We start from the raw sequence: 113,774 nt of genomic DNA, 5'->3' as shown, positions 1-113,774 counted from the left end.
GACGAGGACGTCCTGGAGGACGCCGTCGCCTTCGCCGGGGTCTCGAAGTACCCCGCCCGCATCAAATGCGCCCTGCTCGCCTGGATGGCGTGGAAGGACGCGACCGCCCGCGCACTCGGAGAGGCACCATGACCGACACGCCCGCGACCGACACGCCCGCCCAGGAGACGCCCGACACCGAGGCGCCCGCGGCCGCCGCCCCCTCCGAGGAGGAGGCGGAGATCCTTGAGGCCCTCAAGGACGTCGTCGACCCCGAGCTCGGCATCAACGTCGTCGACCTCGGCCTGGTGTACGGCGTCGACCTGTCCGACGAGGTCGCCACCCTGGACATGACGCTCACCAGCGCCGCCTGCCCGCTCACCGACGTGATCGAGGACCAGGCCCACAGCGCGCTGGAGGGCCTCGCCAAGGACGTCAAGATCAACTGGGTCTGGCTCCCGCCGTGGGGCCCCGACAAGATCACCGACGAGGGCCGCGACCAGCTCCGCGCCCTCGGCTTCAACGTCTGACCCGCGCCACGCCGCGCCGTGAGGCCGCGCCCCGTCCCGGGGCGCGGCCTCACGGCGTCGGAAAGCCCGGCGAGGGCGCGGCGGGCGGGCCGTTCCGCTCGCCGAGCGTCACTCCGGCCGTGCGTGCTCGGCTGGGTCCCGGGTGGCGCCGTCCCGCGGCTTGGGGGGCCAGAGGGTGGTCGTGACCGGCCAGAGGAACCAGATCGCCAGGACGAATCCGAGGCGCCCCAGCCATGCGTCGAGGGCCCGCGTGCGGTCGGCGTCGCCGACCAGGGCGATCATCGTCAGGAGCAGGCCGCAGGCGATGGCCGTGGCGAGGGCCGCCTTGCCGAACTCGCGCCACTCGTAGCGGGCGCGCGCCGCCCCGTACCGCGGACCGCGGGTGGGCGGCGGTCCGCCGGCGAAACGGTGGGCGAAGCGTTCGTCCGCCCAGCGCACCATGCTGTGGCCGAACGCGACGGAGTAGCCGAGGTAGGCCGCCGACAGCCCGTGGGCGGCGCCGGCGGTGGCGCCGCCGCGCAGGTCGATGGCCGTGGCGGCCAGCAGGACCAGGTCGACCAGCGGGACGCACAGCAGGAGCGCCGCGCCGGTGCGGCGCAGGCGCAGCGCGTAGCGGGCGAGAAGGCCCGCGGCGAGCAGGACCCAGAAGCCGATCTCGCATCCGGCGATCACCGCAAGGAGCACGTGGAATCCCTTCTCGACGGCGGGGATCCCATCGTCCGCCCCGGGACGGGGGCGGATCGTCGTCTGCGGTGAGGTTTCGCGGGTCGTCCGAAGGATGTACGCGCGCTCCTCACCCGGACGGACGAGACATCCCGGGCGAGATGCTGAGATGGACCCGTGCACAGGCTCCGACGTCTCACCACGCGCCAGGACGCGCTGATCGCCGTCGCCGCGCTCGCGGGCGGTCTCGTGGTGCTCGCGGCGCACGGGCACACCGTCTGGTCCGACGGCTGGAACCCCTCGTTCCGGCTGCGCCTGCTCCCGCTGATCGGGCTGTGCGCGGCGATGCCGCTGAGGCGGACGGCGCCGCTCACCGGGCTGCTGCTTTCGACGCCGTTCAACTTCGTCGACGTCGCGTTCGGGCCGAGCCTCGCCACCGTGATGATCTACGGGGACGCGCTGTACGCGGCGAGCCTGTACGGGCGGCGCCGGGCGGCGGAGTGGCTGCTCGGGACGACGCTGGCGGCGAGCGCGGCGGTGGCGGTCGCGGCGGCGTTGGCCCTGCGCGGCGTCGCGGTCGCCGTGCTCGGGGCGTCGGTCGCCGGGGTGGTGTGGGTGACGCCGGTGCTGACCGCGATGGCCGTCCGGGAGCACCGGTCCCGGGCCGAGACGGAGCGGGAGCGCGCCGAGCAGGTCGCGCGGCTGGCCGAGATGGACCGTCGGGCCGCCGTGAGCGCCGAGCGCGCCCGGATGGCCCGCGAGCTGCACGACGTGATCGCCAACCACCTGAGCGCGGTCGCGCTGCACTCCTCGGCCGTGCTGAAGGTGCAGGGCCTGGACCGGGAGGGCGTGAACCGGGCGATGGAGGTCATCCGGGAGAACAGCGTGCAGGGGCTCGCCGAGATGCGGCGGATGATCGGGCTGCTGCGGGAGGGCGACGACGCGGACCCGGCGGCCCGGCCGCGGCTGGCGGAGCTGGACCGGCTCGTCCGGCACACCGCGCGGTCCGACCTGTCGGCGCGGCTGGAGGTCGCCGGAGAGCAGCCGGAGCTGCCGGCGGCGGTCGAGCTGGCCGCCTACCGGATCGTCCAGGAGGCGCTGACGAACGCGCTGAAGCACGCCGGGTCCGGGTGCGCCGACGTGCGGGTGGAGTACGCGGGCGGGCACGTGGTGATCGACGTCCTGAGCCCGCTCGGCCTGGACGGCTCCCGGCTGCCCGGCACCGGCAGCGGCCTGGTCGGGATGCGCGAGCGCGCCGTGATGCTCGCCGGCAGGTTCGCCGCCGGGCCGGACGGCGGCCGCTGGCGGGTGCACGCCGAGCTGCCCGTCGACTCGCTGGGCGGGGCGGCGTGAGCACGGGGCGGGACGGCGTGATCGACGTGCTGGTCGCCGACGACCAGGCGGCGGTGCGGGCCGGGCTGGTGCTGATCCTCGGCGCCGCGCCGGACGTGCGGGTGGTCGGCGAGGCCGCCGACGGGGCGCGCGCGGTGGAACTGGCCGGCGAGCTCCGGCCCGACGTGGTGCTCATGGACGTCCGCATGCCCCGCCTGGACGGGATCGCCGCCACCCGGCGGATCGCCGGGTTCACCGACGTCCTGGTGCTGACGACGTTCGACATGGACGAGTACGTGTTCGGGGCGCTGCGGGCGGGCGCCGCCGGGTTCCTGCTCAAGGACGTCGACGCCGACAGGCTGGTGGAGGCCGTGCGGACCGTCGCGGCGGGCGAGGGCATCATCGCCCCCCAGGTCACCCGGCGGCTCATCGGCGCCTTCGCGGCCCGGCCGGCGGCCCCGGCGGAGGTGCCGGGGCTGGCGGAGCTGACGCCGCGCGAGCGCGAGGTGTTCGGCTGCCTCGGGGAGGGCCTGTCGAACGGGCAGATCGCGTCCCGGCTCGCCATGGCCGAGACGACCACCAAGACGCACGTGAGCCGCATCCTCGGCAAGCTCGGGCTCGCCAGCCGCGTCCAGGCGGCCATTCTCGCGCAGGAGACGGCCGCCACGGGACTCTCCGGCCTTGATCCGCATAAGGGATCATCCGGGACGGTCTAGGGCCGCAGCGGCGATCTCAGCGCGACATGGCCCGGATCAGGTCGGCCACCCGGACGATGCCGAGGCAGCGGCCGACCTCGTCCACCACGACCAGGTCGTCGTAGACGCGCTCGTCCTCCGCGCCGGCGGCCCGCAGCGCGGCGATCGCCGGGACGGTGCGCGGGACGGGCCGCGGCGGGTCGGCGAGCCGGGCGGCGGGCCGGCGCGCGTGCAGGGCGTGCCCGTAGGCGCCCGACAGCTGGAGCAGGAAGCGCGTCCGGTCGACGGTGAAGCTCGGCCGCTGCCGCTCGTCGACCAGGACGACGCTGGTGGCACCGGTCTCGGCGTTGAGCACGGTGAGCACCTCGCCGGCGGTCGCCGTCCGCGGCAGCGTCACCGCGGGGAGGGTGAACTCCGACACCCGGGGCCCGAGACCGGCGCCGGGCCGGGCCGGGGCCTCGCGCCCGCCGGTGACCGGGATGCTCACCGGCATTCCCGGGCGCCAGTCCGGCGGCGCGAGGGCGGGTCCCTGGACGAGCCGGACGCCGGTCTCGCGCAGGTGCAGAACCTGGTCGTGCGTCGTCATGCCCGGCGCGAGGACGCGGGTCTCCAGCCGGTGCGCCAGCTCGACGAGGCTCGCCACGAGCGCCGCGCGGCGCGGATCGCCGGCCGCCGTCCGGGCCAGCCCGGGATCGAGCTTGAGCAGGTAGGAGGCGCCGTCGACCAACAGGTCGAGCGGGGTGTGGGCGGAGCCGAGGCCGGACAGCCCGACGAGGTACCCGGCGCGGCGCAGCGCCGACAGCGCGGCGGCGAGGGCCGGGCGCCGCGCGGGCGGGAAGCCCCCGCCGACGCACAGGATGATCTCCTGCGGGCGCCGTCCGGTCTCCCCGAGTCCGCGGTGCAGCTCGCCGAGCAGGTCGGCGCCGCTCGCGAGGGACTCGGCGCGCAGCCCGATCTGCAGCGGCAGCGGGGTGCCCAGCTCGGCGGCCGCGCGCGCCGCCGCGACCGCGCGGCGCACGTCCCCGGACGCCGGGTCGGGCCGCACCGGGCCGCCGGACGGGCCGGACGGGGCGGCGTGCGCCTCCACGGCGACGACGGCGCCCGTGCCGAGGTCGACCACGGGGTGGAACACGGCCCGGGCCGGGACGAGCGCGTCGAGGGTGTCGGTGGAGGACACAGGCGCATCATGCCGCCCGCAGGCCGGCGAAACCGCAGTTGTCAGGAGAAGTTAACCCACTATTCCCGCAGCTCACCCGGCCGGACGGCGGCCGGTCACAGCCCGCGGCCGCCGGCGATCGCCGACAGCAGGTACGTCACGCCGGCGACGGCCGCCAGCCACACGTAGGCGGTGATGTCGGCGCCGCGCAGCGCCTGCACCACGAGGCCGCCGACGACCGCGACGGTCAGCACGTCGCCCGTCATGGCGGCGGCCCGCAGGTGCGCGCGGGCCCGGGTGCCCGACCCGAAACCCTCACTGAGCGGCAGCGCCGGCTCGTTGCGGCGGTAGGCGAGGTACGCCGCGTACCCGGCCAGCGAGGCCAGCGCGATGAGGGCCGTCCCGGACCGCCCGTCGGCGGCCAGCACGGCCCCGACCACCACACCGGCGCCCAGGACGAGCCCTGGGACGGCCCACCGGCTGAGACTGCGGCGTTCGGGAGCGATCCACATGTGCTCATCCTTCCCGATCGGCGCACCGGGCGGACCGGCAACGCGCCGGGCTGTATCTTCTCGCTTCGTGGCGCAATTTCGAATGAACGGCTCGAAGATGCTCGCCGTCGACATCGGCGGCGAGACGATCCGGGCGCTGAACGGCTCGATGGTGGCCTACGAGGGCCAGATGGCGTTCAAGCGGCAGGGCATGACGGGCGGCGAGGGCCTGCGCGGCGCCCTCAAGCGCAGGATCGCCGGCGAGGGCATGACCCTCATGGAGATCACCGGGCAGGGGACGGTCTACCTGGCGAGCGAGGCGACGGAGGTGACGCTCGTCCAGCTCACCGGCGACACCCTGTTCGTGGAGTCGGAGAGCCTGCTGGCGCTCGACGGGAACCTGAGCACGGGCGTGCAGTTCGTGGGGCTGCGGGGGATGGGCACCGGTCAGGGCCTCGCCACCACCAAGGTCGAGGGGCACGGGACGGTGGCGGTCCTGTCGCAGGGACCGGCCATCGCGCTGGAGGTGACGCCGCAGACGCCGCTGTGCGTCGACCCGCACGCCTACGTCTGCCACCACGGGCAGCTTCAGCAGGACGTGGTCACCGACGTGAACTGGCGGACGGTGATCGGTCAGGGATCGGGGGAGAGCGTGCAGTTCCGGTACCAGGGGCACGGGCTGGTCTACGTCCAGCCGGCCGAGCGCGGCGGGATTCTGGAGATCTGATGCCCGGCTACCAGTCGATCAACTCCAAGATGCTCCAGGTCCCGATCGGACCGGGGCAGGAGGTCTACAGCAAGCGCGGCGCCATGCTGGCCTACACCGGCCCGGTGTCGTTCGCCCCGACCGCCACGGCCGGGCAGGGCATCGGCGGCACGCTCGGGCGCGCCGTCGCCGGCGAGCACAGCGCGATGATGCACGTGACCGGCCAGGGCAGCGTCATGTTCGGCCACGGCGGGCTGCACGTGTCCGTCGTCGAGCTGAACGGCGCCGACACCCTCTACGCCGAGGCCGACCGGCTGCTGGTGCACGACGCGACCCTGCAGGTCGGCACCATGTTCATGGGCGAGCAGGGCGGCGTGCGCGGCATCGTGCGCGGCGCGGTCACCGGGCAGGGCCTGTTCACCACAACGCTCACCGGGCACGGCGCGTGCGCGCTGCTGTCGCACGGCGGCGTGATGGAGCTGCCGATCACCCCGCAGCGTCCCGTCCACGTCGACCCGCAGGCGTACGTGGCCCACCGCGGCCAGGTGCAGAACAAGCTCACCACGGCGGTGGGGCTGCGCGACCTGATCGGACGCGGCTCCGGCGAGGGCTTCCAGCTGGAGCTGAGCGGCTCCGGCGTCGTCTACGTCCAGGCCAGCGAGAGGAAGATCTGACCGTGAGCACGTTCGGGACGCAGACCTGGAACCCCACGACGCTGCCGTCCAACGACAACGTCAACCCCTACGCCTTCAGCGTCGACCTCAAGGGGCAGTGGTTCGCGCAGAAGGGCAAGATGATCGCCTACTACGGGCAGATCAAGTTCGAGGCGCTGTCGTCCGGCCCGCTGGACTCCCTCGTCGCGCACACCTTCAACTCCCCGCTGTACGCGCAGGACTGGATCGTCGCGCAGGGGCAGGGCAAGCTCGTCCTCGCCGACCGCGGGTTCGACGTCAACTCCTTCGACCTGGAGGAGGGCAACCTCACCGTCCGGGCGGGTAACCTGCTCGCCTTCGAGCCGGGCCTGGAGCTGAAGCAGTCGATCATCCCCGGGTTCCTGACCCTGATCGGCACGGGCCGGTTCGTCGCCGCCTCCAACGGTCCCGTGCACTTCGTCGAACCGCCGATCCGCGTCGACCCGCAGGCGCTGCTCGGCTGGGCCGACTGCCCGTCGCCGTGCCACCACTACGACCACTCCTACATGCGCGGCGCGTTCGGCGCCGCCCGGATGATCTTCGGGATCGGCGGCTCCTCCGGCGAGGAGCACCAGTTCGACTTCACCGGCCAGGGCACCGTGATGATGCAGTCGTCGGAGGTCGTGATGAACGAGGACGTCCTGCTGCGCGACCTCGAAGGCCAGATCGGGCTGGTCGGCGCGTCCGGCCTCCAGCGCCTCCAGCACACGATCACGCAGCGGCTCGCCTCCGAACGCCAGGGCTGATCCCGGGGGCCGGACGGAGCACGTCCGGCCCCCGGGACCACCGGATCAGGACTGCGGCTCCTGCGCGGGCTTCATCACGTGGAACGGGACCCCGAAGGGGTCGCGGACCGTCGCCGACCGCCCGTACGGGGTGTCCTGCGGCTCGGAGTCGACGGTGCCGCCGCCCGCGCGGACCCTGCGGGCCGCCTCGTCGGCGTCGTCGACCGCGAAATACGTCGTCCAGGACGAGGCGGGGTCGCCGCCGCCGCCGAGGACGATCCCGGATCCGCCGAGGATGCCGCCGACGTAGCGCCCGTCGCCCGCCCGCCGCAGGACGGTGTAGTCCATGTCGCCCGGCATCGGCTCCAGCTCGTAGCCGAACACCGCCTTGTAGAACTCCCCGGCCGCGGCCGAGTCGCGCGCGACGAGCTCGTTCCACACGTACGAGCCCGGGACGTTCACGATCCGCGAGCCGGGGTGGGAGCGGCCCTGCCACAGGCCGAAATGCGCTCCCTGCGGGTCGCGCAGGACCGCCATGCGGCCGAGGTCCATCACGTCCATGGACGGGACGACGACCTCCCCGCCCGCGTCGGTGGCCCGCTTGGCGAGCCCGTCGCAGTCGTCGGCGGCGAAGTAGACGTTCCACCAGTACACGTCCGGCTCGCCCTCGGGGTTCTGCATCATCCCGGCGACGGGCTCGCCGCGCAGGTTGCACATGTTGTAGTGCCCCGCCTCCGGTCCGGCGTCCTGGAACTGCCAGCCCAGGAGGGTCCCGTAGAACGTCCTGGCCCGGTCGAGATCGGGGACGCCGATGTCCAGCCAGTTGGGCGTCCCGTCCGGCGCGTTGCCTGTGACGTGGGTCATCCGACTCACACTCCTTCTGCTGGGGACCGTGGCCCCGGTGTCGTCCGCCGCACGCCGCCACCTCCCATCCTGGCCCCGCCCATCGCGTCTACACATCGGATCCGGGGGGCTCCGCGATGGCCGCGGCCGGTCCGGCTTCACGTACACTGGGCGAATGGTTCCGCTCCCGAACTGACAGGCCGCCCAGCGCGCCCCGGTCACAGGACCGCGCGGCGCGCTTCTTCGTGCCTGTCCACCGAGCCGTCCGTCAGGGGAGCCCTGTCACTGTGATCATCGCGAAAGACATCGAGCTGCGCGCCGGGTCCCGGCTGCTGATCGAGGCCGCCAGCTTCCGGGTCAACCCCGGCGACCGGGTCGGCTTCGTCGGCCGCAACGGCGCCGGCAAGACCACGCTCACCAAGGTCCTGGCGGGTGAGGCGCTGCCCGCGCAGGGCGCCGTGACGTCCTCCGGGACCATCGGCTACCTGCCGCAGGACCCCCGCGGCGTCGACCTGGACGAGCTGGCCCGCGACCGGATCCTGTCCGCCCGCGGGCTGGACGAGGTGATCCGCGAGCTGCGCGCCGCCGAGGAGGCGATGGCGACCGCGACCGGCACCGGGCGCGACAAGGCCGTCCGCCGGTACGGGCGGCTGGAGGAGCGCCTGCACGTCCTCGGCGGCTACAGCGCGGAGGCCGAGGCCGCCTCGATCGCCTCCAGCCTCGGCCTGCCGGACCGGGTGATGACCCAGCCGCTCGGCACGCTGTCGGGCGGCCAGCGGCGGCGCGTCGAGCTGGCCCGCATCCTGTTCTCGGGCGCCGACACACTGCTGCTGGACGAGCCCACCAACCACCTGGACGCCGACTCGGTCGTCTGGCTGCGCGACTTCCTGAAAGGCCACCAGGGCGGCCTCGTCGTCATCAGCCACGACGTGGAGCTGCTGGACGCGGTGGTCAACCGGGTGTTCCACCTGGACGCCAACCGCGGCGTGATCGACATCTACAACGTCGGCTGGAAGAAGTACCTCGACCAGCGGGAGACCGACGAGCGGCGCCGCAAGCGCGAGTCGGCGAACGCGCAGCGGCAGGCGTCGACGCTGCTGTCGCAGGCCGACAAGATGCGGGCCAAGGCCACCAAGGCCAAGGCGGCCCAGCAGATGGACCGGCGGGCCCGGCAGCTGCTGGCGGGCGTCGAGGGTGAGCGGCAGGCCGACAAGGTGGCCAAAATTCGCTTCCCGGACCCGGCACCTTGTGGCAAAACCCCCCTCACCGCGGAGGGTTTGTCGAAATCGTACGGATCTTTGGAGATATTCACCGACGTGGACCTGGCCATCGACCGCGGCAGCCGGGTCGTCATTCTGGGCCTGAACGGCGCCGGGAAAACGACGCTCCTGCGGCTGCTGGCGGGGGTCGACAAGGCCGACACCGGGTCGGTCGTGGCCGGGCACGGGCTGCGGATCGGCTACTACGCGCAGGAGCACGAGACGCTGGAGGTCGAGCGGTCCGTCCTGGAGAACATGCAGTCCGCCGCCCCCGGCATGGCGCCGGTCGAGGTCCGCAAGATCCTCGGCTCGTTCCTGTTCTCCGGCGACGACGTCGACAAGCCCGCGGGGGTGCTGTCCGGCGGCGAGAAGACCCGGCTGGCACTGGCGATGCTCGTGGTCTCCAGCGCCAACGTGCTGCTTCTGGACGAGCCCACCAACAACCTCGATCCGGCGAGCCGCGAGGAGATCCTCGCGGCTCTGCGGACGTTCGCCGGAGCGATCGTCCTGGTGACCCACGACGAGGGCGCGGTGGAGGCGCTCGCACCGGAAAGAGTGATTTTGCTCCCGGATGGTGTGGAAGACATCTGGAGTGACGAGTTTGCCGATCTGGTGGCCCTCGCGTGACCTGCGGAGTGACTTCCGCAGATCTTTTCTGGCCGAGTGGGTAGCCGAACCGGCGGGAATGACTGATCATGGCGGGGGATAACGCAGCGGTCACCACATCACTACGGGAGGTACTCGTGGCCGAGACCCTGAAGAAGGGCACCCGCGTGACCGGTGCCGAGCGCGACAAGCTGGCGTCGGACCTGAAGAAGAGGTACGACTCCGGCGAGAGCATCCGCGCCCTGGCAGCCGCCACCGGCCGCTCGTACGGTTTCATCCACCGGATTCTGACCGAGTCCGGCGTCAACCTGCGCGGTCGCGGTGGCGCGACCCGGGGCAAGAAGTCCTGACCGGACACCGGCCCCCGGATGAGCGCACCGCCTGACCCGGCGCCGCGACCGACCGAGTAAGGTTCGGTCGCGGCGGCGGACAGGATTGCGGGTCCCGCCTCGTGGACGGCGAGGCGGGACCCGAACGCTCATCGGAGGGAAGACCCATGGGGGACGCGACCACGGCCGGCAGGCCGGAAACGGCCACGGCGCCGGAGACGGCGGGGTCCGTCCCGCCGGGCCTCGACGAGGCGGGGCTGCGGCTGGACGTGGACGGCGCGGTCGCGACCGTCACCCTGAACCGGCCCGAGCGGCGCAACGCCATGACGTTCGCGACCTGGCGCGGGCTCGCCGCGATCGGGCGCTCCCTGCCCGCGGGCGTGCGCGTCGTCGTCCTGCGCGGGGAGGGACCCTCGTTCTCCGCGGGCATCGACCTCGGCATGTTCTCCGGCGGCGGAGGCGGCGAGGGGTTCACCGACGGCGCCGACGCCGAGGGCACCGACCGCTTCATCGCCGAGCTGCAGGAGGGCTACACCTGGCTGCGGCGCCCCGACATCGTCTCCGTCGCGGCGGTGCAGGGCCACGCCATCGGCGCCGGCTTCCAGCTCGCGCTGGCCTGCGACATCCGCGTGATCGCCGAGGACGCCAGGTTCTGCATGAAGGAGCCCGCGCTCGGGCTCGTTCCGGACCTGACCGGCACCAAGCCGCTGGTCGAGATCGTGGGGGTCGGGCGCGCCCTGGAGCTGTGCCTCACCGCCCGGACGGTGCTCGCCGACGAGGCGGCCCGGATCGGGCTCGCCGAGACCGTCGTCCCGCGCGACGGCCTCGACGGAGCCGTCCGCGACCTGGCGGACGCCCTGCTCGCGGTGAACCCGGGTGCGGCCGCCGCGACCAAGCGGCTGCTGTGGCAGGCCGCGGAGAACACCCTCGACGAGCAGTGCGCCGCCGAGCGCCGCGAGCAGATCGGCCGCCTCCGCGAGGTCTTCGGCTCATGAGCGGACGGGCCGGGGGAGAGGCGTCCCCCGCCCCCGGCCCGCCGCGCCGCGCTACTGGAGCGACTCCCGGCCGCCCCGCGCCAGCGGCAGCAGCACCCTGCTGACGCCCGGCCGCACGCCGACCTTCGTCCCCGCCGGGTAGCGGAGCGTGTAGTCGTGGTCGGTGGACAGCAGGATCACGCCGAGCCGGTGCCCGGCCTTCACCGTGTAGTCGGCCGGTTCGAGGTCCCACCGGAAGGTGTAGGTCCGCCCGGCCTCGATCGGCTCGGTCCGGGCGAAGCCGTGCCGGTTCCGCGCGTCCAGCCACCCCCGCGTGATGATCTTGTAGGGGGCGGTCTCGGTGTGCAGCGCCTGCCGGATCGTGCAGCCGGAGTCGCCCGGCACGCTCTGGCCGTAGCAGACCTGCTCGCCGGTGTTGACCCGCGCGCCCGTGGGACGGGTGTCGGTGCCGTAGTCGACCAGCAGTGCCGTCAGGTACGGCGACCGGCCGTCGAGGGAGGCCCGCAGCGACATCGAGGGGATGCCGTCCACCCGGACGGGCCTCGCCAGCGGCCCGGTCAGGTAGGCGAGCCGGTTCGGGTCCGCCTGGTCCTCGCCCACGAGGAGCTGCTCGGCCGTGCGGGTCTTGCCCGCGTCCGTGAACGACTGCGCCGCGCCTGACCGGGGCCTGAGGCCGAGGGCGCCCGGCTGCCCGGCCGGTCCCGCGTTGAGGCTGACCGGGACGGTGCGCGTGCCGGGGACGGGCCAGTCCGTCGCCGTCTCCCACGTCCCATCCGCGTGCTGGACGTCCACGCGCGGCTCGCGCTCGATCCCGTTGCGGACGCCGTACAGGTAGCGGTCGAACCAGTGCAGCGTCTGGCGCAGCCATTCCTCGACCCGCCAGCGGAACGGCGTGGAGTGGTTGCCCTGGTGGAGCCACAGCTTGCGCGGGACGCCCGCTTCCTTCAGCGCGTTCCACCACTGCACGGAGTTTTTGATCTTGACGTTCCAGTCGTTGAGCCCGTGCACCACCATGACGGCGGCGCGCACCCTCCGCGCCTGGCCGACGTAGTCGCGCTCGGCCCACACCTTGGAGTAGTCGCCGGTCTCGCGGTCCTGGGCCGCCTCGATGCCGTCGATGATCTTCGCGCAGACCTCGGGGTCCTTCCGGGTCAGCACGGCCTTGGCCAGGACGTCCAGGTCCTCGCCCTGGTAGCCGCCGGGCGCGACCACGCCGCCGCCCGCGCGGTAGTAGTCGTACCAGCTGGAGATGCCGGCGATCGGGACGATGGCCTTCAGTCCCTCGACTCCGGTGGCGGCGGCCATGTTGGGGAGCGTCCCGTCGTAGGACTGGCCGATCATGCCGACGTTCCCGGTGGACCAGGTCGCCTTCACCGGCGCGCCGTCCGGAGCCCAGCCCCGGGCCCGCCCGTTCAGCCAGTCCACGGCGGCCTTCGCGCCCGCCTGCTCGCTGCGGTCCCCGGAGGTCGGGCAGCCGGTCGAGCCGCCCGTCCCGATGCTGTCCAGGTCGGCGACGGCGTAGCCGCGCGGCAGGAAGTAGTTGTCGTAGTAGCCGGGGAAGATCTCGGCCAGGTCGCGCCGCGAGGAGGTGAGCGACCGGGCGCCGGCGTCGCCGATGTCGACCGGGTGGTTCGGGACGTCGTTGATCCCGGCCCAGTACGGGCTCGGCTCCAGGATCGTCGGGACCTTGAGCCCGGCGCCGTCGGTCTCCCTCGGGCGCATGATCCGCAACTGCACGCGGTCCCGCACGCCGTCGCGGTCGCTGTCGGCCGTGGTCTCGATGTTCACGGTCTGGGTGACGGCGTCGGCGCGGGAGAACACCGGCTGCGTCTCCCCGTTCTTCACCGTGACCTGAGGGGCGCCCGGCGGCCGGGGCGCGGACCTGGCGGGTCCGGCCGCCGCGGCGGGCAGCGCGGTGGCGGCGGCGAGCGCGGCGGTGAGGGTGATCACGCCGGCGCCGCCGGTGAGGCGTCGTCGTCTCATGGGGGCTCCTGGGGGTGTGAGCCTGGAAGTGGAGATCACGGTTACACCGCCGCGAGCGGGTTGTCCAGAGGCGTGTTACGCCGTGAGCGGAGCCGGGAAGACGGGCGGGCGGGGGCGCGTTGTGCCCGCCGGATACTGAGATGCTTACTTGATTACGTACTTGATACGTCCAGGCTCTACCGGAGGCGCTCGTGGGAATGCCGGGAATGTCGGGCAACGGCTGGCAGGTGATGGCGTCCTTCCGCAAGGACAGCTCCGTCACCCGGCAGAAGCTGGCGCCCGGCACCGTGGGGCGGATCGCGGGCTACGCCCGGCCCTACGTCCGCGAGCTGGCGGTCTTCCTCACGTTGAACTCGCTGGCCGCGGTGATCGTCGTCGCCAACCCGCTGCTGCTCAAGGGGATCATCGACCGCGGCATCGTGCCGGGCCGGTCGAGCGTCGTGATCTGGCTCGCGGGCGCCGTCGCCGGGCTCGCCCTGGTGGAGGCCGTGCTCGGCCTCGCGCAGCGCTGGTACTCGGCGCGCATCGGCGAGGGGCTCATCTACGACCTGCGCAGCCAGGTGTTCGCGCACGTCCAGCGGCAGCCCGTCGCGTTCTTCATGCGGGCGCAGACGGGTTCGCTCGTCAGCCGCCTCAACAACGACGTCATCGGCGCGCAGCGCGCCCTCACCACCACCCTGTCGTCGGTGGTGTCCAACGTGATCAGCCTGGTCCTGGTGCTGGTGACGATGCTCATCCTGTCCTGGCAGGTCACGGTGATCGCGCTGCTGCTGCTCCCGATCTTCATCCTGCCGGCCAAGTGGGTCGGCAAGCGGCTCCAGCGGGTCAGCCGCGAGCAGATGGTGCTGGACGCCGAGATGGGCTCGCTGATGACCGAGCGGTTCAACGTCGCCGGGGCCATGCTCGCCAAGCTCTACGGGCGGCCCGCCGAGGAGGAGGAGAACTTCTCCGGCCGCGCCGCCCGCGTCCGCGACGTCGGCATCGTCGCCGCCATGTACGGGCGGGTCTTCTTCACCGCGCTGACCCTGGTCGCCGCGCTGGCCACCGCCATGGTCTACGGCGTCGGCGGCTACCTGGTGGTGGACGGCACCTTCGAGCTCGGCACGCTCGTCGCGCTGGCCACCCTGCTGACCCGGATGTACGGGCCGCTGACCGCGCTGTCCAACGTGCACGTGGACGTGATGACCGCGCTCGTCAGCTTCGACCGCGTGTTCGAGGTGCTCGACCTGAAGCCGCTGGTCCGCGATCGCGAGGACGCCCGGAAGCTGGGCGAGGCCCGCACGCCGTCCGGCAACGGCTCGGGCCCGGCGCTCGCGAAGGCGCCGTCGATCGAGTTCGACCACGTCCGGTTCGCCTACCCGTCGGGGGACGAGGTGTCGCTGGCCTCGCTGGAGTCGATCGCCCGCATCGACACCGCGCCCGGCCGCGAGGTGCTGCACGACGTCGACTTCGCCGCCGCGCCGGGGCAGCTGGTCGCGCTCGTCGGACCGTCCGGCGCGGGCAAGTCGACGATCACGCATCTGGTGTCGCGGCTCTACGACGTGTCCGCCGGCGCGGTCCGGATCGGCGGCGTCGACGTCCGCGACGTCACGCTCGAATCGCTGCGCGCCGAGATCGGCGTCGTCAGCCAGGACGCCCACCTGTTCCACGACTCGATCCGCGAGAACATGCGCTACGCCCGTCCGGACGCCTCCGACGAGGAGATCCTCGCCGCACTGGAGGCCGCGCACATCGGCGGGCTCGTCGCCGACATGCCCGAGGGCCTGGACACCGTCGTCGGCGATCGCGGCTACCGGCTGTCGGGCGGGGAGAAGCAGCGGCTCGCGATCGCCCGGCTGCTGCTCAAGGCGCCGTCGGTGGTCGTGCTGGACGAGGCGACCGCGCACCTGGACTCCGAGTCCGAGGCGGCCGTCCAGCGGGCCCTGCGCACCGCCCTCGCGGGGCGGACGTCGCTGGTGATCGCGCACCGGCTGTCCACGATCCGGGAGGCCGACCAGATCCTGGTGATCGACGGCGGCCGGGTCGCCGAGCGCGGTCGCCACGAGGAGCTGCTGCTGGAGGGCGGCCTGTACGCCGAGCTCTACCGCACGCAGTTCTCGCACCAGCGTGACCCGGACCCGGCGGGCGAGCGGCGGGCCGAGCCGCTGGGGGCCGAGCCGCTGGGGGCCGAGTAGCGGCCGTTCAGGTCTCGGAGCCGAGCGGGTAGCCGAGGCGCAGCAGCTCCGTCCCCGCGATCTTCTCGACCTGGGCGGCCTGCCGCGGGGTGAGGCGCTCGCGCCACACCCCGACGCCCGGCTCGGCGGCGTCCCGCGCCCCGGCACGCACCAGTCCCGAGAACGCCGACTTCGACAGCGGCGCGTCCAGGTACTCCGACAGCTCGGCGCCGACGCGGCGCGGCCGGGCCACCAGTTCCTCGTAGCGAATCGTGACCAGCTGCTCCTCGGGAACCTGGAGGCGGAGTTTCGCGCTCAACCGCACGGACCCCCGCCACCGCAGGGCGCACTTCACGGCGGTCGCCGCGCGCGGCCACCGGCTCCGGTCCGTGTGGTCCTCGACGCCGAAGAACGGGTTGGGGAACACCGTGTCGAGGTTGGCCAGACCCGGCTTGAACCAGGCCAGGCAGCGCTCGTCGGCCAGCATGTCGGCGACCACGTCCCGGCCGTCCCGGATCACCTGGACGAGCTGGGCGTCGGGGAAGGCGTCCAGCAGCACGTCGGCGCTGTAGATCAGGTCGGGGGAGGCGTCGGCGTACCGGGCGAGCCCCTGCGCCCGCACGCACGGGCCGGGCGCCTCGGAGCCGGGCGCGGGCCCCTCCGTCCGGCCGGGCGGGCGCGGCGGCAGCCCGCCCATCTCGCGGCACTCGTCCGGGCACTCCCCGCAGGCCCGCGCCGACACCTGCCACGCCTGCGCGTAGGCGTCCCGCAGCACGCGTGCGGCGCCCTCCCCGCGCTCGGCGATCGAGGGCTGCCGGGCGAACGCGTAGGTGACGCGCAGGACGTCCGGCCGGCCGGTGGTCAGGTGGAAGCCGGGTGAGCGCTTGACCGCGCGCGCCAGCAGCTCCGCACCCGAGTGCGGCGCGCCCAGGATGAACACCGGGCGGCGGACCTTGGTGCCGTTGATCACCAGGATGTGCGGCGTCGACCTCATAACCGGGCCAAGTTTGTCACCTTTTGAGGGCCGGTCGGTCCGTGACCCTCCGTAAGGGCCCGCCCGATACCCATCCGTTAACCGGAGCGGCCCGTCCCGTCGCCGGGACGCGCGGTGCGGCGCTGGACCTACCATGGTGCGGTGGACGCTCCCATCACGCTGGCCCGCCTCCTGCCGGAGGCCGAGGCGATCACGGTGCTCACCGGCGCCGGCATCTCCACCGACAGCGGGATCCCCGACTTCCGCGGCCCGAACGGCGTCTGGACGCGCGACCCGTCGGCGGAGGCGATGTCCACGATCGGCTCCTACCTCGCCGACCCCGAGGTGCGGCGCCGCGCCTGGCGGGCCCGGCGCGACGCCCCCGTCTGGGAGGCCGAGCCCAACGCCGCGCACGCCGCGCTGGTCGAGCTGGAGCGGGCGGGACGGCTCCGCGCCCTGATCACCCAGAACATCGACGGCCTGCACCAGCGGGCCGGATCCACCGACGGCGCCGTCATCGAGATCCACGGGACCGCGCGCGAGGCCGTGTGCCTGTCCTGCGAGCTGCGCACCCCGATGCAGGAGATCATCGCGCGCGTGGAGGCCGGGGAGGCCGACCCGCCCTGCGCCGAGTGCGGGGGCATCCAGAAGTCCGCGACGATCTCCTTCGGCCAGGCCCTCGACCAGCACGTCCTGGACGCGGCGATCACCGCCGCGCGGTCCTGCGACCTGTTCCTGGCCGTCGGCACCTCGCTCACGGTGCAGCCCGCCGCCGGGCTGTGCCTGGAGGCGGTCGACCACGGTGCCCGCCTGGTGATCATCAACGCGGAGGAGACGCCCTACGATGGGCTGGCCGACGCGGTGCTGCGCCGGCCGATCGGCGAGACGCTGCCGCGGCTCGCCGGCCTCGCGCTCGGCACGGGGCGATGATCTGTTGGCGGGTCGTGACCGGTCGCCCCTTCCACTGGCGTCCGGATCCTGACAAGCTCTATCCGTCGCGGTGCGAGGAGGGATCGGGTTGAACAGCGGGGGCGCCCGCGCGGTGGCGACCCACGGGTCGCCGGACGCGCCCGCCGTCGGCACGCCCGGCGGTGCGGAGCGTGCGCGCAAGGCCCGCAGGTACGCGCGGTTGCGGCCCGGCGACCGCGTCGCGGTGGTCGCGCCCAGCGGCCCCGCCGAGCCCGCCCGGCTGGAGGCGGGCTGCGCCGTCCTGCGCGATCTCGGCCTTGACGTCGTGGTCGGCAAGCACGCCCTCGACCGTGTCAACCTGGGCGCGGCGGGACCTGTGCGCGGCGACTGGCACCGGCTGGCCGGCACCGACGCCGACCGCGCCGCCGACCTCCAGGCCGCCTGGTGCGACCCGCGGGTCCGCGCCGTGGTCTGCGCGCGGGGCGGCTACGGCGCCACCCGCGTCCTCGACCGTCTCGACTGGGACGCCCTGCGCGCCGCCACCGAGGCGTCCGTCGCCTCCGGCGGCGGGCCGAAGATCCTGCACGGCTCCAGCGACATCACCGCGCTGCACGGCGCCTTTGGAACGCGCCTGCGGCTCACGACGTCCTTCGGCCCCATGCCCGCCGGAGTGATCGCCGACCTCGACCCGGCGGCGCCGGACGCCTCCCTGGAGGCCCTGCGCACCGCCCTGTTCGGTGGCGCCGCCCCGTCGCCCACCCTGCTGCCCGGCACGCGCACACTGCGGCCCGGGCGCGCGGAGGGCCCGCTGACCGGCGGCACCCTCTCGCTCCTGGCGGCCGTGCTCGGCACCGCGTACGCCCCGCCGCCCGCCGCGGGGCGCATCGTCTTCCTGGAGGACGTGACCGAGGCCCCCTACCGGATCGACCGGATGCTCGTCCAACTGCTCCAGGCCGGCTGGTTCGACGGCGCCGCCGGGTTCGCGCTCGGCTCCTGGAAGGACTGCGGCGACCCCGCCGAGCTCGACGCGGTGTTCGCCGCGCGGCTCGGCCCGCTCGGCGTCCCGATCCTCGCCGGCGTCCCGGCCGGGCACGGGCCGCGCCAGCACACCCTGGAACTCGGCGCCCCCGCCGTTCTACACGCCCCGGCCCCGCCGGGCCACGACCCCGCACATCCGCACCCCGCCGTGCCGGACACCGGCGCGCTCACCCTCGAAGCGCCCCCGGGAGGTGCGCGATGAGCGGCCGCCACGCCCGTCCCGATCCATGGGACGACGGGACCCTCGACTCCTTGCTCGTCCTCGTGGCCGAGAGCCTCGGCTACCGGTGCAGCCGCGTGCCCGGCGAGGTCATGCTGCTGGAGGGCGCCAACAGGCTGCACGTCAGCCTGCGCGACCTGCGGCAGCTCGCGCGGCTCGTGCCGCGCGACGACTGGCCCGCGCTGGTCTCCGACCACGTCACCACGATCGTCACCGCGATCGAGGAGCCGCTGGACCTCAGCGACTTCGACCTCGCCCAGCATCTGCTGCGCACCCGCATCTACCCGGCGGAGGCCGACAACGGGGTGCTCGCCGCCCGGCCGTTCGCACCCGGTCTGATCGAGGTGGTGGTGGTCGACACCCCCACCACCGTCCGCACCGTCACCACCGAGGAGATGGGCGGCTGGCCGGTGTCGGGCGACGCGCTGTTCATGCTCGGCCGCGCGAACGTCCGCGCCGACGGCCCGCTCCAGCTGGACGAGCAGGACCTCGGCGGCGTCCGCGTCTCGGTCCTGCACGGATGGACCTTCTACGCCGTCACCCACCTGGCGTGGCTGGAGGAGTACCTGCCGATCGGCCCGTACGGCGCGCTGGTCATCGCGCCCAACCGGAGCCTCATCGTCGCCCACCCGCTCCGGATCGCCGAAGGCCACCCGAGGGCGCGCTACCGCGAGGCCGTGGCGGCGGCGACCGAGCTCCAGGCGCAGGCGCACCGCGCCTACGAGGAGGGCCCCGGCTCGCTCAGCCCGTACCTGTACTGGTGGCGCGCCGGCGAGCTGACCTTCCTGGAGACCCGCTACGAGGGCGACACCATGGTCCTGCCGGAGGAGTTCGCCTCCGTGCTCGCCACGCTGGCGGCGGAGCGCTGATGAAGGTCGTCGTCGCCCCCGACTCGTTCAAGGGCAGCCTGTCCGCCGCGCAGGTGTGCGCCGCCGTAGCGGCGGGCGTCCGGCGCGCCGCGCCCGACGCGCAGGTGGCCGCCGTGCCGATGGCCGACGGCGGCGAGGGCACCCTCGACTGCTTCCTCAGCGCCCGCGGCGGCGACGCGGTCGAGGTCGCCGCCACCGACCCGGTGGGGCGCCCGGTCAAGGCGCGCTACGCGCTGTCCGGCGACGGGCGCTCGGCGGTGGTGGAGCTGGCCGCGGCGTCCGGGCTTCCGCTGGTCGAGGACGTCCCGCCCGACCCGATGAACGCCGCGACCACCGGCACCGGCGAGCTGATCGCCGACGCGGTGCGGCGCGGCGCACGCGACGTGCTGGTCTGCATCGGCGGCAGCGCCAGCACCGACGGCGGAGCCGGGCTGCTGCGCGCCCTCGGCGTGCGGTTCCTGGACGCCGCGGGCGGGGAGCTGCCGCCGGGCGGCGCCGCGCTCGCCCGCCTGGCGTCGATCGACGACTCCGGCGTACCGGAGGAGGTCCGCGCGACCCGGTTCCGGGTGGCCTGCGACGTGACCAACCCGCTCGTCGGGCCGGACGGCGCCGCCGCCGTGTTCGGCCCGCAGAAGGGCGCGTCCCCCGGCCAGGTCGCCGAGCTGGACGCCGCCCTCGCCGTCTTCGCCGACGCGGTCGCCGCGCGGGGAGGCCCCCGCGTGCACGACCTGCCCGGGGCGGGCGCGGCCGGAGGCACCTGCGGCGGGCTCGTCGGCCTGCTCGGCGCCGCGCCGTCCGGGGGAGCCCTCCTGGTCGCCGAGGCCGTCGGCCTGCCCGCCGCGCTCGACGGCGCCGACCTCGTCGTCACGGGGGAGGGCCGCGTGGACGGGCAGAGCGCCGGCGGCAAGGTGGTGTCCGCGGTCGCGGCGCTCGCCCGGGACCGCGGCGTCCCGTGCGTCGCCCTGGCCGGCGGCGTCGCCGGCCCGCTGGAGGAGCTGCACGCGCTCGGCCTGACCGCCGCGTTCAGCCTCGCCGACGGCCCCCGCACCCTGGAGGAGCTGAAGGCGGGCGCAGCGCCCCTGCTCGCCGCCGTCGCCGAGCAGGCGGTCCGCCTGTTCCGCCGCTAGGCTGTGTTTCAAAGTCCCGGCCCACTTCGCTCGCCTGGCGGCTCGCTACATGACGGGGCCTGGGCGAACGCGGCATCGCTTCGCGATCAGCCCGGTTTCGCTCGCCTCCGGCTTCGCTGCACCGGGCAGGTCACGCGTTCGCGCGCGTGCCCGAGGCCACCTCGAGACAGGCCCTAGCAGACGCCGGCGGGCTCGGGCTCGGGCTCGGGTTCGGGCGCGGGCGCGGGCGTGCGGGCCCGGACGGTCAGCCGGGGCAGCAGGACGTGGGTCAGCGGCCCGATCGCCACGGCGTAGAGGACCGTTCCAACGCCGACGGTGCCGCCCAGCAGCCAGCCGACCGCCAGCACGCCCAGCTCGATCGCCGTCCGGACCACCCGGATCGAGTGGCCGCGCGCCGCGAGCCCGGTCATCAGCCCGTCCCGGGGGCCCGGGCCCAGGCCGGCGCCGATGTAGCAGCCGGTGGCGAAGCCGCCCACGAGCACGGCGGCGATCAGATAGGCCCAGCGGCCGGCGAGCGCGTCCGGAGCGGGCAGCAGCCACAGGAACAGGTCGGCGAAGACGCCGATGAGGACGACGTTGCTGACGGTCCCGATGCCGGGCCGCTGCCGCATCGGGATCCACGCGAGCATCACGACCGCGCCCGTGATGATGATCCAGGCGCCCATCGACAGGCCGAAGCGCCGCGAGAGCCCCTGGTGGAAGACGTCCCAGGGGTCGTTGCCGAGGCCGGACGACACCTGGAGGGCGATCCCGAGCCCGTACAAGGCCAATCCAATGTAGAGCTGCACCAGGCGGCGCGTCATCAAGGCCATTTCAAGCTTCCGATCCACTGGCGGCCATCGTTGCGGACCACTCTGGCGCTCAGTGGACTGGTGATTGTAGAGCCAATGTGGGAAAGTGGCTCGTATGAGCACGCGCTACGTGAGCGGCCCGCACCTGGCCCGGCTGCTCGGGGACGTGTCCGGGGAGCGTCCCGTCTATGCGGCGGTGGCCCGGTCGCTGCGCGCCCTCGTCCTGGACGGCAGGCTCGCGCTGCGCACGCGCCTGCCCGCCGAACGCGACCTGGCCGCCGCCCTCGGCGTCAGCCGCACCACCGTGACGACCGCCTACGACCGGCTCCGCGACGAGGGCTACGTCCAGAGCAGGCAGGGCGCGGGGAGCTGGACGGCGCTGCCCCCGGTCCGCATGTCGTCGGCCGAGCCGCCCGGCGCGCTCCGCGGCGCGCCGGGCGACGCGGTCCCCGCCGGCCACCGGTACGGCATGGCCCACCCCGCGCCGGACGACCCCTCGTTCATCGACCTCGGCTGCGCCGCTCCCGGCGCCCCCGCGATCTTCGAAGAGGCGGTCGCCGCCGCCGTCGACGAGCTGCCCCGTTACAGCTCGGGCCCGGGCTACGAGCCCGCCGGGCTGGCGAGCCTGCGGCAGGTCATCGCGGACGGCTACACCGCGCGCGGCGTCGCGACGCGCGCCGACCAGATCGTCGTCACCACCGGCGCGCAGCACGCGTTCACGTTGCTGACCCAGCTGCTGGTGGAGCCGGGCGACGCGGTGATGGTCGAGCGCCCCACCTACCCGCACGCGCTCGGTGCGCTGCGCCGCCGCGGCGCCCGGCTCGTCCCCGTCGGCGTCAACGAGGGCTGGGACGTCGAGCTCGCCGCGGGCGCCATGCGGCAGGCCGCGGTCCGGATGGCGTACCTGATCCCCGACTTCCAGAACCCGACCGGGTACCTGATGCGGGCGCGGGACCGGGCCGGGCTCGTCGACGCCGGGCGGCGCGCGGACGCGTTCCTCGTCGCCGACGAGACCTTCGCCGAGCTCGCCCACGACCCCGAGGCTCCGCGCGAGCCGCCGCTGGCCGCCTTCGACGGCGGCGGCCGGGTCGTCACGATCGGGTCGGCCTCCAAGCTGCTGTGGGGCGGGCTGCGGATCGGGTGGATCCGCGCCACCGCCCCGCTGGCCCGCCGCCTCGTGCTGGCCCGCGAGCCGTTCGACATGGCGAGCCCGGTCCTGGACCAGCTGATCGTCCGGGAACTGCTGCTGCGGGTGGAGGAGGTCCGCGCCGAACGCGCCGCGAACCTGCTGCGCGGCCGCGACGCGCTCGCCGCGGCGCTGCGCGAGCTGCTGCCGGGCTGGGAGTTCCGGCTCCCGGACGGGGGCATGTCGCTGTGGGCGAGGATCGGCGCGCCGATCGCCTCCCGGCTCGCCGAGGCGTCCGAGCGGCTCGGCGTCCGCGTCGTCGCCGGCCCGGTGTTCGGGACGGACGGCGTGCTGGAGGACTACGTGCGGCTGCCCTACGTGCTGCCACCGGACACGCTGCGCCTGGCGGTGCGGCGGTTGGCCCTCGCCCAGCGCGAGGCCGAGGCGGCGCCGGCGGCGCGGCCCCTGCCCGCCTACGTCTGACGGGGGCGGCCGCTGCGTCCGGCGGGCGTCAGGGAGCGCGCTGGATGTAGTCGACCAGGTGCTCGCGCTCGCTCTCCAGCTCGTCGATGGCGCTCTTGACGACGTCGCCGATGCTGACGATCCCGACGAGCCGGCCGTCCACGACGACGGGCACGTGCCGGAACCGGTGCTCGGTCATGGCGTGGCGCAGGTCCTCCACCTGGTCGCCCGGGCCGCAGGTGCGGACCTCGGCGGTCATGATCTCCGAGACGGGACGGTCGAGCAGCGCCGCGCCGTGCTCGTGCAGCCGCCGCACCACGTCCCGTTCGGACACGATGCCGGCGATCGAGGCGCCGTCGGGCGAGACCACCGTCGCTCCGATGTTGTGCTCCGCCAGGACGACGAGGAGCTGCCGCACGGTGGCCTCGGGCCGTACCGTGGCCACCGCGTCTCCCTTCCTCCGCAGGATGTCGCGAATTCGCATGCCTCACGCTCCGGTGCCGGTTTCGGGCCCGGGGGACGGCGGCCGCCCGGACGGGGCCGCTGGCCGGGCCTTGTCCCTGCCAAACTCGCATGTTCCGGCCTTCAGGGAAACCCCTGGCCGGTGAGTCATCCCGGTCTGGCGACGGCATAAGGGCGGCATAAATGCCGTAGATCGGGAACCAAGGGATCCATGGCGATGACGGCAGAGCGAACCATCGAAACGGAGATCCCGGCACGGCTCGACCGGTTGCCGTGGTCACGCTGGCACTGGACGGTCCTGATCGGCCTCGGCGCGGTCTGGATCCTCGACGGCCTGGAGGTGACCGTCGTCGGCGTCATCGGCCCGCGGCTCACCGACGCGTCGGGGGGCCTCGGGCTGACGGACGGGCAGGTCGGGCTGGCCGCGTCCATCTACGTCATCGGTGCCTGCCTGGGCGCCCTGTTCTTCGGGCATCTGACCGACCGGTTCGGGCGCAAGAAGCTCTTCATCGCCACGCTCGCGCTGTACCTGGCGGCGACGGTCGCGACCGCGTTCTCGTTCAACCCGCTGTGGTTCTACGCCTGCCGGTTCCTCACCGGTGCCGGCATCGGCGGCGAGTACGCCGCGATCAACTCGGCGATCGACGAACTGATCCCGGCGCGGGTGCGGGGCCGGGTGGACGTGGTGGTGAACGGCTCGTTCTGGATCGGCACGTCCATCGCGGCGGCGCTGTCGATCCCGGTGCTGAACGGCGACCTCCTCCCCGAGGACCTCGGCTGGCGGGCCCTGTTCGCGCTCGGGGCCGTCCTCGGCCTCGGGGTGCTGTTCGTTCGCCGGATGGTGCCCGAGAGCCCGCGCTGGCTGTTCATCCACGGGCGCGAGGACGAGGCCGAGCGCGTGGTCGGCGGCATCGAACGGGAGATCACCGAGGAGACCGGCGAGCCCCTGGAGGAGCCCCGGGAGAGCATCCGGGTCCGGCAGCGCCGTGTCGTCTCGTTCGGGGAGATCGCCTCGACGGCCGTGCGCCGCTACCCGCGTAGGACGGTCCTCGGCCTGTCGCTGTTCATCGGGCAGGCGTTCCTCTACAACGCCGTCTACTTCACCTACGCGCTCGTGCTCAGCACGTTCTTCGACGTCCCCGACGCGAAGGTCGGCTACTACCTGATCCCGATCGGCATCGGGAACTTCCTGGGCGCGTTCTTCCTCGGCAGGCTGTTCGACACGGTCGGCCGCAGGACGATGGTCACGGCGTCCTACGTGATCTCCGGTGTGCTGCTGGTCGGGACCGGGCTGCTGTTCCGCGCGGACCTGCTCGACGCCTGGACGCTGACGGCCTGCTGGTGCGCGGTGTTCTTCTTCGCCTCCGCCGGGGCGTCGTCGGCCTACCTCACGGTCAGCGAGATCTTCCCGATGGAGACCCGGGCGATGGCGATCGCCGCGTTCTACGCGGTCGGGACGGGCCTCGGCGGAGTGGTCGGGCCCGCGCTGTTCGGGCGCCTGGTGGAGACCGAGAAGGTGGCGAACGTCGTGAACGGCTACTACCTGGGCGCCGGGCTGATGATCGCCGCCGGGCTGGTGGAGCTGGCCATCGGCGTCGAGGCGGCGCAGCGTTCCCTGGAGGACGTGGCGAGGCCGCTGTCGGCGGAGGAGGCCACGGCCGCCTGACGGCGTCCCCGGTCGCGCCTTCCCGCCCCGGTCAGGGGGCGAGGAGGCGCGACACCGCGCCGAGCGCCGGGGCGAGCAGGCGGCCCGCCGGGCCGGCGTGGGCGAGGGCGGCCCGGGCCGCGTTGGCGCCGCACGCGCCGTGCACGCCGCCGCCCGGGTGCGCGGAGGCCGACGCGAGGTACAGGCCCGCGACCGGCGTCTCGGCGCGCCCGAGGCCGGGGACCGGACGGAACAGCAGTTGCTGGTGCGGCATGGCCGTGCCGCCGTTGAGCGCACCGCCGCGCAGGTTGGCGTCATGGTCCTGGAACGCGGGCGGCGCGGTGACGCGGCGGTCGATGACGCGGGAGCGGAAGCCGGGGGCGAGGCGCTCCACGACGTTCTCGACGCGGTCCGCCATGGCGTCGCGCTCGCGCCCGTCCCAGACGCCGGTGATGCCGTCCGGCCCCGCGTCGGCCTTCACCTGGTGCGGGACGTGGGTGTACGCCCAGACCGACTCGGTTCCGGCGGGGGAGCGGGCGGGGTCGGCGGTCGTCATCTGGCCGAGGAGCGCGAACGGCTCGGAGGGGACGCGCCCGGTGGCCAGCTGCGAGCTGTAGTCGGTCATCGCGTCCAGGCCGGGGGACAGGTGGACGGTCCCGGCGCGCCCGGCGCCGTCCGCCGCCCAGGGGATCGGCCCGGACAGCGCCCAGTCGACCTTGAAGGTGGCGTGGTCCCAGACGAAGCGGCTCATGTCGGCGCGCAGCGAGGCCGGCAGATCCGCCCAGCCGACCAGGCCCCCGTAGAGGGCGGGGGCCGAAACGTCGGCGAGGACGGCCCTGGCCGCGCGCACCGGTTCGCCGGACGCGGTGCGGACGCCGAGCGCGCGCCCGTCCCGCACGACGACGGAGGCGACCGGGGTGCCGCAGCGGACGCGCCCGCCGCGCGACTCCAGCCGCCGCACGAGCGCCGCCGTCAGCTCGCCCGCGCCGCCTTCGGGGACCGGCCACCCGTACCGCTGCCCGGTCATGGCGAGCAGCCAGCCGAACAGCGACCCCGCGGTCGACTCGGGGAACATGTCGGTGTGCAGCGCCGACCCGGCGAGCAGCAGCGGGCCGCCGGGCCCGGCGAACTCCTGCTCCCCGAGCGTGCGGACGGGGGCCAGCAGGGTGCGCAGGGCGCGGAGCCCGCCCGCCCGGCGCGCCGACCTCAGCAGGGGGAGCGCGGCCCGGACCGGCGGGAACGGGGTGAACAGGGCGCGCAGGACGTCCTCTCCCATGTCGTCCCACAGGCGGCAGAGCCGCAGCCACGCCTCGCCGTCGCCCGCGCCGAGCGCGTCGAGGCCGGCGGCGGTCGCGTGGCGGTCGCGCTCGAGGACGGCGCAGCGCCCGTCCGGGAGCGGATGGGCGAGGACGGCGGGCGCGTGCCGCCAGCGGAGGCCGTGCCGCTCCAGTTCCAGCGCCCGCATCGCGGGCGACGCGACGCCGAGCGGGTAGAACGCGCTGCACAGGTCGCTCACGTAGTCGGGGTGGACGCCCCGGTCGCTGCGCACCGCGCCGCCCGGTTCGGGCTGCGCCTCGAGCACCTCCACGTCCCACCCGGCGTCGGCCAGCATGTTGGCGGCGACGAGACCGTTGTGCCCCGCGCCGACGACCACGGCGTCAGCCATGCGGCATCCCTCCCCCGATCACCTTACGGGCGCCCGCGAGAGGGCCGCGGTCAGCCCACGTCGAGCCGGGCCAGCAGCCGCATCACGCCCGGCGCCACGCGCGACCCGAGGTAGCCCAGGCGTGCCTCCGGCGTCACCGGGACGACCGCGCGGTCGTCGCGGACGGCCGCGACGATCTGCTCCGCCACGCGGTCCGGTCCGTAGTTGCGCCGGGCGTAGGCGCGCGCGACGCGCTGCCGGCTGCGAGCCTCGTCCTCCTCGTTCTGGCCGACGAAGCGGGACGTGCGGGTGATGTTGGTGTTGACGATCCCCGGGCAGACGGCGCTGACCCCGATGCCCTCGCCCTTCAGCTCGGCGCGCAGGCACTCCGACAGCATCAGCACGGCCGCCTTGCTGGTCGCGTAGGCGGGCAGCGCGCGGGACGGCGTGAACGCGGCGGCCGAGGAGGTGTTGACGATGTGGCCGCCCTGCCCCCGCTCCACCATCTGCTTGGCGAAGAGCCGTGAGCCGTGGAGGACGCCCCACAGGTTGACGTCCAGGACCCTGCGCCAGTCGTCGGTGCCGTGCTCCAGGAACGGGCCGGCCATGCCGATCCCGGCGTTGTTGACCACGACGTCCGGTACCCCGTGCTCGTGCACGACCGCCTTGGCGAAGTCCTCCATCGCGCCGCGGTCGGACACGTCCACCTGGAAGGCGTGTCCCGCCGGGCCGAGGAGGCCGGCGAGTTCGGCGGTGCGCTCGGCGGCGTCCGCGTCGAGGTCGGCGGCGACCACCTCGGCGCCTCGTTCGGCGAAGGCCAGCGCGGTGGCGCGGCCGATCCCGCTCCCCGCGCCCGTGACGACGACGAGGGACCCGTCGAAGGACCGCCGGCTCGGAGTCACCCTGGCCCGCCTGAGCGCGCGCGCCTCGGCGGCGGCGAGCGGACCGCCCTGGACGCCGGTGATGTGCTCGGTGACCCAGCGGGCGACGACGTCGGGGTGGCTGCGGGGCACCCAGTGCCCGGCCTTGAGCGTGCGCAGCGACAGGTTCGGGACGCGCCCGGCCAGCCCGCCGACCAGGTGCGGCGAGACGAACAGGTCCCTGGTCGGGACGATGACCTGAGTCGGGACGTCCGTGCGCCGCTCGCGCGGGCGGCGCAGCCGCTGGAGCATGTTCGCCCGGTACAGCCCGACCCCGGCCGCGGCGTCGCGCGCCATCGTCCTGGCCGGGTGGCCCGGCCGGGGCGGGACGCCCTCGCCGAGTTCCAGGGCCTTGGCGAACGGCTTCGCCATCCCGGCCCGCCACAGCAGCTCCGGCAGCCCCGGCGTCTGGAAGAAGTAGATGTACCAGGAGCGGACGGCCTGCCCGGCCGCCCGCCGCAGGTTGGCGGGGGTGGGGCGCGCCAGGTTCCGCCGCGTCCAGTGCGCGACGTGGTCCAGGCAGGGGCCGGAGATCGAGGTGAACGACGCGAAGCGGTCCGGCGTCGTGCAGACCGCCTCCCACGACTGGATGGAGCCCCAGTCGTGCCCCACCAGGTGCACCTTGCGCTCGGGCGCGGTCGCGTCCAGGACGGCCTCCATGTCGGCCATCAGGTACTCGAACGTGTAGCGCCTCCGTCCGAACGGACGGGACGAGGCGCCCGCGCCGCGCACGTCGTAGCGGACGACGTGGAACCGCTCGGCGAGCCGCGCGGCCACCTCGTCCCAGACGGCGTGGGTGTCGGGGTAGCCGTGGACCAGCAGCACGGTCGGGCGCGACCGGTCGCCCTGCTCGTAGACGGCGAGGTCGACGCCGTCGCCGCGGACGCGCCGCCGGGTGACGGGTGGGGCGGGGTGTGTCATGCGGTCGTCTCCCGTCGGGCCCACCGGTGCACGTGGGGAAGGTCGTCGTCGAGCCAGTACGCGTCGTCCTCGGTGACCACGAGGATCTCCTCGAACTTCACGCCGACGCCGCGGAACCCGATGTGGGGCTCGACCGCCCACAGCCCGGGCGTCGGGGGGTGCTGGGACTGCGCGGCCCCGTTCCAGAGCGGGGAGCGCCCTTCCAGGCGCTCCTTGACCAGTTCGCGGCCGATGGTCTGGAGGAACCGTACACCGAATGGGAATCCCACGCGCTTCGGGAGAATCCCGCCGATGACGCCGACCTGATGGCCGATGACGCGGCCCGGATACTCGCGGTGCCGGCTGTCGTAGCCCTGCCGCTCGATGAGCGCGTCGACCTCGGCGTACACGTCGGCGAACGTGCGCCGCTCGCGGACGAGGCCGAGGATGAGCGCCCGGTAGCCGGCGAGGTCGGCGTCGAGCCGCTCCCAGATCCTGTTCTCGCCGAGGACGCCGCCGTAGCCGATGTCGGCGGAGTAGCCGTCCTTCACCGGGGCCATGTCCAGGATGTAGGGCATGCCCTCCTCCAGGCGCGTCCCACCGGGCAGGAACTGCGTGGGCACCCGGAAGCCGCGGAACGCCGACCGGTCGCCGAACCAGGCGAACGGGGTGTGCAGCCAGTCGTCCACGCCGTGTTCGCGCAGCCACCGGCGCATGCGCCGGCACGCCTCGCGCTCGGTCACGCCCGGTTCGAGCGTGCCGGCGACCTCCTCGGCGCACCGGTAGCACAGGCGCTGGACGGCACGGAATCGCTCGAGCTCCGCCGCGTCGTGCACGCGGGCGAGCGCCACTTTATTGGACACATTGTTAATAAACCGCCGATCCGCGCCCGGGTCAAGGGCCGGCGGAGTGACGCCCGCCACGGCGGAGCGCGGGAACCGGCAGCTCGCGGAGCGCGAATATCGCAACGCGCCGGGGCAGGGCGGGGACAGGGGCCTAGTAGGGGTCGTAGCCCGCGGACCTGGCGGCGGGCGACTGCGTGAGGTAGTCCAGCGCGCGCGGCGTGGAGCACACCTTGGAGGGATGGTGGTCGGGCCTGAGGTAGACGGGCGCCTCGCCGAGCAGGAGCCGGAAGATGCCGGGCACGTGGCCGAGCCGGACTGACCGCCGGTAGGAGCGGTAGACGCGCAGCGGGGTCACCCGGCGCTTGATGGTCGGGTCCTGCTTGAGCAGGTAGAGCGAGCCGCCGATCAGCGCCCAGTACAGGAAGAACAGTGACACGAGCCACGCGGCGACGCGGGTCGGGTACCGGCCGCCCATGGCGGTGTAGACGTCGAAGACCACCGAGCGGTGCTCGACCTCCTCGGCGCCGTGCCAGCGCAGCAGGTCCAGCATCGTCGGGTCCACGCCGGCCTTGTCGAGCCGGTCGTTGTCCATGATCCACTGGCCGAGGACGGCGGTGTAGTGCTCGATCGAGGCGACCGCGGCCAGTTCGAAGCGCAGCCGGCGCCGCCACGCCCGCGGGTTGCGCTCCTTCAGCGCCGCCATCTGCGCGGGGCGCTCGGAGTTGCCCCGTCCCGCCGCGTCAGTGATCTTGGAGACGTCGATGCCGGCGCGTTGCAGGATCTGGTCCAGGACGCCCTGGTGGGAGCGGGCGTGCACCATCTCCTGCCCGATGAAGCCCTTGATCTCCTCCAGCAGCCGCTCGTCCCGGATGTGCGGGCGGGCGTCCTTGACGCACTGGATGAACCACTTCTCGCCCTCGGGCAGGACGATGTGGAACGAGTTGATGATGTGGGTGGCGACCGGGTCGCCCGGGACCCAGTGCAGCGGGGTCTCCGACCAGTCGAAGGAGACGCGCCGCGGCTTGATCGGCGGATGGCGCTCGTCGACGGGCACCGTTCCGCCGCTCGCCTGGGGCCTCGTCATGCGGTCCTCGCCTTCCACGCGTCCGGGTCGGCCGCGACGTGCCCCCGCGCCGCGCGTATGCCATTGGCAGTGCAGTCAACTCCTGCCCGGACCGCGGTTTCTTGAGGAGAAGCCAACAAGTTACCGCTTGGTTTTCGACCCGGGGTGACAAGTGGCGCCGCTCAGAGGGCGATACGCTCGGCCCCCGCGTAGACGTTCATGGTCTCGCCGCGCAGGAAGCCGACGAGCGTCATCCCGGCGTCCTCGGCGAGGTCCACCGCCAGCGAGGACGGCGCCGACACCGCCGCCAGCACCGGGACGCCGGCCGTCATCGCCTTCTGCGTCAGCTCGAACGACGCGCGCCCGCTCACCATGAGGACCGTGCCGGCCAGCGGGAGCCGTCCCTGCCGCAGGGCCCACCCGATCACCTTGTCGACGGCGTTGTGGCGGCCGACGTCCTCGCGCACGGCGAGGAGCCCGCCTTCGGCGTCGAACAGCCCGGCGGCGTGCAGGCCGCCCGTCCGGTCGAACACCCGCTGCGCCTCGCGCAGCCGCTCCGGCATGGCCGCCAGCACGTGCGGGGTGAGCCGCACCGGGTCGCCGGCGACCTCGTAGGGGCGGTCGGCGCGCAGCGCCTCGATGCTCGACTTCCCGCACACCCCGCAGGCGCTGGTGGTGGTGAACGCCCGCGTCATGGAGTCGTCCGGCGGCGGCACGCCGGGGGAGAGCACCACGTCCAGGGTGTTCTGCTCCTCGGTGTCGGCGCAGTACCGCATCGTCGCGATGTCGCCCGCCCGCCCGACCACGCCCTCGGCCGCCAGGAACCCGGCGACCAGGTCGAAGTCGTGCCCCGGCGTGCGCATGGTGATCGTCAGCGGCTTGCCGGCGACGCGGATCTCCAGCGGCTCCTCCGCCGCGAGCGTGTCGGGCCTGCGCACCCGCGACCCGGACGCGCTCAGCCGGAGCACGGGCCTGCGCACGGTGATCCGCCCCATGACCGTTGACGGTACCCCGGGAACCCGCCCCAAACGAAGCCCTGGGCCGGGCGCCGCCGCGCGGGGCTAGTCGGGCACCCCGCGGGGGCGGGGCGCCCGCCACCCCTGGCGCATCGCGAGGACGCGCAACCCGAACGCCATCACGGCGGCGCCCGCGGTGACGGCCCCGCCGTGCAGGCCCGCGCTCTCGGCGCCGGCGGTCACGGCCGCGCCGAGCAGCGCGGGCACCGCGTACAACTGCCGGTCGTACAGCACCGCCGGGATCTGCCCGGCCAGCACGTCGCGCAGGATGCCGCCGCCCACCGCCGTCACGATGCCGAGCAGCACCGCGTGCACCGGTGAAAGGCCGTACTGGAGCGCCTTGACCGTCCCGGTCGCGCAGAACAGCCCGAGCCCGGCCGCGTCGAACAGCAGCACCGCCGGCAGCAGCCGCGTCACCTGCGGATGCCAGAAGAACACCAGCGCCGACGCCGCCACCGGCACGAGCACGTACCCGAGGTCGGTGAACGCCGCCGGGGGGACCGCCCCGATGAGCAGGTCGCGCAGGATCCCGCCGCCGAGCGCGGTGATCTCGGCCAGCACCACCATCCCGACGACGTCCAGCCGCTGCCGGACGGCCGCGAGCGCCCCCGACACGGCGAACACGAAGATCCCGGCGAGGTCCAGCAGCCATGCGACCCCGTGGCCGCTCACTCGCGGTGGTCCCTCCGGTCGATGTTCCAGTTCGCCACCACCGCCGCGAACGGCGGGATCACCAGCGCCACCACCGTCATCGCGATCGCCGCGGTGTGCGAGTACAGCCGGACCACCGCCCAGGCCAGCACGAACAGGGTGAGGCACGTGCCCATCATGATCCCGTAGGCCAGCCTGCGACGCCGCATGCCCTCACGTTACGTCGCGCCCGCCCCCCGCCCCGCGCGGGGCGGGGGTGGCGGAGGCGTACGGGAATCGAACCCGCCGTCCCGAGATCCTCGGGACCGTCGGCTTTGAAGGCCGTGGAGGCCACCAGGCGCTCACACGCCTCCGGCGGCGATCTTAGCCGGTGTAGAGGGCGTCGATGTCGGCGGCGTACTTGGTGTGCACGACGCGGCGCTTCAGCTTGAGGGTCGGGGTGAGCTCCTCGCTCTCGGCGGTCCACTCGGCGGTGAGCAGGCGCCACCGCTTGACCTGCTGGACGCGGGCGAGCCGGGCGTTGGCGTCCTCGACGGCCCGGGCCACCTCCTCCAGGACGAGGGGGTGGTCGGCGAGGGCGGCGAGGTCGGTGGTGTCGACGCCGTGGGCGGCCGCCCAGACGGGCGCGACCTCGCCGTCGAGGGTGATGAGCGCGACGACGTAGGGGCGGCGGTCGCCGAAGGCGAGGGCCTGGCCGATGAGCGGGTGCTCCTTGAGCCGGTTCTCCACCAGTGACGGGGCGATGTTCTCGCCGCCGGCGGTGATGATCAGTTCCTTCTTGCGGTCGACGACGGTGAGGAAGCCGTCCTCGTCCAGGCGGCCGACGTCGCCGGTGTGCACCCAGCCGTCCGGGTCGATGAGGTCGGCGGTGGCGTCGGGGCGGTCCAGGTAGCCGGGGGTGCAGGTGGCGCCGCGGACCAGGATCTCGCCGTCGCCCGCGAGCGTCAGTTCGACGCCGGGGAACGGGCGGCCGACGGTGCCGAGCTTGAAGGAGTCGGCGAGGTTGGCGGTGATGGCGCCGGTCGTCTCCGTCATCCCGTAGGCGTCGAAGATCTTCAGGCCGAGCCCGGCGAAGAAGCGGGCCACCTCGACGGGCAGCGGCGCCGCCGCGCTGGAGGCCTGCCGGACGCGGTCCAGGCCGAGCAGGGCGCGCATGGGGGTGAGGACCGTCTGGTCGGCCCGCTCGAAGGCCTCGGCGACCGGCGGGGTGAGGGTGTTGCCGTGCTCCTGCGCCGTCACGTACGCGCGGCCGGCGTCCAGGGCGGCGGCGACCGCCCGCTTCCTCGTCTCGTCCTGCTCGGCGGACAGCACCGCCTGGATGCCGGCCATGATCTTCTCCCAGACGCGCGGGACGCCGAAGAAGGAGTGCGGCCGCACCTCGCCGAGGATCGTCGTCAGCTGGGCCGGGTCGGGACAGAAGTGGATGTGGGAGGCCAGCCGGACCGGCAGGTAGTAGCTGAGCACGCGGTCGGCGATGTGCGCGAACGGCAGGTAGGAGATGCCGGCCGGGTGCTCGGGGAGGACGGAGCTGCGCTCGACCATCTCCGCCTCGTGCAGCACCATCGAGTGCGTGATCAGGACGCCCTTCGGGTCGCCGGTGGTGCCGGAGGTGTACAGGAGGGTGACGGTGTCCGCGGGCCCGACCGCCTGCCAGCGCCGGTCGATCGCGAGCGGATCGGCGGCCAGCTCGCGGCGGCCGAGCTCGGTGAAGGCGTCCCAGGTGAGGAAGCGGTCGCCGGGCGGGCAGGCGGCGGCGTCCACCACGATGATCTTGCAGAGGTCCGGGAGGCGGTCCAGGACGGGAAGCCAGCGGCCGAGCTGGTCCGCGCCGTCCAGGACCGCGTACCTGGCCGAGCAGTGGCCGGCGACGAAGGCGACCTGGTCGGGCGCGAGCGTCGCGTACACGGTGGTGGGGACGCCGCCGGCGTGCACGGCGCCGAGGTCGGCCAGCACGTGCTCGGAGCGGTTCGGCATCATCAGCGCGACGACGTCGCCGGGGTCAAGGCCGAGGGCGGCGAACCCGGCGGCCGTCTCCAGCGCGCGGGTCCGGGTGTCCGCCCAGGTGAGGGTCCTCAACTCGCCGTCGCTCCGGTCGGAGTAGGCGGGCCTGCCGCCGTGCCGTGCGGCGGTCGCGGCGAGGGCGGTGCAGATCGTCTGCCCCGCGACGGCCCGGTCGAGGTCGGCCCGCTGTTCCTGGATCCCCATGTCGCCCCTCGTGGGTAGGTGACCGTAGTAAGTGATGACTTGCAGAGTGCAGATCGCATCACGCCGAACCGGGTTCGGACAAGGGGTTTGCGGGTTTTCCACGCTGGTCGCGGGGGTCGGTCGGCGATCGGTGACCGGGTGCGTACCGTCCGTTTGTTGATCATTTGAGGTAGTTGTGCGTTAAATTCAGCGGTGACCCGACTCGCCCCCGTGGCCCGCCTGACGCAGTACGCGCGCGGCGGTGGCTCCAGCAAGATTCCGCCAGGGGAGCTGGAGCGGGTCGTGGCCGGCCTCACCGGCGGGAACGACGCGCTCCTCGTCGGCGGTCCCGACGGCGACGACGCCGCCGTGCTGCGCCTGGAGGGCGGCCGGGCCGTGGTCTCCACCGCCGACTTCTGCACCCCCGTCGTCGACGACGCCTACGACTGGGGCCGCATCGCCGCCGCCAATGCGCTCTCCGACGTCTACGCCGTCGGGGGCGTGCCGCTGATGGCCCTGAACCTGCTCGGCTGGCCCGCCGACGCGCTGCCCGCCGAGCTGGCCCGCGAGGTGCTGCGCGGCGGGCGGGACATGGCGGCGCTGGCCGGTGTCGCGATCGCCGGCGGGCACAGCATCGAGGACCCCGAGCCGAAGTACGGCCTCGCGGTCACCGGCACCGCGGACCCGGACCGGCTGCTGCGGCTGGACGCCGGCCGTCCCGGCGTCCCGCTCACGCTGACCAAGCCGCTCGGCGTCGGCGCGCTCAACGCCCGGCACCGGGCGACCGGGGAGGTGTTCCCGCACGCGGTCGCGACCATGACGGAGCTGAACGCGGCGGCGGGCCTGACCGCCCTCGAACGCGGCGCCGCGTGCGCCACCGGCGTCTCCGGCTTCGGGCTGCTCGGCCACCTGTACAAGCTGGCGCGGGCGAGCGGCGTCACCGCCGTCGTGGACGCCTCCGCCGTCCCCTACCTCGACGGCGCGCGCGCCGCCGTGCGGGACGGGTTCGTGCCCGGCGGCACCCGCCGCAACCTCGCGTGGGTGTCGCCGCACACCGACTTCCGCCGGATCGCCGAGGAGGAGCGGCTGCTGCTCGCCGACGCGCAGACCTCCGGCGGGCTGCTGGTCGCCGGGGAGATCCCGGGCGCGCCGGTCGTCGGGGAGCTCGTCGGCCGGGGGCGGCGCGCCCTCGTCATCCGCTAGCCGCCCGGCCCTCGCCGCCCGTGTCGCCGATCGGGGGCGCGGGTAGGCTCCCGGCACTGCCTCATCGGGACGGGGGAGGTGAGGCATGACGATCGGCGGGCTCGCGGCCGCCGGGGTCCTCCTGGTAGCGGCGTTCTGGCCCAGGCAGACCGGCCGCCGCCCCTGACGCCGGGCCGTTCCGCTCCGGAACGGCCGTCAGGTCCGGCGCAGGACGGGGCGCAGGCCGTCCAGCACGTCCGGGTCCTCGATGGTGGACGGGACGGGCACCTCCTGCCCGTCGGCGATGCCCCGCATCACGCCTCGCAGGATCTTGCCCGACCGCGTCTTCGGCAGCGCGGGCACGACGGAGATCTCCTTGAGCGCGGCGACGGGGCCGATCTGCTCGCGGACCATCGCGACCAGCTCGGCGCACACCTCGCCCGGCTCGGCCAGGATCCCGCTCTTGAGCACGACCAGCCCGCGCGGCACCTGCCCCTTGAGCGCGTCCTGGACGCCGATGACGGCGCATTCGGCCACGGCCGGATGGGACGAGATGACCTCCTCCATCGTCCCCGTGGACAGCCGGTGCCCGGCCACGTTGATCACGTCGTCGGTGCGGCCCATCACCCAGACGTAGCCGTCCTCGTCGATGTGCCCGCCGTCGCCGGTCAGGTAGTGGCCGGGGAACTTCGTCAGGTACGACTCGACGAAGCGCTCGTCGTCCTGCCACAGCGTGGGCAGGGTGCCCGGCGGCAGCGGCAGCCGGATCGTGATGTCGCCCTCGGCGCCCGGCGGGACCGGCGAGCCGTCCGGGCCGAGGACCCGCACGTCGTACCCGGGCACCGGCACCGTCGGCGACCCCGCCTTGACCGGCATCGGCTCCAGCCCGCGCAGGTTCGCCACGATCGGCCAGCCGGTCTCGGTCTGCCACCAGTGGTCGATCACCGGGCGGTCCAGGACGCGCGAGGCCCACCGGTAGGTGTCGGGGTCGAGGCGCTCGCCGGCGAGGAACAGCGTGTCCAGGGCGGACAGGTCGTGCCCGGCGAGCAGCGCCCCCTCGGGGTCCTCCTTCTTGATCGCCCGGATCGCGGTCGGCGCGGTGAACAGCGCCTTCACCCGGTGCTGCGCGGCGACGCGCCAGAAGGCGCCCGCGTCCGGCGTCCCGACCGGCTTGCCCTCGTACAGCACGGTCGTGCAGCCGGTGAGCAGCGGCGCGTACACGATGTAGGAGTGCCCGACGACCCAGCCGACGTCGGAGGCCGCCCAGAACACATCGCCCTGCCCCACGCCGAACACGTTCTCCATCGACCAGCGCAGCGCCACCGCGTGCCCGCCGTTGTCGCGCACGACGCCCTTCGGCCGCCCGGTCGTGCCGGAGGTGTAGAGGATGTAGAGCGGGTCGGTGGCGGCGACGGGCACGCACCCCGCGGGCTCGGCGGCCGCGACCGCCTCGTCCCACTCCACGTCCCGCGGACGGACGAGGTCGGCGTGCAACTGCTCGCGCTGCCGGATCACGCACCGCTCGACCTTGTGCCGGGCCAGCTCCAGCGCCCGGTCCAGCAGCGGCTTGTAGGGGACCACCCGGCCCGCCTCGATGCCGCAGGACGCCGACACGACCGCCTTCGGGCGGGCGTCGTCGATGCGCACGGCCAGCTCCCGCGCCGCGAACCCGCCGAAGACCACCGAGTGCACGGCGCCCAGCCGCGCGCACGCCAGCATCGCGATGACGGCCTCGGGCACCATCGGCAGGTAGATGATCACGCGGTCGCCGCGCTCGACGCCCTGCTTGCGCAGGGCTCCGGCGAACCGCGCGACGAGCTCGGTCAGCTCCCGGAAGGTGTAGGTCCGCACGGTCCCGGTGACGGGGCTGTCGTAGATCAGCGCGGCCTGCTCGCCGCGGCCCTCCTCGACATGCCGGTCCAACGCGTTGTCGCAGGTGTTGAGCTCGCCTCCGGTGAACCACCGGTAGAAGGGCGGGGCCCCGTCGTCCAGCACCCGGTCCGGCGGGACGAGCCACCGCACGTCCCGCGCCGCCAGCCCCCAGAAGCGGGTCGGATCGGCGATGCTGCGTTCGTACGCGGCCGCGTAGGCGCCCATGTCGTCCTCCCGGTGACGGGTCCTGGCCCGGATCTGCGCGGAGGCCCGGACCGGCGTCGCCGCGGTTCGGGCCGCACCCCTATAGGGCATGGCGCGGGGCCGGTTCGTCAAGGGCCCGCGCCGCCGGGCGGGGTCTACCCGGGATGGCGCAGGGCGTGCGCGACGGCGATGAGGGCGGCCAGCGCCGCCCCCGCGGAGACCACCCAGAAGCACAGCTCGTAGGCGCCGAGCGAGGGGATGCCGGCGCCCGCGGCGTGTCCGGCCAGGATCGACGCGGTGACGGCGCCCGCGACGCTGCCGCCCGTGGTGCGGACGAGCGAGTTGATGCCGCTGGCGATCCCGCTCTGGTCCATCGGGACGTGCCGGACGGCGAGGGTGCCGAGCGCGGCGTAGGCGATCCCGAACCCGACGCCCTGGAGGGCGCTGAACGCGAGCATGTCGTACACGTGCGAGTTCGACACCGCGAGCCACGCGTAGCACAGCCCGGCGAAGGCCGACCCGATCGCGAGCGTCCAGGCCGGGCCGAGCCGGGCCGCGATCCGCCCGGCCGTCGCCGAGAACACCAGCATCGTCACGGTGCTCGGCAGCATGTAGAGCCCGACGTCCAGGACCGAGCCGCCGAGCCCGTACCCGACCTCCTCCGGCCGCGCCTGGACGAAGCCGGCGATGAGCGTGAACGCGGCGAACATCGAGAAGCCGAGCAGCGCCGAGACGACGTTGGCCGACAGCGACCGGGGGCCGACCAGCAGGTTCAGCCGCACCAGCGGCGCGCGGACCCGCAGCTCGATCACCACCCAGACCGCGCACAGCGCGGCCGCGGCGCCGAACAGGGCGAGGACCCCGCCGGACGTCCAGCCCCACGCGTTGCCCTGGCTGATGCCGAGCAGCAGGCAGACCAGCCAGCAGGCGAGCAGGGCCGCTCCCGGCAGGTCCGGCCGCCCGCCGGCGCGGACGCCGACGTCGCGGGCCGTCGCGGCGACGAGCACCAGCCCGGCCGCCGCCAGCGCGGCGGCGATCCAGAACACCGGGTGGTGGCTGCCGGTGCGGGTGGCGATCAGCCCGGTCACGATCATGCCGGCGCTGCCGCCGACGCCCATGGTGGCGCTGACGATGCCGATCGCCGTGGTCACCCGCGCGGCCGGGAACGTGTCGCGGATCATGCCGATGGCGAGCGGGATCATCGCCGCCGAGACGCCCTGCAGCGCGCGCCCGGCGATCAGCACCGGCAGCGTGCCGGACACCGCGCACACCACCGAGCCGGCCAGCAGCAGCACGAGGGCGAGCAAGATCATCCGCTTCTTGCCGTACATGTCGCCGAACCGCGTCAGCAGCGGGGTGGCGACGGCGCCGGCCAGCAGGGACGCGGTGAACACCCACGTCACGTCCGTGATGGGGGCGTCGAACCGGGCCATGAGCTGCGGCAGCAGGGGCAGCACGAGCGTCTGCTGCACCGACACGACCATCCCGGCGACGGCGAGCGCGAGCAGGGTGGGGCCGGTGGGAGGGGCGGCCGGGGCACCGGCCCCGGGCACCGCCGGGGCGCCTGTCCTGCGTGCCGCCGGGGCGCCGGTCATGCGAACCTCCCGCATCGGCCGGTCGCCGGATCCCGGCGCGCGGCATGTACTTACTCAACCTAAATAAGTGTAGAGCGGGGGAATCGTCGCCCGATGTCCGCCGGTACGGCACGACGCGCCAGCGCGTCGGCGTTCTGCGCGGGGCCCGGGCGTCCTAGGGTTGCCTTTCGTGGACCTTCGTCTGCGCAACCCCCGCACCGCCTCCCGCCTCGCCACCCCCCGCAGGGCCCGCTCCCGCGCGGCCATCGGCGTTCAGGTCTGGAAAGGACGCTGATGCACGTCGTCACCACCGCAGGTCACGGTGGGCACGGCAAGTCGGCGCTCGTGCGCGCCCTCACGGGCAGGCAGCCCGGCGAGGCGGGCGCCTGGACGGAGCTGCCCTCGGGGCGGCACGTCGCGTTCGTCGACGCGCCCGGGGACGAGCGGTCCGTCCCGGACTGGCTCGCCGGGGCGGCGCCCGCGTCCGCGGTCCTGCTCACCGTCGCCGCCGACGAGGGGTGGATGGCGCAGACGCGCGAGCACCTGGAGGCCCTCGGCGCGCTCGGTGTCCGGTTCGGCGTCCTCGCGGTCACCAAGGCCGACGCCGCCGACCCCAGGCCCGCGCTGCGCCAGATCCGCGAGCGGGTGGCCGGGACCGCGCTGCGGGGAGCGGAGGCCGTCGCGGTGAGCGCCGCCACCGGCGCCGGGGTGGTCGAGCTGTCCGCCGCGCTCGACCGCCTCGCCGGCCGGCTGCCCGTGCCCGACCCGGCCGCCCCGGTGCGGCTGTGGGCCGACCGGGCGTTCACCGCCGGACGTCAGACCGTCATCGCCGGCACCCTCGCCGCCGGGACGGTCGCGGTGGGCGACGAGCTGCTCCTCATGCCCGCGGGCGAGCGGGTCCGCGTCCGGACGATCGGCCGCGCCGGCGAGCCGTGCGAGTCGGTCGGCGGCGTCTCCCGCGTGGTGCTGACGCTGCGCGACGCCGGGCGCGTCGACGCCGGCATGGCCCTGGTCACCCCGGGCGCCTGGACGCCCACCACCTGCGTCGACGTCCGGACCCGCTTCGGTGAGGCGTCCGGCAGGCTCGCGCGGCGGATGACGCTGCACATCGGGTCGGCCGCCGTCGCGGTCGGGCTGCGGCCCCTCGGCCCCGACACCGCGCGCCTGACCCTGAACACCCGGCTCGCCCTGCACCTCGGCGACACCGGGCTCCTGCGCGACCCCGAGCGCCGTTCGATCGCCGGGGTGAGCGTCCTGGACGTCCGGCCGCCGACCCTCGTGCGGCGCGGCGCGGGCGCCGCCCGCGCCCGGGAGCTGGCGACCTGGCCGGACCGCCCGGACGGCGCCGTCGTGCTCCGCCGGCACGGCGTGCTCCGCCGCTCGGAGCTGTCGCTCATGGGCTGCGCGCCGCCCGCCGACGCCGTCGCCCTGAACGGCGAGTGGGTCGCCGACCCGGCGCACTGGCGGTCGCTGTTCGAGCGGCTCGCCGAGGAGACGTCCCGGCACGCGGCCGTGAGCCCGGGCGCCCCCGGGATCCCGCTGGAGGCCGTCCGGCTGCGCCTCGGGCTCCCCTCCCGGCAGCTCGTCGCCGCGCTCGTCCGGCCGCCGCTGCGCCTGGACGCGGGACGCGTCTACGGCCCGTCCCCGGGCTCCGCTCCGGCGCAGGCCGCCGAGCCCGCGCCGACGGCGGTCGCCGCGGCACCGCCGCCGCCCTGGGCCGCGGCCGTGGAACGGCTCCGCGCCGACCTCGCGGACGCCCCGTTCGAGCCGCCCGACGCCGAGCGCCTCGAAGAGCTGGGCCTCACGGGCGACGCCCTCGCCGACGCGGAGCGCGCGGGCGCCGTCCTGCGGATCGACGACGGCGTCGTGCTCCTCCCGGGCGCCGACCGGGAGGCACTGCGCGTCCTGTCGGGTCTGCCGCAGCCGTTCACGCCGGCCCAGGCCGGCGACGCCCTCGGGACCGGCCGCGACGTCGCCGTCGCCCTGCTGCGCCACCTCGACCGGCTCGGCCTCACCGAGCGCCGCCAGGGCGAAAACCGGTTGAACCGGGACGGGTGACTCTGGCGTCATAGATCGCGGTCCGGTTCCGTCGATCAAGGAGTGGGAATGCCGTACCAGACCCTGAAGGGCGGCCGCGTCCCGATCCGCATGTGGACCGACCCCGACACCGTCGAGGACCTCGCCCTCGACCAGCTGCGCAACGTCTCCGCCCTGCCGTGGGTGGAGGGCCTCGCGGTGATGCCCGACGTCCACTACGGCAAGGGCGCCACCGTCGGCTCGGTGATCGCGATGAGGGACGCGGTGTCCCCGGCCGCCGTCGGCGTCGACATCGGCTGCGGGATGACCGCCGTCAGGTCGTCCCTGACCGTCGAGGACATGCCGGACGACCTGGCCGGGCTGCGCGGCCGCCTGGAGAAGGCGATCCCCGTCGGGCGCGGCTCGCACAAGAGCGCCGTCGACCCCTCCGCGCTGCCGGGCCTCAGGGAACGCGGCTGGTACGACTTCTGGAAGGGCTTCGACGACCTGCACCCGGCCGTCCGCTCCCGCCACGGCCGCGCCCGGTCGCAGATGGGCACGCTCGGCGGCGGCAACCACTTCCTGGAACTGTGCGCGGACGACGACGGCGCGATCTGGCTCGTCCTGCACTCGGGGTCGCGCAACATCGGCAACGAGCTGGCCGAGCACCACATCGAGGCCGCCCGCAAGCTGCCCCACAACCAGGACCTGCCGGACGGCGACCTCGCCGTGTTCCTCAAGGGCACCGTGAAGATGGACGCCTACCGCCACGACCTGTTCTGGGCGCAGGAGTACGCGCGCCGCAACCGCGCCGTCATGACCGCGCTCGCGCAGAACGTCGTCACCAAGCGGTTCGGCGAGAAGCGCTGCAGGTGGGGCGAGGTCATCTCCTGCCACCACAACTACGTGGCGGAGGAGGAGTACGGCGGTGTCGAGCTGCTCGTCACCCGCAAGGGCGCGATCCGCGCCGGCCGCGGCGACCTCGGGATCATCCCGGGATCCATGGCGACCGGCACCTACATCGTCCGCGGTCTCGGCAACGAGACCGCCTACAACTCCGCCTCCCACGGCGCGGGCCGCAGGATGAGCCGCAACAAGGCCCGCAAGCACTTCACCGTCGAGGACCTGGTCGAGCAGACCAGGGGCGTCGAGTGCCGCAAGGACAGCGGCGTCGTGGACGAGATCCCCGGCGCCTACAAGGACCTCGACGCGGTGATCGAGGCCCAGTCCGACCTCGTCGAGGTGGTCGCGCACCTCCGTCAGCTCATCTGCGTGAAGGGCTGACCCCGCCGAGGCGGCCGCGGCCCGGCGCCCTGCTTCAGGGCGGGCGCCGGGACGCCGTCGGGCCCTACGTCAGCAGCTGGGCCGTGTCGCCGTAGGCGTCCAGGTGCTCGGGGTGCGTCAGCCGGTAGTTTCCGCCGACGTTGGAGTGGAAGTAGGCCGCCCACCGCAGCGGGTGGCCGAGGCCGGCGCGGGCCCGGCTCCAGTCGGTGACCGACCGCATCCACCGGTCGGACTTGGTGACGTCCCAGTTGGAGTCCATGCCGTACTCGGCGAGGCCCAGCGGGATGCCGCGGGCGTCGGCGAACTGGCACACCCGCCGCGTGCGCGCGTCCATCGGGGCGGCGTCCGCGGTGGAGGTGATCTCGCCGATCGGGTACTCGTCGATCGCGATGAAGTCGACCACGCCCTGGTCCGGCCAGTAGTTCCGCAGGGCCGACCGCGCATCGGAGTAGGGCAGGTTGCACGAGTAGTTGGTGAAGCACACCCCCACCTTCACCCCGACCGCGCGGAACGGCGGCGCCGATCGCCGGTAGAGGCTGATGAAGGCGTCGCCGGACATGTTGTCGACCGGCTCGTGGTAGATGATCACATCGCACAGGGCGCCCTTGGCGATGATGTCGGTCGCGAGCGCCCGCAGCGTCGACAGCGGCGTCGACATCGTCGGCTTGATGCTGTAGATGCTCCGGCGCACGCCCACGTCGTAGCGGAGCTGCGAGGCGCTCACCGAGGACGGCGGGACGCCGTCGTAGCAGCGGCGGATCGGCATGGGGCGTTTCGTGAGCGTCTCGAAGGCGCTGATCGCCGCCGCCCACGTCTGGCCGCTGAGGGGGGTGACGGCCGCCCCGACGAGGGTCATGCGTCGCCCCCCGCATGGGGGACCGCGCGGTCGCGGTGCCCGGTCGTGACCGCCCGGTTGCCGATCCTTATCCGGTTCATATGCCCGTCCCCCTCGTATCGCGAGATAATTCCTCTCGGTAAAGATAATGCTACTTAGAGCAATATTGACTCGGTGGCCTTCCTTCTGTGGCCTTACCGGTCAGAAACGTGGTGGCCGCGGAAGGTTGGGAGGGGCGCCGCGACGACGGGGCCACCGACTCGCCCGGGTCACGAGCCGGACTTCGGCGCCCCCGCCAGGACGCGGTCGATGAAGGCGGTGACGTCGGCGAGGACCTCGTCTCGGTTCGTCTCGTTGAAGACCTCGTGGCGGGCGCCCGGGTAGAGGCGCTCGGTGAGATCGTCCCCGCGGATCGCGTCGATGCCGGCGCGGGTGTCCCGCGGGCGGACGAGCTCGTCGGCTTCGCCGTGGACGTAGAAGGTCGGCAGCGCGCCCAGCGAGCCGTGCTCGTCGACGCGGCGCAGGGCGGCGTCCAGCGCCCGGACGGTGGCCTTCTTGAACGGGCCGTGCCAGATCAGCGGGTCCTCGGTGTAGGCCCTGCCGACGGCGGGGTCGCGCGAGAGCGTGGAGGTGTCGATCGGCTCGTCCGGCATCGCGTCCAGGCCCAGCAGCTCCTCGACGACGTGCCAGCGGCCGAGAACCGGTCCGGACAGCACGAGCGCGGCGAGGGCGTCGCCGTGCAGCTGGGCGTACCGGGTGGCGATCAGCCCGCCCATGGAATGGCCGATCATGACGACGGGCAGGCCCGGGTGGTCGCCGCGAGCCGCCTCCGCGACGGTGTGCAGGTCGGCGACGACGTCCTCGAAGTCCTCGACCAGCACGCGCTCGCCGGCCGAGCGGCCGTGGCCCGCGTGGTCCGGGCCGCAGACGACGGCCCCGTTCCGGACCAGGACGTCGGCGACGTGGTCGTAGCGGCCGAGGTGCTCGCCGTAGCCGTGCACGAGCACAGCGACGTGGCGCGGCTCGCCGTCCGCCCAGATCCGGGCCGTGACCGCTCCCCGCGTGCCCGCGAACTCCCACTCCCGCGACGTCGCCACTCCGGCCTCCCTGCTCCTCCGCGGAAGATCACCGTCTCCCGCGGGGGAACGAATCGTCAACCGCCGCAATAGGCTGGAGATTCAGACCGCGACAGGAAGGGGTGCCCGTGCTGGTCGACACCTTCGGCCGTACCGCGACGGACCTGCGGGTCTCCCTCACCGACCGGTGCAATCTGCGGTGCTCGTACTGCATGCCGCCCGAGGGGCTGGACTGGCTGCCCAAGCCGGAACTGCTCACCGACGACGAGGTCGTCCGGCTGGTCGGGCTCGCCGTGCGCGACCTCGGCGTCACCGAGGTCCGCTACACCGGCGGGGAGCCGCTGCTGCGGCGCGGCCTCGCCGGCATCGTGCGGCGGACGGCCGAGCAGGCGCCGCGTCCGCAGATCTCGCTGACCACCAACGGGATCGGGCTCGACCGGCTGGCCTCACCGCTGGCCGAGGCCGGGCTCGACCGGGTGAACGTCTCCCTCGACACCCTCGACCGCGAGACCTTCCGGCGCCTCGCGCACCGCGACCGGCTCGCCGACGTGCTGGAGGGGCTGGCGGCGGCACGGCGGGCGGGCCTCGCGCCGGTCAAGATCAACACGGTGCTGATGCGCGGGATCAACGACCACGAGGCCGCCCCGCTGCTGCGGTACTGCCTGGAACACGGCTACCGGCTGCGGTTCATCGAGCAGATGCCGCTGGACGCCCAGCACGGCTGGACCCGCGAGAACATGATCACCGCGGACGAGATCCTGGACCGGCTGTCCGCCGAGTTCGACCTCGTGCCCGACACCGGGCACGAGCGCGGCAGCGCCCCCGCCGAGTCGTTCCTGATCGACGGCGGCCCCGAGACGGTCGGCGTGATCGGCTCGGTGACCCGGCCGTTCTGCGGCGCCTGCGACCGGGTGCGGCTCACCGCCGACGGGCAGGTCCGCAACTGCCTGTTCGCCACCGAGGAGTCCAATCTGCGGGACGCGATGCGCGACGGCGCCGCCGACGCCGAGCTGGCCGACCGGTGGCGCAGGGCCGTGCGGACCAAGCGCGCCGGGCACGGCATCGACGACCCGGCGTTCCTCCAGCCCGCCCGTCCCATGTCGGCGATCGGCGGCTGAGCCGCGTGGACGCCGGCACGTCCTTCGACGCCGTGCTGCTCGCGGGCGGGCGCGCCCGGCGGTTCGGCGCCGACAAGCCCGCCGCCTCCGCGGGCGGGCGCCGGCTGATCGAATGGGCCGCGGCGGCCGCGTCCGGAGCGTCCCGGCTGATCGTCGTGGGGCCGCGCCGCGACGTCCTGCCGGGCGCCGTCGTCGTCCGCGAGGACCCGCCCGGCGCCGGGCCGGTGCCCGCGCTGCGCGCCGGGCTCGCCGAGGTCCGCGCGCCGAGGCTGACGCTCCTGGCCGCCGACCTGCCGTTCCTGCGCCCGGCCCACGTCGCCGCGCTGCTGGAGGCGGCGGGGGAGCGGGACGGCGCCGTCCTGGTGGACCAGGACGGCCGCGAGCAGTGGCTCACGGGCTGCTGGCGCGCGGGCGCGCTGCGGGCGGCGCTGGCCGCCTACGAGGGCGCGTCCCTGCGCGGCCTCCTCGGCCCCCTGGACCCCGTGCCGGTCACGCTGCCGCCGGACGACCGCCCCGCGTGGTACGACTGCGACACCCCCGAACAGCTGACCGCCGCCGAGCGCCTGCTTTGATCGTGGGAGAGTGGGCACACCACCAGGACCATGCTCGAAGGGGGAACCCATGTCTGTCCTCGAGGACTGGATCAACGCGGCGAGCCTCGAACTGGGCCTGGAGCGCGGGGACGTCGACCAGGGCCTGGTACTGGACCTCGCCCGCGACGTCGCCCACAACGTCACGCGGCCCGGCGCGCCGCTCACGGCCTACCTGCTCGGCCTCGCGGTCGGCCGCGGCGTGCCCGCGCGGGACGCCGCCGCACGGCTGACCGAGATGGCCGAGGGCTGGCGGGCCGAGGTGCCCGAGCAGGCCGGCGAGCCCGTCCTCGACGACGTCTAACCGCCCCCGCCGGCCTCGTCGTGCTCGGTGACCGGCACCACGTCCTTCAGGAAGTCGCGGCGGGACAGGAACGCCGACAGGCTCTCGCGGTGCTCGTCGCAGGCGAGCCAGACCTTCCGCCGGTCCGGCGTGTGGATCTTCGGGTTGTTCCACCGCAGCGCCCACACGGCGTCGGCGCGGCAGCCCTTGGCGGAACACCGCAGTTCCTCGGGCCCGGTCCCCGGGTCGGAGTCGGTCATGCGGTGACCTTATTGCAGTGTCCTCCTCCTCCGGGCCCGGAGGGCCCTCCATCGTCGGGGCACTGCGGGCGAGGTTGTCGCGGGGTGGGTCGGGCTGCGTTTCGGTGTGGGGGTCTCCGGATAGGACCCCGCCGTGCGTAAAGAGGGCGCGGACGCCCTGAGCCCGGCGGAGCAGCGGCGGCGCTGGCAGGCGCTCTCGGTCTGTCTCGTCGCGGCTTTCATGACGCTGCTGGACGTCAGCATCGTCAACGTGGCGCTGCCGTCGATCCGGGCGGGCCTGCACGCGTCCGAAGCGCAGTTGCAGTGGATCCTGTCGGGGTACGCGCTGACGTTCGGGCTCGTCCTGGTCCCCGCCGGGCGGCTCGGCGACGCCCGCAGCCGCCGAGCGGTGTTCATGTCCGGGCTCGCCCTGTTCACGGCGGCGAGCGCGGGGGCGGGCATCGCCCCGACGATCCTGTTCCTCGTCCTCGCCCGGCTCGTGCAGGGCGTCGCGGGCGGCATCCTCAACCCGCAGGTCGCCGGGCTCATCCAGCAGTTGTTCCGGGGCGCCGAGCGGGGACGGGCGTTCGGGGCGCTCGGCGCCGTCATCGGGATCGCCACCGCCGTCGGCCCGCTGCTCGGCGGCGGACTGATCGCGATCGCCGGCCCGGCGGAGGGCTGGCGGTGGGTGTTCTACGTCAACATCCCGGTCGGGATCGCGGCGCTGTTCCTGGCGTGGCGGCTGCTGCCCGCCCCGATCTACGGGCAGCGGCAAGGGCTGGACCCGCTCGGGGTGCTGCTGCTGGGTGCGGGCGTCCTGTGCCTGCTGCTGCCGCTCGTCCAGGAGCAGCAGTGGCACGGCGACCTGAAGTGGCTGCTGATCCTCGCGGGCGCCGTGCTGCTGGCGGCCTTCGCGGCCTGGGAGCGGCGGGCGCGGACGCCGATGGTCGTCCTCGCGCTGTTCCGGCTCCGCTCCTACACGCTGGGCTCGGCGATCGCGCTGCTGTACTTCGCCGGGTTCACCGCGGTCTTCTTCATCTTCACCCTCTACCTCCAGAACGGCCTCGGCTACAGCGCGCTCGGCGCGGGCCTCGCCATCACTCCGTTCGCGGTCGGGTCCGGTGTCGCGTCCGCGCTCGGCGGCCGGATCGTCTCCCGCTACGGCCGCCCCCTCGTCGCCGTCGGACTGTGCCTGGTGCTGGCCGGCCTCGGCGCGGCGTGGCTCGCCGTGGAGCTGAAGCCCGGCGGCGGCGTGGCCTGGGCGACCGCGGCGCCGCTGCTGCTGGCCGGGATCGGCAGCGGCCTGGTGATCTCGCCGAACCAGACGATCACGCTGTCGGAGGTGGACTACACCGAGGGCGGCAGCGCGGCGGGCGTCCTGCAGACCGGCCAGCGGGTCGGCACCGCGATGGGCGTCGCCGCCGTCGGGGCGGTGTTCTTCGCCACGATCGCCGGGACGGGCGGGGACTGGGCGGCCGCCTTCCGGCACGGGCTGATCGTCGTGCTGGCGTTCGTGCTGGCGGCGCTGGTGGCGGCCGTCGCCGACCTGCTCGCCGGCCGCCCGGTGTCAGCGCCGCCGGGACAGGGCGCGCAGGCCCAGTCCGAGGGCGGCCGCGGAGCCGAGGGCGGCCGCGGCTAGCACCCGGTTCTGCCGCCTGATCCGCGCCGGGATCCGCGCGTACGGGATCGTCGAGAACGACACCAGCTCGTACCGGGAGACGTAGCGTCCGGCCAGGAGGCGCTCCAGCGCGTGCGTCGCCGTCTGCTTCGCCCGGTAGACCGGAGAGGACACGCGGTCGCGCATCTCGACGAAGTTGTCCAGCGCCATCTCGGCGATCGCGTCGGTGTTGGCCTTGCGCCGCTCCTGGTAGAGCGACAGCGCGCGGGCCCAGTCGCCGCCGGTCTCGGTCAGGCACCGGTCGATCTCGATGCAGTCCTCGAACGCGCAGTTCGCGCCCTGCCCGAAGAACGGCACGATGGCGTGCGCGGCGTCGCCCAGCAGCGCCACCAGGGCGCCCTTGCCGTACCGCGTCCACGGCCAGCACCGGACGGTCACCAGCGACCCGACCGGGTTGCGCTCGAAGTCGCCCGTGAGGTCCGGCATCAGGCCCGCCACGTCGGGATAGTGCCGCTCGAAGTAGGCGGTGACCTTCCCGGGGGTGTCGAGGGCGGCGAAGTCCTCCTTCGGCCAGAACAGCGTGCAGGTGAACGAGCGGTCCAGGTTCGGCAGCGCGATCATCATCGAGGTGCCGCGCGGCCAGATGTGCAGGGCGTCCGGGTCGAGCGCGAACCCGCCGTCCTTCGGCGGGACGGTCAGCTCCTTGTAGCCGTGCTCCAGGAAGTCGGCGTCCTCGTCCAGGCGCAGCGACCGGCGGACCGCGCTGTAGGCGCCGTCCCCGGCCAGGACGACGTCGGCGGGCTCGGGGTCCGCGCCCTCCAGCAGGAGCGCGCCGGCCTCGACGTCCACGCCGGTGACGCGCTCGGAGAACCGCAGCGTGACCCCCGGCGTGCTCTCGGCGGTGTCCAGCAGCGACCGGTTCAGCTCGGCGCGGCTGATGGAGTTGATGGCGCGCCCGCCGTCGGCGCTGTAGGGCTGGAAGTTCTGCGCGCCCGGCAGGGGATGCACCATCCGCCCGTGCATGGGCAGCGCCTGCTTGAGCGACTGGTCGCGCAGGCCGACCTGCTCCAGCGCGGCCAGGCCCCGGGCCGAGACCGCCAGGTTGATCGAGCGTCCCCGCTCGGTGCCCGCGACGCGCGGGTCGGGGCGCCGCTCGTACACCGTCACGGGGATGCCGCGGCGGCCGAGCAGCACCGCGAGCAGGCAGCCCGCCAGGCCCGCGCCGACGATCGCGACCCGCTCGCCGCCCTCAGCCGCCATGGACGGGGGTCTCCTCGGTCTGGGAGCGGACCTCCCACAGGTCGGGGAAGGCGGGGGCGAACAGGGTGCTGCGCAGGTAGTCGGCGCCCGCCGACCCGCCCGTGCCGATCTTCGCGCCGATCGTCCGCTCGACCATCTTCAGGTGCCGGTACCGCCACTCCTGGATGCCCTCGTCCACGTCGACCAGCCCCTCGCAGACCTCGGCGGCCGGCCCGGACTCGTCCGCGTAGACGGCGAGCAGGACCTTCTGCACTCCGGGATCGGGCTCCCACGGCCGGGAGAAGTCCCGCTCCAGGGCCGCGCGCGGGACGGGATGACCGCGGCCCGCGAGGTAGCGCAGCAGCGAGTCGAACACCGACGGGCGGGACACGGCCGCCTGGAGCCGCTCGTCGCCGCGCAGGTCGGACGCGGGGAAGGAGCGCCGCCCGAGGACGGCCTCGATCTCGCGGAACTGCTCGCTCTGGAAGCCGCTGGAGTTGCCGAGCGCGTCGCGGAACGCGGCGAACTGCCGGGGCGTCATCGTCTCCAGCACGTCCAGCTGGCCGACGACGGTCTTGAGGATCTTGGCGATGCGGCGGGCGGTGTGCAGCGACCCGGCGCTGTTGCCCTCCTCCAGCCGGAGCTGCAGCAGCGCCGCCTCGTGCAGGATCTGCTTGAACCACAGCTCGTAGACCTGATGGATGATCACGAAGAGCAGTTCGTCGTGCGCGCGGGTCTTCGGCTCCTGGCACGACAGCAGATCGTCGAGCCTCAGATAGCCGCCGTACGTCATCGTCGGCGAATCCGCCATCACGCCTCCTTGCGACACAACGGATGTGATCCGCAGCATAAGGGATGGATGAGCAGGTCCAGGCGGTGGGTGGCCGTGCGGCGGCCAAACCCCCCTACGATCAGAACTCGATTCGGTATCGAGCCGGGAGGCGCCGGATGGGCGAGATCGTCAGGGAGTTCGTGGGGCTGCCGTCGCCCCTGGCCGGCCGGGCGGGCGCGGGCGGCCACCCGTGCCAGGGGATCTACCACCGCCCGGCCGGGGCGGCCCCGAAGACCGCGTTCATCGCGACCCACTACAACGTCGACTTCTCCGAGCACTACCTCGCCGAGCACCTCGCGGCCCGCGGCCACGGCTTCCTCGGCTGGAACACCCGCTTCCGCGGCAACGAGGCGTACTTCCTGCTCGACCACGCCCTCGCCGAGATCGGCGAGGGCGTGCGCTGGCTCCGCGAACGGGCGGGCGCCGAGCGGGTCGTCCTGCTCGGCAACTCCGGCGGCGGCTCGCTGATGGCCGCCTACCAGTCCCAGGCCGTGGACCCCAACGTCACGCCCGTCGCCGGGATGCGTCCCGTCGCCGCCATCGAGGACCTGCCCGCCGGGGACCTGTTCGTCGCGCTCGCCGCCCACTCCGGCCGCCCGGAGGTCCTCACCGCCTGGATGGACCCCTCGGTCACCGACGAGACCGACCCGCTGTCGGCCGACCCGTCCCTCGACCCCTTCGACCCCGGCAACGGCCCCCCGTACGGCGCGGAGTTCCAGGCCCGCTACCGCGCCGCGCAGCGCGCCCGCAACGAGCGCATCACCGACCGGGTCCTCGCCCGCCTGGACGCCCTGAAGGGCACCCGCGCCCGCGACGCGCTGTTCACCGTGCACCGCACCTGGGCCGACCTGCGGATGATCGACCCCGCCATCGAGCCGTCCGACCGCGAGCCCAACCGCTGCTACCTCGGCGATCCCGCCAAGGCCAACTACGGCGTGTTCGGCATCGGCTCGCTGTGCACGCTGCGCTCCTGGCTGTCGATGTGGAGCCTGCGCACCTCGCAGTGCACCGCCGCCCCGCACCTGGCGCGCATCACGGTCCCGTCCCTGGTGGTGCACGCCACGGCGGACGAGTGCGTCTACGACGGCGACGCCCGTGCGATCTTCGGTGCCCTCGCCGCGTCCGACAGGACGCTCCACCGCATCAGGGACACCCACTACCTGCCGGACTCCCGGCCCGAGGTCGCCGACCTGGTCGACGCCTGGGTCCGCGCCCGCTGAGTCACCACAGCCGCAGCGACCGCGTGAGGATACCGGCCACGGCCTCCTCGTCCACCGGACGCGGTGAGATCGCCAGCAGCCGCCGCTGCTTCATCGCGCCCTCCACCAGCGCGGGGACGTCGCCCTCCCCGTACCCGACGCCGCCGATCCCGTCCGGGATGCCGATGTCGCGCATCAGCCGCAGCACCGCCAGCGGCAGGTGCTCGGCCGGGTCGTCCGGCCGATCCATCCGCGGGTCCAGCAGTTCCGCCGCCCGGACGTGCCGCTCGGGGCGCGCCTCGAAGGTGAACCGGAACGCCTCGGGCGCCGTCAGCGACACCGACATGCCGTGCGGGACCAGCGCCTCCCCGTCCGGGTAGCCGTCCGGCCGGAAGTCCCTGACCTGCCCGGCGATGGGGTAGGCGTTGGCGTGCGGGATGTGCACCCCGGCGTTGCCGAACCCGAGCCCCGCGAACGTCGCCGCCAGCGCCATGTCGGTGCGCGCCTCCCGGTCCTCCCCGTCCGCGACGGCCCGGCGGAACGACCGCGACAGCAGGCTCAGCGACTTCTCCGCCCACATGTCCGACACCGGATTGGCCCCGCAGTACGGCACCCGCTCCTCGGGCCTCTTGCGCTCGTACCGGTCGTACGGGCGCGCGGTGTAGCTCTCCAGGGCGTGGCACAGGATGTCCATCCCCGCCGAAGCGGTCACACCGGGCGGCTGCGACATCGTCAGCTCCGGGTCCACCACGGCCAGCGCCGGCCGCAGCCGCGGGTGGCTGATGCCGGTCTTGACCCGCAGGTCCAGGACGTCCAGGACGCAGACCGTGGTGCTCTCCGCGCCCGTGCCCGTCGTGGTGGGGACGGCCACCAGCGGCAGCAGCGGCCGCTCCGGCGCCCGCCCCGCCCCCACCGGCGGGTTCAGGTACTCCGCGAGATCGCCCTCGTTGGTCGTGAGGAGGTTGACCGCCTTCGCGGTGTCGATGCTCGACCCGCCCCCGACCGCCACGTACGCGTCGTAGGGTCCGGTCTCCCGGGCGTGCTCGACCGCCTCGCGCATGCTCGCGTCCGTCGGTTCGACGCGCACGCCGTCGAACACCGCGGCCTCGATCCCGTACGCCTTCATCGCGTCCGCGATCCGCCGCGGCCCGCCCGTCGCCGCGATCCCGGCATCGGTGACGACCAGCACCCGCCGCGCCCCGAACTGCGCCAGATCGAACCCGATCTCGTCGGCCGCCCCGCTCCCGAACTTCAGCTGCGGCGCCCCGTACGTGAAGACCGTCTCGCTCGTCATCCCCCCAAGGTGTCACACCTTTACGGCCGTGCCGGAGACGCCGGTGCTTCGGGATCAGCGCCTTTGTGGGGCGCCCCCCACGCCCCCCGGCAAGGCCGGACTGACCGGCGTCAGTCGAGATCGCCGGTGGCGAGGCGGACGCGGCGGAGGGCGGTGGTGATGTCGGCGGCCTCGGCGGCCGGGAGGCCGGCGATGCCGAAGCCGGACTCGTTCAGGGCGAGCGTGGCCTCTTCGGCGAGGTCGCGGCCCGCGGGGGTGAGGGTGGCGAGGACGACGCGGCGGTCGTCGGGGGAGGGGCGGCGGCCGACGAGGCCCCGCTGCTCCAGGCGGCCGATCACGTTGGTCACGGACGCGGGGTGCACCATGAGGCGGGCGCCCATCTTGCCCATGGGAAGGGTCCCGGTGCGGGCGAAGGCGAGCAGGCGCAGGGCCTCGTAGGCGGCGAACGTCAGCCCGTAGGGCTTGAGGACGGCCTCGATCCGGCTCAGCAGGATCTGCTGGGCCCGCATCACCGAGGTGACGGCCGCCATGCGGTCGGCGTGCTCGGGCCAGCGGCCGCTCCACTGGCGGTGGGCCTCGGCGATGGGATCGGGCATGTCGGGCACCGGCCCACCGTATGCGGTCTTGACTGCGTCGCGCACGGAAACTATTTTAACTTCCAAATATTGGATGTCCAAGGTCTGGGGTGGGGACGGTGACGGGGGAACTGCACGCGCCGGTGCACCCGGTGCGCTTCGTGACGGCCGCGGCGCTGTTCGACGGCCATGACGCGGCCATCAACATCATGCGGCGCATCCTGCAGTCCCAGGGCGCCGAGGTCGTGCACCTCGGGCACGACCGCTCGGTCCGCGAGGTCGTCGACGCCGTCCTGGAGGAGGACGCGCAGGGCGTGGCGATCAGCTCCTACCAGGGCGGCCACGTCGAGTACTTCGAGTACCTGTCGCGCAGCCTGAAGGAGGCCGGCGCCGAGCACGTGAAGGTGTTCGGCGGTGGCGGCGGCGTCATCGTGCACGAGGAGATCGCGCGGCTGTCCGGTGCGGGCGTGCGGATCTTCTCCCCGGAGGACGGGCAGCGGCTCGGCCTGCCCGGCATGATCAACGAGCTGGTCCGCGAGTGCGACGTCGACCTGGCCGCCGAGCCCGTGCCGGCCGGCGCCGTGGTGGCGGGGGAGCGGCGCGCCCTCGCCCGGACCATCACCTGCCTGCAGGCCGGGAGCCTGCCCGAGGACGCCCGCGCGCGGCTCGCCGAGGCGGCGGCCGGGCGGCGGGTCCCCGTGCTGGGGATCACCGGGACGGGCGGGTCCGGGAAGTCGTCCCTCACCGACGAGCTGGTGCGGCGGCTGCGCGTCGACCAGGGCGACCGGCTGCGCGTCGCGGTGCTCGCCGTGGACCCGACGCGGCGGCGCGGCGGCGGCGCGCTGCTCGGCGACCGGATCAGGATGAACTCCCTGGACGGCGACCGCGTGTTCTTCCGCTCGCTGGCCACCCGGGGCGCCCGGGAGCTGCCGGAGAACGTCGAGGACATCGTCCTCGCCTGCAAGGCCGCCGGCTACGACCTGGTGATCCTGGAGACGCCCGGCATCGGGCAGGGCGACGCCGCGATCGTTCCGCTGGTGGACGTGTCGCTGTACGTGATGACGCCGGAGTTCGGCGCCGCGTCCCAGCTCGAGAAGATCGACATGCTCGACTTCGCGGACGTGGTCGCGATCAACAAGTTCGAGCGGCGCGGCGCGGCCGACGCGCTGCGGGACGTGGGCCGCCAGCTCGTGCGCAACCGGGAGGCGTTCGGGCAGCGGCCCGAGGACATGCCGGTGTTCGGCACGAGCGCCGCCACGTTCAACGACGACGGCGTCACCGCGCTCTATCGGCACCTCGGCGAGCTGCTGGGCGAGCACGGCCTGCGCCTGGAGGACGGCGCCCTGCCCGAGGTCGCGACCAAGGTGTCGACCGGCGCCGCGACCGTCATCCCGCCGAACCGCGTGCGGTACCTGTCCGACATCGCCGAGACCGTGCGGGGCTACCACGCCGACACGGTGAGGCAGATGGAGGCGGTGCGGCGCGTCCAGCGGCTGGACGAGGTGCGCGCCGAGCTGGCGGACGCCTCCGAGGTCGAGGGCCTGCTGGAGAAGGCGCGTCGGGACGTGGAGCCCGGGAACGCCGAACTGGTCCGGGGCTGGCCCGCCGTCGTGGAGGCCTACTCCGGCGACGAGCAGGTCGTGAAGATCCGCGACAGGGAGCTGCGCACCAGGCTCACGCGCGAGTCCCTGTCGGGCAGCCGGATCCCCCGCGTCGCGCTGCCGCGCTACACCGACCACGGCGAACTGCTGCGGTTCCTGCGCAACGAGAACCTGCCCGGCCGGTTCCCCTTCACCGCCGGGGTGTTCCCGTTCAAGCGCGACAACGAGGACCCCGCCCGCATGTTCGCGGGGGAGGGCGACCCCTTCCGCACCAACCGCCGCTTCAAGCTGCTGTCGGAGGGCCAGCCCGCGACCCGCCTGTCCACCGCGTTCGACTCGGTCACCCTGTACGGGCGCGACCCCGACGAGCGTCCCGACGTGTACGGCAAGGTCGGCACGTCCGGGGTCTCGATCGCCACGCTGGACGACATGAAGGCGCTCTACGACGGGTTCGACCTGTCGTCCCCGACCACCTCGGTGTCGATGACCATCAACGGTCCCGCGCCCACGATCCTGGCGTTCTTCCTCAACACGGCCGTCGACCAGGGAATGGACGCCTTCCACGAGGAGAACGGCCGCGAGCCGTCCGAGGAGGAGGCCGCGCAGATCCGCGCGCGCGTGCTGTCGACCGTGCGCGGCACCGTGCAGGCCGACATCCTCAAGGAGGACCAGGGGCAGAACACCTGCATCTTCTCCACCGAGTTCTCGCTGCGGATGATGGGCGACATCCAGGAGTGGTTCATCGCCAACAAGGTCCGCAACTTCTACTCGGTGTCCATCTCCGGCTACCACATCGCCGAGGCCGGGGCGAACCCCATCAGCCAGCTCGCGTTCACCCTCGCCAACGGCTTCACCTACGTCGAGTCCTACCTGGCGCGGGGCATGGACATCGACGACTTCGCGCCCAACCTGTCGTTCTTCTTCTCCAACGGGATGGACCCCGAGTACAACGTGCTCGGACGGGTGGCACGCCGCATCTGGGCCGTGGCCATGCGCGACCGGTACGGCGCGAACGAGCGCAGCCAGAAGCTCAAGTACCACGTGCAGACGTCCGGGCGCTCCCTGCACGCGCAGGAGATGCACTTCAACGACATCCGCACGACGCTGCAGGCGCTCATCGCCATCTACGACAACTGCAACAGCCTGCACACCAACGCCTACGACGAGGCGGTCACCACGCCGACGGCCGAGTCGGTGCGGCGGGCCCTGGCGATCCAGCTCATCATCAACCGCGAGTGGGGCCTGGCGATGAACGAGAACCCGCTGCAGGGGTCGTTCGTCATCGACGAGCTGACCGACCTGGTCGAGGAGGCGGTGCTGGCCGAGTTCGACAGCATCAGCGAGCGCGGCGGCGTCCTCGGCGCGATGGAGACCGGCTACCAGCGCGGCCGCATCCAGGACGAGTCGATGCTGTACGAGCAGCGCAAGCACGACGGCTCGCTGCCGATCATCGGCGTCAACACCTTCCGCGGCCCCGAGGCCGGCGACGGGACGCCGAGGACGATCGAGCTCGCCCGCGCCACCGAGGACGAGAAGCGCTCCCAGCTCGACCGCGTCCATGGCTACCAGGAGGCGCACCGGGACGGGGCGCGGGCCGCCCTCGCCGCCCTCAAGGACGCGGCCCGGTCAGGCGAGAACGTGTTCGCGGTGCTGATGGACGCGGCGCGCGTGTGCAGCCTCCAGCAGATCACCGACGCCTTCTTCGAGGTCGGCGGCCAGTACCGCCGCAACGTCTGACGCCCTCGCCGATGGCCGTCCACGACGACGCAGGCGCCCCGGTCCCGGTCCCGGACCGGGTGCGCCGCGTCGTGTCGATCGTCCCGTCCCTGACCGAGACGGTCGCGGCGACCGCGCCGGAACTGCTCGTCGGCGCCACCGACTGGTGCACCCACCCCGAGGGCCTGGACGTGCCGCGCGTGAGGGGTACGAAGAACCCCGACCTGGAGCGGATCATCGGGCTGCGGCCCGACGTCGTCGTCGGCAACACCGAGGAGAACCGGCCCGCCGACGTCGAGGCGCTGCGCGCGGCCGGCGTGCCGGTGTGGATGACGCGGATCCGCACGGTCGAGGAGGCACTGGCGTCGCTGCGGCGCATGCTCACCGAGGCGTGCCGGGCGCCGGTGCCCGGCTGGCTGGAGGAGGCGTCCCGCGTATGGGCGGACGTCGCGCCCGGCGAGTTCCGGGCGGCGGTGATCCCGATCTGGCGGCGGCCGTGGATGGTCGTCGGGCGCGACACCTTCACCGGCGACGTCCTGTCCCGCCTCGGCGTGTCCAACGTGTACGCCGGGCATCCCGAGCGCTATCCGAAGATCCCGCTGGACGAGCTGAACGCGGCCGGCGCGGACCTGGTGGTCCTGCCGGACGAGCCGTACCGCTTCACCGAGGACGACGGCCCGGAGTCCTTCCCCGGGCTCGACGCCGCGCTCGTCAGCGGCCGGCTCCTCACCTGGTACGGCCCGTCCCTCGTCGAGGCCCCGGCCGCCCTCGCGGAACGGCTCGCCGCGGCCCGCCCCCGCTAGTCGGGGCGGCGTACGAACATGGCCTCCACACAGCGGGCCATGCGCTCGTCGAGCTCCTCGGCGGGCACGCCGATCTCCCGCGCCAGGTGCTCGCGCAGCAGCGTGTACCCGTAGACCGTGGACGCGATGGCCGCCTGCACGGCCGCCACGTCCCCGACCGGCAGGTCGCCGCGCTCCGCCTCCGCCGCGAGGTCCTCCCTGCCCGCGCCCCGGTTGAGCAGGACCCGGGGCCGGTCGTCGCCGTCCAGCACCAGCAGCGTCGCCAGCCGGACCGGCTCGGGGTTGCGCAGGCTCGTCCAGAACAGCCGCGCCAGCCGCTCGCGCAGCGGCAGCCCGGCCGCGTCCACCGCGTCCTCGGCGTTCGGGCGCGACCGGTGGAACAGCGCCGAGCGCAGCAGCGCCCGCCGCGACCCGAAGTACTGGTAGACCAGCCCGCGGTTGACCCCGGCCTCGTCGGCGACCTGGCGCAGGTTCAGCCCGGCCAGGACGCCGCCGCGCCGCAGGAGCGCGACCGCCGCGGCGCGCAGCGACTCCTCCGTCCCCTCCCGGTCGCGCACCCGGGCCGCCCCGTCACGCGCGGGGACCACCGGCCACATAGATGACCTGGCCGGAGACGAAGGAGGCGTCGTCGCCGACCAGGAACGCGACGGTCCCGGCGATGTCCTCGGGGACGCCGACGCGCCGGACCGGGATCTCCCTGGCGGCGGCGGCCTTGAAGTCCTCGAAGTCGACGCCGACGCGGGCGGCGGTCGCGGCGGTCATCTCGGTGGCGATGAACCCGGGCGCGATCGCGTTGGCCGTCACCCCGAACCTGCCCAGCTCGATCGCCAGCGTCTTCGTGAACCCCTGGAGGCCCGCCTTGGCCGCCGAGTAGTTGACCTGGCCGCGGTTGCCGAGGGCCGACACCGACGACAGGTTCACGATCCGGCCCCATCCGGCCTTCGTCATGTGCGCCTGCGCGGCGCGGGTCATCACGAACGAGCCGCGCAGGTGCACCGACAGGACCGCGTCCCAGTCGTCGTCGGACATCTTGAACAGCAGGTTGTCGCGGGTGATGCCGGCGTTGTTCACGAGGACGAGGGGCGGTCCGAGCTCCGCGGCGACGCGCGCGACGGCGGCGTCGGCCCGCGCCGTGTCGGCGACGTCCACGCCGACGGCGAGCGCGGTGCCGCCGTCCTTGGTGATCGTCTCGACCGTGTCGGCGCAGGCGGCCTCGTCGAGGTCGCAGACCGCGACGGCGAAGCCCTCCCTGGCGAGGCGGACGGCGGTGGCGGCGCCGATGCCGCGCGCGGCGCCGGTGACGATGGCCACCCGGGTGTCGGTCATGTGCGCAGCCCTTCCGTCAGACCTGGATGTCCTTGGCGATGATGGTCTTGAGCACCTCGCTGGTGCCGCCGTAGATCCGGGCGACCCGGGCGTCGGCGTACAGGCGCGCGATCGGGTACTCCAGGATGTAGCCGTAGCCGCCGTGCAACTGGAGGCACTTGTCGACGACGCGGGCCTGCACCTCGGTGCAGAACAGCTTGCAGACGGCGGCGTCGGCGGGAGTGAGCTCGCCCGCGTCCAGCGCCTCGATGCAGCGGTCGACGAGCGAGCGGGCGGCCTCGACCTCGGTGGCGCACTCGGCCAGCACGAACTTGGTGTTCTGGAACGACGACACGGTCTTGCCGAAGACGGTGCGCTCCTGGACGTATTTGCGGGCGAACTCCACGGCGGCGGCCGCCGACGCGTAGGAGCTGGTCGCGATGCCGAGGCGCTCTTCGGCGAGGTTGTGCGTCAGGTACTCGAACCCGCGTCCCTCCTCGCCGAGCAGGTCCTCCACGGGCACCCGGACGTCGGTGAACGACAGCTCGGCGGTGTCGGAGCTCCGCAGCCCGATCTTCTCCAGCTTGCGGCCGACCGCGTAGCCCTCGCTGCGGGTGTCCACGGCGAGGATCGACAGGCCCGCCCGCCGGTTCTCCGGCGTGGCCGGGGACGTCCGCGCGACCACGAGCACCCGGTCGGCGAGGACGCCGCCGGTGATGAACGTCTTGGCGCCGTTCAGGACGTAGTGGTCGCCGTCCCGCTTCGCCGTGGTCTGCATGCCCGCGAGGTCGGAGCCGGTTCCGGGCTCGGTCATCGCGATCGCCGTCATCATCTCGCCGGACACGAACGGCGGCAGCCAGCGCTTCTTCTGCTCCTGCGACCCGTACTTCAGCAGGTAGGGCAGGACGAGGTTGACGTGCACGCCGTAGCCGCCGAAGCTCACCCCGGCGCGGGCGCACTCCTCGGAGATCACGGCCTGGTACTTGAAGCTCGTCTCGCCCGCGCCGCCGTACTCCTCGGGCACCTGGATGCCGAACACGCCCAGCTCGCCGAGCTTGGCGTAGAAGTCCCGCGGCGGATGGCCGGCGTTCTCCCACTCCTCGTAGACCGGGGCCACCTCGGCCTCGATGAACGCCCGGATCGTGTCCCGGAAGGCCTCGTGGTCCTCGTTGAAAACGGTGCGGCGCACGCCGTGCCCCTCTCGCCAGCGTTGTTAACAGAACGCTAAGTTAACTCGAAGGTAGTTCTAGAATCAAATACGAGAGGTGGCCGGGCGAGGGCGGCCCGCCGGCGGTTCAGCAGTCGGGCTCGCAGACCCGGCGCGAGACGGCCCTGAGGAAGATCGCCTGGATCTGCCCGGGCGTCTCGGCCACATAGGCGTCCCCGTGCGTCACCTGCGCGATGCGCCGCAGCTCGTTGACGTCCACGTCCGATCCGTAGCCCAGCATGTTGACCTGGACGGGGCGCTCCGGGTCGTACTCGCGCCGCATGTGGTCGAGGGTCTCCTCCAGGGACGGGCCGCGCGGGTCCTCGTTCTCCCCGTCCGTCCACAGGAGGACGGAGTTCACGTACTCGGGCTTGTAGGTCCGCTTCATGTAGTCGAACGCGGCCATCACCGTGTCGTACAGGCCGGTGTCGCCGTGCTCCTTCACCCGGATCCGCGCGAACGCGCTCAGCACGAGCTGCCGCCGGGTCGCCGAGCCCAGCCGCTGGTTGAGCGGTCCCACACTGACCAGCTCCCGCCAGTCCCGGCCGCCCTGCAGGTCCGTGGAGAAGATCCACTGGCCGAGCTCGCTGTCGTCCGGCAGCAGCGCGAGCCCGCCCTGGGCGGTGCGCACCGTGGACTGCAGCCGCGTCACGCCCGGCGCGACCCCCTCGTCCATGGACCCCGACACGTCGATGATGCTCAGCATCCGGATGCTCAGCGACAGCTGGGCCCACGACTGCATGGTGCGCCGCACGTCCGCCGCCGGCGTCTCGGGGAGCGCCCGCGGGGGTCGCGGGTCCAGGCCGGTCCGCGGGGAGAACGACGCGGGCGCCGCTCCGCCGGGTGCCCGGAAGCCCAGCCGCCGCAGGTCGTCCCGGGTCGCCCTGTCCGCGAGGGCCGTCTCCAGCATCCGCGCGGCGCCCGCCTTGGCCCGGTCCTCCGCCAGGACGGCGACCGGATAGTCGAGGTAGACCGTCCCCTCCTCCGGGTACACCGCGACGGCCGGCTCGGCCGGACGCCGCGCGTTGTAGGCGAACACCGCCTGCTCGGGCGCCATCGCGACCGGGTAGCGGTCGGCCTCGCCCTGGCCGGGCGAGGCGGACGTCGCGAACGCCGTGAACGCGGCGTCCACGGAGACGGCGACGCCCTCCCGGATCGTGCGGACCACACCGGTGAACGACGCCTCCCCGCCGGGGGCGCCGCCCAGCACCGCACCGGCCAGGATCAGCGAGCCCATGCCGGTCGCGCTGCGGGCCGGGTCGGGGACCTGGAGCCGGAACAGCCGCGGAGGGATGACCCCGGTGCCGGGCCCGGCGGCCGGATCCCGCTCGGCGCCCGAGGCCGTCCCGGCCGCGGCGAGCAGGTCCCTCCAGGCAGGCCGCTCCGGGGCGCCGAGGTTGCGCAGCTGCGTCGCCAGGCCGCGCGGCGCGGCCAGGACGATCGGGGACGAGGCGATCCCGGCGGGCCGTCCCGGAGCGCCGGCGGCCGGGGCCCGCCCGGAACCGCCGACGAGCTTGGTCCACAGCGAGGAGTCGGGGATCCAGACGTCCGGCCTGCGGGCGACGCCGGCCACGCCCTTGCCGGACAGCAGCGTCGCCACCGCGGCGGGATCGGCGGCGCGCACCCGCGCGCGGGCGCACCGCCCGTCCACCCGGTGCCCCGCGTCGTTGAAGCGCCCCGCCGACCGCGCGACCGCGGGCGCGACGTCCGGCGCCGCGGCCACGTCGAGCGTCAGCGCGGCGCCGCCGGAGCAGCCGTCGCCCGGCGAGGCGAGCGCGTACGCGCCGAACCCGGTGAGCAGCACCAGGCCGATCGCGCCCGCCAGCGGTCCGAGCAGGATCCCGCCGACCCGCCGCGGCGGGCGGCCCCTGCCGAGAGCCCACGGCCCTCGCGGCTGCCTGGCGGCGGCGTGCGCCGGGCCCGGGGGACGCGGCGTGCGGTCGGGTCTGCTGAAGGCGTCGAAGGGCTCGCCCTCATGCCCGCCCGCCGCGCGGCGGGGCGGCGGCCCGGCCGGGTGCGAGGCCCCGAGAAAGGTGTAGGGGGACTCGGGGCCGCCCGGTTCCGGCTGGTTCCGAGGCGCCCACTCGGGCACGTCGTCGAATGCGCTCATGGCCGATCTCCGTTTCCCGGGCGGGGCTGCGGGCCGCGTCGCGCCGTGGGTGGCCGGCCCGCCCCTGAGACACATGGTCGATATGTCTCAGGTGAGGCAGCTGTGATGTTCGTCTCATCGGCCGCCTCCGTCAAGGGGGCGGGAGGCCCGGGATGGGGACGCGCGGTCAGGACGGCGGGCCGGGCGCCTCGGCGCGCGGCGCGGGGCGTTCCACGCGGTGGCGGTCGTCCGGCCGGAATCCGGGTCCACGGAACCTCCCCTGGGACGCGGGGACGGTGGTGCCGCTCAGCAGTACGCAGCGGGTGCGGGGAAGGATCGGTCCACGATCGGGCCGTCCCGGCGGAGGGTGCCCGCGCGGGAACGCCCCGCCCCCCGCCGAACCGGGCGCGCGGGGTTCGGCGGGGCCGGGTTTCGGGTCATGGCCGGACCAGGACAGCGGGGAGGGCTTGCGTTCTCGCGGGGATGTGCGTCGGCCGGGCGGCCGGTCAAGCGAAGGTGCGGGGAAGGTCATCCGCGACGCCGTGAAGTTTCAGCGGAAACCCCGGAAAGTGAAAAGCGGCGCCGGGTGGATACGGGGGCAATCCACCCGGCGCCGCATCATCGGTGTTCCGACGGGGGCCCGGAACACCGGCAAGGGCGCCCCGACGGGGGACCAGAGCGCCGGTACAAATCGTACACCGAAACCCCCCGCGGTTAGTCAAGAGAATGTCACGACCGGATTTCCGGTCGCTGTCCGGAAACCGGCTTCTGTTCCCCGCGAAGACGGTCGTCGTAAGCCGCCGGGGCGGTCGGCTCGCGCCCTCCGTTGGCGAAGATCACGGCGACGTAGGGGAGCACGGCGGCGCCGACCACCATGAGCAGCGCGAGCCACCACGGCGCACCCGCGACGGCGGCCACCACCGCCCCCACGAAGCAGATCGTGCGGACGCCCATGGACATCAGGTACCGGCGCTGGCGGTGGCCGATGTCCTCCGACATGGGGCGGGGAGCGTCGGTGACCGTGTAGACCGCCGGCTCGCGGTGGTGGCGGGGATTGACCTTCACCATTCCACGGTAAGCCCATGGAGTCCGACCTGCACCGGCAGTACGGGGCAAAACCTCTGGAGGAATCGATGACCGATCGCACGTACCGCGTGACCGAGATCGTGGGGACCTCGCCGGAGTCCGTCGATGCCGCGATACGCAACGGCGTCCGGCGCGCCTCGCAGACCCTGCGGCACCTGGACTGGTTCGAGGTGACCGAGGTCCGCGGCCACATCGAGGACGGTGAGGTGGGCCACTTCCAGGTCACCATGAAGGTCGGCTTCCGCCTGGAGGACGGCTGACGCGCGCGCCGGGCCCGGCGCCGGGTGCCGCCCGGTGTCCGGACCGCCGCGGCCGGGGGCGCCGGCGCGTGCTCCCGACGTCCCCGGCCGCGACGGCTCAGGTGGCCTGGCTCACCGTCGACATGTGGAAGTCGGGGACCCGGATCGCCGGCATGGCGGCGCGGGTGAAGTAGTCCGACCACTCGCGCGGCAGCGTCGGCCCGGTCTCGCCGACCTCGGCGATCCGCGACAGCAGGTCGACGGGGCTCTCGTTGAACCGGAAGTTGTTCACGGCCCCGACGACCTCGCCGTCCTCGACGAGGTAGACGCCGTCGCGGGTGAGGCCGGTCAGCAGCAGGCTCTGCGGGTCGACCTCCCGGATGTACCAGAGGCAGGTCAGCAGCAGCCCGCGCTCGGTACGGGCGACCATCTCCTCCAGGGACGCGCCGCCGTCCGGCCCCCTCATCGCCAGGTTGTCGACGGCGGGGGTGAGCGGCAGCCCGGTGCGCTCGGCGGAGTGCCGGGTCTGGGCGAGGGACGCGAGGGTCCCCTCGCGGATCCAGTCGGTGGCGCCGAGCGCGAGCCCGTTGTCGAACACCGAGGACTCGCGGCTGGAGGCGTGCGCGATGACGAACGGGGCGCACTGCATGCCCGGGGCGGCCGGGTCGCTGGACAGGGTGACCGGCAGGTCCGCGAGCCGCTCCCCGACGCGGGTGCCGCCGCCGGGGGCGCTGAACACCGTCCGGCCGTCCTGCGCGTCCTGGGCGCCCGCCGACCAGTACAGGTAGATCATCAGGTCGGCGACGGCGGACGGCGGCAGGATCGTCTCGTACCGCCCGGCCGGCAGCTCGACGCGCCGCTCGCCCCACTCCAGCCGCCGGGTGAGGTCGCCGGTGAGGGCGGGGACGTCGACGTCGGTGAAGTCGCGGGTGCCGACGCCCGCCCACGCCGAGCCGCCCGCGCCCTTGGCGTTCAGCTCCAGCAGCCCCGTGGGCTGGTCGTGGCGCAGCCGCAGCCCCGCCGAGGAGCCGAGGAACGTCGAGGTGAGGACGTGGTTGGCGAACCCGTACAGACGCCGGTCGCCGGCCTGCGCGGCGGCGAACGCCTCGCCCAGCGCGGGAGCGAAGCCCTCGAACACCCCGATCCCGGTCTCGGCGGGCTCGTCGTCCCATCCGGCGGCGCCGCCGGGCGGCCCCTCGGCGACCAGCGGCCGGGCGTCCTCGGCGGCCTCGTTGCCGGCGGCGTCGGCCTCCGCGGCGCGCACCAGCTCCTCGATGCCGTCGGCGTCGACGGCCGACCGCGACACCACGCCCGCCGCCACGCCGTCCGCGGTGTTCCGCAGCGCGATGACGGTGAGGCGGCTGGAGCGGGTCACGCCGTTGGTGGTGAGGGTGTTGCCCGCCCACCGCAGGTTCGCGGTGCTCGCCTCGTCGGCGATGACGACGCAGTCGTCGGCGCGCGACAGCGACAGGGCCCGCTCGACGGCCTCCTGCGGCCTGATCGTGCTCACTGGCCGGCCTCCTTCAGCGCGTTGAGGATGTTGACGCCCCGGAACAGCGCCGAAGGGCAGCCGTGGCTGACCGGCGCGACCTGCCCCGGCTGGCCCTTGCCGCAGTTGAACGCGCCGCCGAGCACGTAGGTCTGCGGCCCGCCGACGGCCTCCATCGAGTTCCAGAAGTCGGTGGTGGTCGCCTGGTAGGCGACGTCGCGGAGCTGCCCGGCGAGGCGCCCGTTCTCGATGCGGAAGAACCGCTGCCCGGTGAACTGGAAGTTGTGGCGCTGCATGTCGATCGACCAGCTCTTGTCGCCGACGATGTAGATGCCGCGCTCGACCCCGGAGATCAGCTCGTCGGTGGACGGGCCGCCCTCGGCGGGCTTGAGCGAGACGTTCGCCATCCGCTGGATCGGCATGCTGGACGCGGCGTCGGCGAACGCGCAGCCGTTCGAGCGTTCGGCGCCGGTGAGGCGGGCGATGCGCCGGTCGGTCTGGTAGCCGGTGAACAGGCCCTCGGAGACGATGTCGAACGACTGGGCCTGCACGCCCTCGTCGTCGTAGCCGACGGTGGCCAGGCCGTGCTCGGCCGTCCGGTCCCCGGTGATGTTCATGACCTTGGAGCCGTACTGCAGGGTCCCGAGCTTGTCGGGCGTGGCGAACGACGTGCCCGCGTAGGCGGCCTCGTAGCCGAGCGCCCGGTCCAGCTCGGTGGCGTGCCCGATCGACTCGTGGATCGTCAGCCACAGGTTGGACGGGTCGACGACGACGTCGTACACGCCCGGCTCCACCGACGGCGCGGCGAGCTTCTCGGCGAGCAGTTCGGGGATGCGGGCGAGCTCGCCGTCCCAGTCCCAGTGCTCGCCCGACAGCCACTCCCACCCGTACCCGGCGGGCGGCGCCAGCGTCCGCATCGTGTCGAACAGGCCGCCGGCGATGCCCACGGCGTTGACGACGGGGTGCAGCCGGACGCGCTGCTGTGTCGTGACCGTGCCGGCGAGGTCGGCGAAGAACTTGTTCTCCTTGACCTGCAGCAGGGTCGCGTCGACGTGGTCGACGCGGTCGTCGCCGAGCAGCCGGCGGCTCCAGCCCGCCAGCAGCGCGACCTTGTCGGCGGTCGGCACCTCGAACGGATCGGTCTCGTAGGCGGAGACCCAGGTGCGCTCCCCGTGGACGGGCTCGGGCGCCAGCTCGATGGGCTCGCGGTTGACGGCCCTGGCGACGGCGGCGACCTCCACCGCCCGCGCGGCGACGCCGGCGGCGCCCTCGGGCGTCAGGTCGATGCCGGCGGCGAAGCCCCAGGTGCCGTCCTTGACGACCCTGACCGACAGCCCGACGTCGTCGGCGTCCAGGGCGGTCTCCAGGGCGGCGTCGTGGAGGCGGAGTGTCTGGCTGCGGATGCGCTCCAGGCGGAAGTCGGCGTGCTCTGCGCCCAGCTCCCTGGCGCGGGACAGCGCCGCGTCGGCCAGCGCGCGAAGCGGCAGCGCGGTGAAGGCGGGATCGATGTCATGCACCCTCCGCAACCTACCGTCCGCGCCCGTCCCGGCGGGGGCCGCGCGCCGCCCGAACAAAGGGAGGTGAGCGGATCTTGTCGATTCGGCACATCCGCAGCGGGTGCGCGGGCCGCTAGTGTCGTGCACCAGCCAACGAGCAGTACAACGAGAGGGTCGTGATGAGTCGCTCTGTCCTCGTGACCGGCGGTAACCGGGGCATCGGCCTCGCCATCGCCCGCGAGCTGGCCGCGGCGGGCGACGCGGTCGCGGTCACCTACCGGTCCGGAGAGCCGCCCGAGGGGCTGTTCGGCGTCCGGTGCGACGTGACGAGCGCCGAGGACGTCGACGCGGCCTTCGGCAAGGTGGAGGCGGAGCAGGGGCCCGTCGAGGTGGTCGTCGCCAACGCGGGGATCACCAAGGACACGCTCCTTGCGATCATGAGCGAGGAGTCGTTCACCTCGGTCCTGGACACCAACCTCACCGGGTCGTTCCGGGTGGCCAAGCGCGCGGTGAAGAGCATGATGCGCAAGCGCGCGGGGCGGATCGTGCTGGTCTCCTCGGTCGTGGGGCTGATGGGCTCGCCGGGGCAGTCCAACTACGCCGCGTCCAAGGCCGGCATGGTCGGGTTCGCGCGCTCCCTCGCACGCGAGCTCGGGTCACGGGGCATCACGGTCAACGTGGTGGCGCCCGGGTTCGTCGACACCGACATGACGGCGGTGCTGACCGAGGACCAGCAGAAGGCCATCACCGCCGCGGTGCCGCTCGGCCGCATCGCGAAGCCGGAGGAGATCGCCAAGGCCGTGAGGTTCGTGGCCGGTGAGGACGCCGCCTACATCACCGGGGCCGTGATCCCGGTCGACGGCGGCCTGGGAATGGGGCACTGACAGTCATGGGAATCCTCGAAGGCAAGCGCATCCTCGTCACCGGCGTCCTCACCGACGCCTCCATCGGCTTCCACGTCGCGCGGATCGCGCAGGAGCAGGGCGCCGAGGTGGTGCTGACCGCCTACCCGCGGCCGACGCTCACGCAGCGGACCGCCAAGCGGCTGCCGTCCGGCCCCGACGACCCGCCGCCGGTGCTGGAGCTCGACGTGACCGACGCCGACCAGCTGGGCGCCCTCGCCGGGAATTTGCGCGACAGCGGCTTCGACCGCCTCGACGGCGTGATGCACGCGATCGCCTTCGCGCCGCAGACCGCGCTCGGCGGGAACTTCCTGGAGACGCCGTGGGAGGACGTCGCCACCGCCGTGCACGCCTCGGCGTACTCGCTGAAGTCGCTGACGATGGCGTGCCTGCCGCTGATGAAGGACGGCGGCTCGGTCGTCGGCCTCGACTTCGACGCCACCAAGGCGTGGCCGGTGTACGACTGGATGGGCGTGGCCAAGGCCGGCCTGGAGTCGTGCGCCCGCTACCTGGCCAAGTACCTGGGCCCGCAGGGCATCCGGGTGAACCTCGTCGCGGCGGGCCCGCTCGCGACGATGGCGGCCAAGAGCATCCCCGGCTTCGAGGGCATGACCGACATGTGGCCGAAGGCGGCCCCGCTCGGCTGGGACATCAAGGACAGCGAGCCCACCGCCCGCGCCTGCGCGGCCCTGCTGTCGGACTGGTTCCCCGCGACGACGGGCGAGATCGTCCACGTCGACGGCGGTCTGCACTCCATCGGCGGCGCGTCCGCGTGACCTCCGCCGGCCGCAGTCTCGTGCTCAGCGAGCGCCGCGCCGGCGCCGGAGGGCGCGGCCCGCGACGCTCATGTTGAGCGCGCCCACCGCCCCGGCGGCCCCGGCCGCGGCGGCGACCAGCATCATCTGGCCGTTGTCCTGGCCGGAGGCGGCCACGGGGGAGATGAGGCGGGTCTGCGGCATGGCGGCCGTCCCGCCGGGGGCGTTCGGGTCGGCCGCGATCTCAGGGGTGGGCAGGACGCCCGGCAGCCCCGCCGCGGTGGCCGGGGTCTGCCCGGAGTAGGGCTTGAGGCCGCCCGGCCCCGTCATCGGGGCCGGGCCGCCCGCCGTCGCCCGCCCGCCGCCCGGCGCCGAGGGGGCCTTGCGCGGGGCCTTGGCGGGCGCCTTGGCCGGCGTCCTCGTCTTCTTCGTGGACTTCTCAGGGACGGGCTTCACGGTCTTGGGCGGCGGCGCCGGCGTGGGGCTCTTCGGAGTGATCGCCTCGCGCAGGTTGCCGAGGTTGCACTTCCAGTTCTCGACCGTGCTCTCGGGGTCGACGCCCTTCTTGCACGTCTCCGCCGCCGCCTCGGCCGCCGGGGCGGCGAGGACCAGGACGAGCGCCCCCGCCGAGACCGCCGCGGACGCCGTTCCGAGCCGCCTGAGCCGCTGGGGCATGTCGTTCCTCCACCCGATGCCGTCCTGACCCTTGTTGACATCGTGTCCCATACGGGGCCGTCCGTAAACCGCGACACGGGGGTTTCTTTACCCGTCAGTACCTCACGGGGCCACCAGCCGCGCGAGCCTCGTGCGCCGCACGGGAGCCCCGTCCTCGCGGACGGCCCTGGCCAGCGCGGGTCCGGCCGCCTGCACGACGGACAGGTGGCGGCGCGCGAGCCCGAACGCGGTGGCCACCAGCGGCCGCGACAGGCCGTCCGCGGCCAGGACCGCGACCACGGCGGGACGCCGCGTTCCGCGCGCGAGCGCCACCGGCACCGCCCAGCCGTGCCGCAGCCGGGACGCCTCCGCCGGGGCGACGACCGCGGCGCCGCCCGGGAAGTCGACCTCCAGCCCGTGCGGGCCGCCGCCGGTCACCACGCCCGTCTCGCCGAGCGGGGCCTGCGGGAGCGGCGCGGCGACGACCACGCGGTCGCCGGGGTCCATGCCGCCGAACGCGCCGGGGCCGGGGTTCAGCCGGGCCTTCAGCGCGGCGTTCAGGGCGCCCGCGCCCGCGTCCCCGCCCGCCGCCGGGGCGACGACCTGGACGTCCTCCACGGGGATGCCGAGGGCGCGGGGGATCGAGTCGGCGACGAGCTGGACGGCCCGGTGCACCGCCTCGCCGGCGTCCTCGGCGGGCACGATGACGACCTCGCGGCCGGGGGCGTCCACGGCGGCCAGTTCGCCGCCGCGCACCGCCTCGGTGAGCGCGCCGAGCGGGCCGGACGGCGGCTCGGCGTCCAGCGTCACGACGGGCACCGTCTCCGACGCCTCCAGGTCGTCCAGCGGCCGGCCGGGCCCGGCGGGCGGCGGGGCGCCCTGCTCGCGGCACAGCACGAGGTGGGCGCCGTCGGGGCACGCCTCGGCCAGCACCGCGCACAGTTCGACGTCGAGCGCCGCGCCGTCCGTCACGATCACCAGGTCGAGGTCGAAGGGCCGCTGCTCGCCGCGCCCGTAGACGACGGCCCCGGGCGCGGCCGACGGGTCCTCGCGCGGCTCCAGCAGCCGGTGCAGGCTGGTGACCGCGAGGCCCTCCGCCGCCCCGCCGGGGCCGGCGGCCGCCAGATCGGCGGCGGCGCGGTCGGTGGGCGCCGCCACGGCCGTGCGGACGCCCTGCGACGCCGCGGCCGAGGCGATCTCGGCGACCATGCGCGCGACGTCGTCCGGCGCGCCGCTCAGGATGCTCACACCGGTGCGCAGCGCGGCGGTGAGGGCCAGCGAGCGGTCTTCGGGGAGCCCGTCGCGCAGGCCCTTCAGAGCCGCGTCGTCCAGCAGCGGCGCGGCGGTGAGCGTCAGGCGCTGGAACCCCTCGGCCGCCGCCTCCTCCGCGAGCGCCCACCGCGCCGGGCCGAGCGTCTCCTCCGGCTCCGGCGGCTCCGCGTCCTCCTCGAAGGTCTCCTCGTCGAACTCGGGCTCCTCGGTGAGGGACAGGACCTCCGCCTCGTCCAGCGCCGCCTCGACGGCGCGCCGCGGATCGGGGAAGCGCAGGCGCTCCAACGCGGACAGCACGTCGGCGGCGGGCGTGACCGTGTGGCCCTGGCGGGCCGCCTCCGTCAGCAGGTGCAGGACGAGGGCCCCGCCGCGGCGGGGGTCGTCGGGACGGGCGTCCTCGCCGAGCAGGGCACGGGCGAAATGGTCGGCCTGACCGGGCTGGACGCCGGGGACGCTCAGCAGGCGCCACGGGTCGTCGCGCAGCCGCCCGGCGGCGCCGGGCCCGAGCCGCGCCACGGCGCGGGAGGCGAGCGCGGCGGGCACGCCCGTCTCGGCGAACAGCCCGCCGAGGGCGCGCAGGCCCTCCTCCGGGCTCCCGGCGGGCTCGGGCGGCGGCGGCGCCGGCGCGGGCTTGGAGGCGTCCGGCCCGTCGAGCGCGCCGGCGGCGGCCTCGGCCGCGCGCATGGCGGCCTCGGCGCGCGCCTTGCGCTCGGCGGGGGTGGGGGTCTGGTCAGGGGTGTCGGTCACGGGCTTCCCGTCACGGCTGATCTCGGTTGGCGGTGGACCGTCCAGAGCGTGCCACGGACGGCCCCGGGGTTCACGGACGAATCACGGGTGGGAGGTCGTGTCGGAGAGATCGGAGACGTCGTCCAGCGCCCCGCGGATCTCGTGCGGCAGCGTGACCTCCTCGCTCTCCAGGATCGCGCCGAGCTGCGCCGCGGTCCGCGCGCCGACGATCGGCGCGGCGACGCCCTCCCGGTCGCGGACCCACGCGAGCGCCACGGCGAGCGGGGAGCGCCCGAGGCCCTCGGCGGCGGTCACCACGGACTCCACGATGCGGGCGCACTCCTCGTCCAGGTACGGCTGGACGAACTCGGCGAAGTGCGGCGCGGCGGCGCGCGACCCGGCGGGAATGCCGGTGCGGTACTTGCCGGTGAGGACGCCGCGGCCGAGCGGCGACCACGGCAGCAGGCCCGCCCCGGCGTCCAGCGCCGCGGGCACGACCTCCCGCTCGATGTCGCGGCGCAGCAGCGAGTACTCCAGTTGCGCGGACACCACGGGCGCGCGGCCCGGCCAGGCCCGCTGCCAAGCGGCGGCCTTGGCGACCTGCCAGCCCGCGTAGTTGGAGACCCCGACGTACCGGGCCCGGCCCGAGGAGACCGCCTCGTCCAGCGCCGAGAGCGTCTCCTCCAGCGGCGTGTTCGGGTCGTAGACGTGCAGCTGCCACAGGTCGACGTGGTCGAGGTCCATGCGGTCGAGGGAGGCGTCGAGGGCGCGCAGCAGGTGCCGGCGCGAGCCGTCGTAGCGTCCGTTCGGCCGGATCGCGGCCTTGGTCGCGACGACGAGGTCGTCGCGGTCGACCAGTTCGCGCAGCAGGTGGCCGAGGATGCGCTCGCTGTCGCCGTCGCTGTAGACGTCGGCGGTGTCGACCAGGGTGCCCCCGGCCTCCACGAAGGCGATGAGCTGCGCGGCCGCCTCGTCCGGGGCGGTGTCCTGGCCCCAGGTCATGGTGCCGAGTCCCAGCCGGGACACCAGCAGCCCGCTCCGCCCGAGGTGACGCTCCTTCATAGGCGGCCAATCTAGCGGTCCGCGCGAGCCGCGCGGAAAGTGAGCGGCCGCCCCGGCCGGATGCGCCGCGGCGCAAAGATCCTGGTGAGGATCTATTGCGGCCGGGCGCCGCCGGGCTAGAGTTCGCAGCCATGGCGCCACCCCCGTTCTCGATGTACTCGCCGAAGACGCCGGAGGGCGACGGCGGGCCGGACGTGGCGCCGGTGTTCGGGGCGGGGCCCGGCGACGACCCCGGCTACCTCGCCTCGCTGCGCGGCGGCACCGAGCTCGGCCGGATGCGCCTGATGATGCTGGCGCTGCTGGGCGCCCCCGTCCTGATCCTGGCGATCATGCCGCTGATCGTCGAGGACGGCCGCGGGGACGCGCGGCCCTGGATCTACCTGCCGCTCGCGGCGGCCGCGCTGTCGGCCCTGCTCGCCGGGCCCCGCGCGCCGCGCCCGATGACGCCGGTCGCCGACCCGGCCGCGGCGGCGCGGACCGCGCTGATGATGTTCCGGCAGGCGATCCTGCTGCGGTTCGCGCTGGCCGAAGGCGTGATCCTGCTGGGGCTCCCGCTGGCGATGGTCGCCCACAGCGAGCTGGTCTTCGTCGCCGGGTTCGTCCTCGGCTACCCGATGCTGGTCTGGCTGGCGCTGCCCACGCGCTCCGGCGTGGAGCGGATGCGCCGCCGGCTGGAGTCGCGGGACGCCGAGTCCCACCTGTGGGCGGTGCTCCTCGCCGCGCCCGCGTCCCCCCACGACTCCGGCGCCTAGAGCCAGCCGCTCCTGCGCAGGCGGCGGAACAGGAGCACGCACACGACGGCCATCACGGCGACGACCAGCGGGTACCCGAACGTCCAGTGCAGCTCGGGCATGTGGTCGAAGTTCATGCCGTAGATCCCGGCGATCGCGGTGGGCACGGCGATGATCGCGGCCCACGCGGAGATCTTGCGCATGTCCTCGTTCTGCCGCTTGCCGAGCAGCGCCAGGTGCGCGGTCAGCACGCTGTTGAGCAGCTCGTTGTGGGAGTCCACCTGCCCGTCGACGCGCAGCAGGTGGTCCAGGACGTCGCGGAAGTACTCCCGGGTGGAGCCGCACTCGGCGACGCGCCCCTTCACGATCTCCTGCAGCACGGGGACGAGCGGGTCCTCGGCGCTGCGGAACTCCAGCACCTCCCGCTTGAGCGAGTAGATGTCGGCGGTGACGTCCCGGGCGTTCGGGTCGAACACGGCCCGCTCCAGCCCGATGATGTCGACCTCGACCTCGTGGGCGACGACGCCGTACCGGTCGACGACCTCGTCGCACACCGCGTAGAGGACGGCCGTGGCGCCGTGCCCGAGCAGCTCCGGCGAGTCCTCCAGCCGCTTGCGGACGGGCCCGAGCGGGTTGCCGGCGCCGTGCCGGACGGTCACCACGAAGTCGCGGCCGAGGAAGACCATGATCTCGCCGACCTCGATGTCGGAGGTCTTGTCGATGTAGGCGAGCGTCTTCAGCACCACGAACAGCGTGTCGTCGTAGCGTTCCATCTTGGGCCGCTGGTGCGCGGACACCGCGTCCTCGGCGGCCAGGGGATGCAGGTTCAGCTCGTCCTTGACCAGCTCGAACTCGTCCTCGTCGGGCTCGAAGAGGCCGATCCACAGGAAGCACTCGCCGTCCTCGCGGGCGAGGTCGAAGGCGTCGCTGATGTCGCCCTCGATGTCGCGGCGCTTCCCGCCGGCGTAGATGGCCTTGTCGACGATCACACCACGCATTGTCGCGCATCCGGGGCGACGGAACGTCCGGATGATCTCCTAGAGTGGCCGGTGTGACGACGCTTCTGCTGGTTCGGCATGGCCTGACCGCCATGACCGGCCCCGTGCTGGCCGGATGGACGCCCGGAGTGCGCCTGGACGAGCGCGGCCGCGCGCAGGCGGCGGCGCTCGCCGCCCGCCTGGCGCCCCTGCCGCTCTCCGCAGTCGTGTCCAGCCCCCTCGAACGCTGCGTCGAGACGGCCGAGGCCGTCACCGCGGGGCGCGCCGAGCCCGTCGAGAAGATCGAGACCGACGACCGTTTCGGCGAGGTCCACTACGGGGACTGGACGGGCCGCCCCCTCAAGGAGCTGGCGGAGGAGCCGCTCTGGCGCGTCGTGCAGGCCCATCCGAGCGCCGCCCGGTTCCCCGGCGAGGCGGGGGAGGCGCTGGCGGACGCGCAGCACCGCGCCGTCACGGCCGTCCGCGACTGGAACGAGCGGATCGCCGCCGCCCACGGATCCGGAGCGCTCTACGCGGTGTGCAGCCACGGCGACATCATCAAGTCGATCGTCGCCGACGCCCTCGGCCTGCACCTGGACCAGTTCCAGCGCATCCAGGCCGACCCGGCGTCGCTCACCGTGATCCGCTACACGGAGACGCGCCCGTTCGTCGTCCGGCTCAACGACACCGGAGGCGATGTCGCCGGGTTGGTCCCGGAACCGCCGGAGGAACGTTCCGGGAAAGACGGACTCGGGTCGAGTGACGCGGCCGTGGGCGGCGGCGCGTAGGGTCTTTGTCATGCCCGTCATCTCCTACGATCTGCCGGAGCGCTTCGTCGCCGGCGCCGTCGGGCGTCCCGGCGACCGCGCGTTCTACCTGCAGGCGCGTTCCGGCCGCCGCGTCACCAGCGTGGGCCTGGAGAAGTTCCAGGTGACGCTGCTGGCCGAGCGGCTCGAGGAGCTGCTGGACGAGGTCCTGCGGCGCAGCGGCGGGGACGCCGACGTGCCCGCGGTCGCCCCGTCCGAGCTCAAGGACGACGGCCCCCTCGACCAGCCCGTCGAGGAGGAGTTCAAGGTCGGCACGATGGCGCTGGCCTGGGACCCCGACGACGAGCAGGTGGTCATCGAGGCGCAGGAGGTCACCGAGTCCGACGAGGAGCCCGAGGTCGGCGAGGACGACCCCGCCGTCGCGGTGCTGCGGGTGCGGATCAGCGCGGCGCAGGCCCGCGCGTTCGCCGAGCGCGCCCTGCAGGTGGTCGCGGCGGGACGGCCGCCGTGCCCGCTGTGCGGCCTGCCGCTCGACAGCGAGGGGCACGTGTGCCCCCGCCAGAACGGATACCTCGGCTGAGATGACACCCCGCTGTGCTGGATCATGGACGACGTGGCCGGGAGAATGAACGCATGACGCAGTCCTCCCGGGGCCGGGCGCCCGCCGGCGACGCAGGCGGGCGGGGCGAGGCCGGGCGCGCGGTGTCGCCGCGCGACGCCGCCGCCGCCGAGCGGCTGCTGTCCGCCGGGCGCCTCGCCGTGGAGGGCCGCCTCGTCCAGGCGTCCAACGCCACCCTCTACTGCGCGATCGAGCACGACGGGGTGTCGGCCAACTGCGTCTACAAGCCGGTCGCGGGGGAGCGGCCCCTGTGGGACTTCCCCGACGGGACCCTCGCCGAGCGGGAGGTCGCCGCCTACGAGGTCTCCAAGGCGATGGGCTGGGGCACCGTCCCGCCCACCGTCCACCGCGACGGCCCCTACGGGCCCGGCATGGTGCAGCTGTGGGTGGAGCCCGATCCCGAGGTCGACCTGGTCGGCCTGTCGCGCTCCGACGACGAGGCCGTCCGCCGGATGTCGGTCTTCGACGCCGTCGTCAACAACGCCGACCGCAAGATCGGCCACCTGCTGCCGCCCGGCGACGGCCACGTGTACGGCTGCGACCACGGCGTCTGCTTCTCCGTCGAGTACAAGCTGCGCACCGTCCTGTGGCAGTGGCGCGGCAAGCCCCTCACCCCCGAGGCCGTCGAGGCGCTCGGCCGGGTCGACGCGGATCTGCGCGGCGGCGCCCTCGGCTCGCGGCTCGCGGAGCTGCTCACCGCCGAGGAGGTCGACGCCACCCGGCGCCGCGTCGAGCTGATGCTCAAGCACCGCATCCACCCCTACCCGCCCGAGGACTGGCCCGCCATCCCCTGGCCGCCGCTGTAGGCCTGCCCCGCCGAGTTCGGCATATCGGGGGAATGTTCCAATTGGGGCATGTGCACGGCGATCATCAGTGTCGACCCGTCCTCTCCGGTCCCGGTGCTCCTCGCGGGCGTGCGGGACGAGTTCACCGCCCGCGCATGGGAGGCCCCCGGCCGGCACTGGCCGGACCGCCCCGGCCTCGTCGGCGGCCGCGACCTGCGCGCGGGCGGCACCTGGCTGGCGGTTGACCCCGCCGCGCCGCGGGCCGCCGTCGTGCTGAACGGCCGCGGCGCGATGGCGCCCGAGGCGGGCCGCGCCTCGCGCGGGGAGCTGCCGCTGCGGGTCGCCGCCGACGGCAAGCTCGGCCGGCCGGACCTCGCCGCGTTCGACCCCTTCCACCTCGTCGGCGCCGAACCCGACCGGGTGCGGCTGTGGAGCTGGGACGGCACGGCACTCACCGAGCGCGGGCTCGGCCCCGGCCTGCACATGATCGTCAACAGCGGGCTGGAGGGGGAGGGCCAACTGGAGGGCGAGACCGAGGACGCCTACATGGCGGCGCGGCTCGCGCACTTCCGGCCGCTTCTGGCCGCCGCGCCGCGCCCGGAGCCGCGCCTTGAGGACCCGGTGGAGCGGGCCTGGGGCGCGTGGCTGCCGCTGGTGGACGGCGACGGCCTGCCCCGCGCCGACCACCGCGCCCTGCTTCCCCTGCTCGACCTGGGCGACGGCCGCGTGTGGGGCACCACCTCCGTCAGCCTCGTCGCCCTCGGGCCGACCGGCGTCCGGTACGACTTCTCCGCCGTCCCCGGGGACCCGCGCGCCTGGACGCGCGTGCGCTGAGATGCGCCGTCCCGCCCACTTGCCGGCTCCGGCTGCGGAACATGACGCTCGGTGCTAGTTTGACTACCTAATGCGATCTTCGTCGGGGCGGAGCCGCCCGCGAAGGGTCATCGGCAGACGGGGAGTGCGGATGGCAGCGGTGGCACGCGCGGCGGCGCGATGAGCAGCTACGCCGAGGTGGAGACCCGCAGGCCGAGGACGGCGCCGGACGAGGCCCTGCCCGTGGACGGCCGCACCCCCTGCCAGCTCGCCTGGACGCGGTTCCGCCGCGACCGGCTCGCGGTCGCGGCGCTCGCCGTCCTCGCGCTGATCCTCGCGTTCGCGGCGCTGGCGCCGCTGTGGGCGCGGCTGACCGGCCACCCCTACGACGCGACCTTCCCCGGCACCGGCCTGGACGCCGGAGGGCAGCCGCGCGGGCCGGGCGCGCGGTTCCCGCTCGGCGCCGACCAGCTCGGCCGCGACGTCCTGGTCCGCGCCGCCTACGGGGCACGGATCTCCCTGGCCGTCGGGGTCCTCGCGGCCCTGATCGCCTCCGCCGCCGGGACCGCGGTCGGGACGCTCGCCGGGTTCGCGGGCGGCGCCCTGGACACCCTGCTCGCCCGGCTCATGGACATGATGCTCGCCCTGCCGTACCTGCTGGTGGCCATCGTGCTGGCGACCACCTTCCAGATCACCTCGATCACCGCCAGCCTGACCATGACGATCCTGATCATCGCGTTCTTCTCGTTCGCCGCGGTCGCCCGCGTCATCCGCGGTCAGGTGATCATGCTCAGGCGGCGGGAGTTCATCGAGGCGGCCCGCGCCCTCGGCGCCTCCGACGTCAGGATCATGTTCGGCGAGGTCCTGCCGAACCTGTCCGCGCACGTCACCGTGCTGACCTCGCTGCTGGTCCCGGCCTCGATCGTGTTCGAGGCGACGCTGTCGTTCCTCGGCGTCGGGGTGCGCCCGCCGATGCCGAGCTGGGGGTCGATGCTCGGCGAGGGCGGCGACGCGTTCCAGTCGGCCTGGTGGCTGCTGGCCGTCCCGGGCGTCCTGCTGCTGGCGACCACGCTGGCGTTCAACCTGCTCGGCGAGGGCATCCGCGACGCCTTCGACCCGCGCGGCGACCGCGCGCCCGGGGGGCGGTGAGGCGTCGTGGCGCGGTTCGCCCTCCGCCGCCTGCTCTACGCGGTCGTGGTGCTGTGGCTGGCGGCCACGCTGGTCTTCGTGTTCCTGCACGTCTCGCCCGTGCCGGTGGAGCGCGTCATCGGCGGGCCGCGCGCCACCGCCGACACCCTCGACCAGATCCGCCGCAACCTCGGGCTGGACCGTCCCGTCCTCGTCCAGTACTGGCGGTTCGCCGGACGGCTGATGCGCGGCGACCTCGGCGACTCCTACATCAACGGCGTGCCGGTCACCACCCTGATCGGCCAGCGCCTCCCCACGACGCTGTGCCTGGTGGCGGGCGCCGCCGTCCTGTGGTTCGCCGGCGGCGTGCTGCTCGGCGTCCTCAGCGCGACGAGGGCGCGCGGCCTGGGGGACAGGGCGGTGACCGTGTTCGTGCTGATCGGCCTGTCCACCCCGCCGTTCGTGATGGCCCTCGCGCTGCTGCACGTGTTCTCCGCCGGGCTCGGCGGGGGCGCCGTCCACCTCTTCGAGGCGGGGCCCCCGCTGCAGGAGCACTTCCTGCGGCGGATGGTCCTGCCGTGGTTCGCGCTGGCGTTCCTCATGATCGCCACCTACACGCGCCTCACCCGCGGGGCGATGCTGGACGTGCTCGGCGAGGACTACGTGCGGACGGCGCGGGCCAAGGGCCTGCCGGAACGCCGCGTGGTCGGCCGGCACGGGCTGCGGACCGCGCTGGCCCCCGTCGTCACCCAGCTCGGCATCGACCTCGGCGCGCTGATCGGCTCGACGATCGTCACCGAGAAGGTGTTCGGGCTGCAGGGCATGGGGCAGCTGGTCTACCAGTCCATCGCGCTCGGCGACACACCGGTCATCATCGGGGTGACGCTGCTGGTGACGTCGTTCGTCGTCGTCGCGAACCTGCTGGTCGACATCGGCTACTCGGTGCTGGACCCGCGCGTCCGGCTCCGCTGAGCCCGCCGGCGGGGCCCACTCCGGCGGAAGCCGCGATCTCGGATTCATGCCGCGAAGTGCCCATGGATAAGCTTTCCGTATGCGATCGTGGCCCGCCTCCGAAGTCCCCAGCCTGTCCGACGCGGGACTGCCCGCCGCGACCCGGCCCCTCAGCCTGCACGACACCGGCACCGGGACGACGCGCCCCACGTCCCCCGGCGACACGGCCCGGATGTACGTGTGCGGGATCACCCCCTACGACGCGACGCACCTCGGCCACGCCAGCACCTACCTGGCCTTCGACCTCGTCAACCGGGTGTGGCGGGACCTCGGCCACCGGGTCCACTACGTCCAGAACGCCACCGACGTCGACGACCCGCTGCTGGAACGTGCCCAGCAGACCGGGGAGGACTGGCGCGCGCTCGCCGACCGGGAGATCCAGCTCTTCCGCGACGACATGACCGCGCTGCGCGTCCTGCCGCCCGACCGCTACGTCGGCGCGGTCGAGGCGATCCCGCTGATCATCGAGATGATCGAGAAGCTGCGCGGCCGGGACGCCGCCTACGAGCTGGACGGCGACGTCTACTTCCCCATCGCCTCCGACCCGGCGTTCGGCCAGGTCAGCCGGCTGACGCGGGAGGAGATGGCGCCGCTGTTCGCCGAGCGCGGGGGCGACCCGGACCGAACCGGCAAGCGCGACCCCCTCGACGCGCTGCTGTGGATGGCGCGGCGCCCCGGCGAGCCCGGCTGGGACTCACCGTTCGGGGAGGGCCGGCCCGGCTGGCACGTGGAGTGCTCGGCGATCTCCATCGAGTACCTCGGCATGGCGTTCGACGTCGAGGGCGGCGGCTCGGACCTGGCGTTCCCGCACCACGAGATGGGCGCCTCGCACGCGCAGGTCGCCACGGGGGAGCGGCCGCACGCCCGCGCCTACGTGCACGCCGGCATGGTCGGCCTGGACGGCGAGAAGATGTCCAAGTCGCGCGGCAACCTCGTGTTCGTGTCGAGGCTGCGGGAGTCCGGCGCCGACCCGATGGCGATCCGGACGGCGCTGCTGGCCCACCACTACCGCTCCGACTGGGAGTGGACCCCGGACGCCCTCGACGAGGCGGCCGCCCGCCTCGGCCGCTGGCGCGCCGCCGCGGCCCGCCCGTCCGGCCCGCCCGCCGCCCCGCTGGCCGCCGCGGTCCGCGCGGGCCTGGCCGACGACCTGGACACCCCGGCCGCGCTGGCGGCCGTGGACGCCTGGGCCTCCGCCGACGGCGACGACGAGGCCGCGCCGGCCCAGGCCGCCGCCATCGTCGACGCCCTCCTCGGCATCGCACTCTGACCGGCGCCCTCCGCCTCGCCCCGCGCCGGCGGGCCTGTCACAGCAGGTCTGCCGGCGCGCACCGGACCGGCGAACCGGTCACGGCGGGCTCACCGGCCCCCGGCGCCACCGGCCTCCAGGGAGGAAGACGTCATGATCGGCCGCGGCGCGGCGCGACGCGGGTGGGCCGCCGCCGGGGTTTCGGAGCGACCCGTGTGCACCCCGGACGCGGCGCTCAGCCCGGGTCGCGGCGGCGCAGGTAGCGCTCGAACTCGCGGGCGATGGCGTCGCCGCTCGCCTCGGGCAGCTCCGTGGCGTCCTTCTGCTCCTCCAGCGTGCGGACGTACTCGGCGACCTCCGAGTCCTCCTCGGCGAGCTCGTTGACGCCGTGCTCCCAGGCGCGGGCCTCCTCGGGCAGCTCACCGAGCGGGACGGTGACGTCGAGGAGGTCCTCGACGCGGCGCAGCAGCGCGAGGGTGGCCTTGGGGGAGGGCGGCTGCGCGACGTAGTGCGGGACGGCCGCCCACAGCGACACGGTGTCGAGGTCGGCCTTGGCGCAGGCGTCCTGGAGCACCCCGAGGATGCCGGTCGGCCCCTCGTAGCGGGCCGGCTCCAGGTTCAGGGTGTTGACCAGGCCGGCCTCGGACGCGGCGCCGGTGACCGGCACCGGCCGGGTGTGGGGGGCGTCGGCGAGCAGCGCGCCGAGCAGCACGACGTTGCGGATCTCCAGCTCCAGCATCAGCCCGACCAGCTCGCGGCAGAACGACCGCCACCGCATGTTGGGCTCGATCCCGTGCAGCAGCACGACGTCCTTGCCGTTCGGGAGCCGCGCCCATGACACGCGCGTCGTCGGCCAGGTGATGCCGCGGGTCTCGCCGTCGGTCATCTCGACGATGGGGCGGGTGACCTGGAAGTCGTAGTAGTCGTCCGGGTCGAGCTCGGCGATGGGCACCGCCTCCCAGGTCGACTCCAGATGCGCGATGACCCCGCTGGCGGCCTCCCCGGCGTCGTTCCACCCCTCAAAGGCGGCCACGAGCACCGGATCGACGAGTTCCGGCACGCTTTCGAGCTCGACCACGCGCTGCCTCCTTTCGACGCCCAGGTACAGCGTCACCGACGGGGGCCGTCATTCCCGGGGGTCGGGGGCCCCGCTCATGATCGGTGGCTGTCAGCCTACGTCCTGACGGTGACGTACCCCACCCCTCCGGAAGCCAGACCCCGCCCTGTACGCCCGCGGCGGAACCCGGGTCACGATCGGGTCACCGGCAGCGGGGGAGCGGTGTCATTTGCCGCGCGGAGTGGTGTGCACGATGAGCACGTCGCAGGAGGCGCGGTGCGACAGGTTCGCCGGGACGGAGCCGAGGATGCGGCCCGCGAGGCTGTTGAGCCCCCGGTTGCCGATCACCATGAGGTCCACGGGGCGCTCCTTCGCCAGCTTCGACAGCACGTCCACGGCGTCACCCTCGACGGCCTCCTGCTCGATGTCGGTGGCGCCGGCGGCGACGGCCCGCTCCCGCGCGGCCCGCAGCGCGTCGTCGGCGGGCGTGGACCCCTGCACCTTGTAGGCCAGGTCGCCGAGCCGGTCGGCGGCGTTCGCGCGCTCGCGCTCGGGCATGGGGCTGTAGGCGGAGGCGAGCAGGAGGGTGGCGCCCGTGGCGGCGGCCAGCTGCGCGGCCTTGTCGACCGCGCGGAACGAGGAGTCGGAGCCGTCGGTGCCGACGAGGATGATGCGGTACGCGCTCATGCCGTTCCTTACCCGTTAGTAGTCACTGCGGGCACGCTACCGGTCCGCCGTCCCATCCGTCACCGTCTCTTTGCACACCCCGTCCAAGAGGCGCCGGCCCCCCGGAGGGGACGCCCGAGGTGCCCCTTGATCGCATGGATAGGGTGGTTTCCCGGCTCGTACGACCTGTGAGGAGAGTTGTGACTGGTGGCGGCCCGCACGCCGTGCTGTTCGACATGGACGGTCTGCTCATCGACTCCGAGCACGTCTGGCTGGAGGTGGAGTCGGAGGTCATGGCGTGGCTCGGCGGTGAATGGAGCCCCGCCCACCAGGAGCGCCTGGTCGGCGGCTCCCTGTACCTCGCCGTCGACTACATGCTGGAGCTGACCGGGGCGGACGCCCCCCGCGAGGAGGTCGGCCGGCGGATGCTGGACGGCATGGTCGAGCGCCTCAGCGCCTGCGTCCCGATGATGCCCGGCGCCAAGGACCTGCTCGCCGAGGTCCGCGCCGCCGGGGTGACGGCGGCCCTGGTCTCCTCCAGCCACCGGCGGCTGATCGAGCCGGTGCTGGACGCCGTCGGCCGCGAGCACTTCGCGCTCAGCGTCGCCGGGGACGAGGTCGCCCAGACCAAGCCGCACCCCGAGCCGTACCTGACCGCCGCGGCCCGGCTCGGCGCCGACCCCGCCCGGTGCGTGGTCCTGGAGGACTCCCCGAACGGCGTCGCCGCGGCGGAGGCGGCGGGATGCGTCACCGTCGCCGTCCCGGGCCTCCTGCCGATCCCGCCCGCGCCGCGGCGGACGGTGGTCGCCTCGCTGCGCGAGGTGAACCTGGAGCGGCTGCGTTCGCTGGTCGCCTGACCGGGGCGTCCCGTCCCGTAGCGCACCCGCCGCCCGGCCGTGACCTGATACCCGGGAGCCGGTACCCGCGGGGGCGGTCCCTAGGGGACGGGTCCCGCCGCAGGAGGATGACGTCGCGGACGCAAACCGTCCGCGAGAAGGAGCAGGTCCGCCGGTTCGCGTGTGACGATGGAGAGAGCACCGCCGCACGGAATGAGGGGCCGGCATGAGCGACGCAGCCATATTCGCGATCAGTCTCGGGGTGACCCTGGTCGGGTTGGTGATCAGCTGGGGCGCCTACCGCCGCCGGGGCGCGGGGACGGGGCTGCGCGGCGCGGCCCTGTCGCTGGTGCCGCTCGCGGCGGCGATGACGGGCGTGACCGAGTTCTTCGTCGACCTGGCGTTCAGCCCGGTGAAGTGGGCGGGCGTCGCGGTGGCGGGCCTTGCCGTGGTCCTCTATCTGGCGTCCGGAGCGATGCTGAGCCGCCGCGCGGGCACCGGTGACGCCGCCGGGGCCGCCGGGGGCGGCGAGGGGCGCCGCTCCGCGGGCCGCGCCGCCAAGCCCAAGCGGGGGGTCGAGGGGCCCGCGCCCGGCGGTGGCGACCCGGAGATGGCGGAGATCGAGAAGATCCTTCGCAACCGCGGCATCTCCTGACGCCGCGCGGCTCCCGCACGCGTCGTGACGGCGGGCCGGGACGTCCCGGAGGGGGCGTCCCGGCCCGCCGTTTCTGCGCGTCCCGGCCCTGACCTGCGGACGATCAGTCTCAGATCGGACTCAGTACGGTAAAGCTTGCCGTTCCAGACCCCTCCCGAGTTGCCTGTCCGGTCCTCACCGAACGTACTATTCGGGCGATTTGTCCGAAGTGGTACGCGGACGCGTGTTCCCCAGATGACGACGAGATCACAAGTCAGATACGGGTACTTCCTAAGGACGCTTCACGGATGGACAGTCGTGCCCGAAGGACTACGTTTCCCTTCAGCAAACGCGGCGTAACGGGCACGGGGGCAGCGGATGATCTCCGCGACCGCCGGTCACTCGCCGGCGGCATGGCCGAACCAGTGGCCGGACGGTAGGAGGTATCGAGCGTGGCCGCACCCCTAGAGGTGACCGGGTCCGACAGCGAGGCACAACCGGAGGCGGTTCTCGCCGGCGTCGACAGGAAGAAGATCCAGGGACGCTCACTCGGGCAGATCGCTTGGATGCGGCTGAAGCGGGACAAGATCGCTCTCAGCGGCGCCGTCATCGTCTTCGTGCTCATCCTGATCGCGATCTTCGGCCCGTACTTCGTGCAGGACCCGCTGACGTACCACCAGAACCTGATCGACCCGACCTACAACCGGCCGAAGTCCGGGATCTGGCACACGGGCATCAGCGGCGACCACTGGCTGGGCGTGGAGCCCGGCACCGGCCGCGACCTGCTGGCCCGCATCGTGCACGGCGCCCGGATCTCGCTCCTGGTGTCGTTCCTCGCCACCCTGCTGTCGGTGGTCATCGGGACGGTCGCCGGCATCGTCGCCGGCTACTTCGGCGGCTGGGTCGACTACCTGATCAGCCGGGCCATGGACGCCTTCCTGGCCTTCCCCCTGCTGCTGTTCGCGATCGCGCTGGTCGGCGTCGTCTCCGACGGCGCGTTCGGGCTGAACGGCAACGGGCTGCGGATCTCGGTGCTGGTCGTGGTCATCGGCTTCTTCAACTGGCCCTACATCGGCCGCATCATCCGCGGCCAGACGCTGTCGCTGCGCGAGCGCGAGTTCGTCGACGCCGCGCGCAGCCTGGGAGCCCGCAACTCCTACGTGCTCTTCAAGGAGATCCTGCCGAACCTGGTCGCCCCGATCCTGGTCTACTCGACCCTGCTGATCCCGACCAACATCCTGTTCGAGGCGGCGCTGTCGTTCCTCGGCGTCGGAGTGATCCCGCCGACGCCCTCGTGGGGCGCCATGCTGACGCTCGCGGTACCGATCTACTCCTCGGACCCCGCGTACATGATCATCCCTGGTATGGCCATCTTCATCACCGTCCTCGCCTTCAACCTCTTCGGTGACGGGCTGCGGGACGCTCTCGACCCTCGGGCCAAGTGACTCGGGTTCAACCGACCCGTCTAATTGAAGGGGTGCGCCTGCACATGAACAAGATGAGACCGATAGCGGTCTTCGCGGCCGGTGTGGTCGTGGCCGCTGGGCTCGCCGCCTGCGGCGGCGGTGAATCCGGGGGCTCGGGGAGCGGACCCGGGTACAACGCCGGTGTGAACGAGGTCGTCAACAAGTCGGACAAGAAGGGCGGCACGCTCAAGCTGGCCGACTCCGACGACTGGGACTCGCCGGACCCCGGCAACACCTACTACGCGTTCTCCCAGAACTTCGCCCGTCTCTACGGCCGCGGCCTGACCACGGCCAAGGCGGCGGCGGGCAAGGAGAGCCTTGAGATCGTCCCTGACCTGGCCACCGACATGGGCCAGTCCAGCGACGGCGGCAAGACCTGGACGTACAAGCTGCGGACCGGCGTCAAGTACGACGACGGCACCACGGTCACGTCCAAGGACGTCAAGTACGCGATCGAGCGCAGCAACTACACCAAGGAGCTGCAGCTCGGGCCGAAGTACTTCAAGCAGTACCTCGTCGACAACAAGCCCGCCTACAAGGGCCCGTACGACGACAAGAGCGACGAGGGTCTGAAGTCCATCGAGACCCCCGACGACCAGACGATCGTCTTCCACCTGAACGAGCCGTTCCAGGAGTTCGACTACCTGGTCGCGATGTCGCAGTCGATCCCCGTGCCGAAGGCCAAGGACACCGGCACGAAGTACGAGTCCGCGATCGTCTCCAGCGGGCCGTACAAGATCGACAACTACACGCGCGGCAAGTCGATGTCGCTGTCGCGCAACCCGAACTGGAACCAGAGCACCGACCCGCTCCGCAAGGCGCTGCCGGACAAGATCGAAGTCCAGATCAAGCAGAACGCGGACGACATCGACCAGCGGCTGCTGGCCGGCTCGCTGGACATGGACATCACCGGCGTCGGCGTCCAGTCGGGGACGCAGCCGAAGGTGCTGACGCCCGAGCAGAAGCCGTACGTGGACAACCCGGTCCAGGGCTTCCTGCGGTTCATGTCGCTGAACGTGCACGTCAAGCCGCTCGACAACATCCACTGCCGGCTCGCCGTGCAGTACGCGACCGACAAGGTCGCCGCGCAGACCGCCTACGGAGGCCCGCTGGCCGGCGGCGACATCGCCACCACCGTCCTGCCCCCGTCGGTGGACGGCTACTCCAAGTTCGACCTGTACCCGCAGAAGCAGGCCGAGGGCGGTGGCCTCGACCAGGCCACGCTCGCCAAGGCCAAGTCGGAACTGCAGGCGTGCGGCAAGCCGGACGGCTTCACCAGCAAGATCTCGGCGCGGTCGGACCGGCCGAAGGAAGTCGCGATGGCCGAGGCGATCCAGCAGAGCCTCGCCAAGGTCGGCATCAAGGTCAGCATCGTCCAGTTCCCGGCCGGTGACTACTTCAACAAGTACGTCGGCGCGCCGAAGTACGTCCACGACCACGGCATCGGCATGATGATCATGGCGTGGGCGGCCGACTGGAACACCGGCTACGGCTTCCTCTCGCAGATCGTGCACGGTCAGGCGATCAAGCCGTCCGGCGGCAACAACCTCGCCGAGCTCGACGACCCGAAGGTCAACCAGGGGCTCAACGACGCGATCGCCAACCCGGACAAGGCGGCCCGTCTGAAGGCCTACGGTGAGGTCGACAAGGCGGTCATGGGGACCGCCGCCGAGGTCCCGCTGATCTACGCCAAGGCCCTGATGTACCGGCCGAAGCGTGTGACCAACGCGGGCATCACTTACTACTACGGCGGAATGTACGACTACCTCAACATGGGCGTGGAGTGACACTCCGCTTCGTCCGTGCGTCCAGCTGAAGGCAGGTGAAGGCGACGCCCGCCGGCCGGTCCGGGACCCACAGGTCCCGACCGGCCGGCGGGTGGGCCGAGCAATGTGTTCGCATACATAATCCGGCGCCTCATCGGTGCCGTCGTCATGTTGCTGCTGGTCAGCATGGTGACCTTCGGCATCTTCTTCTGGCTGCCCAAGATCGCGGGGCAGACGACCGACCAGATCGCGGCGGCCTACGTCGGTAAGGCGCCGACCGTCGAGGCGATCCAGGACACCAAGGAGCGGCTCGGCCTCGACAAGCCGGTCGTGGTGCAGTACGGCAACTACGTCAAGGCCATCGTGGTCGGCAAGGACTACAAGGCCGGCCCCGTGACCGACCACTGCCCGGCGCCGTGCCTCGGTTACTCGTTCCGGAGCAGCCAGCCGGTGCTGGACACGCTGGTGGACCGCGCCCCGGCCACCCTGTCGCTGGCACTGGGCGCCGCCCTCGTCTGGCTCGTCGCCGGCATCGCCACCGGTGTGGTGTCGGCCCTGCGCAGAGGCTCGGTCTGGGACCGGGGGGCGATGATCGTCGCCTTGGCCGGCGTGTCGCTGCCCATCTACTTCACCGGCCTGGTCTCCCTCGCCGTGTTCTCCTACAGCCTGAAGATCTTCCCGGGCGGCGGCAGCTACATTCCGATCACCTCGAATCCGGTGAAGTGGTTCGAGGCGTTGGTGCTGCCCTGGATCACGCTCGCGTTCCTCTACGCCGCGATGTACGCGCGGCTCACCAGAGCGGGCATGCTGGAAACGATGAACGAGGACTACATCCGCACAGCCCGCGCGAAGGGCCTGCTGGAGAGGACGGTCGTCACCAAGCACGCGCTGCGCGCCTCGCTGACGCCGATCCTCACCATCTTCGGCCTCGACCTCGGCCTGCTGCTCGGCGGGGCCGTCCTGACCGAGAACACCTTCGGGATCCCGGGACTGGGCCAGCTGGCGATCAGTTCGATCAGGGGCGGCGACCTGCCCATGGTGCTCGGCGTGACGCTGCTCACGGCGGCCTCCATCATCGTGATCAACCTGATCGTCGACATGCTGTACGCGATCGTCGACCCGAGAGTGAGGCTGGGCTGATGACCGGCACCGCGCCCGCCGCGGAGACCGCGGGCACCGGCGACGCTCCGAGCGCGTTCCTCGAGGTCCGCGACCTCAAGATCCACTTCCCGACGGACGACGGCCTGGTCAAGTCCGTCGACGGGCTGTCGTTCCAGCTGGAGCGCGGCCGCACGCTCGGCATCGTGGGCGAGTCGGGCTCCGGCAAGAGCGTGACCAGCCTCGGCATCCTCGGCCTGCACAACCGGCGCAACGCCGACGTGTCCGGGGAGATCTGGCTGGACGGCAAGGAGATCGTCGGCGCCCCGCAGTCCGAGGTGCGCCGGCTCCGCGGCCGCGACATGGCGATGATCTTCCAGGACCCGCTGTCGTCGATGCACCCCTTCTACACGGTCGGCCACCAGATCATCGAGGCCTACCGGGTGCACAACGACGTGTCCAAGTCGGTGGCCCGCAAGCACGCCATCGACATGCTCGGCAAGGTCGGCATCCCCAAGCCGGACAAGCGGGTGGACGACTACCCGCACCAGTTCTCCGGCGGCATGCGGCAGCGCGCGATGATCGCGATGGCGCTGTCCTGCGACCCCGAGCTGCTGATCGCCGACGAGCCGACCACGGCGCTGGACGTGACCGTCCAGGCGCAGATCCTGGACCTGATCCGGGATCTGCAGCAGGAGTTCAACTCCGCCGTCATCATGATCACCCACGACCTCGGGGTGGTCGCCGAGCTGTCCGACGACATCCTGGTGATGTACGCGGGCCGCGCGGTGGAGTACGCCTCCGTCGACGACGCCTTCCACAACCCGCTGCACCCCTACACCTGGGGGCTGCTCGGTTCGATGCCGAGGCTGGACCGGGAGCGCTCGGAGCGGCTGATGCCGATCGAGGGATCGCCGCCGAGCCTGATCAACGTGCCGTCGGGGTGCGCGTTCCATCCGCGCTGCCCCTACAGTGACCTCAACGGGGACAAGAGCACGACCGAGCGGCCCGAGCTGGTCGAGGCCGAACCCGGCCACAAGGCGGCGTGCCATCTCCCGCTGGAGAAGAAGCGGCAGATCTGGAACGACGAGATCCGGGCGAAGCTGTGACGAGCACGGGTGGGAACGAGACTGTGAACACAACGAAGACCCCGGCCGACGAGACCCGTACGGCCGCGGAGACCCGCCCCGCGCGGGACGGCGAGCCGCTGCTGGAGGTGGAGAACCTCGGCAAGCACTTCCCCGTCACCGCGGGGCTGCTGCGCCGGCAGGTCGCGGCGGTGAAGGCCGTCGACGGCGTGTCGTTCTCGGTGCGCAAGGGCGAGACGCTCGGGCTGGTGGGCGAGTCGGGCTGCGGCAAGTCCACCACCGGCCGGATGATCATGCGGCTGCTGGACCCCAGCTTCGGCAAGATCACTTTCGAGGGCCAGGACATCACCGCGATGTCGCAGGGGCGGCTCCGGCCGCTCCGCCGGGACATTCAGATGATCTTCCAGGACCCGTACTCGTCGCTGAACCCGCGCAAGACGGTCGGCGCGATCGTCGGGGCTCCCTTCCGGCTGCAGAACCTCGAGGCCAAGCAGGGCGTCAAGAAGGCCGTCCAGGAGATCCTGGAGCTGGTCGGGCTCAACCCCGAGCACTACAACCGCTACCCGCACGAGTTCTCCGGCGGTCAGCGGCAGCGCATCGGCATCGCCCGCACCCTGGCCCTCAAGCCGAAGCTGATCGTCGCGGACGAGCCGGTGTCGGCGCTGGACGTGTCGGTGCAGGCGCAGGTCGTCAACCTGCTGGAGGACCTGCAGAACGAGCTCGACCTCACCTACGTGGTGATCGCGCACGACCTGTCGGTCGTCCGGCACATCTCCGACCGCGTCGCCGTCATGTACCTCGGCAAGCTCGTCGAGCTGGCGGACCGGGCGGACCTGTACGAGCGGCCCATGCACCCCTACACCAACGCGCTGCTGTCGGCGGTGCCGATCCCCGACCCGAGCGAGCGCGGGGACCGCAAGCGGATCCGGCTGCAGGGCGACGTGCCGAGCCCGCTCGACCCGCCGCCCGCCTGCCGCTTCCACACCCGCTGCTGGAAGGCGCAGGACATCTGCAAGCAGGTCGAGCCGCCGCTGGTGGAGCTCAGCCCCGGACACCAGGCCGCCTGCCACTTCCCGGAGAACACCACGGTCAGCGCGACGGACGCGGTCGCCAAGGCCGCGGTGACGCCGGCCGTGGCCCCGGCCCCGGCCGACGACCCGGAGTCCGCGGAGTAGCGCCGACAGGCATGCCCCGCGCATGAGGAAAGGCCCGGCCCCCGCGAGGGGGACCGGGCCTTTCCTCATGGCCGCACGCCCGGGGCTACTCGGTGGAGATGGCCTTGAGGACGTCCATGCGGCCCGCGCGCCACGCCGGCCAGAGGGCGGCCAGCACACCGATGACCGCGGCGACCACAAGGTAGATCCCCAGGGTCCCGTACGGCACGGCGAGGACCCCGAGGCCCTTGTCCGCGAGGGCGTTCTGCAGCGCGGCGCCGAACGCCACCCCGATGCCCATGCCGAGCACCGCGCCGAAGATCGCGATCATGATGGACTCCAGCCGGATCATGCGGCGCAGCTGCCGCCGGGAGATCCCGATCGCGCGCAGCAGCCCGATCTCCCGGGTCCGCTCGATCACCGAAAGCGCCAGGGTGTTGATCACTCCGACGGCGGCGATGATGACGGACATCACCAGCAGGATCGTCAGGAACGTCACGAACCCGTCGACCTGCTTGCGGGCGTCGGCCTTCAGCGACGCCTGGTCGGACACCTTGAGGTTCGGGTAGTCCTTCAGTGCCGACTCCAGCGCGCTCTTCGTCGCCGCCGACGGCGCCGAGGCGTCCACCACGACCGCGGTCACGGCCGGCCGCACCGTGTGCCGCAGGTGCGCCTGCTGGGAGATGAGGCGGGGGCCGATCAGATCGCTCTTGGCGTACACGCCCGTCAGCGTCAGCCGCTCGGTCCGCCCGTCGGTGAACTGCACCGGGACCGCCGCCCCGACCTTCCAGCCGCGGTCCTTCGCGGTGGCCTCGTCCACCATGATCCCGGCGTCGCCGATGTCGGTGCCACCGGAGGTGATCTTCAGCTTGGCCGCCTTGGCGATCACCGCCGCGTCGCCGGACATGTACCACGCCTTCTTGTTCTCGATCTTGGCATCGCCCTCGTAGGTGGGGGACGCGGCGGTCACCCCGGGCGTCGCCCGGACCTGCTGCGCGGCCTCGGCGCTGATGCCGCCCGCGCCCTGGACCTCGACGAGGTAGTCGGCGCCGAACTGCGCGTCGACCTGCTCGTCGATCGAGGCCCGCATCGTCGCGCCCAGCACGTTGACCGTGGTGATCAGCGCCAGCCCGATCATCAGCGCGGCGGCGGTGGCGGCGGTGCGGCGCGGGTTGCGCAGGGCGTTCTGCCGCGCGAGGCGCCCGGGCGGGCCCATCAGCCGCGCGAACGGCGCGCCGAGCACCTTCATGACCGGCACGCTGATCACCGGGGCGAGCATGGCGACGCCGATGAAGACCGCGAACGCGCCCGCGCCCACCGGCACCGCCGGGTTCCCGCCGTTCCCGGCGAGGCCGGCGCCGATGAGGCCCGCGCCCACGAGGGTGAGCAGGGAGCCGAGCGCGATCCGGATCCGCAGCGACCGCTGGGGGAGCGCGACGTCGTCGCGCATCGCCGCCACCGGCGGGATCTTCGCGGCGCGGCGGGCCGGGAAGTAGGCCGACACGACCGTCACCACGATGCCCACCGCGTACGCCCAGATCACCGGGGTCGCGGTGAAGGTCAGCCCGCCGGCCCCGGCGTCGCCCATCTGCGTCTGCAGCAGGGAGGCCAGTCCGGCGCCGGCCGCGAGGCCGAGGGTGGAGCCCACCACGCCCACCGCCACGGCCTCGCCGATCACCGCGCGCGTCACCTGGCCGCGGGCCGCGCCGATCGCGCGCAGCAGCGCCAGCTCGCGGGTCCGCTGCGCGACCAGCATCGAGAACGTGTTGAAGATGATGAACGACCCGACGAAGATCGAGATGAGCGCGAACACGAGCAGGAACGTGCGGAAGAAGCTCATCATCGCGGCGATGTCGCTCTTGGACTCCTCGCGGAGCTTCTCTCCGGTGACGGCCTCCAGGTTCTGCGGCAGCGCCTTGGCGACCCGGTCGCGCAGCTCGCTCTGGGACGGGCCGGTGGAGCCCATCTCGATGTCGCTGAAGTAGCCGGGCTTCAGCATCAGCCGCTGCGCCGTCGGGGTGTCGAAACCGGTGAGGGTCGCGCCCATGAGGTTCCCGGCGTCGACCAGCCCGACGATCCGCATGCGGGCGGGCGGCCCGGCGGTGATGACCCGGGTGGTGTCGCCGACCGCGAGCTTGCCCTTCTCCGCGGTCTTGGCGTCGATGACGACCTCGTCCGGCCCCTGCGGGGCGCGGCCCGACGCCAGGTCGTAGGTCCCGCCCGTCGCCCAGTTCGTTCCGATCTGGGGCGGCCCGTCCTGCGCCGTCCCGACGATCTTCCCGTCCTTGCCGACGACGGCGGCGTACCCGTTGACGTTGCCCTTGGGGTCCTTGACGCCGTCGATGCCCTGCAGGGTCTTCAGCACGGTCGCCGGGACCGGCTGCGCCGCCATCCCGTCGTCGTCGCCCTCGATGACCTTCTTGGCCCGCACGTCGACCGCCACGTTCGTGCCGATCCGGCTGAACAGGTCGTCGAACTGCTTGTTCATACTGTCGGTGAAGATCAGCGTGCCGGCCACGAACGCGACGCCGAGGATCACCGCGACGGCCGTCAGCACCAGTCTGATCTTGTGCGCCGCGAGGTTGCGGAGCGTGACCTTGCCCATCATCGCGCCGACACCCCGGATTCGGGCGTGCTCGCGGGACGGGTGTTGTGGCCGCCGGCGTCGAAGCCCTTCATGCGCTCCAGCACCCGCTCGGCGGTCGGCTCGGTCATGGTGTCGACGATCTGACCGTCGGACAGGAACAGCACCTGGTCGGCGTAGGCGGCCGCGGACGGGTCGTGGGTGACCATCACGATGGTCTGCCCCATCCGCCGCACCGAGTCGCGCAGGAAGCCGAGGACCTCGGCGCCCGAGCGCGAGTCCAGGTTCCCGGTCGGCTCGTCCGCGAAGATGATCTCGGGGCGGGACGCCAGGGCCCGGGCGCACGCCACCCGCTGCTGCTGGCCGCCCGACAGCTCGGTGGGCCGGTGCTTGAGCCGCGGCCGCAGCCCCACCGTGTCGATCACCGCGTCCAGCCACTCCTTGTCGGCCTTGCGGCCCGCGATGTCCATCGGCAGCGTGATGTTCTCCAGCGCGGTCAGGGTCGGCACCAGGTTGAACGCCTGGAAGATGAAGCCGATCTTGTCGCGGCGCAGCCGGGTGAGCTGCTTGTCCTTGAGCCGGGTCAGCTCGGTGTCGCCGATGAGGACCTGTCCGGAGTCCACCGAGTCCAGCCCCGCCATGCAGTGCATCAGGGTGGACTTGCCGGATCCGGAGGGGCCCATGATCGCGGTGAACCGGCCGCGGGGAATGCCGACGGTGACCGCGTCGAGCGCGACGACCTGGGCGTCGCCGCGCCCGTACACCTTCGCGATCTGCTGGGTTCGAGCGGCGAAGTCGCCCGCCCCGGGCGCGTGCTCCGCGCCGGCGGTCGATGGGGCGGTGTTCGTCACGTGTACTCCCGTGGGTGAGTGAGCAGGAATGCGTCCGGACCGCGCCGTGCCCCCGGCGATCCGACTCCCAAAACCCTAGAAGTCGAACAAAGCGGTTTCCTGGACCCCAGGAATGGACTTGCCCGTCCACCCACGGCAGGAGAAGCCCGCCCTCCGTCGTCCTACCGGAGTAGGCCTCCGCCGCCGAAAGCCAGGGGTGCCTCAGGGAACGACCCTGAAACCGGCGCCCCGGCCCGCGCGTCAGCTCTGGCCGGGCCTGCTCAGCCCCGTCTCGTACGCGTACACCACGGCCTGCACGCGGTCGCGCAGGCCGAGCTTGGCCAGGACGTTGCCGACGTGCGTCTTCACCGTGGTCTCGCTCACCACGAGCTCCGCCGCGATCTCGGCGTTGGACTGGCCGCGGGCCACGTGCGACAGCACCTCGCGCTCGCGCTCGGTCAGGGTGTCCAGCCCGGGCGGGGGCGAGGCGTCCCGGACGGCCGGCAGCCGGCTGGCGAACTTGTCCAGCAGGCGCCGCGTCACCGACGGCGCCACGATCGCGTCGCCCGCCGCCACGATGCGGATCGCCTGCACCAGGTCCTCCGGCGGGGAGTCCTTGAGCAGGAACCCGCTGGCGCCCGCCCGGACCGCCTCGATGACGTACTCGTCCAGGTCGAACGTCGTCAGGATCAGCACCCTGGGGTCGTGCGAGGCCGCGCCCTCACGGATGATCCGGCGGGTCGCCTCGATGCCGTCCACCCCCGGCATCCGGATGTCCATCAGCACCACGTCCGGCAGCAGCGACCGGGTCAGCTCCACCGCCACCGCGCCGTCCCCGGCCTCCCCGACGACGGCGATGTCCGCCTCCGCCTCCAGGATGAGCCGGAAACCCGTCCGCAGCAGCGGCTGGTCGTCGACGAGCAGCACCCGCACCGCGGTCATCGGGCAGCCCCCGCCGGTCGCCGTCCCGGACCGTTCATCGTTGCGCTCCTCGCCCTCACCGGACCGCCGCGTCCGCGGCGCTCCTGCCCCAACCTACGGCCTCGCACGGCTCACGGCTCCAGCGGGAACCGGGCCCGCACGCCGAATCCGCCGCCGACCCGCGGCCCGATCTTCAACTCGCCACCGTACAGCGCGACCCGCTCGTACATGCCGACCAGGCCGTGCCCCGGATTGTCCCCGTTGTCGGCCATGAACGTCGCCGTTCCGTGCCCGTCGTCCTCGATCTCCACCGTCAGGTCGCTGGCGCCGTAGTACAGCCGCACCCAGGACCGCGCCTGCGGCCCCGCGTGCTTCAGCGTGTTCGTCAGCGCCTCCTGGATCAGCCGGAACGCCGCCACGTCCACGCCGGGGGACGGCGACCGCGCCTCGCCCTCCATCCACAGCTGGACCGACAGGCCCGTCTCCCGCACGTGCTCCAGCAGCTCGCCGAGGTCGCCGAGGCCCGGCTGCGGCGCCAGCTCCCGGCCCGCCCGCTCGGGATCGCGGTCCGTGCGCAGCACGCCGACGATCCGCCGCATCTCGCTCAGCGCGGTCCGCCCGACCTCCTCGATCGTCGACATCGCCTCGCGCGCGCTGCCGGGGTCCCGGTCGATGATCCGCCGCGCGGCGCCCGCCTGCACGGTCATCACGCTCACGTGGTGCGCCACGACGTCGTGCAGCTCCCGCGCGATCCGGGACCGCTCCTCCACGCGGGCGGCCCGCGCGTCGGTGCCGCGCGCCCGCTCCAGCCGGGCCGCCCGGTCCTCCAGCTCGGCGAAGTACGCCCGGCGCAGCCGCAGGTTGCGGCCCAGCACCCACACGCCGATCACCAGCGCGCAGTCGGTGAACAGCACCTCCGGCGCCACCGATATCGGCAGCACCAGCAGGGAGGTGAGGAAGTAGGCGAACGCCGTCGCGCCGCCGAGCGCGCTCTGCGCCAGCCCCCGGTGCGCCGCCACGCTGTAGACGGCGATCAGGAACGCCACGACGTCCGGCACCGACGGCGGGTAGTGCGCCAGCGTCATCACCAGTTCACCGCCGATGATGAACAGCAGCACCGGCACCGGATGGCGGCGGCGCCACGTCAGCGCCATCGTCACCGCGGTGACCAGCAGCCCGTCCCAGACGTCCGGCGACCGGAAGTGCTCGAAGCCGTCGCCGGCGGGCAGCCTCTCCAGGAACAGCTGTGGCAGCCCCACCGCCAGCACGCCCAGCGCGAGCAACGCGTCGGCCGCCATCGGGCGCGCGTGCAGCCAGGCGCGGACGGCTTGGAGACCACGGATGCGGGGTGACACGACACTCACCCTAGGAGGCCGCGGCAGGTCCCGAGCCCTCCTGAACGCGGATCCGCGGTCCTCCCCAAGGATGACCCGGCCGCGCCGGGGGCGCTACTAGAGATCGTCGTGCTCCCGCGCCCCGGCCCCGGCGCGCGGGTCGGCCCGTCTGGCCTCCTCCAGGTCGGCGGGGGAGGGGCGGTTCACGGGCGCCGCGGGCAGCGGCGGGGGAGTGCCGCCGAACTCCGGGCAGCGCTCCTTGTGGTCGCACCAGTCGCACAGCCGCCCCGAGCGCGCCCGCCACTCGCCGGTCTCCATCGCCCGCCGGATCGCCTGCCACAGCGCCTCCACCTTGCGCTGCGTGGCGCGCAGGTCGGCCTCGTCCGGCTCGTAGCGCAGGATCTCGCCGTTGCCCAGGTACATCAGCTGCAGCAGCCGCGGCACCCGGCCGCGAAGCCGCCACAGCACCAGCGCGTAGAACTTCATCTGGAACAGGGCCCGCGCCTCGAAGTCGGCCCGCGGAGCCGTCCCGGTCTTGTAGTCCACGATCCGCACGTCGCCGCTGGGCGCCACGTCGACGCGGTCGATGTACCCGCGCAGCTTCAGCCCCGAGTCGAGCACCGTCTCCACGAACAGCTCGCGCTCGGCCGGCTCGAGGCGGCGCGGGTCCTCCAGGGTGAAGTACCGCTCGACCATCCGCCGTGCCTGCGCCAGCCACTCGGCGTGCTCGGCCTCGCCGTCGGCGCCGTCCTCGAACAGCTCGGCCAGCTCCGGCTCGGCCTCCAGCAGCCGGTCCCACTCCGGCGCCAGCATCTCCAGTGCCGCCGCCGGCGTCCGCGCCCCGGTCGGCAGGTCGAACAGCCGCTCCAGCACCGCGTGCACCAGCGTCCCCCGCACGGCCGCGGCGCTTGGCCGCTCCGGGATCCGGTCGATCACCCGGAACCGGTACAGCAGCGGGCACGTCATGAAATCGCCCGCCCGCGACGGCGACAACGACCCGACCACCACCGCCGCGTCCCCCGCGCCTCCGCCCGCCTCCGCCGTGCGCGCGGACGGTACGGACGCCCTGCCTCCCGCTCCGATGCCACCCGCCTCGGTGCTGCCCGCCTCGGTCGTCGTCATGGCACAGCAGCGTAGGTGACACCCCCGACGGAAATCCCGCACCCGCCGCCGCGCGCCCGGCGGAGGCCCGGTACCGCCGCCGGGGCCGTAGCATCGGGGGCGTGACACACAGCGCGCCCCCGACCGAGGACAGGACCCCGGCCGGCGGCCCCGGGCCCGACGACGACCGCCCCGCACGCCCCGGCCTGCTCATGGGCCGCCTGTTCGGCGTGCCCGTCTACGTCTCGCCCAGCTGGTTCCTGGTCGCGGTCCTCGTCACCGTCATGTTCGAGGGCCAGGTCCACGACGTCGTCAGCCCCCCGCTCAGCTACCTCGTCGCCTTCACCTACGCCGTCCTGCTCTACGGCTCGGTGTTCGTCCACGAACTGAGCCACGCCGTCACCGCGCGCGCCTTCGGCCTTCCCGTCCGATCCGTCACCCTCCACATCCTCGGCGGGGAGACCTCCATCGAGCGCGAGGCCCCCACCCCCGCCCGCGAGTTCCTCATCGCCTTCGCCGGGCCGCTGGTGAACCTCGTCCTCGCCGGGCTCGGGCTGCTCGTCCACGCCGTCGTCCCCCTGCCCGAGGTCGCGCTGCTGCTCGTCGAGGCCCTCACCTTCGCCAACCTCCTGGTCGGGCTGTTCAACCTGCTGCCCGGCCTCCCGCTGGACGGCGGCCGCCTCGTGCGCGCCGTCGTCTGGAAGGTCACCGGACGCAGCCGCAGCGGCGGCGTCTTCGCCGGCTGGGTCGGCCGCGGCGTCGCCATCGCCTGCCTCGTCGCCGGCGCCTACCTCGCCACCTACAACACCGGCGAGGGCGGCGGCATCGGCTGGCTCGCCCTGCTGTGGTCGGCCCTGGTCGCCTCCTTCATCTGGGTCGGCGCCACGCAGGCCATCCGCGCCGAGCGCGTCCGCGACCGCATCCCGCTGCTGTCCGCGCGCCGCCTCGCCCGCCGCGCCACCCTCGTCACCGCCGACGTCCCGCTCGCCGAGGCCGTCCGCCGCGCCCGCGAGGACCAGGCCGGCGCCATCGTCATCGCCGACCACGACGGAAGGCCCCTCGGCCTCGTCAGCGAGAAGGCCGTCACCGCCACCCCCGAGCACCGCCGCCCCTGGGTCAGCGCGGGCGACGTGTCGCGGGGCGTCGACGACGGCCTCACCCTGCCCGCCGACCTGTCCGGCGAGGATCTGGTCGAGGCACTGCGCCGCGCGCCCGCCTCGGAGTACCTTCTCGTGGAGCCCGACGGGCGCGTCTACGGCGTCCTCGCGGTCGCCGACGTCGACCGCGCCTTCGCCGGCATCTGACCCGCTCCCGCGGGGCGGCGCCGCGGCCCGACCTGCCCGCGCCCGCCGCTAGCCTTGACCTCCATGAGCGAACCCCGACCCGACGGCCCCGCCCCCTCGCCCGGCCGCATCCCCCACGGCCCGTTCCGCCCCGGCGACCAGGTTCAGCTCACCGACCCCAAGGGCCGGATCAACACCATCACGCTCCAGCCCGGCAAGGTCTACCACTCGCACAAGGGCTCGGTCCCCCACGACGACATGATCGGCAGCCCCGAGGGGAGCGTCTTCCGCTCCACCGGCGGCATCGAGTACCTGGCCTTCCGCCCGCTGCTCGCCGACTTCACCCTCCGCATGCCGCGCGGCGCCGCCGTCGTCTACCCCAAGGACGCCGCCCAGATCATCGCGATGGCCGACATCTTCCCCGGCGCCCGCGTGGTCGAGGCCGGCGCCGGGTCCGGGGCCCTCAGCTGCTTCCTGCTGCGCGCCGTCGGCGAGCGCGGCCTCGTCTCCTCCTACGAGCGCCGGCCCGACTTCGCCGACATCGCCCGCGCCAACGTCGAGAAGTTCTTCGGCGGGCCCCACCCCGCCTGGCGCCTCACCGTCGGCTCCCTGGAGGACGCCCTCGCCGAGGCCGACGTCGACCGCGTCGTGCTGGACATGCTCGCGCCCTGGGAGACCCTCGACGCCGTCGCCAAGGCCCTCGTCCCCGGGGGCATGGTCTGCGCCTACATCGCCACCACCACCCAGATGTCGCGGGTCGTCGAGGACCTGCGCTCCCACGGCCGGTTCGCCGAGCCCTACGCCTTCGAGACGATGCTGCGCTCCTGGCACGTCGACGGGCTCGCCGTCCGGCCCGACCACCGCATGGTCGGCCACACCGGTTTCCTCGTCACCGCGCGGCGCCTCGCCGACGGAGTGGCCCCGCCCGCCCGGCGCCGCCGTCCCGCGAAGGGCGCCCACCCCGTGACCGGCGACGCCGCGCCCTCGCCCGGCGCCGCGCCCGGGGATCCCGCCGAGTCCTAGATCACATTCCGTCGGCGCCCCTCCACCGGACTCGGCAAACGCCGTGCCACGACACGCCCGGGATGCCGAACCCGCAGGTCCAGACGTCGTAAGCCCCCGACCCCCGCCACCCCCACAGAACCCCTGCCAACCCTCCCGGAAGACCCCCGCACGACACGAACACCGAATGGGCAGGTTACGGAAGCCCTCCAGATAGGTAGGGTCTCAGTAGGTCGTCGGCTCTCTTCGTGAGGAGGTGGCGGGGCGTGGCCGCTCGTGACGATGCTGGGGCGCGCAGGGCGCAGCACGAAAAGGAGGTCAGGGACCTCCAGACGCAGATTTCCTTCCTGGAGGAGGAGATCTCCGTGCTGCGCCGGAAGCTCGCGGAATCCCCGCGCCAAGTACGTGTGCTGGAAGAACGCCTCCATGAGGCACAGGCCAACCTGGCCGCCGTAACCGGTCAGAACGAGCGTCTCGTAGCGACCCTCAAAGAGGCTCGCGAACAGATCGTGGCGCTCAAGGAGGAGGTCGACAGGCTCGCACAACCACCTTCCGGATTCGGTGTCTTCCTGGACGCGCGCGACGATGGAACGGTCGACATCTTCACCGGCGGGCGCAAGCTGCGTGTCAACGTCAGCCCGGCCGTCGACGTCGACGAACTTCAGCGCGGCCAGGAGGTCATGCTCAACGAGGCCCTCAACATCGTCGAGGCGCTGAAGTTCGAGGAGCAGGGCGAGGTCGTCATGCTCAAGGAGCTCTTCGACGACGGCGAGCGCGCCCTGGTCATCGCGCACGCCGACGAGGAGCGCGTCGTCAAGCTCGCCGAGCCGCTGCGCGGCGTCCCGCTGCGGGCGGGCGACTCCCTGATGCTCGAGCCGAGGTCCGGTTACGCCTACGAGAAGATCCACAAGGCGGAGGTCGAGGAGCTCGTCCTCGAAGAGGTCCCCGACATCTCCTACAACGAGATCGGCGGCCTCGGATCGCAGATCGAGATGATCCGCGACGCGGTGGAGCTGCCCTACCTGCACGCCGACCTGTTCCGTGAGCACCAGCTGCGGCCGCCCAAGGGCGTGCTGCTCTACGGTCCGCCCGGCTGCGGCAAGACGCTCATCGCCAAGGCCGTCGCGAACTCGCTCGCCAAGCAGGTCGCGGAGAAGACCGGCCAGGAGGGCAAGAGCTTCTTCCTCAACATCAAGGGCCCCGAGCTGCTGAACAAGTACGTCGGCGAGACCGAGCGGCACATCCGCCTGGTCTTCCAGCGGGCCCGCGAGAAGGCGTCCGCCGGGACCCCGGTCATCGTGTTCTTCGACGAGATGGACTCCATCTTCCGCACCCGCGGCTCGGGGGTCTCCTCCGACGTCGAGAACACCATCGTCCCTCAGCTGCTCAGCGAGATCGACGGCGTCGAGGGCCTGGAGAACGTCATCGTGATCGGCGCGTCCAATCGCGAGGACATGATCGACCCCGCGATCCTGCGGCCGGGCCGGCTGGACGTCAAGATCAAGATCGAGCGGCCGGACGCCGAGGCCGCCAAGGACATCTTCTCCAAGTACATCCTCCACGGACTGCCGCTGCACCCCGACGACCTCAAGGAGCACGGCGGTTCCACCGAGGCCACCGTCGAGGCGATGATCCAGCGCACCGTCGAGCGCATGTACACCGAGAGCGAGGAGAACCGCTTCCTGGAGGTCACCTACGCCAACGGGGACAAGGAAGTCCTGTTCTTCAAGGACTTCAACTCCGGCGCGATGATCCAGAACATCGTCGACCGTGCCAAGAAGATGGCCATCAAGCAGTTCCTCGACACCGGCCAGAAGGGCCTGCGGGTGACTCACCTGCTGGCCGCCTGCGTCGACGAGTTCAGTGAGAACGAGGACCTGCCCAACACCACCAACCCCGACGACTGGGCCCGCATCTCCGGCAAGAAGGGCGAGCGGATCGTCTACATCCGCACGCTCGTCTCCGGGACCAAGGGCTCCGAGGCCGGACGCTCCATCGACACCGTCGCCAACACCGGCCAGTACCTGTAACCCCCGGCCTTGACGCACACGCGCGGCGGTCCCTGCACCCAGGGGCCGCCGTGCGGGTGTGCCACGCCACGGGCGCCGCGAACAGCGGGCCCCATGACTCCACCCTCCCGGCCCCGATAGGCTCGACGATATGAGTGTGCGGCGGGTGATGGGCATCGAGACCGAGTACGGCATCTCCGTACCCGGGCAGCCAGGGGCCAACGCGATGGTGACCTCCTCCCAGGTCGTCAACGCCTACCTGGCGGCGTCGGCGGCACGGGCCCGCAGGGCCCGCTGGGACTTCGAGGAGGAGAACCCGCTCCGAGACGCCCGCGGCTTCGACCTCGCCCGCGAGGTCGCCGACCCCACGCAGCTCACCGACGAGGACCTCGGCCTCGCCAACGTCATCCTCACCAACGGCGCCCGGCTGTACGTCGACCACGCCCACCCCGAGTACTCGGCGCCCGAGTGCACCAACCCGCTCGACGCCGTCATCTGGGACAAGGCGGGCGAGCGCGTGATGGCCGACGCCGCGCGGCGCGCCGCGCTCGTCCCCGGCACCCACCCCATCCAGCTCTACAAGAACAACACCGACAACAAGGGCGCCTCCTACGGCTGCCATGAGAACTACCTCATGCGCCGCGAGACGCCCTTCGCCGACATCGTCCGGCACCTCACCCCGTTCTTCGTCTCCCGCCAGGTCGTCTGCGGCGCCGGCCGCGTCGGCATCGGCGTGGACGGCCGCGGCGACGGCTTCCAGATCAGCCAGCGCGCCGACTTCTTCGAGGTCGAGGTGGGGCTGGAGACCACCCTCAAGCGGCCGATCATCAACACCCGCGACGAGCCCCACGCCGACCCCGAGAAGTACCGGCGGCTGCACGTCATCATCGGCGACGCCAACATGGCCGAGCTGTCCACCTACCTCAAGCTCGGCACCACCTCGCTCGTCCTCGCCATGATCGAGGACGGCTTCCTCACCGTCGACCTCTCGGTCGACATGCCCGTCGCCGCGCTCCGGGCGGTCTCCCACGACCCGTCCTGCAAGCACCTGCTCACGCTGCGCGACGGCAGGAAGATGACCGCGGTCCAGCTCCAGATGGAGTACCTGGAGCAGTCGCGCAAGTACGTCGAGGACCGGTTCGGCGTGGACGTGGACGAGATGACCAAGGACGTCCTCGACCGCTGGGAGTCCGTCCTGCACCGCCTCGGCGACGACCCGATGCAGCTGTCCCGCGAGCTCGACTGGGTCGCCAAGCTGTCTCTGCTGGAGGGCTACCGCAGCCGCGACGGCCTCGACTGGTCCCACCCGCGCCTGCAGCTCGTCGACCTGCAGTACACCGACATCCGGCCCGACAAGGGCCTCTACAACCGCCTGGTGGACCGCGGCCGCATCGACCGGGTCGTCACCGAGGCGCAGGTCCAGGCCGCCGTCGAGGACCCGCCGGAGGACACCCGGGCCTACTTCCGGGGCCGCTGCCTGCGTCAGTACGCCGAGTCCGTCGCCGCGGCCTCCTGGGATTCGGTGATCTTCGACGTCCCCGGCCGGGAGTCGCTGCAGCGCGTGCCCACCCTGGAGCCCCTGCGCGGCACCAAGCAGCACGTGGGCGCCCTCCTGGACCGCTGCCGCACCGCCGCGGACCTCGTGGCCACCCTGACCGGCCAGGGCTGAACGGGGCCGAGGGCGCCGCACACGCGCCTGAGGGCCCCGCTCGCGCGTCCGCTGGAGGGCTGGACGGTCCGAGCACGGCCGGCGCCACCGAACGGCCGTGCCGGGTAACGGGCCGGTTTCGTGGCCGCTTTGCCCGTTTCGGTGGGCGGTGGACCGGCGATAACCCGAGCATGCCCCCGGCCCTCGGGCGGAGACGGCGAAACGGACCCGAGACTTCCGCGCACCGTCGAAGATCGGAGATAGGGTCGGAGGCACCGGCAGAGCGGAGGTACGGAATGGCCACGAAGGACACCGGCGGTCAGAAGCAGACCACCCGGCGCACGGAAGAGGTCGAGGAGACCGAGGCCACGACCACCGAGGACGTGCAGGAGCGCCAGGAGAAGCTCACCGACGACGTGGACTCGATCCTGGACGAAATAGACGAGGTGCTGGAAGAGAACGCCGAGGACTTCGTCCGCGCCTATATCCAAAAGGGCGGACAGTGAACCCCGAATCGGGCGGATCGGCCACATAGCGAATCGCCGTTTCTTCGGAGCGGAACTCCAACTTGACACGGTAGTGAGGACATGGGTGGGCCCGGCGGCCCGCCCATGTTCGCGTGTCCGTGCTCGTGCGCGCCGGGCGCGGGCGCGCCGGGTTCGCCGTGGGCTGATCGGACCGGTGATCGGGCGGCATGCGCGCGGGCGACCTTGAACAGTAGGGTCGTAGAGTCCGCGCCGGTGGGAATGTCGAAGCCGGCGCCATGGTGGAGGGGAAGGGAGTCGCGTGGCGTCCCACGATTCGCACACCGGACGTCTGCCGGGGTTGTTCGCGAGCCCGGATACGTCGTCGTTCACGGAGTTCCTCGGGGCGTACTCGCCGGAGCTGCTGCCCGGCAGGCGGACGCCGCCGTCCTCGCGGGCGGGCGAGGACATCCCGCACGGGACGACGATCGTCGCGGTCGGATTCCCCGGCGGGGTGGTGATGGCGGGCGACCGGCGGGCGACGGCGGGCAACGTCATCGCGCAGCGCGACATCGAGAAGGTCTTCCGGGCCGACGAGTTCTCCGCGATCGCGATCGCCGGCACGGCCGGGATCGGGATCGAGATGGTCCGGCTGTTCCAGGTGGAGCTGGAGCACTACGAGAAGCGCGAGGGCCGGACGCTGTCGGTCGAGGGCAAGGCGAACCGCCTGGCGACGATGGTGCGGCAGAACCTGGCGATGGCGATGCAGGGACTGGCGGTGGTGCCGCTGTTCGCGGGCTACGACGAGGAGCGGAACGAGGGGCGGATCTTCTCCTACGACCCGGCGGGCGGCCGCTACGAGGAGCGCGACTTCCACTCGATCGGCTCGGGGTCGGTCTTCGCGCGCGGCGCCCTGAAGAAGCTCTACCGGCCCGAACTGTCGGCGCAGGACGCCGCGCTGGTGTGCGTCCAGGCGCTGTACGACGCGGCCGACGACGACTCGGCGACGGGCGGGCCCGACCTGACGCGCCGGATCTTCCCCGTGGTGGCGTCGGTGACGGCGGACGGGTACCACCGGTTCGGCGAGGACGAGGTGGGCGCGCTGGCGCAGGCCGTCGTCGACGCACGTTACGACTCGCCGGGCGGCCCGACCGCCCCGCTGCGATAGAAGGGATCCAGACCGGTGTCCATGCCGTTCTACGTGTCGCCCGAACAGCAGATGAAGGACAAGGCGGACTACGCGCGCAAGGGCATCGCGCGCGGCCGCAGCGTCGTGGTCCTGCAGTACGACGACGGCATCCTGTTCGTGGCGGACAACCCGTCGCGAGCGCTGCACAAGATCAGTGAGATCTACGACCGGATCGCGTTCGCGGCGGTGGGGAAGTACAACGAGTTCGAGAACCTGCGGCTCGGGGGCGTCCGCTACGCCGACATCAACGGCTACCAGTACGACCGCCGCGACGTGACGGCGCGGGGCCTGGCGAACGTGTACGCGCAGTCGCTCGGGACGATCTTCACCGAGACCAACAAGCCGTACGAGGTTGAGCTGGTCGTCGCGGAGGTGGGCGACGACGCCGACACCGACCAGATCTACCGGCTGACGTTCGACGGCTCGGTCGCCGACGAGCACGGCTACGTCGCCATGGGCGGGCAGGCCGAGGCGGTGGCGCAGTCGCTGAAGGACGGCTACCAGGAGGGCTCCTCGCTGGCGGACGCGCTGCGCACGGCCGTGCGGGCGCTGGAGGCCCAGGACTCCGACCGGCACCTGGAGGCGACCTCGCTGGAGGTCGCGGTGCTGGACCGCAACCGCGAGCACCGGCTGTTCAAGCGGCTCTCGGCGGCGCGGATCGGGGACCTGCTCGCCGCGGAGGACTCCGCGTCCGGCGTCACCTCCGGCGACGAGGACTCCGGGTCCGGCGGTACCACCGGCGGAACGGCCTCCTCGTCCGGCGCGGACGAGGACTGACGCGCGGGCGGGCGGGCCGCCGGACGGCGCCCCTGCCTGCCGAAACGGGCCCGCGGCGGCGGGGACGGCGACCACCGTCCCCGCCGCCGCGGGCCCGCGGCGTTCCGGGCGCCTTGCGACGCGGCGGCCGCGTTCGCCGGAAACGGTGGGTCGAGAGACTGCCAAGTGACGGCCGCGCCGCATAGGGTCTTGGTGTGGACAGGCGCATCTTCGGGCTTGAGAACGAGTACGGCGTCACCTGCACCTTCCGCGGGCAGCGGCGGTTGTCACCGGACGAGGTGGCGCGCTATCTGTTCCGCAGGGTCGTGTCGTGGGGCCGTAGCAGCAACGTGTTCCTTCGCAACGGGGCTCGGCTCTACCTGGACGTGGGGAGCCATCCGGAATACGCGACGCCGGAGTGCGACAGCGTCGTCGACCTGGTGACGCATGACAAGGCGGGCGAGCGGATCCTGGAGGGCCTTCTGGTCGACGCCGAGCGGCGGCTCCGCGAGGAGGGCATCGCCGGCGACATCTACCTGTTCAAGAACAACACCGACTCGGCCGGCAACTCCTACGGCTGCCACGAGAACTACCTGGTGGGGCGGCACGGCGAGTTCGGACGGCTCGCGGACGTGCTGATCCCGTACCTGGTGACCCGGCAGATCATCTGCGGCGCCGGCAAGGTCCTGCAGACGCCCCGCGGCGCGGTGTACTGCGTGTCGCAGCGGGCGGAGCACATCTGGGAGGGCGTGTCGTCGGCGACGACGCGGTCCCGTCCGATCATCAACACCCGTGACGAGCCGCACGCGGACGCCGAGCGGTTCCGCCGCCTGCATGTGATCGTCGGCGACTCGAACATGAGCGAGACGACGATGCTGCTCAAGGTCGGGGCGACCGACCTGGTGCTGCGGATGATCGAGGCCGGGGTGGTGATGCGCGACCTCACCCTGGAGAACCCGATCCGGGCGATCCGCGAGGTCAGCCACGACATGACGGGCCGCCGGAAGGTGCGGCTGGCCAACGGCCGCGAGGCCAGCTCGCTGGAGATCCAGAAGGAGTACTACGGCAAGGCGCGCGACTTCGTGGACGCGCGAGGCGGCGACGCGACGGCCAAGCGGGTGCTGGAGCTGTGGGAGCGGACGCTGCGCGCGGTGGAGACCGGGGACCTGGACCTGGTCTCGCGCGAGATCGACTGGGTGATCAAGTACAAGCTGATCGAGCGGTACCGGCGCAAGTACGACCTGCCGCTGTCGTCGCCGCGCGTGGCCCAGCTCGACCTCACCTACCACGACGTGCACCGCGACCGCGGCCTGTACTACCTGCTGGAGAAGCGGGCGTCCGTCGACCGGGTGTCGCGCGACCTCGACATCTTCGAGGCGAAGTCGGTGCCGCCGCAGACGACGCGGGCGCGGCTGCGGGGCGAGTTCATCCGCAAGGCGCAGGAGAAGCGGCGCGACTTCACGGTGGACTGGGTCCATCTGAAGCTGAACGACCAGGCGCAGCGCACGGTGCTGTGCAAGGACCCGTTCCGCTCCGTGGACGAGCGCGTCGACAAGCTCATCGCCGGCATGTAGGCGCGGCGCACGGCGGTCCCGGGGGCGCGTCCCGGACCGCGCGGGACGACACGCGCACGGCAGGTTACCGGCAGGTCACCTGGGCGGTAGGGTGAGCGCGCAGTAGCGCTCACCACCCCCGAAGGACCCCCGTATGCGCCGTCGTGTTCGGTTCCTCCCCGCGGCCGTCGTGCTCGCCCTGCCGCTCGTGCTGTCCGCCGCCTGCTCGGGCGGCGGCGTGGACGTCGAGGTGAGCGGGGACTTCGGGAAGCTGCCGCAGGTGAAGTTCCCCAAGGGGGCGCCCGGCGACTCCTTCGCGGTGAAGACCGTCAGGAAGGGCGGGGGAACGGCGGCGCGCAAGGGCGACCTCGTCGTGGCCGACTACGTCGGCTACCGGTGGAACAAGGGCGGGCGCAAGCTGCTGGCCAGCAGCTACTCCAAGGGCGAGCCGGGCGCGTTCCCCACCGGCCGGCTGGTGCCCGGCCTCACCAAGGCGTTCGAGGGGGTGCGGCCGGGATCGCGGGTGGTGACCCGGATCCCGCCCAAGGACGGCTTCGGCGACGAGGGCGACCCGAAGCACCAGGTGGGCGGCGACGACACGCTGGTGTACGTCCTGGACGTCCGGGCGGTGTACCCGCGGACGGCGGGCCCGCACGGCGCGCGGCAGGCGCCGCTGGACGAGCCGGGGCTGCCGAAGGTGGCGGACGCGGCGGCGGGGCAGGCGCCGGCGGTGACGATGCCGCGCTCGGCCCCGCCGAAGGGCCTTCAGGTCCGGACCCTGGTCAAGGGGAACGGCCCGGCCGTGCGCAAGGGCCAGCTGGTGGCGCTGCAGTACGGCGGGTACTTCTGGCGCGACGGGAAGATGTTCAACTCCTCCTGGTCGGAGGGTCACCCGTTCGGGGCGATGATCGGGACCGGCCAGGTCATGAAGGGCTGGGACCAGGGCCTGGTGGGCCAGCGGGTGGGCGGCCGCGTGCTGCTGGTGGTGCCGCCGGCCCTCGGGTACGGGGCGAAGGGGCTGGCGCAGTTCGGCATCAAGGGCAACGACACGCTGGTGTTCGTCGTGGACCTGCTGGGCGCGCACTGAGCCGCGCGCTCTAAGTCGAGTTCCCGTCGTTCTTAGAATGGCGGGATGGAGGACATCGACGCGATCGCGCTGCTGCAGGACCCGGTGCGGCGGCGGCTGTACGAGTTCGTCGCGGCGCAGGGCCGCGAGGTGGGGCGGGGCGAGGCCGCCGAGGCGGCCGGCGTCGCGCGGACCCTGGCGGCGTTCCACCTGGACAAGCTGGTCGACGCCGGGCTGCTGGAGGCCGGCAGCAGGCGGCTGACGGGGCGGTCGGGCCCCGGGGCGGGACGCCCGGCGAAGGTGTACCGGCGCTCGGCGGCGGAGCGGGACGTGTCGCTGCCCGCCCGCGACTACCGGACGGCGGCGGGGCTGCTGGCCGAGGCGGCCGAGACGGCGGGTCTCGACATGGAGCTCCAGGACGCGGCCCGCCGCAGGGGAAGGGCGCTGCGCGGCCAGGGCGCCTCCTTCGACGACCTGGACCAGCTGGCGGACGTGCTGGCCGGCCGCGGCTACGAACCCGTCTTGGACGACGACGGCGCCGTCCTGCGCATGCGCAACTGCCCCTTCCACACGGTCGCCGAGCAGTTCCCGCCGCTCGTCTGCGGGATGAACCTGGCGCTGCTCGAAGGGCTGGCAGAGGGCTCGCGGGTCCGGGTCCGGATGGATCCGCGGCCCGGGTGGTGCTGCGTCGCGGCCGCTCCTTCTAAAAACAATGAGCATTGACATAGAAGTGGGGAGCGTGGTGGGGTGAGCCCATGAGCACACGGACCCGGTACCACCTCGCCCAGTTCAACCTCGGCACGCTCCGCTTTCCCCTCGGCGACCCGCGCATGGCGGACTTCCTCTCGCTGGTGGAGCCGGTCAACGCGCTCGCCGACGGCACGCCCGGATTCGTCTGGCGGCTGGTGGAGGAGGGGGAGGCCGACGCCACCGGGATGCGCCCCGCCGGCGAGGACGTCATCGTCAACTTCTCGGTGTGGGAGTCGGCGGAGGCGCTGTGGGACTTCGTCTACCGCAGCGGCCACCTGGAGACGATGCGGCGCCGCCGCGAGTGGTTCCAGCGGCACGTGGACGCGCATCTCGTGCTGTGGTGGGTGCCGGCGGGCCACATCCCGAGCGTCGGCGAGGCCCTGGAGCGCCTCGCGCTGCTCCGCGCGGACGGCCCCTCGCCGCGGGCGTTCACGTTCACCTCGTCCTACACCGCCGAGGAGGCCGCGGGCGCCGACGCCGGCGCCGTTTCAGCCGGCACCCTTTCTGCCGGCACCGGGCCCGCGGCGCTCTAGGGTCAGCCGAGCAGGGCGGCCGTGTGGCGGCCCGCCGCGGCCGCCGTGAGGAAGTAGGGGAGGTCCTCCTCCAGCCGGCGCCCCATGGTCGACAGCCGGACGCCCCAGTCCTTCTCGGCGGTCCTGAGGGCCTCGTGGAGGCCGTCGACGGGGACCGGGACGAGCCGGTGCCGTTCGCCCAGCGGCGCGGCCCCGGCAGCGACGCGGGCGCCGAAGGGGCCGCCGAGCTCGGGGACGGGGATGTCGGCGCGGGCCAGCGCCACGCGCCCGTAGGCGGTCAGGGAGTGGTGCGAGACGCCGATGTGGCGCTCGCGCCTGTCGCCCTCGCTGACCCGCAGCGACCCCACCGGCCGCCCGCCCAGCACGGACGCGGCGTTGACGGCCTCGCCCGCCGTGACGCCCGAGAAGCCCCACCTGGTGCCCGTCCCCAGGTTGCCCGGGCCCTGGGCGAGGACCACCGCGTCGGCCTCCAGGACGAGCCGCGCGGCCAGCAGGCCGGTGTGGACGGTGACGGCCTCGAGGTCGCCGCCGAACGCCTGCCCCACGGTGACGGTCGCGGCGAGCGCCCCGGCGTCCTTCAGCCGGGCGATCGACATCGAGAACCACGACGGCAGCGCCCCGCCGTCCGGCATCACGTAGACGACCCGCGCGTCCGGGCGCCCGGCCAGCAGGGCGGCAAGGATCGGGGGCAGCGCGGAGTGCAGGTCGGCGACGATGACGGGCATCCGGTCCAGCGAGTCGGCGTCGCGCAGGACCGCGTGGTGGGGGGAGTCCTGCTCGTCGGCGCCGAGGACGGTGGCCTGCAACGGGGTGTAGCGGGCCTTGACCAGGTGGCCGGGCCCCTCCGGGTCGGGCGGGAGCCGGTCCGGGACCGCGACGACCATGGCGTACCCGCCGGTGCCGAGACCCATCGCCAAGGCCGTAGTGTTGAGCAGGACGGTGTCGCCCGGTTCGGGCCTGCCCACCAGGGCGGGATAGGCCAGGGCCCGGTGCGTCCCTTCGCCCCCGATCGAGACGTCCAGCTCGACCGCCCCCGGCCATTCGCGGCGGATGTCCTCGACTGTGCCTTTGCGCCATCGGATCACACCGGGAAACGGTAGCGTCCTGCGGGACGGCACGTGGGGACGATCGGCGCGCCGGCCGGGGTTCGGGGCTCACGGAGGGAACGAGGTGGTGGCGAAGTGTCGCGGCGCAAGACCGAGCGGCTGCTGAACCTGGTGGTCTGCCTGCTCGCCACCCGGCGCTATCTGACGGCCGAGCAGATCCGCCGGGCGGTGCCCGGCTACCCCGACTCCGACGAGGCGTTCAAGCGCATGTTCGAGCGGGACAAGGAGGAGCTGCGCGAGCTCGGCGTCCCCCTGGAGGTCGGCAGCGACCAGCAGGGCGGCGGCGGCGAGGAGATCGGCTACCGGATCCCACCGCAGGCCTACGAGCTGCCCGACATCCACCTGTCCCCGGACGAGGCGGCGGTGCTGGGCCTGGCGGCGCGGGTGTGGCAGCGCGCCAGCATGGCCGAGGCGGCGTCGGGGGCGCTGCTGAAGCTGCGCGCGGCCGGGGTGGAGACCGACGTGGCCGCCGCGACGGGCATCGAGCCGCGGGTGAACACGCACGACCCGTCCTTCCCCGCCCTGTGGGAGGCGGTGCGCGACGGCCGCCCGGTCGCGTTCGACTACCAGGGCATCGGGCGCACGTCGGTGGCGCGCCGGCACCTGGACCCGTGGGGCGTGGTGAGCCGGCGGGGCCGCTGGTACGTGGTCGGGTTCGACCGCGACCGCGACGAGCAGCGGGTGTTCCGGCTGAGCCGCATCGTCGGGGACGTCGCGCCGGACGGCCCGCCCGGGTCGGTGACGGTCCCGGACGGGGTGGACGTGCGGCGCATCGCGTTCGACTGGAGCGAGCCGCTCGGCGAGCCCCGCCCGGCGACCGTCCGGCTGCGGCGCGGCGCGGCGCAGGGCCCGCGGCGGTGGGCCCGCGACGTCCGCCCGGTCGAGGAGCCGGCCTGGGACGGGGAGTGGGACGAGGCGGTCCTGACCTTCGGAGACGTCGACCGGTTCGCGCCCTACCTGGCGCGGTTCGCCGACGACGTGGTGGTCCTCGACCCGCCGGACCTGCGCGAGGCGGTGGTCCAGCACCTGAAGTCGGTGCTGGCCGCGGCCGGCGCGCACCCGGCGGCGGCGCACGGCGAGCATGGGGAGATGAACGGCCGATGACGGCGAAGACCGCGGCGAAGGCGGCGACGACGTCCACGGACCGGCTCGCGCGCCTGCTGGCACTCGTTCCGTACGTGGTGAACCGCGACTCGGTGGCGCTCGGCGAGGCCGCCGCCGCGTTCGGGGTGACCGAGAAGCAGCTGATCGACGACCTGAACCTGCTGTGGTGCGTGGAGCTGCGCGCGCCCGACCCCTACTGCCCGATCGACCTGTCCTACGAGGGCGGGGAGATCACGGTGGCGGAGGCGGAGTCGATCGCCCGGCCGCTGCGGCTGAAGGTGGACGAGGCGAGCGCGCTGCTGGTGGCGCTGCGGATGCTGGCCGAGATCCCCGAGTTGCACGACCGGGACGCGCTCAGCCGCGTGATCGCCAAGCTGGAGACCGCGGCGGGCGCGGCCGCGGCGGTGTCCAGCAAGGTCTCCGTGGAGGTGGACGCCCGGGGCGGCTCGGCCGACTCGGCCCGCACCGCGGTCGGCGTCCTGCGCGAGGCGATCGCGGCGGCCCGCCGCGTGCACTTGACCTACTACGTCCCGGCGCGGGACGAGAACACCGAGCGCGACGTCGACCCGATGCGGCTGCTGGTCGTGGAGGGCACCACCTACCTGGAGGGCTGGTGCCGCCGGGCCGAGGGGGTGCGGCTGTTCAAGCTGGACCGGATCGCCGACCTGTCGGTGCTGGACGTGCCCGCCGAGGTGCCGGACGATGCGGAGCCGATCGACGTGGACGCCGGCCTGTTCCGCCCCTCGCCGCAGGACGAGGCGGTCACCCTGGAGCTGTCCGCGCGCGGCCGGTGGGTCGCCGACTACTACCCGTGCGAGAGCGTGGAGGAACTGGGGGAGGGGCGGCTCCGGGTCGTCCTGCGCACCCCGGACGCCCGCTGGGTGCGGGGCCTGGCGCTGCGCCTCGGCGACCAGGGCCGCGTCGTGGCCCCGGAGGCGATCGCGGCCGGGGTGCGGGACGACGCGGCGCGCGCGCTGGCCCGGTACGGCCTGGCGTGAGCCGATCGGATAGCGTGGCGGGCGTGGCGTGGGTCTCGGTGTCGGTGTCGCTCGGTTTCGCAGGGCTGGCCGTGCTCGCCTGGTGCGCCTTCAAGGTGTGGCTCGGCGTGCGGCGTTTCGGACGTGAACTGGAACGCACCAGGCGCCGGCTGGAACCGGAACGGTCGGCGCTGCGCGATGAACTCTCCCGGCTCGAGGACGATCGGTCGCCACAACCGCCCGGGGACGGCGTACGATCGTCCTGAGTGTCACCTGTTGAAGAGGACTGCACATGCCGAACATCGGGACCCCCGAACTGCTCATCATCCTGCTGGTCGTCGTCCTGATCTTCGGGTCGGCGAAGCTGCCCCAGCTCGCCCGTTCGCTGGGCAAGTCGGCGCGCATCCTGAAGGCCGAGACCAAGGGCCTGCGCGAGGACGATGACGACGCGCCCGCCGATCGGCCCGCCAAGACCATGCCGACCTCGCAGGGCGACGAGGCGCGTGACAGGGCGGCCCGGCTGCGCGAGGAGGCCGCCCGGCTGGAGCGCGAGGCGGCGGCCTCCGAGGGCGGGCAGCGTTCCCGCGGCGCGCTGGCCTCGGGTGAGCCGATCCAGGGTGTGCCGGTGTCGGACCCCGGTCAGGCGCGCAAGGGCTGACCCGGCCCACGCCACGACCACCCCGCCCCGCGACCCCCGAGCCGAATGCCGACGATGAAGCTGAACAGGCGCGACGCCGCCCCCGACGGCCGCATGCCCCTCATGGAGCACCTCCGTGAGCTGCGGAACAGGCTGATCAAGGCCGTGCTGGCCTTCGTGGTGGGCGCGGTCCTCGGCTGGCTGCTGTTCGACCCGGTCTGGGACTTCCTCAAGCAGCCGTACTGCTCGCTGCCCCAGTCCCACGTGGTCGACAAGGACCAGTGCTCCCTGTTCGTGAACGGGATCTTCTCCTCGTTCTTCCTGAAGCTGAAGATCTCCTGCATCATCGGCGGGGTCATCTCCGCGCCGGTCTGGCTGTACCAGCTCTGGGCGTTCGTGGCGCCGGGCCTGTACCAGCGGGAGCGCCGCTGGACGTACGTCTTCCTCGGCGCCGCCGTCCCGCTGTTCTTCGTCGGCACCGGCCTGGCGTACCTGACCGTCGACAAGGGCCTGGCGATCTTCCTGGGGTTCGTCGCCGACGACGTCAAGCCCCTGATCACGGTCGACAGCTATCTCAGCTACGTGCTGACGATGCTGCTGGTGTTCGGGCTGACGTTCGAGCTCCCGCTGTTCGTGGTCGTCCTGAACATGGCGGGCGTGCTGAGCTCGTCGCGGATCCGCCGGTCCCAGCGGCTGATCCTGTTCGGGATCTTCGTCTTCGCGGCGGTCGCCACGCCGAGCGCCGACCCGTTCACGATGCTCGCGCTCGCGCTGCCGACCGTCCTGCTGTTCGAGATCGCCGCGCTGCTGGCCTTCTTCAACGACCGCAGGCGGGCCCGCCGCCCCGACCCGTACGCGGGCCTGGCCGACGACGAGGTCTCGCCCCTCGACCTCGAATCGATCGACGCGGAGCTGGAGAAGGGCGACCGGGCCCGCTGATTGGGTATCGGGCCGGTCGAAACCGTAGGCTCGATGGTATGACCACCCCCGACACCACGTCGGCCGGACAGAGCCCGGCCCAGCGCTACGCCGCCTACCGCAGGCGCACCGGCGGGAACGGCCCGGCCCTGCTGGACTTCCGGACGCTGTACGACTTCGAGCTCGACGCGTTCCAGCTGGAGGCGTGCCAGGCACTGGAGGACGGCAGCGGCGTGCTGGTCGCCGCCCCGACCGGTTCCGGGAAGACGGTGGTGGGGGAGTTCGCGGTCCACCTCGCCCTGACCGGCGGCAGCAAGTGCTTCTACACCACGCCGATCAAGGCGCTGTCGAACCAGAAGTACGCCGACCTCGTCCGCCGGTACGGCCCGGAGAAGGTGGGCCTGCTCACCGGCGACAACAGCGTCAACGGGGAGGCCCCGATCGTCGTCATGACGACCGAGGTCCTGCGGAACATGCTGTACGCGGGCTCCCAGACCCTCGCCGGGCTGGCGTTCGTCGTGATGGACGAGGTGCACTACCTCGCCGACCGGTTCCGCGGCGCCGTCTGGGAAGAGGTGATCATCCACGTTCCGGACTCGGTGCGGATCGTGGCGCTGTCGGCGACCGTCAGCAACGCCGAGGAGTTCGGCGAGTGGCTGCACGAGGTCCGCGGCGACACCGCGGTGATCGTGGACGAGCACCGCCCCGTCCCGCTGTTCCAGCACATGCTGGTGGGGACGCGGCTGTAC

The 113,774-nt window shown here is 73.3% G+C and carries 106 protein-coding genes and 1 tRNA gene (2 of these 107 running past the window's edge); 62 read left to right on the top strand and 45 right to left on the bottom strand.

The window, feature by feature from the left end:
* Positions 1-132, top strand: partial view of a Fe-S cluster assembly sulfur transfer protein SufU gene (sufU, locus tag BJ999_RS23195; protein ID WP_179838758.1) — the final stretch only. It extends 327 nt beyond the left edge of the window; 132 of the gene's 459 nt are visible here — the last part of the coding sequence; its start codon lies off the left edge, out of view; it ends in the stop codon at positions 130-132.
* Complete coding sequence (locus tag BJ999_RS23190) at positions 129-509, top strand: metal-sulfur cluster assembly factor (protein ID WP_179835233.1); 381 nt, start codon at positions 129-131, stop codon at positions 507-509. Before sufU ends, BJ999_RS23190 begins: the two co-directional genes overlap by 4 nt.
* Positions 510-617: 108 nt before the next feature.
* Here the strand turns inward: BJ999_RS23190 and BJ999_RS23185 are convergent, their stop codons facing one another.
* Positions 618-1,193: a hypothetical protein gene (locus BJ999_RS23185; RefSeq protein ID WP_179835232.1), complete on the bottom strand. Its 576-nt coding sequence runs from the start codon at positions 1,191-1,193 to the stop codon at positions 618-620.
* Between the two features lie 156 nt (positions 1,194-1,349).
* Between BJ999_RS23185 and BJ999_RS23180 the strand changes: the two genes are divergently transcribed.
* Together BJ999_RS23180 and BJ999_RS23175 are read left to right on the top strand one after the other, a co-directional pair.
* A complete protein-coding gene (locus BJ999_RS23180) occupies positions 1,350-2,525 on the top strand; it encodes a sensor histidine kinase (protein ID WP_179835231.1) in 1,176 nt (391 codons plus the stop codon).
* A gap of 17 nt (positions 2,526-2,542) precedes the next feature.
* Positions 2,543-3,220, top strand: a complete 678-nt coding sequence (locus tag BJ999_RS23175; RefSeq protein ID WP_179838757.1) for a response regulator — start codon at positions 2,543-2,545, stop codon at positions 3,218-3,220.
* A 16-nt stretch (positions 3,221-3,236) separates the two neighbouring features.
* Here BJ999_RS23175 and BJ999_RS23170 read toward each other — a convergent pair whose 3' ends face one another.
* Together BJ999_RS23170 and BJ999_RS23165 are read right to left on the bottom strand one after the other, a co-directional pair.
* Complete coding sequence (locus tag BJ999_RS23170) at positions 3,237-4,376, bottom strand: EAL domain-containing protein (protein WP_229810303.1); 1,140 nt, start codon at positions 4,374-4,376, stop codon at positions 3,237-3,239.
* 95 nt (positions 4,377-4,471) lie between these two features.
* On the bottom strand, positions 4,472-4,867 hold the full coding sequence (locus BJ999_RS23165) for an ABC transporter permease (protein WP_179835230.1): 396 nt from the start codon (positions 4,865-4,867) through the stop codon (positions 4,472-4,474).
* Between the two features lie 67 nt (positions 4,868-4,934).
* On the opposite strand from BJ999_RS23165, the gene BJ999_RS23160 reads away from it, so the two are divergent.
* From BJ999_RS23160 to BJ999_RS23150, 3 genes are read left to right on the top strand one after another with little or no spacing between them, the layout of a single operon-like run.
* Positions 4,935-5,573: an AIM24 family protein gene (locus tag BJ999_RS23160; RefSeq protein ID WP_229810304.1), complete on the top strand. Its 639-nt coding sequence runs from the start codon at positions 4,935-4,937 to the stop codon at positions 5,571-5,573.
* The gene (locus tag BJ999_RS23155) at positions 5,573-6,226 is read left to right on the top strand and encodes an AIM24 family protein (protein ID WP_141586133.1); all 654 of its coding nucleotides are present in this window, start codon (positions 5,573-5,575) and stop codon (positions 6,224-6,226) included. The genes BJ999_RS23160 and BJ999_RS23155 overlap by 1 nt, the downstream gene beginning before the upstream one ends.
* 2 nt (positions 6,227-6,228) lie before the next feature.
* The gene (locus tag BJ999_RS23150) at positions 6,229-6,990 is read left to right on the top strand and encodes an AIM24 family protein (protein WP_179835229.1); all 762 of its coding nucleotides are present in this window, start codon (positions 6,229-6,231) and stop codon (positions 6,988-6,990) included.
* 45 nt (positions 6,991-7,035) lie between these two features.
* Here BJ999_RS23150 and BJ999_RS23145 read toward each other — a convergent pair whose 3' ends face one another.
* Positions 7,036-7,833 carry a VOC family protein gene (locus tag BJ999_RS23145; RefSeq protein WP_179835228.1) on the bottom strand — a complete coding sequence of 266 codons (798 nt, stop codon included), beginning with the start codon at positions 7,831-7,833 and terminating at the stop codon, positions 7,036-7,038.
* Between the two features lie 266 nt (positions 7,834-8,099).
* Here BJ999_RS23145 and BJ999_RS23140 point away from each other — a divergent pair, with 266 nt between their 5' ends.
* From BJ999_RS23140 to BJ999_RS23130, 3 genes are all read left to right on the top strand, one after another.
* The gene (locus BJ999_RS23140; RefSeq protein WP_179835227.1) at positions 8,100-9,698 is read left to right on the top strand and encodes an ABC-F family ATP-binding cassette domain-containing protein; all 1,599 of its coding nucleotides are present in this window, start codon (positions 8,100-8,102) and stop codon (positions 9,696-9,698) included.
* 116 nt (positions 9,699-9,814) lie between these two features.
* On the top strand, positions 9,815-10,027 hold the full coding sequence (locus tag BJ999_RS23135; protein WP_067886945.1) for a helix-turn-helix domain-containing protein: 213 nt from the start codon (positions 9,815-9,817) through the stop codon (positions 10,025-10,027).
* 146 nt (positions 10,028-10,173) lie between these two features.
* Positions 10,174-11,001: an enoyl-CoA hydratase/isomerase family protein gene (locus BJ999_RS23130; protein ID WP_179835226.1), complete on the top strand. Its 828-nt coding sequence runs from the start codon at positions 10,174-10,176 to the stop codon at positions 10,999-11,001.
* Positions 11,002-11,052: 51 nt separating this feature from the next.
* Here the strand turns inward: BJ999_RS23130 and BJ999_RS23125 are convergent, their stop codons facing one another.
* Positions 11,053-12,984, bottom strand: a complete 1,932-nt coding sequence (locus BJ999_RS23125) for a Xaa-Pro dipeptidyl-peptidase (protein ID WP_179835225.1) — start codon at positions 12,982-12,984, stop codon at positions 11,053-11,055.
* 197 nt (positions 12,985-13,181) lie between these two features.
* Here BJ999_RS23125 and BJ999_RS23120 point away from each other — a divergent pair, with 197 nt between their 5' ends.
* Complete coding sequence (locus BJ999_RS23120; protein WP_373292743.1) at positions 13,182-15,158, top strand: ABC transporter ATP-binding protein; 1,977 nt, start codon at positions 13,182-13,184, stop codon at positions 15,156-15,158.
* Between the two features lie 7 nt (positions 15,159-15,165).
* On the opposite strand, the gene BJ999_RS23115 is transcribed toward BJ999_RS23120, so the two are convergent.
* Positions 15,166-16,131: a sulfotransferase family protein gene (locus BJ999_RS23115; protein ID WP_179835224.1), complete on the bottom strand. Its 966-nt coding sequence runs from the start codon at positions 16,129-16,131 to the stop codon at positions 15,166-15,168.
* A gap of 141 nt (positions 16,132-16,272) precedes the next feature.
* Between BJ999_RS23115 and BJ999_RS23110 the strand changes: the two genes are divergently transcribed.
* The 4 genes from BJ999_RS23110 to BJ999_RS23095 all read left to right on the top strand — a co-directional run bounded on the left by BJ999_RS23110 (position 16,273) and on the right by BJ999_RS23095 (position 20,273).
* Complete coding sequence (locus BJ999_RS23110; protein ID WP_179835223.1) at positions 16,273-17,040, top strand: SIR2 family NAD-dependent protein deacylase; 768 nt, start codon at positions 16,273-16,275, stop codon at positions 17,038-17,040.
* An 88-nt stretch (positions 17,041-17,128) separates the two neighbouring features.
* A complete protein-coding gene (locus BJ999_RS23105) occupies positions 17,129-18,259 on the top strand; it encodes a S66 peptidase family protein (RefSeq protein ID WP_229810305.1) in 1,131 nt (376 codons plus the stop codon).
* Positions 18,256-19,146, top strand: a complete 891-nt coding sequence (locus tag BJ999_RS23100; protein WP_179835222.1) for a hypothetical protein — start codon at positions 18,256-18,258, stop codon at positions 19,144-19,146. The genes BJ999_RS23105 and BJ999_RS23100 overlap by 4 nt, the downstream gene beginning before the upstream one ends.
* Positions 19,146-20,273, top strand: a complete 1,128-nt coding sequence (locus BJ999_RS23095) for a glycerate kinase (RefSeq protein ID WP_179835221.1) — start codon at positions 19,146-19,148, stop codon at positions 20,271-20,273. The genes BJ999_RS23100 and BJ999_RS23095 overlap by 1 nt, the downstream gene beginning before the upstream one ends.
* Positions 20,274-20,446: 173 nt before the next feature.
* Here the strand turns inward: BJ999_RS23095 and yczE are convergent, their stop codons facing one another.
* Complete coding sequence (gene yczE, locus BJ999_RS23090) at positions 20,447-21,085, bottom strand: membrane protein YczE (protein WP_229810306.1); 639 nt, start codon at positions 21,083-21,085, stop codon at positions 20,447-20,449.
* A 94-nt stretch (positions 21,086-21,179) separates the two neighbouring features.
* Between yczE and yczR the strand changes: the two genes are divergently transcribed.
* Positions 21,180-22,673: a MocR-like transcription factor YczR gene (gene yczR / locus BJ999_RS23085; RefSeq protein ID WP_179835220.1), complete on the top strand. Its 1,494-nt coding sequence runs from the start codon at positions 21,180-21,182 to the stop codon at positions 22,671-22,673.
* A 28-nt stretch (positions 22,674-22,701) separates the two neighbouring features.
* Here the strand turns inward: yczR and BJ999_RS23080 are convergent, their stop codons facing one another.
* Complete coding sequence (locus tag BJ999_RS23080; RefSeq protein ID WP_179835219.1) at positions 22,702-23,136, bottom strand: CBS domain-containing protein; 435 nt, start codon at positions 23,134-23,136, stop codon at positions 22,702-22,704.
* 195 nt (positions 23,137-23,331) lie between these two features.
* On the opposite strand from BJ999_RS23080, the gene BJ999_RS23075 reads away from it, so the two are divergent.
* The gene (locus tag BJ999_RS23075) at positions 23,332-24,780 is read left to right on the top strand and encodes an MFS transporter (protein ID WP_229810307.1); all 1,449 of its coding nucleotides are present in this window, start codon (positions 23,332-23,334) and stop codon (positions 24,778-24,780) included.
* A gap of 31 nt (positions 24,781-24,811) precedes the next feature.
* Here the strand turns inward: BJ999_RS23075 and BJ999_RS23070 are convergent, their stop codons facing one another.
* The 9 genes from BJ999_RS23070 to BJ999_RS23030 all read right to left on the bottom strand — a co-directional run bounded on the left by BJ999_RS23070 (position 24,812) and on the right by BJ999_RS23030 (position 34,004).
* On the bottom strand, positions 24,812-26,425 hold the full coding sequence (locus tag BJ999_RS23070) for a phytoene desaturase family protein (protein WP_179835217.1): 1,614 nt from the start codon (positions 26,423-26,425) through the stop codon (positions 24,812-24,814).
* Positions 26,426-26,475: 50 nt separating this feature from the next.
* Complete coding sequence (locus BJ999_RS23065; RefSeq protein WP_179835216.1) at positions 26,476-28,245, bottom strand: SDR family oxidoreductase; 1,770 nt, start codon at positions 28,243-28,245, stop codon at positions 26,476-26,478.
* Positions 28,242-29,087 (bottom strand): M24 family metallopeptidase, encoded by an 846-nt coding sequence (locus tag BJ999_RS23060; RefSeq protein ID WP_373292731.1) that lies wholly within the window; start codon positions 29,085-29,087, stop codon positions 28,242-28,244. The genes BJ999_RS23065 and BJ999_RS23060 overlap by 4 nt, the downstream gene beginning before the upstream one ends.
* 133 nt (positions 29,088-29,220) lie before the next feature.
* The gene (locus tag BJ999_RS23055) at positions 29,221-30,153 is read right to left on the bottom strand and encodes a metal-dependent hydrolase (RefSeq protein WP_179835215.1); all 933 of its coding nucleotides are present in this window, start codon (positions 30,151-30,153) and stop codon (positions 29,221-29,223) included.
* A 161-nt stretch (positions 30,154-30,314) separates the two neighbouring features.
* Entirely contained in the window at positions 30,315-31,127 is an 813-nt protein-coding gene (gene fdhD / locus BJ999_RS23050; RefSeq protein WP_179835214.1) for a formate dehydrogenase accessory sulfurtransferase FdhD, read from the bottom strand.
* Between the two features lie 66 nt (positions 31,128-31,193).
* A complete protein-coding gene (locus BJ999_RS23045; RefSeq protein ID WP_179835213.1) occupies positions 31,194-31,820 on the bottom strand; it encodes a trimeric intracellular cation channel family protein in 627 nt (208 codons plus the stop codon).
* A complete protein-coding gene (locus BJ999_RS23040) occupies positions 31,817-32,008 on the bottom strand; it encodes a DUF3099 domain-containing protein (RefSeq protein ID WP_089313299.1) in 192 nt (63 codons plus the stop codon). Before BJ999_RS23040 ends, BJ999_RS23045 begins: the two co-directional genes overlap by 4 nt.
* Positions 32,009-32,056: 48 nt before the next feature.
* Positions 32,057-32,152 (bottom strand) — tRNA-Sec (locus tag BJ999_RS23035).
* 10 nt (positions 32,153-32,162) lie between these two features.
* Positions 32,163-34,004 carry an AMP-dependent synthetase/ligase gene (locus BJ999_RS23030; RefSeq protein ID WP_179835212.1) on the bottom strand — a complete coding sequence of 614 codons (1,842 nt, stop codon included), beginning with the start codon at positions 34,002-34,004 and terminating at the stop codon, positions 32,163-32,165.
* Between the two features lie 192 nt (positions 34,005-34,196).
* Here BJ999_RS23030 and selD point away from each other — a divergent pair, with 192 nt between their 5' ends.
* On the top strand, positions 34,197-35,186 hold the full coding sequence (selD, locus tag BJ999_RS23025) for a selenide, water dikinase SelD (RefSeq protein WP_229810308.1): 990 nt from the start codon (positions 34,197-34,199) through the stop codon (positions 35,184-35,186).
* Positions 35,187-35,381: 195 nt separating this feature from the next.
* Here selD and BJ999_RS23020 read toward each other — a convergent pair whose 3' ends face one another.
* Complete coding sequence (locus tag BJ999_RS23020) at positions 35,382-37,352, bottom strand: propionyl-CoA synthetase (protein ID WP_179835211.1); 1,971 nt, start codon at positions 37,350-37,352, stop codon at positions 35,382-35,384.
* A gap of 44 nt (positions 37,353-37,396) precedes the next feature.
* On the bottom strand, positions 37,397-38,836 hold the full coding sequence (locus BJ999_RS23015) for an MFS transporter (protein WP_229810310.1): 1,440 nt from the start codon (positions 38,834-38,836) through the stop codon (positions 37,397-37,399).
* 273 nt (positions 38,837-39,109) lie between these two features.
* Between BJ999_RS23015 and BJ999_RS23010 the strand changes: the two genes are divergently transcribed.
* Positions 39,110-40,873: a SelB domain-containing protein gene (locus BJ999_RS23010; RefSeq protein ID WP_179835209.1), complete on the top strand. Its 1,764-nt coding sequence runs from the start codon at positions 39,110-39,112 to the stop codon at positions 40,871-40,873.
* 48 nt (positions 40,874-40,921) lie between these two features.
* Positions 40,922-42,115, top strand: a complete 1,194-nt coding sequence (locus tag BJ999_RS23005) for an RtcB family protein (protein ID WP_179835208.1) — start codon at positions 40,922-40,924, stop codon at positions 42,113-42,115.
* Between the two features lie 64 nt (positions 42,116-42,179).
* Here the strand turns inward: BJ999_RS23005 and BJ999_RS23000 are convergent, their stop codons facing one another.
* Positions 42,180-42,971 (bottom strand): glycoside hydrolase family 26 protein, encoded by a 792-nt coding sequence (locus tag BJ999_RS23000; RefSeq protein ID WP_179835207.1) that lies wholly within the window; start codon positions 42,969-42,971, stop codon positions 42,180-42,182.
* Positions 42,972-43,219: 248 nt separating this feature from the next.
* On the bottom strand, positions 43,220-44,047 hold the full coding sequence (locus BJ999_RS22995) for an alpha/beta hydrolase (protein WP_179835206.1): 828 nt from the start codon (positions 44,045-44,047) through the stop codon (positions 43,220-43,222).
* Between the two features lie 107 nt (positions 44,048-44,154).
* Between BJ999_RS22995 and moaA the strand changes: the two genes are divergently transcribed.
* Genes moaA through BJ999_RS22980 form a run of 3 tightly spaced genes read left to right on the top strand, consistent with a single transcriptional unit; the run spans position 44,155 to position 46,038 of the window.
* Positions 44,155-45,144 (top strand): GTP 3',8-cyclase MoaA, encoded by a 990-nt coding sequence (gene moaA / locus BJ999_RS22990; protein ID WP_179835205.1) that lies wholly within the window; start codon positions 44,155-44,157, stop codon positions 45,142-45,144.
* Positions 45,145-45,149: 5 nt separating this feature from the next.
* Positions 45,150-45,716, top strand: coding sequence for a molybdenum cofactor guanylyltransferase (gene mobA, locus BJ999_RS22985; RefSeq protein WP_179835204.1), 567 nt, complete (start codon positions 45,150-45,152; stop codon positions 45,714-45,716).
* A 49-nt stretch (positions 45,717-45,765) separates the two neighbouring features.
* Positions 45,766-46,038 carry a DUF6457 domain-containing protein gene (locus BJ999_RS22980; protein WP_179835203.1) on the top strand — a complete coding sequence of 91 codons (273 nt, stop codon included), beginning with the start codon at positions 45,766-45,768 and terminating at the stop codon, positions 46,036-46,038.
* Here BJ999_RS22980 and BJ999_RS22975 read toward each other — a convergent pair.
* Positions 46,035-46,277: a hypothetical protein gene (locus tag BJ999_RS22975; protein WP_179835202.1), complete on the bottom strand. Its 243-nt coding sequence runs from the start codon at positions 46,275-46,277 to the stop codon at positions 46,035-46,037. The two genes, BJ999_RS22980 and BJ999_RS22975, sit on opposite strands and share 4 nt — an antisense overlap.
* A gap of 133 nt (positions 46,278-46,410) precedes the next feature.
* Here BJ999_RS22975 and BJ999_RS22970 point away from each other — a divergent pair, with 133 nt between their 5' ends.
* Complete coding sequence (locus BJ999_RS22970; protein WP_229810311.1) at positions 46,411-47,895, top strand: DHA2 family efflux MFS transporter permease subunit; 1,485 nt, start codon at positions 46,411-46,413, stop codon at positions 47,893-47,895.
* Here the strand turns inward: BJ999_RS22970 and BJ999_RS22965 are convergent.
* Positions 47,824-49,134, bottom strand: coding sequence for an FAD-dependent oxidoreductase (locus tag BJ999_RS22965; protein WP_179835201.1), 1,311 nt, complete (start codon positions 49,132-49,134; stop codon positions 47,824-47,826). The genes BJ999_RS22970 and BJ999_RS22965 overlap by 72 nt on opposite strands.
* Positions 49,124-49,924, bottom strand: a complete 801-nt coding sequence (locus tag BJ999_RS22960; RefSeq protein ID WP_179835200.1) for a tryptophan 2,3-dioxygenase — start codon at positions 49,922-49,924, stop codon at positions 49,124-49,126. Before BJ999_RS22960 ends, BJ999_RS22965 begins: the two co-directional genes overlap by 11 nt.
* A 137-nt stretch (positions 49,925-50,061) precedes the next feature.
* On the opposite strand from BJ999_RS22960, the gene BJ999_RS22955 reads away from it, so the two are divergent.
* Complete coding sequence (locus BJ999_RS22955) at positions 50,062-51,165, top strand: alpha/beta hydrolase (protein WP_179835199.1); 1,104 nt, start codon at positions 50,062-50,064, stop codon at positions 51,163-51,165.
* Position 51,166: 1 nt separating this feature from the next.
* Here BJ999_RS22955 and BJ999_RS22950 read toward each other — a convergent pair whose 3' ends face one another.
* Together BJ999_RS22950 and BJ999_RS22945 are read right to left on the bottom strand one after the other, a co-directional pair.
* Complete coding sequence (locus BJ999_RS22950; RefSeq protein ID WP_179835198.1) at positions 51,167-52,438, bottom strand: hydroxyacid-oxoacid transhydrogenase; 1,272 nt, start codon at positions 52,436-52,438, stop codon at positions 51,167-51,169.
* Positions 52,439-52,548: 110 nt separating this feature from the next.
* Positions 52,549-53,034 carry a MarR family transcriptional regulator gene (locus BJ999_RS22945; RefSeq protein WP_179838749.1) on the bottom strand — a complete coding sequence of 162 codons (486 nt, stop codon included), beginning with the start codon at positions 53,032-53,034 and terminating at the stop codon, positions 52,549-52,551.
* A gap of 98 nt (positions 53,035-53,132) precedes the next feature.
* Between BJ999_RS22945 and icmF the strand changes: the two genes are divergently transcribed.
* The gene (gene icmF / locus BJ999_RS22940; protein WP_179835197.1) at positions 53,133-56,351 is read left to right on the top strand and encodes a fused isobutyryl-CoA mutase/GTPase IcmF; all 3,219 of its coding nucleotides are present in this window, start codon (positions 53,133-53,135) and stop codon (positions 56,349-56,351) included.
* Between the two features lie 11 nt (positions 56,352-56,362).
* Positions 56,363-57,133, top strand: a complete 771-nt coding sequence (locus tag BJ999_RS22935; RefSeq protein WP_179835196.1) for a helical backbone metal receptor — start codon at positions 56,363-56,365, stop codon at positions 57,131-57,133.
* Here the strand turns inward: BJ999_RS22935 and BJ999_RS22930 are convergent.
* The 5 genes from BJ999_RS22930 to BJ999_RS22910 form a co-directional block, all read right to left on the bottom strand.
* Positions 57,130-57,690 carry a TetR/AcrR family transcriptional regulator gene (locus tag BJ999_RS22930; protein ID WP_218935183.1) on the bottom strand — a complete coding sequence of 187 codons (561 nt, stop codon included), beginning with the start codon at positions 57,688-57,690 and terminating at the stop codon, positions 57,130-57,132. The genes BJ999_RS22935 and BJ999_RS22930 overlap by 4 nt on opposite strands.
* Positions 57,691-57,703: 13 nt before the next feature.
* Positions 57,704-58,459, bottom strand: a complete 756-nt coding sequence (gene fabG / locus BJ999_RS22925) for a 3-oxoacyl-ACP reductase FabG (RefSeq protein WP_179835194.1) — start codon at positions 58,457-58,459, stop codon at positions 57,704-57,706.
* Between the two features lie 16 nt (positions 58,460-58,475).
* Positions 58,476-59,627 (bottom strand): acyl-CoA dehydrogenase family protein, encoded by a 1,152-nt coding sequence (locus BJ999_RS22920; protein WP_179835193.1) that lies wholly within the window; start codon positions 59,625-59,627, stop codon positions 58,476-58,478.
* A gap of 106 nt (positions 59,628-59,733) precedes the next feature.
* Complete coding sequence (locus tag BJ999_RS22915) at positions 59,734-61,755, bottom strand: substrate-binding domain-containing protein (RefSeq protein ID WP_179835192.1); 2,022 nt, start codon at positions 61,753-61,755, stop codon at positions 59,734-59,736.
* A gap of 708 nt (positions 61,756-62,463) precedes the next feature.
* Entirely contained in the window at positions 62,464-62,802 is a 339-nt protein-coding gene (locus BJ999_RS22910) for a DUF3099 domain-containing protein (protein WP_218935182.1), read from the bottom strand.
* Between the two features lie 65 nt (positions 62,803-62,867).
* Here BJ999_RS22910 and BJ999_RS22905 point away from each other — a divergent pair, with 65 nt between their 5' ends.
* The gene (locus BJ999_RS22905) at positions 62,868-63,080 is read left to right on the top strand and encodes a dodecin (RefSeq protein WP_179835190.1); all 213 of its coding nucleotides are present in this window, start codon (positions 62,868-62,870) and stop codon (positions 63,078-63,080) included.
* 97 nt (positions 63,081-63,177) lie between these two features.
* Here the strand turns inward: BJ999_RS22905 and BJ999_RS22900 are convergent, their stop codons facing one another.
* Both BJ999_RS22900 and BJ999_RS22895 read right to left on the bottom strand, forming a co-directional pair.
* On the bottom strand, positions 63,178-64,560 hold the full coding sequence (locus tag BJ999_RS22900; RefSeq protein WP_179838748.1) for a metallopeptidase TldD-related protein: 1,383 nt from the start codon (positions 64,558-64,560) through the stop codon (positions 63,178-63,180).
* A 5-nt stretch (positions 64,561-64,565) separates the two neighbouring features.
* Complete coding sequence (locus BJ999_RS22895; protein ID WP_179835189.1) at positions 64,566-66,065, bottom strand: TldD/PmbA family protein; 1,500 nt, start codon at positions 66,063-66,065, stop codon at positions 64,566-64,568.
* A gap of 158 nt (positions 66,066-66,223) precedes the next feature.
* On the opposite strand from BJ999_RS22895, the gene BJ999_RS22890 reads away from it, so the two are divergent.
* Together BJ999_RS22890 and fabI are read left to right on the top strand one after the other, a co-directional pair.
* A complete protein-coding gene (locus BJ999_RS22890; RefSeq protein ID WP_179835188.1) occupies positions 66,224-66,928 on the top strand; it encodes a beta-ketoacyl-ACP reductase in 705 nt (234 codons plus the stop codon).
* Positions 66,929-66,933: 5 nt separating this feature from the next.
* A complete protein-coding gene (gene fabI, locus BJ999_RS22885) occupies positions 66,934-67,722 on the top strand; it encodes an enoyl-ACP reductase FabI (protein ID WP_179835187.1) in 789 nt (262 codons plus the stop codon).
* 24 nt (positions 67,723-67,746) lie between these two features.
* On the opposite strand, the gene BJ999_RS22880 is transcribed toward fabI, so the two are convergent.
* The 3 genes from BJ999_RS22880 to BJ999_RS22870 all read right to left on the bottom strand — a co-directional run bounded on the left by BJ999_RS22880 (position 67,747) and on the right by BJ999_RS22870 (position 71,415).
* Positions 67,747-68,376, bottom strand: coding sequence for a hypothetical protein (locus tag BJ999_RS22880; protein WP_179835186.1), 630 nt, complete (start codon positions 68,374-68,376; stop codon positions 67,747-67,749).
* A 102-nt stretch (positions 68,377-68,478) separates the two neighbouring features.
* Complete coding sequence (locus BJ999_RS22875; protein WP_229810312.1) at positions 68,479-70,374, bottom strand: helix-hairpin-helix domain-containing protein; 1,896 nt, start codon at positions 70,372-70,374, stop codon at positions 68,479-68,481.
* Between the two features lie 81 nt (positions 70,375-70,455).
* Positions 70,456-71,415 carry an aldo/keto reductase gene (locus BJ999_RS22870; RefSeq protein ID WP_179835185.1) on the bottom strand — a complete coding sequence of 320 codons (960 nt, stop codon included), beginning with the start codon at positions 71,413-71,415 and terminating at the stop codon, positions 70,456-70,458.
* A 131-nt stretch (positions 71,416-71,546) separates the two neighbouring features.
* Between BJ999_RS22870 and BJ999_RS22865 the strand changes: the two genes are divergently transcribed.
* A complete protein-coding gene (locus BJ999_RS22865; RefSeq protein WP_179835184.1) occupies positions 71,547-72,167 on the top strand; it encodes a hypothetical protein in 621 nt (206 codons plus the stop codon).
* On the opposite strand, the gene corA is transcribed toward BJ999_RS22865, so the two are convergent.
* The gene (gene corA / locus BJ999_RS22860; protein ID WP_373292737.1) at positions 72,164-73,135 is read right to left on the bottom strand and encodes a magnesium/cobalt transporter CorA; all 972 of its coding nucleotides are present in this window, start codon (positions 73,133-73,135) and stop codon (positions 72,164-72,166) included. The two genes, BJ999_RS22865 and corA, sit on opposite strands and share 4 nt — an antisense overlap.
* 62 nt (positions 73,136-73,197) lie before the next feature.
* On the opposite strand from corA, the gene BJ999_RS22855 reads away from it, so the two are divergent.
* From BJ999_RS22855 to mshC, 7 genes are all read left to right on the top strand, one after another.
* Positions 73,198-73,911, top strand: coding sequence for an MSMEG_4193 family putative phosphomutase (locus BJ999_RS22855; RefSeq protein WP_179835182.1), 714 nt, complete (start codon positions 73,198-73,200; stop codon positions 73,909-73,911).
* Positions 73,912-73,921: 10 nt separating this feature from the next.
* Positions 73,922-74,470 (top strand): DUF3090 domain-containing protein, encoded by a 549-nt coding sequence (locus tag BJ999_RS22850; protein WP_179835181.1) that lies wholly within the window; start codon positions 73,922-73,924, stop codon positions 74,468-74,470.
* A gap of 53 nt (positions 74,471-74,523) precedes the next feature.
* Positions 74,524-75,315 carry an SCO1664 family protein gene (locus BJ999_RS22845; protein WP_179835180.1) on the top strand — a complete coding sequence of 264 codons (792 nt, stop codon included), beginning with the start codon at positions 74,524-74,526 and terminating at the stop codon, positions 75,313-75,315.
* Positions 75,316-75,363: 48 nt separating this feature from the next.
* The gene (locus tag BJ999_RS22840) at positions 75,364-76,128 is read left to right on the top strand and encodes an NRDE family protein (RefSeq protein ID WP_179835179.1); all 765 of its coding nucleotides are present in this window, start codon (positions 75,364-75,366) and stop codon (positions 76,126-76,128) included.
* 159 nt (positions 76,129-76,287) lie between these two features.
* A complete protein-coding gene (locus tag BJ999_RS22835) occupies positions 76,288-77,256 on the top strand; it encodes an ABC transporter permease (protein WP_179835178.1) in 969 nt (322 codons plus the stop codon).
* A gap of 6 nt (positions 77,257-77,262) precedes the next feature.
* The gene (locus BJ999_RS22830) at positions 77,263-78,207 is read left to right on the top strand and encodes an ABC transporter permease (RefSeq protein ID WP_179835177.1); all 945 of its coding nucleotides are present in this window, start codon (positions 77,263-77,265) and stop codon (positions 78,205-78,207) included.
* 79 nt (positions 78,208-78,286) lie between these two features.
* A complete protein-coding gene (gene mshC, locus BJ999_RS22825; RefSeq protein WP_179835176.1) occupies positions 78,287-79,516 on the top strand; it encodes a cysteine--1-D-myo-inosityl 2-amino-2-deoxy-alpha-D-glucopyranoside ligase in 1,230 nt (409 codons plus the stop codon).
* Between the two features lie 214 nt (positions 79,517-79,730).
* On the opposite strand, the gene BJ999_RS22820 is transcribed toward mshC, so the two are convergent.
* Entirely contained in the window at positions 79,731-80,573 is an 843-nt protein-coding gene (locus BJ999_RS22820; protein ID WP_089313456.1) for a PAC2 family protein, read from the bottom strand.
* 204 nt (positions 80,574-80,777) lie between these two features.
* On the bottom strand, positions 80,778-81,239 hold the full coding sequence (locus BJ999_RS22815) for a universal stress protein (protein WP_179835175.1): 462 nt from the start codon (positions 81,237-81,239) through the stop codon (positions 80,778-80,780).
* A 179-nt stretch (positions 81,240-81,418) separates the two neighbouring features.
* Here BJ999_RS22815 and BJ999_RS22810 point away from each other — a divergent pair, with 179 nt between their 5' ends.
* The 7 genes from BJ999_RS22810 to BJ999_RS22780 all read left to right on the top strand — a co-directional run bounded on the left by BJ999_RS22810 (position 81,419) and on the right by BJ999_RS22780 (position 89,281).
* On the top strand, positions 81,419-82,075 hold the full coding sequence (locus BJ999_RS22810) for an HAD family hydrolase (protein ID WP_229810313.1): 657 nt from the start codon (positions 81,419-81,421) through the stop codon (positions 82,073-82,075).
* 205 nt (positions 82,076-82,280) lie between these two features.
* A complete protein-coding gene (locus BJ999_RS22805) occupies positions 82,281-82,709 on the top strand; it encodes a hypothetical protein (protein WP_179835173.1) in 429 nt (142 codons plus the stop codon).
* 431 nt (positions 82,710-83,140) lie between these two features.
* On the top strand, positions 83,141-84,133 hold the full coding sequence (locus BJ999_RS22800; protein ID WP_179835172.1) for an ABC transporter permease: 993 nt from the start codon (positions 83,141-83,143) through the stop codon (positions 84,131-84,133).
* Positions 84,134-84,177: 44 nt separating this feature from the next.
* Positions 84,178-85,941 (top strand): ABC transporter substrate-binding protein, encoded by a 1,764-nt coding sequence (locus BJ999_RS22795; protein WP_179835171.1) that lies wholly within the window; start codon positions 84,178-84,180, stop codon positions 85,939-85,941.
* Positions 85,942-86,046: 105 nt separating this feature from the next.
* Entirely contained in the window at positions 86,047-87,060 is a 1,014-nt protein-coding gene (locus tag BJ999_RS22790) for an ABC transporter permease (RefSeq protein WP_179835170.1), read from the top strand.
* Positions 87,060-88,127 carry an ABC transporter ATP-binding protein gene (locus BJ999_RS22785; RefSeq protein WP_179835169.1) on the top strand — a complete coding sequence of 356 codons (1,068 nt, stop codon included), beginning with the start codon at positions 87,060-87,062 and terminating at the stop codon, positions 88,125-88,127. Before BJ999_RS22790 ends, BJ999_RS22785 begins: the two co-directional genes overlap by 1 nt.
* Positions 88,128-88,150: 23 nt before the next feature.
* Entirely contained in the window at positions 88,151-89,281 is a 1,131-nt protein-coding gene (locus tag BJ999_RS22780; protein ID WP_179835168.1) for an ABC transporter ATP-binding protein, read from the top strand.
* 85 nt (positions 89,282-89,366) lie between these two features.
* Here the strand turns inward: BJ999_RS22780 and BJ999_RS22775 are convergent, their stop codons facing one another.
* The 5 genes from BJ999_RS22775 to BJ999_RS22755 form a co-directional block, all read right to left on the bottom strand.
* Positions 89,367-91,868 (bottom strand): ABC transporter permease, encoded by a 2,502-nt coding sequence (locus BJ999_RS22775; protein WP_229810314.1) that lies wholly within the window; start codon positions 91,866-91,868, stop codon positions 89,367-89,369.
* Entirely contained in the window at positions 91,865-92,695 is an 831-nt protein-coding gene (locus BJ999_RS22770) for an ABC transporter ATP-binding protein (protein WP_179835167.1), read from the bottom strand. Before BJ999_RS22770 ends, BJ999_RS22775 begins: the two co-directional genes overlap by 4 nt.
* Before the next feature lie 240 nt (positions 92,696-92,935).
* Positions 92,936-93,616 carry a response regulator gene (locus BJ999_RS22765; RefSeq protein WP_179835166.1) on the bottom strand — a complete coding sequence of 227 codons (681 nt, stop codon included), beginning with the start codon at positions 93,614-93,616 and terminating at the stop codon, positions 92,936-92,938.
* Between the two features lie 110 nt (positions 93,617-93,726).
* Positions 93,727-94,950: a sensor histidine kinase gene (locus BJ999_RS22760; RefSeq protein WP_179835165.1), complete on the bottom strand. Its 1,224-nt coding sequence runs from the start codon at positions 94,948-94,950 to the stop codon at positions 93,727-93,729.
* Positions 94,951-95,046: 96 nt separating this feature from the next.
* Positions 95,047-96,051, bottom strand: a complete 1,005-nt coding sequence (locus BJ999_RS22755) for a RecB family exonuclease (RefSeq protein WP_179835164.1) — start codon at positions 96,049-96,051, stop codon at positions 95,047-95,049.
* Positions 96,052-96,152: 101 nt separating this feature from the next.
* Between BJ999_RS22755 and BJ999_RS22750 the strand changes: the two genes are divergently transcribed.
* The 11 genes from BJ999_RS22750 (at position 96,153) to BJ999_RS22700 (ending at position 108,283) form a co-directional block, all read left to right on the top strand.
* Positions 96,153-97,334 (top strand): site-2 protease family protein, encoded by a 1,182-nt coding sequence (locus BJ999_RS22750; protein ID WP_229810315.1) that lies wholly within the window; start codon positions 96,153-96,155, stop codon positions 97,332-97,334.
* A gap of 63 nt (positions 97,335-97,397) precedes the next feature.
* A complete protein-coding gene (locus tag BJ999_RS22745) occupies positions 97,398-98,336 on the top strand; it encodes a tRNA (adenine-N1)-methyltransferase (protein WP_179835163.1) in 939 nt (312 codons plus the stop codon).
* 245 nt (positions 98,337-98,581) lie between these two features.
* Positions 98,582-100,345: a proteasome ATPase gene (arc, locus tag BJ999_RS22740; RefSeq protein WP_179835162.1), complete on the top strand. Its 1,764-nt coding sequence runs from the start codon at positions 98,582-98,584 to the stop codon at positions 100,343-100,345.
* Between the two features lie 130 nt (positions 100,346-100,475).
* Positions 100,476-101,993 (top strand): depupylase/deamidase Dop, encoded by a 1,518-nt coding sequence (gene dop / locus BJ999_RS22735; protein WP_218935179.1) that lies wholly within the window; start codon positions 100,476-100,478, stop codon positions 101,991-101,993.
* A 275-nt stretch (positions 101,994-102,268) separates the two neighbouring features.
* Complete coding sequence (locus tag BJ999_RS22730) at positions 102,269-102,478, top strand: ubiquitin-like protein Pup (RefSeq protein ID WP_021593619.1); 210 nt, start codon at positions 102,269-102,271, stop codon at positions 102,476-102,478.
* A 280-nt stretch (positions 102,479-102,758) separates the two neighbouring features.
* Positions 102,759-103,604, top strand: coding sequence for a proteasome subunit beta (gene prcB / locus BJ999_RS22725; RefSeq protein WP_179835161.1), 846 nt, complete (start codon positions 102,759-102,761; stop codon positions 103,602-103,604).
* Between the two features lie 21 nt (positions 103,605-103,625).
* The gene (gene prcA / locus BJ999_RS22720; protein ID WP_179838743.1) at positions 103,626-104,402 is read left to right on the top strand and encodes a proteasome subunit alpha; all 777 of its coding nucleotides are present in this window, start codon (positions 103,626-103,628) and stop codon (positions 104,400-104,402) included.
* A gap of 194 nt (positions 104,403-104,596) precedes the next feature.
* Complete coding sequence (pafA, locus tag BJ999_RS22715) at positions 104,597-105,955, top strand: Pup--protein ligase (protein ID WP_179835160.1); 1,359 nt, start codon at positions 104,597-104,599, stop codon at positions 105,953-105,955.
* A 133-nt stretch (positions 105,956-106,088) separates the two neighbouring features.
* Entirely contained in the window at positions 106,089-107,021 is a 933-nt protein-coding gene (locus tag BJ999_RS22710; RefSeq protein ID WP_179835159.1) for an FKBP-type peptidyl-prolyl cis-trans isomerase, read from the top strand.
* A 45-nt stretch (positions 107,022-107,066) separates the two neighbouring features.
* Positions 107,067-107,723: a helix-turn-helix transcriptional regulator gene (locus BJ999_RS22705; protein WP_179835158.1), complete on the top strand. Its 657-nt coding sequence runs from the start codon at positions 107,067-107,069 to the stop codon at positions 107,721-107,723.
* A 32-nt stretch (positions 107,724-107,755) separates the two neighbouring features.
* Positions 107,756-108,283, top strand: coding sequence for a DUF3291 domain-containing protein (locus tag BJ999_RS22700; RefSeq protein ID WP_179835157.1), 528 nt, complete (start codon positions 107,756-107,758; stop codon positions 108,281-108,283).
* A gap of 2 nt (positions 108,284-108,285) precedes the next feature.
* On the opposite strand, the gene BJ999_RS22695 is transcribed toward BJ999_RS22700, so the two are convergent.
* Positions 108,286-109,368, bottom strand: a complete 1,083-nt coding sequence (locus tag BJ999_RS22695) for a DUF3866 family protein (RefSeq protein ID WP_179835156.1) — start codon at positions 109,366-109,368, stop codon at positions 108,286-108,288.
* Positions 109,369-109,464: 96 nt separating this feature from the next.
* Between BJ999_RS22695 and BJ999_RS22690 the strand changes: the two genes are divergently transcribed.
* The 6 genes in view from BJ999_RS22690 to BJ999_RS22665 are tightly spaced (at most 54 nt apart) and all read left to right on the top strand, a layout consistent with a single transcriptional unit that may run on beyond the window.
* Entirely contained in the window at positions 109,465-110,493 is a 1,029-nt protein-coding gene (locus BJ999_RS22690; protein ID WP_179835155.1) for a helix-turn-helix transcriptional regulator, read from the top strand.
* A complete protein-coding gene (locus BJ999_RS22685; RefSeq protein ID WP_179835154.1) occupies positions 110,490-111,491 on the top strand; it encodes a helix-turn-helix transcriptional regulator in 1,002 nt (333 codons plus the stop codon). The genes BJ999_RS22690 and BJ999_RS22685 overlap by 4 nt, the downstream gene beginning before the upstream one ends.
* Before the next feature lie 23 nt (positions 111,492-111,514).
* Positions 111,515-111,736, top strand: a complete 222-nt coding sequence (locus tag BJ999_RS22680) for a hypothetical protein (RefSeq protein WP_229810316.1) — start codon at positions 111,515-111,517, stop codon at positions 111,734-111,736.
* A 26-nt stretch (positions 111,737-111,762) separates the two neighbouring features.
* Positions 111,763-112,128 (top strand): twin-arginine translocase TatA/TatE family subunit, encoded by a 366-nt coding sequence (gene tatA / locus BJ999_RS43125; RefSeq protein WP_179835153.1) that lies wholly within the window; start codon positions 111,763-111,765, stop codon positions 112,126-112,128.
* Between the two features lie 54 nt (positions 112,129-112,182).
* Entirely contained in the window at positions 112,183-113,046 is an 864-nt protein-coding gene (gene tatC / locus BJ999_RS22670; protein WP_179835152.1) for a twin-arginine translocase subunit TatC, read from the top strand.
* A gap of 38 nt (positions 113,047-113,084) precedes the next feature.
* A protein-coding gene (locus tag BJ999_RS22665) for a DEAD/DEAH box helicase (protein ID WP_179835151.1) crosses the window boundary here: on the top strand, positions 113,085-113,774 show its start. The gene runs 2,079 nt beyond the window's last position; only the first 690 of its 2,769 coding nucleotides appear in the window; the start codon lies at positions 113,085-113,087; its stop codon lies beyond the right edge, outside the window.

Origin of the sequence: Actinomadura citrea (genome assembly GCF_013409045.1) — a bacterium.
GTDB classification, from domain to species: Bacteria; Actinomycetota; Actinomycetes; order Streptosporangiales; family Streptosporangiaceae; genus Spirillospora; species Spirillospora citrea.
The sequence above is the reverse complement of the archived record's forward strand: the minus strand, read 5'-3'. Positions and strand labels throughout refer to the sequence as shown.

Coding starts and splice junctions, on each gene's coding strand:
- BJ999_RS23190 (WP_179835233.1), top strand. CDS start 129: ATGACCGACACGCCCGCGACCGACACGCCCGCCCAGGAGACGCCCGAC.
- BJ999_RS23165 (WP_179835230.1), bottom strand. CDS start 4,867: ATGTGGATCGCTCCCGAACGCCGCAGTCTCAGCCGGTGGGCCGTCCCA.
- BJ999_RS23155 (WP_141586133.1), top strand. CDS start 5,573: ATGCCCGGCTACCAGTCGATCAACTCCAAGATGCTCCAGGTCCCGATC.
- BJ999_RS23145 (WP_179835228.1), bottom strand. CDS start 7,833: ATGACCCACGTCACAGGCAACGCGCCGGACGGGACGCCCAACTGGCTG.
- BJ999_RS23130 (WP_179835226.1), top strand. CDS start 10,174: ATGGGGGACGCGACCACGGCCGGCAGGCCGGAAACGGCCACGGCGCCG.
- BJ999_RS23125 (WP_179835225.1), bottom strand. CDS start 12,984: ATGAGACGACGACGCCTCACCGGCGGCGCCGGCGTGATCACCCTCACC.
- BJ999_RS23120 (WP_373292743.1), top strand. CDS start 13,182: ATGCCGGGAATGTCGGGCAACGGCTGGCAGGTGATGGCGTCCTTCCGC.
- BJ999_RS23115 (WP_179835224.1), bottom strand. CDS start 16,131: ATGAGGTCGACGCCGCACATCCTGGTGATCAACGGCACCAAGGTCCGC.
- BJ999_RS23100 (WP_179835222.1), top strand. CDS start 18,256: ATGAGCGGCCGCCACGCCCGTCCCGATCCATGGGACGACGGGACCCTC.
- BJ999_RS23095 (WP_179835221.1), top strand. CDS start 19,146: ATGAAGGTCGTCGTCGCCCCCGACTCGTTCAAGGGCAGCCTGTCCGCC.
- yczE (WP_229810306.1), bottom strand. CDS start 21,085: ATGGCCTTGATGACGCGCCGCCTGGTGCAGCTCTACATTGGATTGGCC.
- yczR (WP_179835220.1), top strand. CDS start 21,180: ATGAGCACGCGCTACGTGAGCGGCCCGCACCTGGCCCGGCTGCTCGGG.
- BJ999_RS23080 (WP_179835219.1), bottom strand. CDS start 23,136: ATGCGAATTCGCGACATCCTGCGGAGGAAGGGAGACGCGGTGGCCACG.
- BJ999_RS23075 (WP_229810307.1), top strand. CDS start 23,332: ATGACGGCAGAGCGAACCATCGAAACGGAGATCCCGGCACGGCTCGAC.
- BJ999_RS23070 (WP_179835217.1), bottom strand. CDS start 26,425: ATGGCTGACGCCGTGGTCGTCGGCGCGGGGCACAACGGTCTCGTCGCC.
- BJ999_RS23065 (WP_179835216.1), bottom strand. CDS start 28,245: ATGACACACCCCGCCCCACCCGTCACCCGGCGGCGCGTCCGCGGCGAC.
- BJ999_RS23055 (WP_179835215.1), bottom strand. CDS start 30,153: ATGACGAGGCCCCAGGCGAGCGGCGGAACGGTGCCCGTCGACGAGCGC.
- fdhD (WP_179835214.1), bottom strand. CDS start 31,127: ATGGGGCGGATCACCGTGCGCAGGCCCGTGCTCCGGCTGAGCGCGTCC.
- BJ999_RS23040 (WP_089313299.1), bottom strand. CDS start 32,008: ATGCGGCGTCGCAGGCTGGCCTACGGGATCATGATGGGCACGTGCCTC.
- BJ999_RS23030 (WP_179835212.1), bottom strand. CDS start 34,004: ATGGGGATCCAGGAACAGCGGGCCGACCTCGACCGGGCCGTCGCGGGG.
- BJ999_RS23020 (WP_179835211.1), bottom strand. CDS start 37,352: ATGCCCTATAGGGGTGCGGCCCGAACCGCGGCGACGCCGGTCCGGGCC.
- BJ999_RS23015 (WP_229810310.1), bottom strand. CDS start 38,836: ATGACCGGCGCCCCGGCGGCACGCAGGACAGGCGCCCCGGCGGTGCCC.
- BJ999_RS23010 (WP_179835209.1), top strand. CDS start 39,110: ATGCACGTCGTCACCACCGCAGGTCACGGTGGGCACGGCAAGTCGGCG.
- BJ999_RS23005 (WP_179835208.1), top strand. CDS start 40,922: ATGCCGTACCAGACCCTGAAGGGCGGCCGCGTCCCGATCCGCATGTGG.
- BJ999_RS23000 (WP_179835207.1), bottom strand. CDS start 42,971: ATGACCCTCGTCGGGGCGGCCGTCACCCCCCTCAGCGGCCAGACGTGG.
- BJ999_RS22980 (WP_179835203.1), top strand. CDS start 45,766: ATGTCTGTCCTCGAGGACTGGATCAACGCGGCGAGCCTCGAACTGGGC.
- BJ999_RS22975 (WP_179835202.1), bottom strand. CDS start 46,277: ATGACCGACTCCGACCCGGGGACCGGGCCCGAGGAACTGCGGTGTTCC.
- BJ999_RS22965 (WP_179835201.1), bottom strand. CDS start 49,134: ATGGCGGCTGAGGGCGGCGAGCGGGTCGCGATCGTCGGCGCGGGCCTG.
- BJ999_RS22960 (WP_179835200.1), bottom strand. CDS start 49,924: ATGGCGGATTCGCCGACGATGACGTACGGCGGCTATCTGAGGCTCGAC.
- BJ999_RS22955 (WP_179835199.1), top strand. CDS start 50,062: ATGGGCGAGATCGTCAGGGAGTTCGTGGGGCTGCCGTCGCCCCTGGCC.
- BJ999_RS22950 (WP_179835198.1), bottom strand. CDS start 52,438: ATGACGAGCGAGACGGTCTTCACGTACGGGGCGCCGCAGCTGAAGTTC.
- BJ999_RS22945 (WP_179838749.1), bottom strand. CDS start 53,034: ATGCCCGATCCCATCGCCGAGGCCCACCGCCAGTGGAGCGGCCGCTGG.
- BJ999_RS22935 (WP_179835196.1), top strand. CDS start 56,363: ATGGCCGTCCACGACGACGCAGGCGCCCCGGTCCCGGTCCCGGACCGG.
- fabG (WP_179835194.1), bottom strand. CDS start 58,459: ATGACCGACACCCGGGTGGCCATCGTCACCGGCGCCGCGCGCGGCATC.
- BJ999_RS22915 (WP_179835192.1), bottom strand. CDS start 61,755: ATGAGCGCATTCGACGACGTGCCCGAGTGGGCGCCTCGGAACCAGCCG.
- BJ999_RS22910 (WP_218935182.1), bottom strand. CDS start 62,802: ATGGTGAAGGTCAATCCCCGCCACCACCGCGAGCCGGCGGTCTACACG.
- BJ999_RS22905 (WP_179835190.1), top strand. CDS start 62,868: ATGACCGATCGCACGTACCGCGTGACCGAGATCGTGGGGACCTCGCCG.
- BJ999_RS22890 (WP_179835188.1), top strand. CDS start 66,224: ATGAGTCGCTCTGTCCTCGTGACCGGCGGTAACCGGGGCATCGGCCTC.
- fabI (WP_179835187.1), top strand. CDS start 66,934: ATGGGAATCCTCGAAGGCAAGCGCATCCTCGTCACCGGCGTCCTCACC.
- BJ999_RS22880 (WP_179835186.1), bottom strand. CDS start 68,376: ATGCCCCAGCGGCTCAGGCGGCTCGGAACGGCGTCCGCGGCGGTCTCG.
- BJ999_RS22870 (WP_179835185.1), bottom strand. CDS start 71,415: ATGAAGGAGCGTCACCTCGGGCGGAGCGGGCTGCTGGTGTCCCGGCTG.
- BJ999_RS22865 (WP_179835184.1), top strand. CDS start 71,547: ATGGCGCCACCCCCGTTCTCGATGTACTCGCCGAAGACGCCGGAGGGC.
- BJ999_RS22850 (WP_179835181.1), top strand. CDS start 73,922: ATGCCCGTCATCTCCTACGATCTGCCGGAGCGCTTCGTCGCCGGCGCC.
- BJ999_RS22845 (WP_179835180.1), top strand. CDS start 74,524: ATGACGCAGTCCTCCCGGGGCCGGGCGCCCGCCGGCGACGCAGGCGGG.
- BJ999_RS22840 (WP_179835179.1), top strand. CDS start 75,364: ATGTGCACGGCGATCATCAGTGTCGACCCGTCCTCTCCGGTCCCGGTG.
- BJ999_RS22835 (WP_179835178.1), top strand. CDS start 76,288: ATGAGCAGCTACGCCGAGGTGGAGACCCGCAGGCCGAGGACGGCGCCG.
- mshC (WP_179835176.1), top strand. CDS start 78,287: ATGCGATCGTGGCCCGCCTCCGAAGTCCCCAGCCTGTCCGACGCGGGA.
- BJ999_RS22815 (WP_179835175.1), bottom strand. CDS start 81,239: ATGAGCGCGTACCGCATCATCCTCGTCGGCACCGACGGCTCCGACTCC.
- BJ999_RS22805 (WP_179835173.1), top strand. CDS start 82,281: ATGAGCGACGCAGCCATATTCGCGATCAGTCTCGGGGTGACCCTGGTC.
- BJ999_RS22795 (WP_179835171.1), top strand. CDS start 84,178: ATGAACAAGATGAGACCGATAGCGGTCTTCGCGGCCGGTGTGGTCGTG.
- BJ999_RS22785 (WP_179835169.1), top strand. CDS start 87,060: ATGACCGGCACCGCGCCCGCCGCGGAGACCGCGGGCACCGGCGACGCT.
- BJ999_RS22775 (WP_229810314.1), bottom strand. CDS start 91,868: ATGATGGGCAAGGTCACGCTCCGCAACCTCGCGGCGCACAAGATCAGA.
- BJ999_RS22765 (WP_179835166.1), bottom strand. CDS start 93,616: ATGACCGCGGTGCGGGTGCTGCTCGTCGACGACCAGCCGCTGCTGCGG.
- BJ999_RS22755 (WP_179835164.1), bottom strand. CDS start 96,051: ATGACGACGACCGAGGCGGGCAGCACCGAGGCGGGTGGCATCGGAGCG.
- BJ999_RS22745 (WP_179835163.1), top strand. CDS start 97,398: ATGAGCGAACCCCGACCCGACGGCCCCGCCCCCTCGCCCGGCCGCATC.
- dop (WP_218935179.1), top strand. CDS start 100,476: ATGAGTGTGCGGCGGGTGATGGGCATCGAGACCGAGTACGGCATCTCC.
- BJ999_RS22730 (WP_021593619.1), top strand. CDS start 102,269: ATGGCCACGAAGGACACCGGCGGTCAGAAGCAGACCACCCGGCGCACG.
- prcA (WP_179838743.1), top strand. CDS start 103,626: ATGCCGTTCTACGTGTCGCCCGAACAGCAGATGAAGGACAAGGCGGAC.
- BJ999_RS22710 (WP_179835159.1), top strand. CDS start 106,089: ATGCGCCGTCGTGTTCGGTTCCTCCCCGCGGCCGTCGTGCTCGCCCTG.
- BJ999_RS22705 (WP_179835158.1), top strand. CDS start 107,067: ATGGAGGACATCGACGCGATCGCGCTGCTGCAGGACCCGGTGCGGCGG.
- BJ999_RS22700 (WP_179835157.1), top strand. CDS start 107,756: ATGAGCACACGGACCCGGTACCACCTCGCCCAGTTCAACCTCGGCACG.
- BJ999_RS22685 (WP_179835154.1), top strand. CDS start 110,490: ATGACGGCGAAGACCGCGGCGAAGGCGGCGACGACGTCCACGGACCGG.
- tatA (WP_179835153.1), top strand. CDS start 111,763: ATGCCGAACATCGGGACCCCCGAACTGCTCATCATCCTGCTGGTCGTC.
- tatC (WP_179835152.1), top strand. CDS start 112,183: ATGAAGCTGAACAGGCGCGACGCCGCCCCCGACGGCCGCATGCCCCTC.